The organism is Pseudomonas sp. M20, from assembly GCF_045037865.1.
GTDB lineage: Bacteria > Pseudomonadota > Gammaproteobacteria > Pseudomonadales > Pseudomonadaceae > Aquipseudomonas.
The window spans coordinates 1,610,630-1,725,504 of sequence record NZ_CP173611.1 but is presented as its reverse complement, the minus strand read 5'-3'; the positions used below and the strand labels follow the sequence as shown (position 1 = coordinate 1,725,504).

The 114,875-nt window shown below is 59.1% G+C and carries 105 protein-coding genes and 1 pseudogene (2 of these 106 running past the window's edge); 50 read left to right on the top strand and 56 right to left on the bottom strand.

From position 1 onward, the window contains the following. The 5 genes from ACI514_RS07870 to ACI514_RS07850 all read right to left on the bottom strand — a co-directional run. A protein-coding gene (locus ACI514_RS07870; protein ID WP_405123467.1) for a fumarate reductase/succinate dehydrogenase flavoprotein subunit crosses the window boundary here: on the bottom strand, positions 1-195 show its start. 1,536 nt of this gene lie to the left of the window's left edge; the window shows 195 of its 1,731 coding nt (coding positions 1-195); its start codon is at positions 193-195; its stop codon lies off the left edge, out of view. Beyond that, positions 192-944, bottom strand: a complete 753-nt coding sequence (locus tag ACI514_RS07865; protein WP_405123466.1) for a GntR family transcriptional regulator — start codon at positions 942-944, stop codon at positions 192-194. Before ACI514_RS07865 ends, ACI514_RS07870 begins: the two co-directional genes overlap by 4 nt. A 221-nt stretch (positions 945-1,165) precedes the next feature. After that, positions 1,166-2,134, bottom strand: a complete 969-nt coding sequence (locus ACI514_RS07860) for a Gfo/Idh/MocA family protein (RefSeq protein ID WP_405123465.1) — start codon at positions 2,132-2,134, stop codon at positions 1,166-1,168. Positions 2,135-2,144: 10 nt separating this feature from the next. Further along, complete coding sequence (locus ACI514_RS07855) at positions 2,145-3,032, bottom strand: Dyp-type peroxidase (protein WP_160058352.1); 888 nt, start codon at positions 3,030-3,032, stop codon at positions 2,145-2,147. Between the two features lie 142 nt (positions 3,033-3,174). Beyond that, complete coding sequence (locus tag ACI514_RS07850; protein WP_405123464.1) at positions 3,175-4,215, bottom strand: AraC family transcriptional regulator; 1,041 nt, start codon at positions 4,213-4,215, stop codon at positions 3,175-3,177. A 211-nt stretch (positions 4,216-4,426) separates the two neighbouring features. On the opposite strand from ACI514_RS07850, the gene ACI514_RS07845 reads away from it, so the two are divergent. From ACI514_RS07845 to ACI514_RS07835, 3 genes are all read left to right on the top strand, one after another. Further along, entirely contained in the window at positions 4,427-5,374 is a 948-nt protein-coding gene (locus ACI514_RS07845; protein WP_405123463.1) for a transporter, read from the top strand. A gap of 254 nt (positions 5,375-5,628) precedes the next feature. Next, positions 5,629-5,823: a stability determinant gene (locus ACI514_RS07840; RefSeq protein WP_160058358.1), complete on the top strand. Its 195-nt coding sequence runs from the start codon at positions 5,629-5,631 to the stop codon at positions 5,821-5,823. Then, a complete protein-coding gene (locus ACI514_RS07835; protein WP_405124203.1) occupies positions 5,804-6,097 on the top strand; it encodes a type II toxin-antitoxin system RelE/ParE family toxin in 294 nt (97 codons plus the stop codon). Before ACI514_RS07840 ends, ACI514_RS07835 begins: the two co-directional genes overlap by 20 nt. 47 nt (positions 6,098-6,144) lie before the next feature. Here ACI514_RS07835 and ACI514_RS07830 read toward each other — a convergent pair whose 3' ends face one another. From ACI514_RS07830 to gspG, 9 genes are all read right to left on the bottom strand, one after another. Continuing rightward, positions 6,145-18,657, bottom strand: a complete 12,513-nt coding sequence (locus ACI514_RS07830; RefSeq protein ID WP_405123462.1) for a filamentous haemagglutinin family protein — start codon at positions 18,655-18,657, stop codon at positions 6,145-6,147. A gap of 189 nt (positions 18,658-18,846) precedes the next feature. Beyond that, positions 18,847-19,956: a substrate-binding domain-containing protein gene (locus ACI514_RS07825; protein WP_160058361.1), complete on the bottom strand. Its 1,110-nt coding sequence runs from the start codon at positions 19,954-19,956 to the stop codon at positions 18,847-18,849. A gap of 453 nt (positions 19,957-20,409) precedes the next feature. After that, on the bottom strand, positions 20,410-21,621 hold the full coding sequence (gspF, locus tag ACI514_RS07820; RefSeq protein WP_405123461.1) for a type II secretion system inner membrane protein GspF: 1,212 nt from the start codon (positions 21,619-21,621) through the stop codon (positions 20,410-20,412). After that, on the bottom strand, positions 21,621-23,027 hold the full coding sequence (gene gspE, locus ACI514_RS07815; RefSeq protein WP_405123460.1) for a type II secretion system ATPase GspE: 1,407 nt from the start codon (positions 23,025-23,027) through the stop codon (positions 21,621-21,623). The genes gspF and gspE overlap by 1 nt, the downstream gene beginning before the upstream one ends. Further along, a complete protein-coding gene (gspD, locus tag ACI514_RS07810) occupies positions 23,024-25,393 on the bottom strand; it encodes a type II secretion system secretin GspD (RefSeq protein WP_405123459.1) in 2,370 nt (789 codons plus the stop codon). Before gspD ends, gspE begins: the two co-directional genes overlap by 4 nt. Further along, positions 25,390-25,935: a type II secretion system protein GspM gene (gene gspM / locus ACI514_RS07805; RefSeq protein ID WP_405123458.1), complete on the bottom strand. Its 546-nt coding sequence runs from the start codon at positions 25,933-25,935 to the stop codon at positions 25,390-25,392. The genes gspD and gspM overlap by 4 nt, the downstream gene beginning before the upstream one ends. Then, the gene (gene gspL / locus ACI514_RS07800) at positions 25,928-27,106 is read right to left on the bottom strand and encodes a type II secretion system protein GspL (RefSeq protein ID WP_405123457.1); all 1,179 of its coding nucleotides are present in this window, start codon (positions 27,104-27,106) and stop codon (positions 25,928-25,930) included. Before gspL ends, gspM begins: the two co-directional genes overlap by 8 nt. Then, positions 27,103-28,062, bottom strand: a complete 960-nt coding sequence (gene gspK / locus ACI514_RS07795) for a type II secretion system minor pseudopilin GspK (protein ID WP_405123456.1) — start codon at positions 28,060-28,062, stop codon at positions 27,103-27,105. Before gspK ends, gspL begins: the two co-directional genes overlap by 4 nt. 8 nt (positions 28,063-28,070) lie before the next feature. Next, positions 28,071-28,529: a type II secretion system major pseudopilin GspG gene (gene gspG, locus ACI514_RS07790; RefSeq protein ID WP_038368790.1), complete on the bottom strand. Its 459-nt coding sequence runs from the start codon at positions 28,527-28,529 to the stop codon at positions 28,071-28,073. A 147-nt stretch (positions 28,530-28,676) separates the two neighbouring features. Between gspG and gspI the strand changes: the two genes are divergently transcribed. The 3 genes from gspI to ACI514_RS07775 all read left to right on the top strand — a co-directional run bounded on the left by gspI (position 28,677) and on the right by ACI514_RS07775 (position 31,382). Continuing rightward, complete coding sequence (gspI, locus tag ACI514_RS07785) at positions 28,677-29,063, top strand: type II secretion system minor pseudopilin GspI (RefSeq protein ID WP_405123455.1); 387 nt, start codon at positions 28,677-28,679, stop codon at positions 29,061-29,063. A gap of 681 nt (positions 29,064-29,744) precedes the next feature. Beyond that, on the top strand, positions 29,745-30,809 hold the full coding sequence (locus tag ACI514_RS07780; RefSeq protein WP_405123454.1) for a hypothetical protein: 1,065 nt from the start codon (positions 29,745-29,747) through the stop codon (positions 30,807-30,809). Positions 30,810-30,812: 3 nt separating this feature from the next. Then, positions 30,813-31,382 carry a LemA family protein gene (locus tag ACI514_RS07775; RefSeq protein WP_160058373.1) on the top strand — a complete coding sequence of 190 codons (570 nt, stop codon included), beginning with the start codon at positions 30,813-30,815 and terminating at the stop codon, positions 31,380-31,382. Positions 31,383-31,493: 111 nt separating this feature from the next. Here ACI514_RS07775 and ACI514_RS07770 read toward each other — a convergent pair whose 3' ends face one another. Next, entirely contained in the window at positions 31,494-31,952 is a 459-nt protein-coding gene (locus ACI514_RS07770) for a helix-turn-helix domain-containing protein (RefSeq protein ID WP_095122810.1), read from the bottom strand. A gap of 96 nt (positions 31,953-32,048) precedes the next feature. Here ACI514_RS07770 and ACI514_RS07765 point away from each other — a divergent pair, with 96 nt between their 5' ends. Beyond that, entirely contained in the window at positions 32,049-32,990 is a 942-nt protein-coding gene (locus tag ACI514_RS07765; RefSeq protein WP_405123453.1) for an aromatic alcohol reductase, read from the top strand. A 174-nt stretch (positions 32,991-33,164) separates the two neighbouring features. Here the strand turns inward: ACI514_RS07765 and ACI514_RS07760 are convergent, their stop codons facing one another. The 5 genes and pseudogenes from ACI514_RS07760 to ACI514_RS07740 form a co-directional block, all read right to left on the bottom strand. Then, the gene (locus ACI514_RS07760; protein ID WP_405123452.1) at positions 33,165-33,524 is read right to left on the bottom strand and encodes a DUF6124 family protein; all 360 of its coding nucleotides are present in this window, start codon (positions 33,522-33,524) and stop codon (positions 33,165-33,167) included. A gap of 473 nt (positions 33,525-33,997) precedes the next feature. Next, complete coding sequence (locus ACI514_RS07755) at positions 33,998-34,285, bottom strand: hypothetical protein (RefSeq protein WP_405123451.1); 288 nt, start codon at positions 34,283-34,285, stop codon at positions 33,998-34,000. A 60-nt stretch (positions 34,286-34,345) separates the two neighbouring features. Then, positions 34,346-34,732: a hypothetical protein gene (locus ACI514_RS07750; RefSeq protein WP_405123450.1), complete on the bottom strand. Its 387-nt coding sequence runs from the start codon at positions 34,730-34,732 to the stop codon at positions 34,346-34,348. Between the two features lie 85 nt (positions 34,733-34,817). Then, positions 34,818-35,201, bottom strand: coding sequence for a hypothetical protein (locus ACI514_RS07745; protein ID WP_150708672.1), 384 nt, complete (start codon positions 35,199-35,201; stop codon positions 34,818-34,820). Further along, a pseudogene (locus ACI514_RS07740) lies at positions 35,198-36,346 on the bottom strand (hypothetical protein). The gene ACI514_RS07745 and the pseudogene ACI514_RS07740 overlap by 4 nt, the downstream one beginning before the upstream one ends. Before the next feature lie 515 nt (positions 36,347-36,861). Here ACI514_RS07740 and ACI514_RS07735 point away from each other — a divergent pair. Genes ACI514_RS07735 through ACI514_RS07725 form a run of 3 tightly spaced genes read left to right on the top strand, consistent with a single transcriptional unit; the run spans position 36,862 to position 41,340 of the window. Next, complete coding sequence (locus ACI514_RS07735; RefSeq protein WP_405123449.1) at positions 36,862-38,298, top strand: ABC-three component system protein; 1,437 nt, start codon at positions 36,862-36,864, stop codon at positions 38,296-38,298. After that, a complete protein-coding gene (locus tag ACI514_RS07730; RefSeq protein WP_405123448.1) occupies positions 38,288-38,980 on the top strand; it encodes an ABC-three component system middle component 1 in 693 nt (230 codons plus the stop codon). Before ACI514_RS07735 ends, ACI514_RS07730 begins: the two co-directional genes overlap by 11 nt. Then, entirely contained in the window at positions 38,980-41,340 is a 2,361-nt protein-coding gene (locus tag ACI514_RS07725; protein WP_405123447.1) for an AAA family ATPase, read from the top strand. The genes ACI514_RS07730 and ACI514_RS07725 overlap by 1 nt, the downstream gene beginning before the upstream one ends. 188 nt (positions 41,341-41,528) lie before the next feature. Here ACI514_RS07725 and ACI514_RS07720 read toward each other — a convergent pair whose 3' ends face one another. After that, the gene (locus tag ACI514_RS07720; protein ID WP_102902200.1) at positions 41,529-41,960 is read right to left on the bottom strand and encodes a type II secretion system protein N; all 432 of its coding nucleotides are present in this window, start codon (positions 41,958-41,960) and stop codon (positions 41,529-41,531) included. A 120-nt stretch (positions 41,961-42,080) separates the two neighbouring features. Between ACI514_RS07720 and gspH the strand changes: the two genes are divergently transcribed. Then, complete coding sequence (gene gspH, locus ACI514_RS07715; RefSeq protein WP_316918172.1) at positions 42,081-42,527, top strand: type II secretion system minor pseudopilin GspH; 447 nt, start codon at positions 42,081-42,083, stop codon at positions 42,525-42,527. Then, the gene (locus ACI514_RS07710) at positions 42,524-43,132 is read left to right on the top strand and encodes a prepilin-type N-terminal cleavage/methylation domain-containing protein (RefSeq protein WP_137218205.1); all 609 of its coding nucleotides are present in this window, start codon (positions 42,524-42,526) and stop codon (positions 43,130-43,132) included. Before gspH ends, ACI514_RS07710 begins: the two co-directional genes overlap by 4 nt. A 769-nt stretch (positions 43,133-43,901) precedes the next feature. Here the strand turns inward: ACI514_RS07710 and ACI514_RS07705 are convergent. From ACI514_RS07705 to ACI514_RS07695, 3 genes are read right to left on the bottom strand one after another with little or no spacing between them, the layout of a single operon-like run. After that, on the bottom strand, positions 43,902-44,840 hold the full coding sequence (locus ACI514_RS07705; protein ID WP_405123446.1) for a FecR family protein: 939 nt from the start codon (positions 44,838-44,840) through the stop codon (positions 43,902-43,904). Positions 44,841-44,871: 31 nt separating this feature from the next. Beyond that, complete coding sequence (locus ACI514_RS07700; protein ID WP_405123445.1) at positions 44,872-45,423, bottom strand: RNA polymerase sigma factor; 552 nt, start codon at positions 45,421-45,423, stop codon at positions 44,872-44,874. Next, positions 45,420-46,085 (bottom strand): secretin and TonB N-terminal domain-containing protein, encoded by a 666-nt coding sequence (locus tag ACI514_RS07695; RefSeq protein ID WP_095122850.1) that lies wholly within the window; start codon positions 46,083-46,085, stop codon positions 45,420-45,422. Before ACI514_RS07695 ends, ACI514_RS07700 begins: the two co-directional genes overlap by 4 nt. A 207-nt stretch (positions 46,086-46,292) precedes the next feature. On the opposite strand from ACI514_RS07695, the gene ACI514_RS07690 reads away from it, so the two are divergent. Further along, complete coding sequence (locus ACI514_RS07690) at positions 46,293-46,607, top strand: hypothetical protein (protein ID WP_160058407.1); 315 nt, start codon at positions 46,293-46,295, stop codon at positions 46,605-46,607. A 100-nt stretch (positions 46,608-46,707) separates the two neighbouring features. On the opposite strand, the gene ACI514_RS07685 is transcribed toward ACI514_RS07690, so the two are convergent. After that, the gene (locus tag ACI514_RS07685; protein ID WP_034155623.1) at positions 46,708-47,148 is read right to left on the bottom strand and encodes a carboxymuconolactone decarboxylase family protein; all 441 of its coding nucleotides are present in this window, start codon (positions 47,146-47,148) and stop codon (positions 46,708-46,710) included. Between the two features lie 311 nt (positions 47,149-47,459). On the opposite strand from ACI514_RS07685, the gene ACI514_RS07680 reads away from it, so the two are divergent. Further along, on the top strand, positions 47,460-48,893 hold the full coding sequence (locus tag ACI514_RS07680; protein WP_405123444.1) for a PLP-dependent aminotransferase family protein: 1,434 nt from the start codon (positions 47,460-47,462) through the stop codon (positions 48,891-48,893). 123 nt (positions 48,894-49,016) lie between these two features. Continuing rightward, a complete protein-coding gene (locus tag ACI514_RS07675) occupies positions 49,017-49,310 on the top strand; it encodes a putative quinol monooxygenase (RefSeq protein WP_160058411.1) in 294 nt (97 codons plus the stop codon). A 52-nt stretch (positions 49,311-49,362) separates the two neighbouring features. Here ACI514_RS07675 and ACI514_RS07670 read toward each other — a convergent pair whose 3' ends face one another. Genes ACI514_RS07670 through ACI514_RS07655 form a run of 4 tightly spaced genes read right to left on the bottom strand, consistent with a single transcriptional unit; the run spans position 49,363 to position 53,601 of the window. Next, entirely contained in the window at positions 49,363-50,328 is a 966-nt protein-coding gene (locus ACI514_RS07670; RefSeq protein ID WP_160058413.1) for a sensor domain-containing diguanylate cyclase, read from the bottom strand. A gap of 55 nt (positions 50,329-50,383) precedes the next feature. Then, on the bottom strand, positions 50,384-50,962 hold the full coding sequence (locus ACI514_RS07665; RefSeq protein ID WP_160058415.1) for a hypothetical protein: 579 nt from the start codon (positions 50,960-50,962) through the stop codon (positions 50,384-50,386). Position 50,963: 1 nt separating this feature from the next. Then, positions 50,964-53,126, bottom strand: a complete 2,163-nt coding sequence (locus ACI514_RS07660; protein ID WP_405123443.1) for a molybdopterin cofactor-binding domain-containing protein — start codon at positions 53,124-53,126, stop codon at positions 50,964-50,966. A 19-nt stretch (positions 53,127-53,145) separates the two neighbouring features. Further along, a complete protein-coding gene (locus ACI514_RS07655; protein WP_003224136.1) occupies positions 53,146-53,601 on the bottom strand; it encodes a (2Fe-2S)-binding protein in 456 nt (151 codons plus the stop codon). Between the two features lie 266 nt (positions 53,602-53,867). Between ACI514_RS07655 and ACI514_RS07650 the strand changes: the two genes are divergently transcribed. After that, complete coding sequence (locus ACI514_RS07650; protein ID WP_405123442.1) at positions 53,868-54,698, top strand: alpha/beta fold hydrolase; 831 nt, start codon at positions 53,868-53,870, stop codon at positions 54,696-54,698. 349 nt (positions 54,699-55,047) lie between these two features. On the opposite strand, the gene ACI514_RS07645 is transcribed toward ACI514_RS07650, so the two are convergent. Then, positions 55,048-55,440 carry a GFA family protein gene (locus ACI514_RS07645; RefSeq protein WP_405123441.1) on the bottom strand — a complete coding sequence of 131 codons (393 nt, stop codon included), beginning with the start codon at positions 55,438-55,440 and terminating at the stop codon, positions 55,048-55,050. 620 nt (positions 55,441-56,060) lie between these two features. Between ACI514_RS07645 and ACI514_RS07640 the strand changes: the two genes are divergently transcribed. Together ACI514_RS07640 and ACI514_RS07635 are read left to right on the top strand one after the other, a co-directional pair. Further along, on the top strand, positions 56,061-56,426 hold the full coding sequence (locus tag ACI514_RS07640) for a DUF6124 family protein (RefSeq protein WP_405123440.1): 366 nt from the start codon (positions 56,061-56,063) through the stop codon (positions 56,424-56,426). Between the two features lie 228 nt (positions 56,427-56,654). Beyond that, the gene (locus ACI514_RS07635; protein ID WP_405123439.1) at positions 56,655-57,323 is read left to right on the top strand and encodes a class I SAM-dependent methyltransferase; all 669 of its coding nucleotides are present in this window, start codon (positions 56,655-56,657) and stop codon (positions 57,321-57,323) included. A gap of 153 nt (positions 57,324-57,476) precedes the next feature. Here ACI514_RS07635 and ACI514_RS07630 read toward each other — a convergent pair whose 3' ends face one another. Beyond that, a complete protein-coding gene (locus ACI514_RS07630) occupies positions 57,477-57,728 on the bottom strand; it encodes a transmembrane sensor/regulator PpyR (RefSeq protein ID WP_405123438.1) in 252 nt (83 codons plus the stop codon). A gap of 313 nt (positions 57,729-58,041) precedes the next feature. On the opposite strand from ACI514_RS07630, the gene ACI514_RS07625 reads away from it, so the two are divergent. The 5 genes from ACI514_RS07625 (at position 58,042) to ACI514_RS07605 (ending at position 61,291) form a co-directional block, all read left to right on the top strand. Further along, positions 58,042-58,545: a VOC family protein gene (locus tag ACI514_RS07625; RefSeq protein WP_095047919.1), complete on the top strand. Its 504-nt coding sequence runs from the start codon at positions 58,042-58,044 to the stop codon at positions 58,543-58,545. A 35-nt stretch (positions 58,546-58,580) separates the two neighbouring features. Then, on the top strand, positions 58,581-59,414 hold the full coding sequence (locus ACI514_RS07620; RefSeq protein ID WP_405123437.1) for a helix-turn-helix domain-containing protein: 834 nt from the start codon (positions 58,581-58,583) through the stop codon (positions 59,412-59,414). 198 nt (positions 59,415-59,612) lie between these two features. Then, complete coding sequence (locus ACI514_RS07615; RefSeq protein WP_007910618.1) at positions 59,613-59,915, top strand: helix-turn-helix transcriptional regulator; 303 nt, start codon at positions 59,613-59,615, stop codon at positions 59,913-59,915. Between the two features lie 61 nt (positions 59,916-59,976). Beyond that, positions 59,977-60,960, top strand: a complete 984-nt coding sequence (locus ACI514_RS07610; protein ID WP_405123436.1) for a zinc-dependent alcohol dehydrogenase family protein — start codon at positions 59,977-59,979, stop codon at positions 60,958-60,960. 22 nt (positions 60,961-60,982) lie between these two features. Further along, the gene (locus tag ACI514_RS07605; RefSeq protein WP_405123435.1) at positions 60,983-61,291 is read left to right on the top strand and encodes an antibiotic biosynthesis monooxygenase family protein; all 309 of its coding nucleotides are present in this window, start codon (positions 60,983-60,985) and stop codon (positions 61,289-61,291) included. A gap of 116 nt (positions 61,292-61,407) precedes the next feature. On the opposite strand, the gene ACI514_RS07600 is transcribed toward ACI514_RS07605, so the two are convergent. From ACI514_RS07600 to ACI514_RS07590, 3 genes are all read right to left on the bottom strand, one after another. Further along, entirely contained in the window at positions 61,408-61,995 is a 588-nt protein-coding gene (locus ACI514_RS07600; RefSeq protein ID WP_405123434.1) for a LysE family translocator, read from the bottom strand. A gap of 197 nt (positions 61,996-62,192) precedes the next feature. Beyond that, on the bottom strand, positions 62,193-64,430 hold the full coding sequence (locus ACI514_RS07595) for an ATP-binding protein (RefSeq protein WP_405123433.1): 2,238 nt from the start codon (positions 64,428-64,430) through the stop codon (positions 62,193-62,195). Then, complete coding sequence (locus ACI514_RS07590; protein WP_405123432.1) at positions 64,427-65,041, bottom strand: biliverdin-producing heme oxygenase; 615 nt, start codon at positions 65,039-65,041, stop codon at positions 64,427-64,429. Before ACI514_RS07590 ends, ACI514_RS07595 begins: the two co-directional genes overlap by 4 nt. Before the next feature lie 275 nt (positions 65,042-65,316). Between ACI514_RS07590 and ACI514_RS07585 the strand changes: the two genes are divergently transcribed. Continuing rightward, positions 65,317-65,937, top strand: a complete 621-nt coding sequence (locus ACI514_RS07585) for a LysE family translocator (RefSeq protein ID WP_160058448.1) — start codon at positions 65,317-65,319, stop codon at positions 65,935-65,937. Here ACI514_RS07585 and ACI514_RS07580 read toward each other — a convergent pair. Further along, complete coding sequence (locus ACI514_RS07580) at positions 65,934-66,347, bottom strand: VOC family protein (protein WP_405123431.1); 414 nt, start codon at positions 66,345-66,347, stop codon at positions 65,934-65,936. The two genes, ACI514_RS07585 and ACI514_RS07580, sit on opposite strands and share 4 nt — an antisense overlap. A gap of 181 nt (positions 66,348-66,528) precedes the next feature. Between ACI514_RS07580 and ACI514_RS07575 the strand changes: the two genes are divergently transcribed. The 4 genes from ACI514_RS07575 to ACI514_RS07560 all read left to right on the top strand — a co-directional run bounded on the left by ACI514_RS07575 (position 66,529) and on the right by ACI514_RS07560 (position 70,047). Beyond that, positions 66,529-67,611 carry a bifunctional transcriptional activator/DNA repair enzyme AdaA gene (locus ACI514_RS07575; RefSeq protein WP_405123430.1) on the top strand — a complete coding sequence of 361 codons (1,083 nt, stop codon included), beginning with the start codon at positions 66,529-66,531 and terminating at the stop codon, positions 67,609-67,611. Between the two features lie 32 nt (positions 67,612-67,643). Next, complete coding sequence (locus tag ACI514_RS07570; RefSeq protein ID WP_405123429.1) at positions 67,644-68,441, top strand: isocitrate lyase/phosphoenolpyruvate mutase family protein; 798 nt, start codon at positions 67,644-67,646, stop codon at positions 68,439-68,441. A gap of 1 nt (position 68,442) precedes the next feature. Continuing rightward, positions 68,443-69,072 (top strand): DNA-3-methyladenine glycosylase family protein, encoded by a 630-nt coding sequence (locus tag ACI514_RS07565; RefSeq protein ID WP_405123428.1) that lies wholly within the window; start codon positions 68,443-68,445, stop codon positions 69,070-69,072. A gap of 459 nt (positions 69,073-69,531) precedes the next feature. Next, positions 69,532-70,047, top strand: a complete 516-nt coding sequence (locus ACI514_RS07560) for a DoxX family protein (RefSeq protein ID WP_160058458.1) — start codon at positions 69,532-69,534, stop codon at positions 70,045-70,047. 3 nt (positions 70,048-70,050) lie between these two features. On the opposite strand, the gene ACI514_RS07555 is transcribed toward ACI514_RS07560, so the two are convergent. Next, positions 70,051-71,667 carry a murein L,D-transpeptidase gene (locus tag ACI514_RS07555; protein WP_405123427.1) on the bottom strand — a complete coding sequence of 539 codons (1,617 nt, stop codon included), beginning with the start codon at positions 71,665-71,667 and terminating at the stop codon, positions 70,051-70,053. 151 nt (positions 71,668-71,818) lie between these two features. Here ACI514_RS07555 and ACI514_RS07550 point away from each other — a divergent pair, with 151 nt between their 5' ends. The 4 genes from ACI514_RS07550 to ACI514_RS07535 all read left to right on the top strand — a co-directional run bounded on the left by ACI514_RS07550 (position 71,819) and on the right by ACI514_RS07535 (position 75,112). Further along, positions 71,819-72,532, top strand: a complete 714-nt coding sequence (locus ACI514_RS07550; RefSeq protein ID WP_160058461.1) for a murein L,D-transpeptidase catalytic domain family protein — start codon at positions 71,819-71,821, stop codon at positions 72,530-72,532. Between the two features lie 241 nt (positions 72,533-72,773). Then, a complete protein-coding gene (locus ACI514_RS07545) occupies positions 72,774-73,031 on the top strand; it encodes a DUF2790 domain-containing protein (RefSeq protein WP_160058463.1) in 258 nt (85 codons plus the stop codon). Positions 73,032-73,040: 9 nt separating this feature from the next. Next, on the top strand, positions 73,041-73,712 hold the full coding sequence (locus ACI514_RS07540) for a heavy metal response regulator transcription factor (RefSeq protein WP_150750873.1): 672 nt from the start codon (positions 73,041-73,043) through the stop codon (positions 73,710-73,712). Then, on the top strand, positions 73,709-75,112 hold the full coding sequence (locus ACI514_RS07535; protein ID WP_405123426.1) for a heavy metal sensor histidine kinase: 1,404 nt from the start codon (positions 73,709-73,711) through the stop codon (positions 75,110-75,112). The genes ACI514_RS07540 and ACI514_RS07535 overlap by 4 nt, the downstream gene beginning before the upstream one ends. Positions 75,113-75,214: 102 nt before the next feature. Here the strand turns inward: ACI514_RS07535 and ACI514_RS07530 are convergent, their stop codons facing one another. Then, the gene (locus ACI514_RS07530; RefSeq protein ID WP_405123425.1) at positions 75,215-76,627 is read right to left on the bottom strand and encodes an MFS transporter; all 1,413 of its coding nucleotides are present in this window, start codon (positions 76,625-76,627) and stop codon (positions 75,215-75,217) included. Positions 76,628-76,730: 103 nt separating this feature from the next. Between ACI514_RS07530 and ACI514_RS07525 the strand changes: the two genes are divergently transcribed. Continuing rightward, positions 76,731-77,618, top strand: a complete 888-nt coding sequence (locus tag ACI514_RS07525) for a LysR family transcriptional regulator (protein WP_405123424.1) — start codon at positions 76,731-76,733, stop codon at positions 77,616-77,618. On the opposite strand, the gene ACI514_RS07520 is transcribed toward ACI514_RS07525, so the two are convergent. Continuing rightward, positions 77,615-78,235, bottom strand: a complete 621-nt coding sequence (locus ACI514_RS07520; protein ID WP_405123423.1) for a cell wall hydrolase — start codon at positions 78,233-78,235, stop codon at positions 77,615-77,617. The genes ACI514_RS07525 and ACI514_RS07520 overlap by 4 nt on opposite strands. A gap of 199 nt (positions 78,236-78,434) precedes the next feature. Here ACI514_RS07520 and ACI514_RS07515 point away from each other — a divergent pair, with 199 nt between their 5' ends. Further along, entirely contained in the window at positions 78,435-79,286 is an 852-nt protein-coding gene (locus ACI514_RS07515) for a CAP domain-containing protein (RefSeq protein ID WP_160058473.1), read from the top strand. Between the two features lie 449 nt (positions 79,287-79,735). On the opposite strand, the gene ACI514_RS07510 is transcribed toward ACI514_RS07515, so the two are convergent. The 4 genes from ACI514_RS07510 to ACI514_RS07495 all read right to left on the bottom strand — a co-directional run bounded on the left by ACI514_RS07510 (position 79,736) and on the right by ACI514_RS07495 (position 84,732). Beyond that, on the bottom strand, positions 79,736-79,891 hold the full coding sequence (locus ACI514_RS07510) for a DUF2474 domain-containing protein (RefSeq protein ID WP_080762077.1): 156 nt from the start codon (positions 79,889-79,891) through the stop codon (positions 79,736-79,738). Continuing rightward, positions 79,878-80,894 (bottom strand): cytochrome d ubiquinol oxidase subunit II, encoded by a 1,017-nt coding sequence (gene cydB / locus ACI514_RS07505; RefSeq protein WP_405123422.1) that lies wholly within the window; start codon positions 80,892-80,894, stop codon positions 79,878-79,880. Before cydB ends, ACI514_RS07510 begins: the two co-directional genes overlap by 14 nt. Positions 80,895-80,897: 3 nt before the next feature. After that, entirely contained in the window at positions 80,898-82,301 is a 1,404-nt protein-coding gene (locus tag ACI514_RS07500; RefSeq protein WP_405123421.1) for a cytochrome ubiquinol oxidase subunit I, read from the bottom strand. 106 nt (positions 82,302-82,407) lie between these two features. Next, positions 82,408-84,732, bottom strand: coding sequence for an FdhF/YdeP family oxidoreductase (locus ACI514_RS07495; protein WP_405123420.1), 2,325 nt, complete (start codon positions 84,730-84,732; stop codon positions 82,408-82,410). Between the two features lie 355 nt (positions 84,733-85,087). On the opposite strand from ACI514_RS07495, the gene moaA reads away from it, so the two are divergent. Next, positions 85,088-86,086 (top strand): GTP 3',8-cyclase MoaA, encoded by a 999-nt coding sequence (gene moaA / locus ACI514_RS07490; RefSeq protein WP_405123419.1) that lies wholly within the window; start codon positions 85,088-85,090, stop codon positions 86,084-86,086. A 35-nt stretch (positions 86,087-86,121) separates the two neighbouring features. Further along, positions 86,122-87,018 (top strand): bestrophin family protein, encoded by an 897-nt coding sequence (locus ACI514_RS07485; RefSeq protein ID WP_405123418.1) that lies wholly within the window; start codon positions 86,122-86,124, stop codon positions 87,016-87,018. A gap of 137 nt (positions 87,019-87,155) precedes the next feature. Here the strand turns inward: ACI514_RS07485 and glp are convergent, their stop codons facing one another. Beyond that, positions 87,156-88,361, bottom strand: a complete 1,206-nt coding sequence (gene glp, locus ACI514_RS07480) for a gephyrin-like molybdotransferase Glp (RefSeq protein ID WP_405123417.1) — start codon at positions 88,359-88,361, stop codon at positions 87,156-87,158. Next, positions 88,358-88,897 carry a molybdenum cofactor biosynthesis protein B gene (gene moaB / locus ACI514_RS07475; RefSeq protein WP_405123416.1) on the bottom strand — a complete coding sequence of 180 codons (540 nt, stop codon included), beginning with the start codon at positions 88,895-88,897 and terminating at the stop codon, positions 88,358-88,360. Before moaB ends, glp begins: the two co-directional genes overlap by 4 nt. A 289-nt stretch (positions 88,898-89,186) precedes the next feature. On the opposite strand from moaB, the gene ACI514_RS07470 reads away from it, so the two are divergent. The 9 genes from ACI514_RS07470 to ACI514_RS07430 all read left to right on the top strand — a co-directional run bounded on the left by ACI514_RS07470 (position 89,187) and on the right by ACI514_RS07430 (position 98,491). Continuing rightward, positions 89,187-90,086 carry a LysR family transcriptional regulator gene (locus ACI514_RS07470; protein WP_405123415.1) on the top strand — a complete coding sequence of 300 codons (900 nt, stop codon included), beginning with the start codon at positions 89,187-89,189 and terminating at the stop codon, positions 90,084-90,086. A gap of 216 nt (positions 90,087-90,302) precedes the next feature. Further along, positions 90,303-91,148 (top strand): formate dehydrogenase accessory sulfurtransferase FdhD, encoded by an 846-nt coding sequence (fdhD, locus tag ACI514_RS07465; RefSeq protein WP_405123414.1) that lies wholly within the window; start codon positions 90,303-90,305, stop codon positions 91,146-91,148. Continuing rightward, positions 91,145-91,630, top strand: a complete 486-nt coding sequence (gene moaC, locus ACI514_RS07460) for a cyclic pyranopterin monophosphate synthase MoaC (protein WP_405123413.1) — start codon at positions 91,145-91,147, stop codon at positions 91,628-91,630. The genes fdhD and moaC overlap by 4 nt, the downstream gene beginning before the upstream one ends. Next, positions 91,627-91,878 (top strand): MoaD/ThiS family protein, encoded by a 252-nt coding sequence (locus tag ACI514_RS07455; RefSeq protein WP_160058493.1) that lies wholly within the window; start codon positions 91,627-91,629, stop codon positions 91,876-91,878. The genes moaC and ACI514_RS07455 overlap by 4 nt, the downstream gene beginning before the upstream one ends. Before the next feature lie 3 nt (positions 91,879-91,881). Further along, the gene (gene moaE / locus ACI514_RS07450) at positions 91,882-92,343 is read left to right on the top strand and encodes a molybdopterin synthase catalytic subunit MoaE (protein ID WP_405123412.1); all 462 of its coding nucleotides are present in this window, start codon (positions 91,882-91,884) and stop codon (positions 92,341-92,343) included. A 240-nt stretch (positions 92,344-92,583) separates the two neighbouring features. Further along, positions 92,584-93,927: a chromate efflux transporter gene (gene chrA / locus ACI514_RS07445; protein WP_160058495.1), complete on the top strand. Its 1,344-nt coding sequence runs from the start codon at positions 92,584-92,586 to the stop codon at positions 93,925-93,927. 408 nt (positions 93,928-94,335) lie between these two features. Continuing rightward, positions 94,336-95,700 (top strand): glutamine synthetase family protein, encoded by a 1,365-nt coding sequence (locus ACI514_RS07440; RefSeq protein WP_405123411.1) that lies wholly within the window; start codon positions 94,336-94,338, stop codon positions 95,698-95,700. Positions 95,701-95,847: 147 nt separating this feature from the next. After that, positions 95,848-97,131 (top strand): NAD(P)/FAD-dependent oxidoreductase, encoded by a 1,284-nt coding sequence (locus tag ACI514_RS07435; protein WP_405123410.1) that lies wholly within the window; start codon positions 95,848-95,850, stop codon positions 97,129-97,131. Positions 97,132-97,495: 364 nt separating this feature from the next. Continuing rightward, the gene (locus tag ACI514_RS07430; RefSeq protein WP_160057007.1) at positions 97,496-98,491 is read left to right on the top strand and encodes an IS110 family transposase; all 996 of its coding nucleotides are present in this window, start codon (positions 97,496-97,498) and stop codon (positions 98,489-98,491) included. 95 nt (positions 98,492-98,586) lie between these two features. On the opposite strand, the gene ACI514_RS07425 is transcribed toward ACI514_RS07430, so the two are convergent. Next, positions 98,587-99,372, bottom strand: coding sequence for a DeoR/GlpR family DNA-binding transcription regulator (locus tag ACI514_RS07425; RefSeq protein ID WP_405123409.1), 786 nt, complete (start codon positions 99,370-99,372; stop codon positions 98,587-98,589). A gap of 255 nt (positions 99,373-99,627) precedes the next feature. Beyond that, entirely contained in the window at positions 99,628-100,521 is an 894-nt protein-coding gene (locus tag ACI514_RS07420) for a LysR family transcriptional regulator (protein WP_405123408.1), read from the bottom strand. 85 nt (positions 100,522-100,606) lie between these two features. Between ACI514_RS07420 and ACI514_RS07415 the strand changes: the two genes are divergently transcribed. Beyond that, positions 100,607-101,383: an NAD(P)H-dependent oxidoreductase gene (locus ACI514_RS07415; protein ID WP_405123407.1), complete on the top strand. Its 777-nt coding sequence runs from the start codon at positions 100,607-100,609 to the stop codon at positions 101,381-101,383. A 215-nt stretch (positions 101,384-101,598) separates the two neighbouring features. On the opposite strand, the gene ACI514_RS07410 is transcribed toward ACI514_RS07415, so the two are convergent. From ACI514_RS07410 to ACI514_RS07400, 3 genes are all read right to left on the bottom strand, one after another. Further along, on the bottom strand, positions 101,599-102,621 hold the full coding sequence (locus ACI514_RS07410) for an AbrB family transcriptional regulator (protein WP_405123406.1): 1,023 nt from the start codon (positions 102,619-102,621) through the stop codon (positions 101,599-101,601). Positions 102,622-102,763: 142 nt separating this feature from the next. Then, the gene (locus tag ACI514_RS07405; RefSeq protein ID WP_405123405.1) at positions 102,764-103,186 is read right to left on the bottom strand and encodes an HD domain-containing protein; all 423 of its coding nucleotides are present in this window, start codon (positions 103,184-103,186) and stop codon (positions 102,764-102,766) included. A 15-nt stretch (positions 103,187-103,201) separates the two neighbouring features. Further along, on the bottom strand, positions 103,202-103,591 hold the full coding sequence (locus ACI514_RS07400; protein ID WP_405123404.1) for a hypothetical protein: 390 nt from the start codon (positions 103,589-103,591) through the stop codon (positions 103,202-103,204). Positions 103,592-103,757: 166 nt separating this feature from the next. Between ACI514_RS07400 and ACI514_RS07395 the strand changes: the two genes are divergently transcribed. Continuing rightward, entirely contained in the window at positions 103,758-104,189 is a 432-nt protein-coding gene (locus tag ACI514_RS07395) for a hypothetical protein (RefSeq protein WP_405123403.1), read from the top strand. A gap of 78 nt (positions 104,190-104,267) precedes the next feature. Here the strand turns inward: ACI514_RS07395 and ACI514_RS07390 are convergent, their stop codons facing one another. Further along, positions 104,268-104,552 (bottom strand): hypothetical protein, encoded by a 285-nt coding sequence (locus tag ACI514_RS07390; protein ID WP_095047955.1) that lies wholly within the window; start codon positions 104,550-104,552, stop codon positions 104,268-104,270. A 565-nt stretch (positions 104,553-105,117) separates the two neighbouring features. On the opposite strand from ACI514_RS07390, the gene ACI514_RS07385 reads away from it, so the two are divergent. Next, positions 105,118-105,393, top strand: coding sequence for a fructose-bisphosphate aldolase (locus tag ACI514_RS07385; protein WP_405123402.1), 276 nt, complete (start codon positions 105,118-105,120; stop codon positions 105,391-105,393). A gap of 77 nt (positions 105,394-105,470) precedes the next feature. Here ACI514_RS07385 and ACI514_RS07380 read toward each other — a convergent pair whose 3' ends face one another. The 6 genes from ACI514_RS07380 to ACI514_RS07355 all read right to left on the bottom strand — a co-directional run bounded on the left by ACI514_RS07380 (position 105,471) and on the right by ACI514_RS07355 (position 112,707). Next, complete coding sequence (locus ACI514_RS07380) at positions 105,471-105,995, bottom strand: hypothetical protein (RefSeq protein ID WP_405123401.1); 525 nt, start codon at positions 105,993-105,995, stop codon at positions 105,471-105,473. Beyond that, entirely contained in the window at positions 105,992-106,843 is an 852-nt protein-coding gene (locus ACI514_RS07375) for a ParA family protein (RefSeq protein WP_405123400.1), read from the bottom strand. The genes ACI514_RS07380 and ACI514_RS07375 overlap by 4 nt, the downstream gene beginning before the upstream one ends. 273 nt (positions 106,844-107,116) lie before the next feature. Next, positions 107,117-107,665: a cupin domain-containing protein gene (locus ACI514_RS07370; RefSeq protein WP_007950154.1), complete on the bottom strand. Its 549-nt coding sequence runs from the start codon at positions 107,663-107,665 to the stop codon at positions 107,117-107,119. A 570-nt stretch (positions 107,666-108,235) separates the two neighbouring features. Next, a complete protein-coding gene (locus tag ACI514_RS07365; RefSeq protein WP_160058508.1) occupies positions 108,236-109,519 on the bottom strand; it encodes an FAD-binding oxidoreductase in 1,284 nt (427 codons plus the stop codon). 49 nt (positions 109,520-109,568) lie between these two features. Then, complete coding sequence (locus ACI514_RS07360) at positions 109,569-111,059, bottom strand: aldehyde dehydrogenase (RefSeq protein ID WP_034155535.1); 1,491 nt, start codon at positions 111,057-111,059, stop codon at positions 109,569-109,571. 271 nt (positions 111,060-111,330) lie between these two features. Beyond that, a complete protein-coding gene (locus tag ACI514_RS07355; RefSeq protein ID WP_007918694.1) occupies positions 111,331-112,707 on the bottom strand; it encodes a glutamine synthetase family protein in 1,377 nt (458 codons plus the stop codon). Between the two features lie 282 nt (positions 112,708-112,989). On the opposite strand from ACI514_RS07355, the gene ACI514_RS07350 reads away from it, so the two are divergent. Then, positions 112,990-113,751 carry a gamma-glutamyl-gamma-aminobutyrate hydrolase family protein gene (locus tag ACI514_RS07350; RefSeq protein WP_405123399.1) on the top strand — a complete coding sequence of 254 codons (762 nt, stop codon included), beginning with the start codon at positions 112,990-112,992 and terminating at the stop codon, positions 113,749-113,751. 365 nt (positions 113,752-114,116) lie between these two features. Next, a protein-coding gene (locus ACI514_RS07345; RefSeq protein WP_007919249.1) for an ABC transporter ATP-binding protein crosses the window boundary here: on the top strand, positions 114,117-114,875 show its 5' portion. The gene runs 384 nt beyond the window's last position; 759 of the gene's 1,143 nt are visible here — the first part of the coding sequence; its start codon is at positions 114,117-114,119; its stop codon lies off the right edge, out of view.

The following is a 114,875-nucleotide window of genomic DNA, read 5'->3' as shown; positions in this document are numbered from 1 at the left end:
GCCGGGAATGATCGCGTTGTTCAGGCCGTCCATGCCCATGCTGATCGCGCCGCTGCGTTTGACATTGGCCTTGTCCACCAGCAACACGCGCAGATCGCGGTTCTTTTCTTTGGCCTTGATCGCGGCCATCGGGCCGGCAGTGCCGCCGCCAATGACGACGATGTCGTATTCCTGTTCGAGAACGTTGCGGGTCATGCCTGCTCCCCTTTTTGCCGGTCGATCCGCAGGCGGTACTGGAACGCATCGCCACGGTAGTAAAGGTGTTCGAAGTCCAGCGGCTGGCCTTGCGCGTCGTGGGTCAGCCGCTCGATACGCATGATCGGCGAGCCGGCTTCGACGTTCAGCGCCTGGGTCAGGTCGCTGTCGGCGAGCACCGCGTCGATGGCCAGATCAGCGTGACCGAGGGCGATGCCGCAGTCGTTTTCGAGGATCAGGAAGATGTCGCGGGTGACCAGATCGGCCTTCTCCAGTCGCTCGCCGACGGCTTTGGGCAGGTAGGTGATTTCCAGCGAGATCGGTTCACGATTGATCAGGCGCACGCGTTTGATCTGCGTAACGATCTCGCCCTCGGCGATTTGCAAACGCTCGGCGACGCGCTTGTCAGCCGGGATGAATTTGAAGCTGCGCAGGCGGTTGATCACCTCGTAGCCGCGTCCGGTCATGGACTCGGCGAGGCCTTGCAGGCTGCTGACGTTTTGAAAGGTTTTCGGTTTGGCGACGAAGGTGCCTTTGCCGTGGATCTTGAAGATCAGCCCTTCCTTTTGCAGATCGCCGAGCGCCTGGCGCACAGTGATGCGGCTGACTTTGAACAGCGCACCGAGCTCGCTTTCGGAGGGCATCTGGCTGTCTTGCGGGTATTCGCCGTCGAGAATGCGCGCACGGAGGACGTCGCGCAGTTGGGTGTGCAACGGGACGCTACTGAGGGAGAGAACGTTATCGGTCATCACGGGATCACTTGTTATAACGAGTTATGACGTGATCTTAGAGTTGTTATGACGAGGTTGAGAAATATTGTTTGGGCATAACCTTAGACGCGACGAGGCACTGCCCAATGTGGGAGCGAGCCTGCTCGCGAAAGCGGTGTTTCTTTCAGCAATGATGGTGACTGACACGCCGCCTTCGCGAGCAGGCTCGCTCCCACAGGGGATTTGTGTGGTCGGTAAGGTCAGTGGCGCTTGAGGATCTGGTCCATGACCCAGTCGGTTTTCAGGGCCTGTTCGGCGATTGCGGGATGTTGTGAATCGCCACGAATATGCGCATTCATGCCCAGCACGTGATGCCATTGAATGTGTTCGTGATGGGGAATCTCCAGGCTGATGTGTTCATCGGCATGCAATTGCACGGGATGCTCATCAAACACCGAAAAACCGATTCGCCCGACGCTGCCGATGATCTCGACCCGATCCTCGCGCCGATCCGCGACAAAACTCCAGCAGCCCATGCCTAGCGCACCTGAAGCGAACCGCCAACTGGCGCTGACGGCATCTTCGGCGGCATACAAACAGGCCTGACGTGCGGTGAATCCGGCCACTTCAACGATGTCGCCGAGCAGGTACTGGAACAGGTCAAAGCCATGACTGGCCAGATCAGCGAAATAACCGCCACCGGCCACCGCCGGATCGGTACGCCAGTTATCGCGCCCATCGAGATCCGCCGGCGACGGCGCCTTGGTCAGCGTCCAGCTCAGGTGCCGAACCTCACCAATGCGCCCCTCCTCCAACCATTGCCGCACCTGCGCAAAACGCGGCAACGATCGGCGGTAGTAGGAAACGAACAGGTGCAAACCAGCCTCGGCAAACACCTGCTGCATCTCGCGGCTTTGCCCGGCATTCAGCGCCATGGGTTTTTCCACGCAGCAATGTTTGCCGGCAGCAGCAACTTTGAGGCTGTAGGCGTGGTGGCTATCGGGTGGCGTGGCGATGTACACCGCGTCGACCTCGGGATCGTTGATCAGCGCATCGATGTCGGTGTAAACCCGCTCGATGCCGTGGCGCGCGGCGTAGTCGGTCACGGCTTCCAGGCGTCGGCCCATCACCGCCACCAACGCCGAACCGGGCGCCTTGTAGAAGGCCGGCCCGCTCTTGCGTTCAGCGACGCTGCCACACCCGATCATGCCCCAGCGCACCACGTTCATTTCTCTTCCTTTAGCCGATGCGCAAGGCGCGCAGATCGAGGTGACCATCCTTCAGCGGCGGGCACCAGTAGTAGCCGCCAGTGATCGGCCGGCTGATGCGATAGAGGCCATCGGTGATGCCGTCTTCCAGGCCGCTCATACGGCGCAGTTGCGCTTCGAAAGCATCCAGCGAGAAGCCGAACGCGAGGAACATCAAACCAGCGCGATCACCTTCGATCCACGGCATCGAGCGGCGCACGACGAACGCTTCAGGGGCAAAGCTTTCCTGCGCGGTGCGTTTGACGTGGGCGGAGACCGGCGCGTCGTCGATCTCTTCGTTGTCGCTGAGGCGACGGCCCATGATGTTGTCTTTGTCGTCGGCGGACAGTTTGTGGAAACCCTTGAGGTCGTGCTGCCACTGCTGGATCGCGGCGAAGCTGCCGCCGACCATGCCGTCAGTGCCTGAGCTTTGCAGGGCGGCGGCGATGGCGGCTTCGTCGTGCGGGTTTTCGGTGCCGTCTTCGTAGCCGGTCAGGTCGTGGCCGTCCTTGTGGCGGAAGGCTTCCTGCATTTCTACCAGGCGCAGGGCCGGGGCCAATGCGGCTTCGAGGGCGTTGCAACGGTTGAGCAGTTCACCACGGTCGACGCCGTGCAGCCACACCCACAGCGCGTGTTGGGTCGACGGGTTTTCTACGCCAACGCCGGTCATGGCCGGGAAGCTGCGCAGGCCGTCAATCTGCACGTTGAGGGCCTTGACCAGGGATTCGCCGAAACCGACCACCGCCGACTTGCCGTCCACCTGGTTCAGCAGATTGTCGATCGCCTGCGGCAGGGCTTCAACCGACTCAAGGGCGAAAAACAGGTGACGTGCTTGCGCAGGAACTGGGGTGGCGAGAATGCCCGGCTGGTAGTAACTCATGTGAACTCCTTGAAAAAGTGCGCGGAGTTTACCTGTAGCCAGACAGTTTGTGGGGTTGAAGCAAGATCAAAAGATCGCAGCCTTCGGCAGCTCCTACAGGGATCAGGGTAGGAGCTGCCGAAGGCTGCGATCTTTTGATCTTTTAAATAGCTGTAACGCTTTCCTGGCGCCACGCACTCGGGCTCAACCCTGTCCAGCGCTTGAACGCCCGACGAAAACTGCGCACATCGCTGTACCCGACTTCCTCGGTAATCCGCTCGATCGGCATATCCGGATTAGCCAGCAGACTCAGGGTCCGCGCCTGCCGCACCTGCTCCAGCAACGCCTCAAACGTCAGCGCATGCTCAGTCAAACGCCGGCGCAACGTACGGCTGCTCATGTTCAAATCACCGGCAATCTTTTCGATGTGACTGCCGCTACTCAGATCCCGGGCAATCGCCCGCTCCACAGCCTGAATCAGATCAAGTTTCTGATGCACCTGCGCCGCTTCCAGCTCCAGCAATGCAACGGCCTGACGCAACGCCAGCGAATGATGATTGGGCAGATTCACATCCAGCCACTGCGCATCGATCAGCATGCGATTGTGCAGGCAGCCGAAGCGCACCTCCGGCCCGAGCAGGCGGTGGTATTCGCTCAGGTAATCCGGCGCGGCATGCACGAATTCCACGGCAATCGCCTTGAACTCCGCTCCGACCAGCGCGCGGCCATACACCAGCAAACTGGCGAAAAACTCCTCGACCGCGAACACCTGCACATCGGCGAACGGCAAGCGACATTCGGCATCGAGATGCACGCACCCGCCGACCACATCGACACTGGACACCACAATCCCGCCCGAGGTGTGTTGATGACGAATGCCCAGCGCAAAGGCATCACGCAAGGTCTTGCACAGCGACAACACATGCCCGAGCAAACCCAAAGTACCAAGCACGTTTTGCGCGCCGACCCACAGCCCCAGACCTTGATTGGGCAACACTTTGAGCGCGCGCTGAATCATCGCCACCGCCTGACGATAGGAAATCCGCTGCGCCGGATCCTGAAGATCCTCAAGGGTAAAACCCAGCCCGCGGCACAGACTCTCAGGATCGATGCCCTTGTTTTGTGCGACTTCAGCGAGGGTTTGCAAAAGAAATGGCGAGACCAGCGCCAGTTCGAAGGTCGGGTCTTGGACTTTTACGTTCATGGGGGCTGACATTCCGGATCACGCTTGATTGTTATTTTTGTAACCGGTTATGTCGAAAGAAGTTAGCACAAGGTTTACGGACTGTCCGCAGATGCCCCCCTCGGTGTCCGCCAATACCCTGCCCCAACGTACGCCAAACGCTTATTTCTAGCGTACCGGCGCTCCGAGCGACCGGTACCAGGTCCCAATCACAATAATAATGAGGACAGTCATGAGCCAGAACCGTGCAACATCCTTCTTGCCGCTCGCCCTTTTCATCGCGGGTTGCACCCTGACGTTGCCCGCCCTCGCCACCGAAGCCGGCGTCGACAACATCGGCACAGGCACCGACGGTTTCTTCATGTTGCCGCTGGAAGTCGACAGCCTTCCGGAGAACATGGTCGCGTTCAACCTCTACTACAACCACTACAAGGCGCGAAAGCTCAACATCAGCTCGTTCGGCGGCAAGGTGCCGAATGTCGAAATCGAATCCACGGCCGTGATTCCGCGTCTCGATTATTTAAGCCCGGTGCGTGTGTTCGGCGGGCGTCTGGCCGGTTACATCGCCCAGCCGTGGTTGAAGCAGGAAGTCTCGGTGTTTGGCTTGAGCGACACCCGCGAAGGCATGGGCGATACAACGTTCGCACCGATCATTCTGTGGGACATGGGCAAAAACCTGACCCTCGGCGCCGCCGTAGAGGTCACTGTGCCCACCGGCGAATACAGCGTCGATCGGCTGGCCAACACCAGCAACAATTTCTACACCTACAAACCGCTGTTCTCGTTCACCTGGCTGCCGACTGAACGCACCGAAGTCTCGATGAAGACCACCTACAGCTTCAACGAGAAGAACAAAGACACCGACTACAAGTCCGGGCAGATCTTCCATTTCGATTATTCGGCCAGCTACAAGATCACCGACGACCTGATGCTCGGCGTCAACGGCTACTACCTCAAGCAAACCACCGACGACAAACAGTTCGGCCACACCGTGCAGTTTACCGGGCAGGACGTCGATGACGGCGTGCGTGGCAAGGTTTTCGCGATTGGCCCGGCGCTGCACTTCACCTTTCTCAAGTACGCCAGTGCAGAGATTCGCTGGGCCAAGGAATTTGATGTGGAGAACCGGCCCGAAGGTGAAATGCTTTGGGCGAAGGTGAGCATTCCGTACGCGTTCTGAGTGCATTTGTAGGAAAGCGCACCTGGATTTGTAGCCTGAAAACCTGAAAAACGCATGGGTGGAATACGCCTACAGCGGCGGTCGAGATTACCGGACAACGGGGGGAAACGTCTGGCAGATTTAAAGGGGGCACTTGCAGATACTGGGCTACGTTATCCCATGGTTGCTCAAGGGCTAATGGGGTGCATCGTCTGCCAGTGACGACAATGGCCTATTCCCCCCTTAGACTGCTTGAAATTGATCACGGAGGTCATATGAGCATATTGCTTTCCCCGTTTTATTCTGAGTTCGAATCCGAAGAAGAGGCAGAGAGCTACGATCGCTGGTTTCGTGCCAAGGTGCAGGCTGCACTGGATGATCCTCGCCCGGCCATTCCCCATGAGGAAGCCATGGTGCGGCTCGACCAATTATTAGAAGAGAAACGCAAGAATCGACGCACTGCCGCTTGAATGGAGCGATCAGGCTCTGGACGATCTGGCTGACATTATCGATTACATTGAACAACACAATTCCAACGCTTCAGCGGCTTTGCAGCGCAAGGTGGGTGCAGCAACGCAAAGGCTTTCATCAATTCCCTTTGGTTACAGATCCGGTCGAGTACCAGGCACTCGGGAAATGGTGGTCAATCCAAACTATCTACTGGTCTATCGAGTCAACGGGCGCATCAAAATCCTGACGTTAGTCCACACCCGACAACAATACCCACGAACGTCATCAACATAAAAAAAGGGCGACCAACCGGCCGCCCAAACGTACTGCACGAGAGTCTTTTACAGCGTCAGTTGCCCACGCTCCTCCTCGGTCAACTGCTGCTTCGCCTGTTCATCCAGCGCCCCGGCGCCCAACACCTGCACCGGGCTGTTCGGGTTGTAACCCGGGGCCGGCTCACGGCTGGCACCATCGCGGGACGGCGCGAGTTGTTCATTGCCGAAGCTCAACACCTGCACGGTAAACACCGAAGCCTGATTCTGTCGCGACGCCGCTTGCTGCTGGCGCGCCACGTCTTCCGCCGCTTGCGTGGCCGAGGATGCAGCGGAGCTGGCCGACGTGATCGCACCAGTGTTCACTGCCGAGACCACCGGTACGCCGGTCGCCTTGCCCTGCACCGAAATGTTCGCGGCATTGACCACGGTCAGTGCGGCGATGTTGACGTTGCCCGACACGCGAATCCCCGCCTCGCCGGCATCGATGGTGCCCAGCGGCGCGATCAGGTCGATGTCGCCCGGCGCCACTTCGGCGATCGGGTTGAGCGTGGCGATACCGGCACCGGTGCTCGGCACCGACGGCGACAGGGTCACATTGCCCCAAGTGTCGTAAACCCGTTTCGGCGGGGTGTAGACCACGGTGGTTTTCGAGCCGCGACCGGCGTTGATATCGCCCTCGGCCGACCAGCCGAGAATCGAGCCGCCGAACGTGGTCATGATCCGGCTCTGGCCGAGCAAAATGCTGCCCTGTGAATAGAGCTGAATGTTGCCCGAACCCTGGGTGATGATCCCCGCCGTCGACGGTGGCGCCGCGCCTTCGATGCCGAACACCTGACCGCCGCCCGGTGTGAGCATCTGGATATCGCCGCCGAACAGAGTCTTGACCCCGGCGCCGCCGTACAGCGTGATGTCGCCGTCGTAGCGGATCGGATTACCGGCCACATCAGTGGTCGGGAACAACGCAGCGATAGCGCTGCGACCGCGCAGGTAACTGCCTTTGCGCAGGCCATCGACATCGTTGTATTCCAGACCACCGGCACGCAATTCAGCGAAGTACACCTGCCGCGCGAAGATCGCCTGCTCGGAACCTGGCAGCGCCGCGAAGAAGGCTTGCGCCTGCTCGGCATTGCCGCTGAAGCCATAGCCGAGGGTCAGCCAGCTCTGCAGTTCGTCGAGGTAGGTTTTGACTACTTTGCCCGGTTGCACGCTCAAGGCCTTATCCGGATCGGCGAGGTTCTGGCGATTCAGATAACGCGCGATGAAATCCGCATAACCTGGCCCCTGCGCGCCCACTCCCGCCTGCATCACGACACTCGCACCAGGGCGGTTGTCACCCGCGACCACCGGCCCGATGCTGGTAATACTGGCGCGGTCCTCCATCAGGATATTGCGCCCGGCATTGATGTCGAGAACGCCGGGACCGGCGATATCGAAGCTGCTGTAGAGGATGTCGCGGCCTGCAGATACCCGCGAGATATCTCGCGGATCGTTATGCACGAACAGGTTGCCGGTCGACGCAATGCTTTCGGTACTCGGGGAGCCCATTTCGGCGTTGGGCACGATCGTTGGCTGGCCCAGGAAGGTACCGGACGCAACGATGTCGCGCCCGGCCAGCATCCACACCGGAGCCGCCGCTTCGTACCAGGTGCGTCTGGACAGGTTGAACGTCAGCGTTTCACCGCTGCGCACGCCCACCAGATCACCGGTCAGGGCATAGAAGCGTGCCGGTGCCTGCACATCACTCAGCCCTGAGTAACTGTTGGCACCGAAGGCGAACAGCGGATATCGCAGGTTTTTATCCGGGGCGACACCATCGCTGCCACGGTTGGTCATGACCGGTCTCACCGAGGAGCTGCTGTCGTAGCCATTGAACGCCGGGGCGAAAGGTGTAGCGATGGCCAGCGGGCTGGCGCCCGACTGGTTGATCGCATAACCGCCGGCATAGATCGAATCCTGCGCCAGCAATTCCAGTTGCCCTGCATTCGACGGCGCCAGCAGCAATGAATAACTCGTTGCCGGCACTACGCCGCTGCCTTGGCTGTACACCGCTGACGGCCCGGCATAAATCGAGCCTTGCGCAGCCACTGCCCGCAAGATCGACGGATAGACAAAGCGCCCGTCGGTCGGCGAGGTATTACGCGCGGTAACGGGACCTTGCCCGGTGGTTTCGCCCAGTTGGGTGCTCGGCGTCAGATTGCCGCCCGCTGAAAACAGGTCGATCGCGGTGTGATCGGTCCACAACGAGAAACCGCTCAAGCCGCCCCCGTCGTGTACGACACCGTCCTCGGTGGTGAACGACGTCGAGTTCTGCAAGCGCACCCGGCCCGGATCCGCGGCCCCACCCAGCACCAGATCGCCACGGGTGTTCAGGCTCATGGCCGAATCGCCCGGGATCAACACCAGGCCGCCGGAAGCGCTGCCCAGCGTGGCCGTAAACGGATCATACGGGCGGATTTCACGCACGTCCTGAACGGGAGCGGCAGCGCCATATTGAAGATTGATACCACCCAGCGCCCCCCCCGTCAGTTGTGCGGCACCGCGCAGGTTGATCAACGCACCTTGCAGATCATGTTGCGCAATACCGATGCCATTTTGTCCCGCCCGGGCCTGCAGCGATGGGTTGACGGAGCCACCTACGCGGATGTCCATGTCGCCGCCGCCGGTCAATTGCAGAGTACCGTCGTTGCCGACACGTCCGGTGCTGCCGACTGCCACGATCAAGCCCTGCCCGCGAGGATAAAGGTTGCTGTTGCCGCTGCCGCCCATGGCCTTGAGCATGCCGGCGTCAGCACCGGCGCGCAGGCTGATGTTGCCGCCACCCAACGTCCCGAAGCCGGTGAACCCCACCAGGAAGGGGCCAGTGTCGACGCTTTGATCCGGCAACGGCTGAGTCGCATAGCTGCCGAAGTTGATCCACCACGCCGTCGGCACATCGCTGTTGCCGGTGCCCTGACGCCAGAGCCAATTGCCCACGGCCACACTCGGCACCTGTTCCGGGGTATCCATGTTTTGCGAGTACCCGCGACGACCCAGCACATCGCCGGAAATCGAACCGCCGGCATTGATCGTCAGGTTGCCACCCATTTGCGGGTACCAGGCCTGGTACAGGCTGTCGTTGCCGCTGACCCACTTCTCGTAATCGCTGCCGCCACTGCCCAGCACCGAGCCGTTATCCGACAGGCGTCCGCGCGGCTGGTTGTACAGCGGATCGACGTCCTGCGACTGCGTGCCGGCGGTGTAGACGCCGAACGGTGAGTCCATGCTCAGATCGCCCGCAGCGAGCACGTCCAGATCGCCGGTGCCGGTGCGCAACACACTGAACATTTGCGTGCGGGTTTTGACGGTGATGCCCGGTTTGTTTTCCACGCACAGTTCCGGGAACGCACTGCACCAGGCCGCCACGTCATCGTCGCTCATCGGTGAGCCGGCAGGCATGCCCAGCCAGTTGTCCGGCGCCCACGCCCAACGCGGCGCCGGCACGCAAGAGTTCGGCGCCCAGTCACACCAGTCTTTCAGGTCGTCAGGCACTGGCTCACCGGGGGTAAAACCACCCAGGTTGCCGTCGCCCCAGACCAGCGTCGGCGGTTTTTCCGTCACCTTCAAGCCGTAGTGGGTGTCGGCCAGACGCAAGTGTCCGTCGCTGGAAAGCGGCTTGATCGCGCGGCTGTCCGCCGCACTCAGATCCGCACCCGCCACCACGCGCATCGACCACGACGCACTGCCGGCCGGCAACATGCTTGCGACTGCCCAGTTGCGCCCCTGTTGCGTGCCGTTCAACGGGCGCAACTCAATGAATGCGGTGCCGTCGGCCAACACGACATCCGTCATCGACGGGATCAGCGAGCCACGCAACAGGGCGAGCGAACCGCTCAGGCGCATGCCCTTGATCGCATTGGTGCCCGCCTCGACGTTGCCTGGCAACGGCACGCCTTTGGGCCAGCGCACGGCGCTGATCGCCGTTACCTTGTTCAAGCGGATGCCAGCGCCAAGGCGACTGCCCGCCGGCAAGGTCACGCTGTCGGCAAGCAGCGTACCGGCGGCGTACAGCAACTGGCCCGTCGCATCGCGTACCGCAGCGGCCAGCACTGTGCCCGCGCCCAAGGTATACGGTCCGGCCAGGGTCGCCTCGGTGGGCAACAAGGTCCCGGCGGGCAGCGTCGCGGCTTGCAGCGGCACGTCGTAGTTCAAGGTGACTCCGGCCGGGAACAGCGTGCCTTCGGCCAGGGTCACGCCCGCCGTCGGTACGATCAGGTCGCCACCAAACGGTTGAATGCCCGGCAAGAGTTTCCAGCCGGCATCGTCGACGGTTTCCGGCGGCGACGCGAAACCGTCGTTGAGGCTGCCATGAATATCGAGGTTGCCGCCGGCACGCATCACCAGACTGCCCGCCTCGCCCGAGCCGTACACGGCGGTTTTCTGCGTATGCGGATTGAGGCTGGCATAGCGGTAGCCGGACAAGTCCACATCGCCCTGCACCACCAGATCGCCGTCGGCGGTTTTACTGGCGATTTCCACGCCCGGCCGCAAATGAAACGCATCGGCGTAAGTGGCATTGTTCAGCCCCGCCAGTTTGTTCTGCAGCAGGTTGCGGTTGGCCAGCGCCGCGTCGATAAACGCACTGCTGTCAGTATGGATGCGGTCGAAGTAAGCCTGATCGATCACCTGATACGGCCGTCCGCTGGCCGCCGGGTCGACGCCATCGGTGGCGTCGGTATAACGCCGCGTGGCGTTAAGGCCAATCGACCGCGTGCCCTGAATGCTTAGCGCACCGCTGGCATCAATGCCGATGTCATCGGCACCGAGGCGCGGCGCGTTCAACTCCAGCGTACCGCGCAACAGCCCGTCGGACTGCCCGGGCAACGTGCCGCTCACGGCGTCGGTGCCATGGCGCAGATCGATCCGCGCTCCGGCGCCAAGGGTCAACAGACCCGCAGCGGAATTGAGCTCAACCGTCGCCCGGTTGGGCGCGTCGATGATCTTGCCGTAGCTGTCGACCCGCAGCACGTGACCATGAGCGTCGAGCACGGCGTTGCCGGCCAAGGTCAGGCCGTGTTGCGCCGACAGGCGAATGTTGCCGACCCGCTCGCCGCTGGCATCGATCAAACCCGCGACGGTCAGGCTGCCGTTGTCCACCGAGACGTTCACTTCGCCAGCCTTGAGTCCGTCGCCAATCAGCAGATCACCTTGCTTGAGTTGCAAACTGCGACTGCCAAAGACCTGACCGGCATTCAAGCGCTGGTTGAGGGCGGCAAACTGCTGACTGGCATCACCGTTCAGGTGCTGGGCGCGGATGTCCACGCCTGCGGATTTGTACGGCACCCACGTGCCACCGGCATCGTAATGGCCGCTGCTGGTTCCGAGGATCTGGCCTTGCAGATCAACCATGCCCGCATCGCTGGCCAGCGCAACGGCACTGAGGGTGCCGGCCTGATTGTTCTGCGCCGAGAGGTCGATGCGCGAACCGGCGGCCTGACGAATATTGCCGTGGCTGCTGTACAGCGCCACATCGCCGCCCCAGCTGTACTTGCTGACATCATTGAACGGCAAGGTGCGCCCGGCCATGTCTACAGACGCGCCATTGGCGAGGGTCAGATCGCCTTCGGATTTCACCAGCAGTTTGCCGCTCGCCAGGGTGATACGGCTGTCCAGCACGACGCTGCGGGCATCGAGCGTCAGTTCCGCGCCCAAGGCATTGGCGGCCGCTGGTGTGCCGGCGCCGCTGAGCGTCAGGTTGTTGCCGGCCTTGAGCAGGTTGACCGACGCGGCCTCGCCCGTCAGCAGTGGCGTGCGCAGGTTTAGATTGCCGCCGCTGTAGGCGTAGCCCTTGACTGGATCGTAAGCGCCCTGTTCCTGATACACCGCCAGGCTGCCCTTGTGATTGGCGGTGATGCGCTCACTGGCGCTGAGGTTGACGTTGGCAAAACCCAGTGCCAGACGATTGTTCTGCTCCAGACCGCTGGCCTGCGGATTGGGGCCGTAACCGAATTCGATACGCTGCGCCTGAATATCGAGGGTGCCGCGGCCCGTGCCGGCGCCGCCCGTGATGACGGCGCCGGGATCCTGGCTGGCGCCGTTCCAGATCAGATTGGCGGTGCGAATGGACGCCACGTCAGCGCTTTCACCTAAGCCGTAAATGCCTGGCGTGGTGATTATCAGATTCTGCAATTGACTCACGCCCGTCTGCGCGTCCAGCGTATCGAGGCTGACGTTGCCGTAGAAGTTGAACGCATCGCGGCTGGTCAGGCTCAAGGTTTCCAGCGCGGGCGCAGCAAATTGCGTATCGCCGCGCAACAGGCGATCGAGCACGCTCTGGTTCAGGGTCAGACCGGTCGGCACGCGGTTGCCGGCAGCGCTCAAGGCTTCGGCGCTGCCAGCGTTGACAGCGCCGACAGCCAGGGCCAGATGGCGGGTGCCGAAGCGTACCGACTCATCGAGTTCAAACTGCTTGTCGGTGGCGGTGGTAATGCTGCCGTTGGAATAGAGCAGTGTCGGGTTGTTGCAGACGGTCGTCGGGCACTTGCCAATACGAATGTCGCCCGCACCGGAAGTACCTTCCGCTACTGCTGGCGCCAGGACGTTGGTCCAACCATTCGACACCATCAGCAGCGCGGCAGCCCCCGGCTGGTAGATGAAACCACTGCTGGAGTCGTAAGGCGCGTTGCCACGGCCCAGGGTGTTGATCCCCGAGCCGGCTTCGAGCGTAATGCCGCCATCGCTGCGGGCGGTGCGCAACAGCACTTCGGGCGCCGACAACATCGCCCCTTCGCGCAGGGTGATCGACGTCGTGTAGCCAGTGAACGAGATGATATTGCCCGCGCCGCTGTAATCGATCAGCGGTTGCGCGCCGAGGGTCAGGCGCCCGGCATTCAGACCGTTGAGACTGTCGGCATACAGCGACACGCCAGTGAAACCGTCGGTACGCGAATGCCCGGCGCCGAGAACTTCAAAGTCCATCGCCCCGCGTACCGTGGCCGTTCCGAGCACCCCGCCGGCGGCCGGTGCGAACACCGCGCGGCCGTTGAAATCCAGGGCAATGTCCTGCTCGGCGCCTGGCATCAAATACAGATTCAGCGATTTGCCATCCATCGGCGCCAATGCCCGGGGCACGCCACGCCGTGTCGCGTCACTCTGGATGAATTGGCTGAAACCGGTCTCGTTGTACTGCGAATAACGGCGCAGGACATCCGCAGACGTCAGAATGACCTGACTGGCCAGACTGTTACGCAACCCGGTGTTGGCAATCGACATCTGCCCCGAACCGGTCCACGAACCATTGCGCATCTGCAACGCGCCGTTGCTGACGCCCGGCGTGGCCTGACCATTGACTTCGACCCGGAACGCCCCGGGCAGCAAGGCAAAGGTCGAGGGCAGTAACGTGTAGGTGCCCGCCGCCAGACCCGGCACGCCGGCACCTAGGGTTATTTGCTGACCGATGCGCGGATCGACCGCCCCGGCCTCAGCGAGCATCGGCGCGTAGGCACTCTGATTGCCCGGCACGATGGCGTACACCGGATTGCTGGCAAGGCCCGGCAGGCTGAAGGTGCCGTCATTGGCATTGCGCACCAACGGGTTGTAGCGGGCATCGGTGGAACCGCCGCGCCCGGAGACAAACCCGGCGCCGCGCAGATCACCGCCACCGGACAGGTCGATCAGCGCGCCGCTCTGCACGTCGACATAGCGCGAGGTCAACGTCACGCCGGCCGTGTCGGCGCTGATGCCCTTGAGCTGAACGGATTTGCCAGCGTAGCGATAGTCGATGCCATCGGTGGTTCCGCCATAAGGCATGACCAACCCGGCGGCGCTGACCGAAGTCACGCTGCCCGGCAGCAGGTGCAGCTCGCGGGTATTGACCACCGTCTCGCCGCCAAGGCTGATCATGCCCAGCGGTGCGCGAATCACCCCGCCTTGTTCAATGCGCCCGGCCGCCAGTGTCAGGTTGCCGAACACCGAATACGGCAACGCCGCCGGTGCGGCCCCACTGCTGCTGATGCGCAAGGTGCGAGCCGGATCGGCACCGGGGATCACGCTTTGGTAGCCCACCCGCACCTCGGCGGTGACATCGCTGCCAGGATAGATCTGCGCGGCGCGCAGGTTGAGGTCGCCCGGTGTCCACAGTTCGGTTTTCTCGACATAACCGGTCGGCGCCAGAAAGCGCAGGTCACCACGGCTTTGCAGGGTGACCTGATCAAAGCCACGACGCGTCACCTGCACGTCCGGGCCCGTGAGCTGGACAATATTGCCCGCGGTACCGAACGACAGGCTGTTGCTCAGATCCAGTTGATCGGCACTGGCATTGAATTGCCCCGTCGACACACGCGTAGTCGGCGTGTTCATTACCCGAGGCCGAAGGTTGCCCGGCGCCTCGAAATACTTGCCCGCACCCGACAGGCGCAGGTAGGGCGCGGACAGGTCGATACGCGCATTGTCTTGCGCGCCTTCGGCCAGCGATATCGCGCCGGCATACAGGCTCAGGCTTTGCTGCATGTGCAGATTGACGTCGCCGTCGAACGACAGCAGGCCGTTGCTCAGCACACTCAGATTATCGAACCCGCCAGCCATCAACCGGTTGGCACTCAGGCGGGCACGCCCGTATTGCAACGCGGGCGCCGCTTCCCCCGGTTGCACATCGGCCGGCAACAGAGCGTCAGCGGTTTTCTGACTGATGATGATTTCGCGCGGCACGCGCACCTCATTGCTGGCGTCACTGCGCAGATAACTCGGCGTCTCCAGGGCGATCTCCAGGCGCCCACCCGCCGCGCCGACGCCACCGGCCGCCGCACGCAGGTCGCCGTCAATGAACAGGCCGTTGTAGGAACTCAAGGAAATTCGCCCGCCGTCCGTAGCGACCGCAGTCGGCCCCTGCCCAGCGATATCCAGCAGCGCCTGCGCACCGGAAGCGTCAAGCCGCGCGCCATTGCGCACGACGACGTAGGCATCGGCCGCCGTAGCGGTGGCCTTCTTCGCATCGGTTTCACCGCCAATGATGATGCTGCCGCCCTTGCCCACCAGCCCATACACCCGGCCCAGCGCATCCACGCCCGTGGCGGCGCGCCCGGCGACATCAAGCACTGCGTGGTCGCCAATCCAGATCGAGCGGTTGTGGGCATTTTTGTCGGCGACTTGCGAGGCCTCGGCGACATTCATCGAGCCGAACTGCTGCTGGCGAATGTCGATGATGCCGCCCCAGGCGTGCAACTCACCGTCGACAGTAATCTGTCCGGCGCCGCGCACGTTGATGCTTTGCCCCGGGTCGACACTGATGCGCGAGCCCTGGCCGAGAGTCAGCGCATTACGCGCAGGATCGCTCAACGCTACCTCGCTGGAGCCGGCCTGCAAGCTCAGGCTGGTACCCGCGCGTTGCGTCAGTTGCGCCTTGCCTGGATTTTCCTGATAGAGCGTCGGCGTCCACAGTTCCAGCGCCTGTTGCGGGGCCACACCGCTGCCCTGACTGGCTGCCGCGTCAGCAAACCGGTAAACCGGCATCAGCACGTCGATCAACGTGTTGTCCGCAACGTCCAGGCGGTTCAGCCCGATCAGGTTGTAGGCCGAAAAGCCCTTGTCGAACAGATCCGCTTGCAGCTGCAAGGTATTGTCGGCGAGGCCTTTGTCGGTCTGGCCGATCAGCACGTTGCCGGCCTGAATCAACAGGCTGCCGCCGCCCGTCACACCATAGCCACGCAACTGGCCAGCGAGGCGCAGATGACTGTCACCCGGCGCTGACAACGCACTGGACTCCAGCGTCATGTCACCGCCCTTGCCCCCCTGAGTCTTGCCGTTGGCCAGGATCGCGCCGCCGGAGGACACGTCGAGCAGGCTACCCGTGCCGATTTCGATGTCGCCGCTGCTGCGGATCGAAATCACGCCACCGTCCAGATACGCAAGACTGCTGGCGTCATCCGGGTCAGTGCGCAAGTTGCTCCACAGCCCCCGGGTGTCCAGTTGCACTTTTTCCGCCACGCGAACACCCGTGGTCGTGCCCGCAGGCGCAACGATGCGGGTATCGGTGACACGGTCGGTATTGAGCTGATTGAGCACGTTGCCCGCATGCAGGCTGCCGCCCCGCGCGATCAGGTCAGCATTGACCTGCACGTGCGGCGCGTAGAGGGTGATATCGCCACCGTTGCCGACCGTCACGGCGCCGTCCACGTCGATGCGCTCTGTGGCGGCGACTTTCAGTGCGCCCAGTTGCCAGTCACTCAGTTGTGCGGCATCGAGAAACAGCTTGCCATTGCGCGCCTCGGACACTACGCCGGTCAAGCCCGCGTCGTTGTCGCCGAGCGGACGCTCAATGCCGATCTGCACCTGATCGAGCAACGGATTGAGGCCATAGAGCACGCCACCCGCCGCCGCAACATAGGCGGCATCGTAACCACCGACGATCAACTGCCCGCGCCGCGCGAGTGCGGTCTGACGCTGCGCGTAGCCATCAAGCACGGCACGCGGCGCCTGAGTCTGGCGCTCGCCCTGATAAACCTCCCCCAGCAGTTGCCCGTCGAGCACCGCGTTACGGGTGCCGATCACCAATTGCCCGGCATCGCGACCCACGGTGTAGCCGGCCTCCAGGCGCTTGGTCGGTGCGATCAGCGGGTTGTAGTAATAGCTCGTCTGACCCCAGCGTTCGCTGCTGTCTTCATAACCGTTGTACAGACCGCTGTAGAGCAGATCGCCCGGTGCCTTGGACAATTCGTAGAGATGCCCGTCGGCACCGCGCAACCAACTCTGGCGAATCTCGCCACTTTGCACATCGAGCGTGCCGCCAGACAGGTTGATCAACGAGCCCTTTTCGGTCACCACGTCATTGCCGGCGAAGTTCACCGTCCCGCCCTGGGCCATCCATTCACCGATGCTGTGGCCCTGGGTGCCAAGGTAACCACCGACTTCGAGCAAACCACCTGCCGTGTACCAGCGATCCGTGGCGTAACCGTTGGTGCCGGCGGGCACGTAGACCAGTTCACGCACGTCAACCCAGACGTCGTTGCTGTTCAGCGCAGCTTTGTCGCGGTTGCCCGAAGCGTCACGCTGTTCGTTGCCCTGCACGTTGATCTTGATGCTGTTGGATTCCATCGCGACTTTCACGCCGATGGCGCCGGAAACGTCGATCAGCGCACCGTCGCGCACCAGGCTGCGACGCTGCGCGGCCACCGCGATTTGTCCGCCCGTGGCCAGGGTAATCGAACCGTTCTGGAACTCGACGCTGCCACCACTCTGGATGTAGATGCGCGACTGGTCGCTGCGAATCGAATTGGTCGGGGTAACGGCGGTCAGTGCGGCCTGATGCTGGCTGTCGAGGGCCGTGAGGTCACTGCTGTCGAGCATGATCGCCGTGGCACTGCCCTGCCCCAGCGTCACGCTGCCTTGCGTGTCCGTCGCCGGGTTGAGCAGATGAATCGTGCCGCGCGTGGCGACCGATGTGCTGGCGAGTAATACGCCGTTTTGCACGACCTCATGGCCGGTCAGGGTGATGTCGCCGGTCGCGGCCTGAATCAGTCCGTTGTTGCTGACCTTGTCGGCAACGCTGGCGGCTTTGAAGCCCGGCGTGACTTCGTTGCCGAACGTCGTGGAGAAGCCGTTGCCTTCGGTGCCCGAACCCTTGCGAATGTAAAAGCGATCCCCCGCGCCCAGCACGGTCTGGCCCTCGGCGGTGTTGATGCTGCCGTCGTTCTGCACTTCGCTGCCCAACAACAAGGCATAACCGCCGGCGTCGGTGGACTTCGCCGGTCGCGCGGTTTCGATGGACGCCCCGCGCTCCACCAGCACTTTGCCCGCCGCGTCGGTGAACGTCGGCTGGCTGGCGCTGCTGTCGAAATACAGGCCGCGATCGCGGAACTGGATATCGGTGATGTTGGCGGCGGCCGCCACTAGGTTGCGCACGTTGACCTGACTGGTGCCACTGAACACGATGCCGTTGCGGTTGATCAGCATCACCGTGCCGTCGCCCTTGATCTGCCCCTGAATCTGACTGGCCCGTGCACTTGGATCGTTGACCCGATTGAGCACCGCCCAATTCGCTTGTTGGGCGAATTCAACGCTGGTGTTACGCCCGACGTTGAAGGTTTCCCAGTTGAGAATGGCTTTGTCGGCGGTCTGCTCGATCTTCACCGTGGTCTTGCCGTCGGCCTGAGTCTGTTGCGGGCCTTTCGCGTTCTGCCAGCCCTGGGTGAGGCTGTTGTCGACCTTCAGACCACCCTCAGCCAAACCGTCCGGAACAACCTGCACCGCCCCCAATGCCGCCGCGCGTCCGGCAGCTTGCGCCGCTTGCTGTGCAGCAATCGCGGCGACGGTGTTGTTCAAGGTCTGAATCGAACGCTGCAGCTGTTGATTGGCCTTCTGCTGTTGCGCCAGCGGCGGCGTCATCCCCGGCAAACCGCCGGTGCCGGGCCGTGCAGCGCTCGCCTGCTGCGCCGCGCCCTTGGCGGCAAACCATCCCGAACTGAAGGCGGTGGCCGCCTCGGCGCTGCCCGCCACCAGACACAAGGCAATCGCCTGCGCCAACGGCTTGAGCAACCACAGCGCCGGATCGACGGCGAGACGCTGTTGAGGCTGGACACGGGTACTGCGACGGGATGGGCGAGCGAGCATCACTACGAGATCCTTTTGGGTTGCCACACGAGGCCGCAGGTCGGGTCGACCCTGCTGTTATGACATAGGCGGTTGGCGAAGGCTGCGACCGAACGGATGTCACACAAACTTCATGATTGAGGAGTAGATCGGCAAAAAAAAAGCAGCAGCCCGAAGGCTGCTGCGATTGCATTGCGGCTGAAGCGAAGCTTACAAAGGACGACCGATAGCGTTGCAGACGCTGGCGTTGTTGATGTCCAGGTTGTTGCCCGAAGTGTTGGTGACGAAGTTGGCGGTCACAGCGGCTTTCCAGTTGGTTGGAACCGGAGTGAAGCTGTGCGCGATGGTGGCAGCGTTGTTGCCCGGGTTGCTGTAGTGAGTGGTCAGGAAGCTGCGCACATCGTTGGCCACGGCTGCATCCTTGTAGCACTGACCGAAGATGAAGTTGGTGTAAGCGACGATCGGGTAGCCGCTCGCCGGGTTAGGCACAACCGGTACCCACTGCGCCGGGTTGGCAGGCGCGGCTGGCAGAGCGGCCGAACCCAATGCCAGAGAAACGTTGGCAGTGGTTGGCTGCACGCCGTTGACACGGGCAACAACAGCGTTGCTCGCGGCGTTCACACCGTCCGGACCAACATAACCGATCGAACCGTCAACGGCGTTGACCTGGGTGGCGACGTCAGACGTACCGGCAACACCCACCCAGTTCGCTGGCAATGCGGAGCCGGCTGGCAGGCGAGCGTTGGTGAAGGTGGAGTTGGTGGCGAACTTGGTCGGGCAGATCGAGTTCAGGTGGCGAGTGAGGATTTCCGAGGTGCCGCTGGAAACGTTGCGATAAACAACGCGAATCGGCGTGGTGTCGGCAGTACCCAACAGTGCACCCCAAGTGGTTTTGGCGCCCGAGAAGGCATCACACAGCTGAGTGCTGGTCAGGTTCAGCGCGGTCTGGCCAGACTTTTTGTAAGGAATGGCAACCGAAGTGGCCACCGAAGGCAGTTGGATCAGCGGGCCGTACGAAGCGCCGTAGGTGCTGTTGTAGGTGCTGATTTCCGTAGCGCTGAGGATCGAGTCGCTACCGGCGAAGTGCACCGAACCGGTGGTGCTGAACAGCGCGGAGTTGTTGGTCAGGAAAGCCGTTTTGCCAGTACCGCTACCGGTGCCCAGGTAGCTGAAGTTGGCTGGCAGGATGCTGTTGGCAGAACCTTTGTACAGAGCGGCAGGCAGAGTCGCGCCACCACCGGTAACGTTGGCGGCCATGGCCTGGGCGGAAGCCAGAGCGGCGACAGTCAGTGAGGCGGCGATCAGAGTGCGCTTGAACATGAAGAATCTCCTTTTCAACTAGGTTTGGGAACACAGGTTTCGGAAAGCTTGCATGACACTGGGAGGACTCACCCAAGCCCTCGCTAGCGTTGGCCTTGGTTAAGTCGCACTGAGAAATTCGCAGTTTCCGGTGACAGATAAAGGAAAAAACCTCGGGAGGTGAGCGGTGTTTCTGAAGGGATTTTCTCGGGTGTTTGTCGGGTGTCGTGCAGCGTCTGGATCGGGGGTTTGGCGGAATCGGGCTGGAGGCGTTGGCGGGTGGTTGCAGATGACAGAAAGGAGAACCCGAGGATGGTTCTTTTGAGGGTCGGGTGATGCTGAAGTCCTGGGAAAAAGATTGGATTTTTTGTTGCCCTGATTGGCCCCTTCGCGAGCAAGCTCGCTCCCACATTTGAAATGCGTACCCCTGTAGGAGTGAGCCTGCTCGCGATGAGGCCCTGCGCAACAACACCACTACTGGACCAGTTGATTGATCTCAATGATCGGCAACAACACCGCCATCACAATCACCAGCACCACCCCGCCCATCACCACAATCATCAGCGGCTCCAGCAACGCGGTCATGCCCATCGCTCGCCGCTCGATATCGCGCGACAGGGTTTGTGCCGCACGCTCAAGCATCGGCGGCAGCGAGCCGGTTTTCTCGCCACTGGCGATCAGATGAATCAGCACTGGCGGGAATACGTTCTCCACGCGCAATGCAGCGGCGAGGTTGACCCCTTCGCGCACTTTGGCCGTTGCTTCAGTGACGCTCAAACTCAAGCGGTCGTTGGACAGGGTCTGCCGCGCCGCCTCCAGTGCGCGCAACAACGGCACCCCGGCGCCGCCGAGAATCGCCAGCGTCGAGGCGAAACGTGCGGTGTTCAGGCCCAAGATGAAGCGCCCGAACAGCGGCAACTTCAGCACCCGATGATGCCAACTCAAACGTGCCGCCGGATTGCGCAGGTACAAACGCCAGCTCCAGAAACTTGCGGCCATGATCCCAGCGCACAGCCAGCCCCAACTGCGGATGAAATCACTCGCGTTGAGCATCGCCAAGGTCAGCCCGGGCAAATCCTGCCGCGCCTGGGAAAACGCGCTGACCACCTGCGGCACCACGTAACTGAGCAGGAAAATCACGATGCCGATCGACACCAGACCGACCACGCCCGGATAGATAAACGCCGTGAGAATCTTGCCGCGCAGGTTGTTGCGTTCCTCGATGTAATCCGCGAGGCGTTCCATGACCTGCGCCAAATCACCGGACTCCTCACCCGCCGCAATCAGCGCACGGTAGATCTCAGGAAAGTCTCGCGGTCGCGCGGCGAGGGATTCCGCCAGACGCATGCCGCTGCGCACATCCGCACGAACAGCGCTGAGGGTGTGGGCGATGTGCTTTTTCTCGGCCTGCTCCACCGTGGCACTCAACGCGGCCTCCAGCGGCAGACTGGCGCCGAGCAGACTCGCCATCTGCCGCGTGGCCCAGGCCAGATCGTTATCGGAAAGTTTGGCGCTGAACAATCCACCGCCGCCGTGACTGGCGACGTTGCTTTCTTTGTGCACCGACAACGCGGTCAACCCGCGCGCGCGTAACGTTGTGAACGCGGCAGCCTGGCTGTCCGCCTCAAGGTGCCCGGATTCGATCTTGCCGGTCGCATCGGCAGCTTCAAAACGATAGCGATTCATCAGGCGTCCCGTGTCACACGGAGGATTTCTTCAGGGGCGGTGGCGCCGCTGCGGATCCAGCGCTCGCCGTCCTCGCGCAGGCTGAACATCCCGGCCTTGGCGGCTGATGCGCGCAGAGCCTGCTCCCCTGCCCCTTGGTGAATCAGTGTGCGGATGTCGTCGTCGATGCAAAACAATTCGTGGATGCCGGTGCGGCCGCTGTAGCCAGTCTGATTGCACGCTGGACAACCGACCGGGCGCCAAGTGCCCGGTGTCGCCGGGCCTTCCTCTTTGCATTGATTACAGAGGCGGCGCACCAATCTTTGCGCGAGCACGCCGAGCATCGACGAGGCCAGCAGAAACGGTTCGACGCCCATGTCGATCAAGCGGTTGACTGCCGACACCGCGTCGTTGGTGTGCAGCGTCGCCAGCACCAAGTGGCCGGTCAACGAAGCCTGCACAGCGATTTGCGCAGTTTCGAGATCGCGGATTTCGCCGATCATGATGATGTCCGGGTCCTGGCGCAGAATCGCTCGCAGCGCCAACGCAAAAGTCATGTCGATCTTGGCATTGACCTGGATCTGGCTGATGCCCGGCAGGTCGTATTCCACCGGGTCTTCCACGGTAAGGATGTTGCTGGTACTCGCATCGAGCCGAGCCAGTGCGGCGTAGAGGCTGGTGGTTTTGCCGCTGCCGGTGGGTCCAGTGACCAAAACAATGCCGTGGGGCTGGCGAATCAGGTGATCGAGTTTGGCCAGCACCTGCGCGTCCATGCCCAGGGTTTCCAGATGCAGACGCCCGGCCTGTTTGTCGAGCAGACGCATCACCACCCTTTCGCCATGGCCGGTAGGCACGGTTGAAACGCGAATATCAATCGGCCGCCCGGCCACCCGTAAGGCGATGCGACCGTCCTGCGGCAGGCGTTTTTCGGCGATGTCGAGCTGGGCCATGATCTTGATCCTCGACACCAGCGCACCATGCAACGCCTTGCGCGGTGAGACCACATCGCGCAAGGTTCCGTCGACGCGATAGCGCACCACCGAATGGGTTTCGAACGGTTCGATGTGAATGTCGCTGGCCTCATCGCGCGCGGCCTGGGTGAGCAAGGCGTTGATCATGCGGATCACCGGCGCGCCGTCCTGGGTGTCGAGCAGGTCGGTGATTTCCGGCATGTCCTGCATCAAGCGGTCGAGGTCGACTTCGTTTTCTGCCGCGCCGACCACAGCGGCGGCACTGCCGGTGTCGGCATAGGCTGCGGCGAGCAAGCCGTCGAGTTCGTCATCGCGCACGCGTTGTATGGTGGTCGCACCAAACTGACGCCGCGCCTCGCTGATCGACCAGCCCGGCGTTGACGGGCACACCGTCAACACGCCATCGCACAACAGAATCCGCTGCGCCTTGGCCCAGGCGTAGGGCAGCGCACTCATTGGATGGGCACCGCTTTGATAGTGGCGCGCGGACCCGCCCCTGGTAAAACCGCCGGCACACCCTGCGCCGCCGTCGGCAACTGCGGCGCCTGCATGTCCGGCATCGCCCAGCTGCGTTCCGGCTGCAAACCGCCTTGGGCGCGGCGCATGAAGTCGTAACGGTTCAGAGTAATGCTGCGCCCCGCCTCACTGTCGCGAATGATGTACGGCCGCAAAAAAACCATCAGGTTGGTCTTGGTGATCGCTCGACGCTCGTTGCGAAACAGCGCGCCAATCCCCGGCAGACTGCCCAGCCATGGCACCGCGTCATTGCTCTGGCTGTAGCCATCCTGCAGCAAGCCACCAAGGACCATGATCTGCCCGTCATCGAGCAGAATGCTGGTGTCGATCGCGCGTTTGTTGGTGACAATCCCCGCCGAATTGGCACTGGCCGAAGCCCGCTCATCAATGCTGCTGACTTCCTGATAGATATCGAGCTTGACCGTGCCGCCCTCGGAAATCTGCGGGCGCACATTGAGCTTCAAGCCAACCTCTTCTCGAGTCACGGTCTGGAACGGGTTGTTGCTGGTGCCCCCGCCGCCGGTGACGTAGCTGCCGCTGACAAACGGAATGGTTTGGCCGACAAAAATACTCGCCGCTTCGTTGTCGAGGGTCAGCAGGTTCGGCGTCGACAACACGTTGGTGCCGCCCTTGCTCTTCAACGCCCGGGCCAGCACTTTCAGGTCAAGAATCTTGCCGATACCGGGGATGTCGACGGTGCCGTTGACGTAGCCCAGGTTCAAACCTTGCGGCAGTACGTCGATGCTGGTCTTGCCGTTGGTGTTGATCCCCGAACCACCGAGATTCGCGCCACCGATCACGCCGTTGCCACCGAGATTGCCGGTCTGCCACTGCACACCGAACTCACTGGCATCGTCCTCGCCGACTTCGACGATCAGGCTCTCGATCACCACTTGCGCGCGGCGCTGGTCAAGCAGATCGATCACCTCGCGCAGGTTGCGATACAAAGGCTCCGGCGCGGAAATCAGCAAGGTGTTGGTGGTGGCGTCCGCCTGAATGGTCACGCCGCCGGCACTGAAGGCGACGTTCTGATCGCTCGCCTGATTACCGCTGCTACTGGTGCCGCCACTGCCTTGTGCGTAACTGCCACCGGTACTGCCGCTGCTATTGCTGGTCGATGTCGTGCCGCTGCTTTGCGTACTGCTCTGGCCATTCTGACCAGCACTACCGCCGGTACTTGCGCCCATCGCACTGAGCACCGAACGCGCACTGTCACTGGTGCCGCTGTCACTCTCGCCGGTGAGCAAACCACGCAAGGCCTGCGCCAGTTTCGCCGCTTGGGCGTTACGCAGATAAACCACATGCAGATTGCTCGGATTGCTCTGCGCGTTATCCAGTTTGTAAATCAGATTACGCGCCAGCTCCGTACGCTCCGGGCTGCCGGCGCGAATGATGATGGTGTTGGAACGCGGATCACCAATCACCGCAATTTTCTGCGTCGGATCATTGCCCGGCGCATCCAGCAAATCCGCGACCATCGGCGCAATGTCGGCGGCAATGCCGTTCTGGATCTGCACCACATCGGTGTCAATCGCGCTCGGCGAATCAATGCTCGCAATCAACTGCGCAACGCGGGTCAGGTTCTCGGCGTAATCGGTGATGACGATGGTGTTATTGCCCGGATAGGCGTTGATCGGATTGTTCGGCGAAACGATCGGCCGCAGCACCGGAATCAGGTTCACCGCGTTCTCGTATTGCAGACGAAACGTGCGCGTAAGCATGCCGTTACCCGCCGGTTTGTCAGCGCTGTAGATCGGCCCGCCGAGCAACTTCGCATCCGCCTCCGGCACCACCTGCGCCACACCGCCAACATCGACCACGCTAAAGCCCTGCATGCGCAACGCCGCCAGCAGCATGTCGTACGCCTGCCGCGCCGGCACCTGACCTTCGGACACCAGCGTCAACGTACCCTTGACCCGAGGGTCGACCAAAAACTGCTGCCCGGTAGAACGCGCCAACGCGCGCACCACCGCTTGAATATCGGCGTCGACAAAATTCAGCGTCACCGGTTGATCGCCCAAAGGATTACTCGGCAAGGCAATGCCCGAAGCCGCCGCCCCACTGCGCGCACTCTTGCTGATGTTGTGCAACTGCTTCGGCACAGGTCGCGCTTGGGCCTGCGCACGTTCGCGATCGAGCACCGCGTCGCCGCTGCGCTGGGTGTTGGCCAGCGGCCGCCCGAGTTCACTGTCGACCAGCAACGGCGGCTGGTTCTGCGGCGTGGTGCTGGTGTTGCTGCACGCGCTCAACGCCATCAGCAGCATCGGCAACGCCAGACGTGCCGGTTTGGATCCTGACCCCTTCATGAAGCTTCCTTAGCGCCCAGCGCCTGATCCATGCGAACGGTGCCTGACAAAGTGCCGGCGGTGACTTCGGTCGAGGGGTTGTCTGCGCGTTGCAAACGGGCCTCGACCACTTGCAGAGAAAGTTGTGCCGGGTTGCTCAACAGCCAGTCGAGCACGGCGTCGGCGGGCGCCGCGTCGAAGGTCAACTGCCAGGCGCCCTGTGCCTCCTGTAGTTGGTAATGTCCCGCCAAACCACTGGCCTGAAGGGTTTGCTCCAGCGACTGCGCCACGCTTTGCCCGTCCGGGCGCACGCTGACTTCGCGCAGCAGCACTTCCAGCGCTTCGGTCTGCGCACGCAGCTTTGGCGTCTCGGTTTGCCAATAGGTGATTTTCTTCAGCGGCGGCTGGATCAGTGCGACCCACAGCAGCAGGCCGATCAGCGCAATGGCCATGCCGGCAACCATGCGTTTTTCACGCAGGGCCAACGGCTGCCAACGCGCCTGCACCTGAGCGCTAAAGCGTTGCCACTTGGCGCGGTACAGCGCGAGCGAGGCCTTATTCATCTTCTTCTGCTCCGCCGCTGTCGTCGCTGTCGCTTGGGCTGGCTTCAGTGGCCGGACGCAAGGTCCAGCCCTCGTCATCCGCCGTCACGCTGATACCGGCCTGGGCCAAGGTGCTTTGCCACTCCTGATCATTGCCGCCACGACGGGCTTCACTCAGCAGACTCAGTTGCAAGGTGCCCTCGACAAACGCCAGCCGCTCGACACTGCCGGCCATCGACGGCATGCCGCTGCCGGCCTGCAACACCAGACGATTGAAGGTCTGCGCCGGATCATCCGCCGCACCTTTCTGCCGCGCCGCCAGTTGCTGACGCGCTTGCTGCAACGGGTTGAGAATTACCGGCAACTCAGGGAAGGCCTGCTTTACCCGCAGGTTCATCTGGCTTTTCAACTGCTGACCCTGCCCGGCCTCGCGAGCGGCATACAGGTTCAAACCAATGACCCACACCGCCACGGCCAACGCTGAGAGGGCGATCGCCCTGCCCCAGCCACGATGCTCGGTTTTTTGCTGTTGGACGGCGCCATGCAATCCCCAACCGGGTAACGGCCCGGTCCAGCGCTGCGCATCCGCCATCGGCAGTTCAGCGCACGGCGCCGGTTGCTCACCGACCCAGTGCAAAGTGACGCCCGGTTCCCACACAACACCGTCGAGGCCGTCATCAAACAACGGCTGCACCCGCGCCGCTTGCACGCTATCGCGCAGCAACAAATGCCCGTCCTGCACGCAAGCGACGGTGCCGGGCAACACTGGCAAACTGTAAGGCGCCGGATAGAGACCGCGCAGGTTCAGCCCAGCACTTTTCAGCAACTGGCCAAACCGCAACAAGTGCTGCCGAGGCGCCCAAGCGATCTGCACCTGCCCGGCCTCGTCCCGCGCGCTGTGCGCGATGTGCATCTCGCTGCTGTCGCCGAGCATCAACGCCTGCGCCGCACATTGCACCGCCGCGACGATCTTGCTCGCAGGCAGCGGCGGCAAATCGAGACTCGCCAACAGGCTGTCAGCCGGGTGCAGAAAACACACCAGCGGCGGCAGTTTCGACTGCTGGCTCAACTGGCGCAGACTGAGGCGTTCTTCCCGCGTGACCTGGCCCTGACGATCCAGCCAGGCGCAGTGCAATTCACTGTGCAGATCCAGCTCCGCCAAGGGCGGCAACGCCACTTTCAACTGGCTCATACGCCCACCCGCGACCAAATCACCTGCGGCAAGCGGTCCTGGCTGCGATGCAGCAACGCCTCAAGACTGACCCGCCGCTGATCACGCCGCGCCTCACCGCGCAGGCGAAACCAGTCACTGGTGATGCCGACCTTGACGCTGGTCAGCTCCAGTTGCGGCATGCGCAAACGGTTAACGAAATCGCCACGGTTGATAAACCAGCGCCCGGCATCGCGCTCGGCGATCAACGCATTCGCGCGCTCCAACGACAACCCCGGCACATACGCAGCCAAGACCGGCGCGGTGGCGGTGTTGCCGTTGAGCCAAGTCGTCGCGGGGATCACCGTCAGGTACGGCGCCAGTTTTCCCATCACCGCCTCGTTGACGCCGTCCAGGCTGCGCAAATCATCAAGGCTGCGCAGCATCGGCAGTGTCGGATTCTGCGGCTTGCGTGAAGCGTTAGGCGAGGTCGCGCGACCACTGTCGAAACCACTTTTCGGCGCCTCGGCCATCTGCGCATTCAACAGTCGCGGGTACGAAGCAATCACCCGCTGACTGATGCGCTGACTCAACCCGGCGCTGACCCCGATCAACTCGCACAAGCGCTGAAACGCCGCGACCTGCGCCTCATCCACTCGCTCGTTGGCCACCAGATTGCGCAGATTGAACTTGCCCTGCTCATCCTCCAGTCGCCCCTCAAAACCTTGCGCGGAGAGACGCTGCGCCCACGGCTGATCGAGCCGGGTCAACGGATCGCGCTGACGTGCATCCCAGAGCAATTGACGGCTGATCTCCAACCCGCCCTGCACCAGCCAACGCCCCTGCACACGCTGCTGATCCGCCTCCAGCGCACGGGTCGACACGCTCTGGCGCGTCAACATGCCCGCCGCAATCACCGCCACCACGGCAGCAATCAACAACGCGCTGATAATCGCCATGCCCTGTTGCTTCGCCCCCTCAGGCGAACGGCTGTTCATGGCCGGCCTTACAACTGCCAGGAACCGATATCGGCATTCACGCCGTCGCCGTCCGGCTGACCGTCGGCACCGAGGGAAAAAATGTCGATCTCGCCATTCGCGCCGGGGTTGAGGTACTGATAAGGCCGCCCCCACGGATCGTTCGGCAAGCGCTCCAGGTACGAGCGCCAATTGCTGTTCTTCGCATCCGCCGGCCGCTCAACCAGGACTTTCAAACCCTGATTCATCGACGGATAAGTACCGTGATCAAGGCGATACAACTTCAACGCCTGCATCAACCCACCAATATCCTGCTTCGCCGCCGTCGCCCGCGCCTGATCCGGCCGGTCGAGTACCTTGGGCACCACCATCGCCGCAAGAATCCCCAGAATCACCACGACCACCATGATCTCGATCAGGGTAAAACCCTGCTGACCACGCGGCGTGCGCATCGGTTGCTGAAGCGATTTGAAAGGTGCGATATCCATCTCGACATACCCTGGCTTGATTCGATTCGACGCGCAGTGTTGCAAGAAGATATGTCAGTGATGTTGAAAATCCTCGGGTGTTTTCGTCGTCAAGCCGTCAAGCACGCGGGTTAGCGTCGAGGGCTGGGTTTTGGCTTTGGGCCATGTATGCGTGCGCGTTCGCGGGAAGCAGGTTTCACGTTGATTGAGGTGCTGGTGGCGCTGGCGATTATTGCCGTGGCGATGTCGGCGGCAGTGCGCGTGGCGGGGTTGATGACGCAGAGCAGCGGGGTTTTAAGGGATCGGTCGGTGGCGATGATTGCGGCGCAGAGTCGGATGGCGGAGTTGCGGCTGGAAGGGAAGTTGCCGATGGGGATGAAGGCGCAGGAATGTGATCAGGGGCGGCTATTGCTGCGCTGTGAACAGGTGATCAGCGCAGCCGAAAATGGACGGTTGCTCAAGATTGGTATTCAGGTATTCGACCGCAACCAGGACGCGCCACCGTTGGCCAGGCTTGAGACTTTAATGTCCCGAACCGAAAGCCCCTCACCCTAGCCCTCTCCCAGAGGTAGAGGGGACCGATTCGGGGATATTCGAGAGTTACACCGACTTGAACGTCTTTCGTTGAATCCAAAATCGCCAAGCTCACAAAGCCAAATCGAAGGCCCTTCACCAAAGCCATAATCGCTAAGTTCCTTCACCGAACCATAATCGCCAAAATCTTCCAGGTCGACGTACCCCGCAAGACACCTCGGTCGGCCCCCTCTCCCTCCGGGAGAGGGCTGGGGTGAGGGCTGCTTCTACTCGCAACCCCCAGAATCACCAAAGCCATAATCCCCACGATCTTTCAGGTCGACGTACCCCGCAAGACACCTCGATCGGCCCCCTCTCCCCCCGGGAGAGGGCTGGGGTGAGGGTAGCTTTTGCCCCCCATCCCGGAAGAATCATCTACAGAAACTGAGACCGGCCAGAAGCCATCATTGCCATGACAATGGTATCGTCCCCTCCTTTTCCAAATTTCTGACAGATTATGAATAGAACCAAATCCACAATCTGGGCCATTGCTCCCGCACCAGGCATCCCTGAATCACCCGCTCTTCCAATTGAGTCTGCAAACCTTCGACCCGCTTGCTTCGAGCCGCCCTACGCTGTCGTGAGTATTCTCCCGTGCTCTCGTTGATGGATGTCTACAGGCCCAACACATCGCAGAACGCGCGACTGAATGAGTTGCTGACTGTGAGCGAAGCTAATATTGACAGTGCTGAATCCACAGCCGACCTATTGAAGGTGATCCACGAGTTCGCCTCCTACGATGGCCCGCTCAAATTCAATTGCACACGCGCATGGTGTTTTTTCGGTACTGGCCTGCTATTGATTGCGGGCGCTGTAGTCCTTTTTGGGTATATGAATACCTATTCCGTCGTTTCTTTCTTTCAACGTCTGCAAATTGAGCCTGGCTTGGTCGGCGCAGTCACTGGTGTGCTAGGCATCGGGTTCGCCGTTGGGAGCATGAAATGGATGACATCCAAAGCTGATCGCTTGCCATCGCTCAGCCGAAGAATTGCTGAACTGTCCTCCTACTTCCACAACGGGTTGATGTTCCTGGAAGAAGACTCGGACTGGACCCTCGACGAACTGGATGCGCAATTTGGTGACTACACTCGAGGCAACTACAGCCGAGAGTTTGTCGAATCGATAGAGGGAGTATTTACCGGCACACTGCGTGAGCTTCCTTACAATTACCGCCAACTGCACTACGTCAACAAACGAACGGTGCAAGTCACGGTGACCGACAAAGACGGCAAAACCAAAACGGAGACGCGAGTGGTGTATGACCACTACGACCGGTACAGTTTGGTCATCGACTTTCCCTGGGTCACCGGGATATCGGTCAGATCTGATGACCAATCAGAGAACGACTACTCATGGCCGATGGACACGGCATCTCCGGACTTTAATAAAGCGTTCTGTTTGACTGGGCAGAGCGAGATACTCTGCGCGAAATTCATCAAACCTTCGACAGTGCTGCACTTGTTGAAGCTATTCGACATCCTCCATCGTCCGAACCTGGAGTTCTCCGACAATGGCAAGCTGTGCCTCAGCTTCGCGAGCAGCGACCTGCTCGCGTTCGGCACTGAGCATACGCTGGCTTCACCCAACGAGTTTTACGCAGAAATTTCTGCGGGTGTCGCACTGCCCCGCCTGATGTCTGTGCTCCAATGGAGCCATGCACTCACCGAACTGCACGATGACAACTTTGCCTTGACCGCCACTCCCCCAAAAAAACGCAAAGAGAAGTAAGCCATGGACATTGCACTCATCCTCTCCGCTGTGATCGCCGTCATCATCATCTTAGTGGGCTTGGGCATCTACAACGACATCATCGGGGGACACAACGCAGTACAACGTGCCTGGTCGGACGTCCTCGTTTACGAACGCCAAAAGACCAAGGTGCTCGATCAGCTTCAAAAGGTGCTCGCCGACTTCATGGTCTTTGAGGCCAGCCTCCTCGAAAAAATCACCGGCCTGCGCAGCGCGGTCCACGCCCTGCCTGCTGGAGCGGACGGCCATGCCCTCACCAAAGTTGAAACCGCCTCGAGAGAGCTGATGGGTGGCTTGCGCATCGCTTTCGAGGCCTACCCTGACCTGAAAGCATCAGAAGCGGCGAACAACATGATGCGTGAAATTGCCGAACAACAAGAGAACGTCGGAGCGGCCATCACCATCTACAACCGCAACGTCGAACTGTTCAACAACACCATCGAGATGTTCCCGGGCTCGGTCGTCAATGGCCTGTTCAACAAGAAAACTCGCGTTACGCCATTCACCGATACCGAAGCTTCGCAGAGCTTCTCTTACACCCCGAATATCTAACCTGCGTTAAGCATCAAACCATCACCTGTGAGGGTGGTGGTCGATCACCTGTCCCCTTGAATAGATTCGCCGCTGATTTCTCGGGCGCGAACCATTCAATGACACGAGCGTTCAATCGGCCCCTTCTGAATCAACCAGCCCCACCACCGGAACCTGCCAAGCAGGCTTTTTCCCGCTCTGACCATCAAACACACGACGCGCCTCGCGAAAATCATCCACGTGCTCCACAACCCAAGTCCAAATCGGCGACATGCGAACCAACAACTCCATACCCAACGCCGTCAGCTCGTACTCAACATGGGGCGGCACTTGATCCAACTCCCGCCGTATCAGCAGACCATCACGTTCCAGCGCCCGCAGCGTCTTGGTCAACATGCGCTGAGTCACGCCCGTCATTTGCCGTTTGATCTCGGCATGACGCATCGTGCCGTACACACCCAGGGCATGCAGGATGCCCAGTGACCAGCGGCTGCCGGCGTGCGCCAGGACTTCGCGCCGCACGCCATCATCGTCTCGTCTTAGCGTCTGGCAGATCGCTTCTGCCTGGCTAAGGGTTTCCTCATCGGTCATGTGTCCCCCTGGTATCACGCGTGTGCCTTCTTCTGAGCGCTGCGCAATCGTGCCAGCATCGCCAAATCATACAGACGACGGATCTCAGGAGACATCATGACCGCAGCGACCCACCCTTCCCCCCAATCCATTCTCGTACTCGGCGCCGGAGAACTCGGCCTGCCGGTGCTGCGCAATCTGGCGCGGGTAGCCAAGCGCTCGCCCGGCAGCACCCTCAGCGTCCTGCTCAGGGATTCGACCATCAACACACAAGTCCCTGAGAAAAAACTGGAAATCGATGAACTGCGCAGCCTGGGCATCCAGCTGGTCGCAGCAGACCTGGTTGACGACTCCATCGATCAACTGGCCGAAGTGTTCGCAGCATTCGACACCGTCATAGGCTGCGCCGGCATGGTCGCGGGCCGTGAAACGCCGATGAAACTGGCGACCGCAGCGCTCAAGTCCGGCGTGAAGCGCTACTTCCCTTGGCAGTTTGGCGTCGATTTCGAAGTGATTGGCCGGGGCAGCCCGCAGGACTTGTTCGATGCGCAACTCGACGTGCGCGAACTACTTCGTGCACAAGATAAAACCGAGTGGGTGATCATCTCGACCGGCATGTTCACCAGTTTTCTGTTCGAGCCGGTCTTTGAGGTCGTCGACTTTGAGAACGACGCCATCAACGCCTTGGGCAGCCTGGAAACCAGCGTGACGCTCACGACGCCCGAGGACATCGGTAAGCTGACAGCGGACATCGTTTTCTTCGAACCGCGCTTTCGCAATGAGATCGTCTACCTGTCTGGCGACACGGTGACGTATGGGCAGGTGACGAGCCTGCTTGAACGTGTGCTGGGGCGGCCGTTCAAGCGTAACGTCTGGACGGTTCCGTACCTGATGCAGGAACTGGAAAAAGACCCCACTCATCACATCAAAAAATACCGCGCCGTATTTGCCCAAGGCAGAGGCGTGTCGTGGCCGAAAGCGGGGACGTTCAACGAACAGCATTCGATTCAGGTAACTACGGCTGAACAGTGGGCTCGGGACAACCTCGCAGTCGATTAACGCTAAGCAAGCACCACTCGCGGTTACAGAAACGCGTACATCGTGTCGAAACTTATCGCGGCAGAAGAGCCAGCGCACTCCCACCATGGAACACGCTCAAAGGTGGGAGCGAGCCTGCTCGCGAAGGCGCCAGAGTTCACACCTGATCAATCACCAAGTGCTCTGACACCTGCATCACTCCGGCAACTGCAAATTATCCAACGCCCGATTCACCGCCAACTCCCCGAGCATGATCAACTGCGCAATCCCCGCCAGCGCCTGGCGCTGCGATGCCGGCAACAGACTGGAGACGTTCTGGGCGATGGTTTTGGCCGAAGCGAGTGTTTCACTGGCATCGACCAGCAGTTCTTCGGTTTTGTTGTCCGCTGTCACGGCGTACATCCCACGGTTTTTACGTGGGGGCGGCGTGGAACCGGGCGGACAGAGGTAATGGTCGAGCGCGCGGTCGGCGGCTTCGTGGAGTTTTTTGGAGTCGATGGATTCGTAGGGGGAAACCGAGGCGGTTTCGGGCGGGTTGGGTGTTGGTTTGATCATGGTGAAGCTCCTATTAGAGTGGAGCCGCCATAACTGTCGCTAAACAGAAAGGTGGCGGCTGTACGCAGGTTAGCGAACCGGTTATAGGCACCCGGCAGACCCGAGGGTCTCCCGCATACAGCCCCCATAGCGGAGTCGCAGACATTGAATCTGCGACAAAGCATGGAACGCTGATGCACCTAATACAAAAAGTCGAGTCGCTAAACCCGATCGCTGATTCGTCAGCGACCGGACCACAATAGAACTCGCCCCCAAGGCGCACAAGCCGGCGGATTCTGGCGTAGCTGTAGGCAAAGGCGCAAGGATATGTAGCCTGAGAGAGTGTCTGGAGATGTCTTTTTAAACATTGGCGTTTATCTGGCCCGTCATTCCGCGACAGATCCCTCAACAGATCCGCTCCCTCATCCCAACAGACGAAAGAAAATGGCCGAGATTGCCAGTCGTAACTGACAACCTCGGCCATATAAATAGTGCTATTTCTTCCAGCACATATCGACGTCACCCTGAGTGCTCAGGTCTGTATCGATGCCCAACCGGTACCTGCAGTAATCAATAATCCACCCCCGTTCCTCTGCCGTCAGGCGCTCTATCTTCCTGATCTCGCCATCATTGGCGTGGATGTTGTAGAACTTCATCTGAAACGTGGGGTGCTTCTTGATGAAGACAATCGTCTCGATGTCGCCATCCTCAACGGCGTTGTAGTAGCCGACGTAGAGCATGGTCACCACGACGAGGATTGCCGCGATTAAAAGCTTTTTCATTTTTTCGGTGCCGGAGGTGGAAGCAGATTTTTTGGCTTGATGACTCAGTGCTCAGCACCGCTAAACAAAACCTGACTTAACAGCGATCCCAAAGCTGATCATGACCAACAACAGAAAAATGACGCTCCATTGCAGCACTACTAGCTTCCGTTTGAGGGGGGCTGGGAAACTGGCCAAATCTTCAAAGTTCAGCTCGCCCCTTTTCAAGTAAAACTTAGGGAACGTCACAATTCCCGAAATGCCGCCTACGAGCAGAAGCTTTCCCCAAGGCCCACCATGCCGAAGCGGTGCCCGAGTCATGATGGCTGAGCAATTCTTCAGGTGCTCCAACATCAAATCCATCTTCGTATAGGCCAGGTGCAAACAGAAGCCTATCCAAAGAATCAGCCCTGCCAGATCAACGATGGCAATGGACAGAAGTACCTTATCAACGACGTTCAAACTCACTTCCCCGCCGAGTAGATTTTCTCACCAGTTCACTCGCTTTTAGTCTCCAAGCGTTCAAACGGGGCTGATCACGCTTCTCATCCGGTTACTTGAGTACTCCTGATTTCCCCAGAGCAACCAGCACAACCATCGCAGAAAGCAGCACTATTGCGCTCCATTGCATCAACACAAGTCTCTGCTTGAGGGAGGAAGGAAAATTCTCTACGTCATCGGCACTGAGCGTGCCGCGTCTCATATAGAAATTCGTGAACGTAACGAGACCAGAGGCACCACCTACTAGAAGCAATTTTCCCCACGCACCTCCGTGCTTAAGCGCAGCTAACCTAGTACCGGCAGAACTGTTTTTGAGGTGTTCAAGGATCACGTCCATCTTGATATGTGCAATGTAGAGAGCAATTCCGATCCAGATGATCATCGAGATAATCACTACGCCACACAATCCTCCGACTATCAGTTCAGCGGTATTCATTTAGTCACCTCGTAAATCACTTCGCCGAACATTTCACCACCGGCCCCTCCTACCGCCCCGCCAGCATATGAGCCTGCCGCTACAACGACCACGCCGCAAGCGAGGGTTCCCAATCCACCCGTAGGCACGCCAAGCCCCACACAGATTGCACCTACCACTGGAGCAGTGAGTGCTGCACCTGTCATCGCCCCACCGGTCACACCGCCAATGAAGCTACCGCCCTCTGTGTATTTAATCTTTTCACAGGCATCTTTGTTACCTGCCGCACAGACTTCTTGAACCTTCATGTAAGACGCCCCTCCCACGACCGCTGTACCAATCCAGCCACCATACTTCACAACCTTGGCCGCTCTGGCGACACCTTCTGCGTGAGTGGCGTAACCGGGAATCTGTCCCGGAGCACCGGCCAGGGCCCAGTGATGCACCAAGCTTTTACTTGAAATGCCGAGGGCTGATTTCAAACTTGGATGATCAGGGAAACCGATGCCCTTTCTGGTTAACCCGGTGAGCTGCCTATCAAGCTTGGCAAACAGTCGTGCGCGTTCATCAAAGAACTCCGAACCACGCAAATGACCGTCACGCTGAAAACTTTTCTGGTGCAGCGTTTCGATTTCCTTCAGCGACGTTGTCACGTCTCCCAGGTTCTTGGCGAAGATTGATTCACCCACTCCGATTGATGTTGAGCCTTGCGAAAGAATGGACTCAATCTGGCTCTGATAGCGAACCATGAAGCTCGCCTCTTCGTCGGTCATGGGCTTGAGTGCCGCGTCCACTTTCTGGGCCGCTTCCATGAGCAACGCTTCTTCACGTGTGCACTGAGGATTGTTCGGATCACTCAACACGATGAGCTACCCGGGCTTGGCGTACCCAGTGACGTGAGGGTTGAGGCGCGTGAATTTCTCGAGCGTTGCACCATCCGGCTTATCGAACAATGCTGCTTCCAGCGCAGAGCGCGGCATGACTTGCTGAACGATGTAGAAACCGGGTTCCGCTGCTGGCTTCGCAACAGCCGGTTTCTCTGCGGGAGCCTCAGGGTATTCTGCCCAGTGCTTGGCGTGCAGATCAGTCGGTTCTACGCCACGGTAGACCTGTTTTCTTGGCGGGTTAGGTAGTGCGGGCCTTGGTACGTTTCCATATTCACTCATGCATCATCCTTGTTCACTTCGGGAATCCCGACTTGAGGTTCCGACAGTCCGACGCTATCGAAAAGCCCAAGTGCTGGCTGTAGGACAAAACTTAAAAAGCTGTGCCCAAACGGCTGATTCCTGTCATTCGCGGGGTGCGCAGGATAACTGGTGAGGGAAGATGGGTGTATGGCAGCAGATGGCCACTCCATCGCGTTAGAGCTGACTTGTACGCGTTAAGCTATCTTTAACACCCTAGCTGCTTCCGGCCATTAGCAGTCATTCAGATTTGTGTAGGGAACCAGGGACGATTGATAGTGACAACAAGCGATACTGCTTGTGGATGAGTTGACGGAAGGCCTTTAGCGCAATGTGAGGCGTTGGGGGGTTCAGATTTCCAACAGGCGGTCTCGCCAAAATATTTGTATGGTGGCATTGTGCACCTACAGCTCAATCGCTCGACTATGCGGCGTTTGCGCAGTAAAAGCACTCACTGAAGAAAGCTGGATGCTGAATTCTTACGAGGAACTGCAAGCATGATCCACGACGCGACGCCCTCTTGGAGTGGATATAATTACCAAGGAAAGCTTGCTCTTCATTACGTACTTTGTCACATACGCGAAAAGCTTAGCGCAGATCCTACGCACACATTCCACGGTGATTCAATCGTTTTAGAGAACAACGAAGATTTTGAATTATTCGTAGGTGGAGAACTGGTTTCATTTCATCAAGTTAAGGCTTACGAAAAACAAAGCTTCAGTTCATATGATGAGGCACTCTTCGGGCTTACACTAAACCTGTACAGCCAGCCAGGCCCATTAGGCTACATACATACTTGGAAGGTCATTAACCTTCCTGCTGGTAAAAATCTGCAGCAAGCCATCGCAGATTTTATTAGGGATCTAATAAACGAGCATGATGCTACGCCAGCATCGAGTACGATTTTTAAGGCAGTCAATGTTGAGCCAGATAGAAACAAAACCGCGAAAATAATAAAGCAGGCGTTTCATAGTTTGACGGTAGAGGAAGTCTACGACGCGCTTCAAGCCATTGTAACTGACCCGCTATTAGCTTTAGCCAGAATACAGAGCTATATGTATAACGGGAGAGCCTGCTGCAGCATCGACGATATAAATGATCTAATCAAGTCGAAACTTCAAGAAATTCTGATTATAAGGGGAGGAGTGAATACCGCCAAGCAGATCGATAACGGTTTTCATCATCTGCTGGAAATGGTGGACATCTATGTGACGGAAAGACACTTGCAAAAGCAAGCGTCCGACCTATTACATATCGAAATATCCGAAATTATCGCAATTTTGGATGCAGATTATGAAGATATAAGCGGTAAGTATTTGGCCATCAAATTCAAAGAGCGCTTTTTTTGCCTCTTTGATGAGTTTATTAGCAATCCCGACTATTATTCCACACCCGAAGACCCGGAAGGGTTCGTGTGTAATCTTTCCCAGATTCGATATACTCTGCTGAATGCAGACCCGGAAAAGCTTTTTAGTTATTACAAAAACTTTTCGCCATCCGTAAAATTTGATTCACTAACAAATATCGATCAAGCTTTAGCAGTCAATGAAAACGGTGTAACCGACGTACTACTTAGAATTTTTAATGCTATAGATTGTGCGTCTTGCGAGAATGACGAGAGCAATAATAAATTAGTATATCGATCACTAGCCAAACCTGCGAACTATTACCTGCCAACAACTATAAATGATCGATCGCCTACCAACATCGCCAAGAAACTCAGGGCCAACACACGGATCGTAGAAGATTTATATGAAATTAACCATATGATCTACGATGGACCGCAGAGGATGTCACTGAATGAGCAAGCTACTACGCATACCACCGCGCCACTGTCGGCTAACGTGGTAGAAGAAGAGCCCCGCGACGATTATTTTAGCAATCTTCGGCTGATACCCATTCAGCAAGCCATGGATGAACTAAATGCTGATTAATCTGATAGACAATGTTTTTTTGAATAACGGGTATGAGGCTTTAAAATTCGAGCATAACTACGACGAGTTGATAACAAGGCTTTTCAAGCCTTTAGCAGCCGAAAACAAAGCCGAATATTACTTGGTTATAGAATGTAAAAAAGCTACGAGCCAGCATGCTGAAAAGTTGCTTTCCGAGTGGGCGGATGGTTTGCATCTAAAAGCTAGAGAAAGCCCAATCGTGGATAGAGCGTTCTCTAAAAATTGCACGATGATAATTTGCTGGCCTGAGCGCGCCATCACGAGTAAGCAAGTATTTCAGCTGGAAGAGGACCGATACAACTTCAAAAAAAATGTAATTTCCTATAGCCCGGAAGAACTCGCGGACTTGAAAGAAAAAAATAGCGACCTCACGCTTTTACAACTCAACGAATTGGTTAGCCAGGGTGATGGTGCATATTTTCAACGATTCAAAGAGAAATCCGCCGAGCTTGAAAATTATTACTCTCTTATATTGAAGATATTTATAAAGATACCTTTTGTTACCTACCTGCATGATCCAAAGCGATTATTTGATTTGGACTCATCTTTAGTTTCCAACCTCTCCAAAAATGAATTGGATCTGTATGAGTTTTCGCAGGAGACTGATGAAAACCTTGACGATGAACAATTAATGTCCGAATTTTTGAAGAGGACAATCTAGTGATAAGACTTTCGAGCATCGAATTTACAAATTTCAAGGTATTCGGCAGCGACGCATATCGGGTCGACTTCAATAGAAGTGATCTAATGCTTTTAGATGGGCCCAATGGATATGGGAAAACCTCGGTTTTCGATGCTATTGAACTGGCTCTTTCCGGAACAATTAAACGCTTCATCAGTACGGACGGCCGTCAGATTCCTGAAGATGTGGTTGTTGCTTACAACCCTCGATCAGACGTCCTAATTGATGTTGTGCTTTCACGATCGCCAGAAGATCTGTTATCGTTCAGACGAAAACTCAAATCCCCAATACCTACCGGCGCACAAAAAATATCTCGCTTCCCTGAACTTTGGGACGTATTTATTAAAGACGAGTCAGGTTGGACGCCAGCAAAGCAAACAGACGTAGACAAAATCCTTGAAAACAACAACTTCACTAGAGACTTTCATCTGTTCCATTATGTGCAGCAAGAGGAAGCTGCTTCATTTTTAAAGTCAAATAGTGAAACTGCGCGGGCTACTGAGATATCACAGCTTTTTGGCGATACCGCCGCTGCAGAAGCCAAATACACACACCTGAAGAATACAGAAAAGCGGCTCGCTTCCCAGCGTACAATACAGCTTCAAAAAGCCGAACTATTAAAAAATAGCCACAACATAGACGACGAAAGGCATACCACAAAATTTGGTGAAGTCGAGCACCATTACCTGCTTCCTTGGTTAGTAGAAAACTCTAAATCACCGGAATGGGATTTGTTGGAGTTTGAAGCATTCAATCAGTCAAAATTTTCATCTTTTTCCAGCGAGCTTGATCGAATGCTGGAATTTGTTAAGAATCGAGACTTTTATCTTAGTTCTCTTCCGTACTCAAGAGCCTACCGGTCACCTGACCTAATATCAGATTATATTTGCTTTTACAATTCTTTAGGTCATATCCAGGATATGGACGAAAGAAGGTCGAAGGATAAGGTTTTTGAAAGATGTCATGCTGCTTTGTTGGGTGGCGATATTCCGGATAATTTATTTCATATTTTTGACCTGTTAGGGAGACATGATTTTGAACAGTTTCAAAAAGATCAAGACACGATAAATGAGCTTCGCAGGAGCAGCTCGGGACTCAAAGTAATTTACCGAAAAATTGTTGCACAACATACGGAATTGAATAATTCCTTAGCTGCGTTACCTGAAGAATCTAGGTGTCCATTCTGTGGCAAGCCCCACGAAAATCATGACCAGCTTGAGATTGCCGCTTCGATTCGTGCAAGTGACTTTTCAAAGCTGTTATCGGATCAAGATAGATCAATCCTAGTGCTGGCAAATAGCATAAAAACTCGTTTTATTGAGCCAGTGATTGCAAAGATTGAAGAGTTTCGGGCTAAAAACACTGTCCTTCCAGATAACGTGATGGCATCGTTGAAAAAAGCAGAGCTCACTAAAGAGCGTTTGATTAAATTTGACGCGTGGTTAAAAGGTTGCCCCTTCAGTGTCGATGACCTGATGCTTCCGCCACTATCTCATCAAGTGGACGCTGAAAAACTTTCCTCAAATCTTGAGGAAATGATGAATCGCATACACACAAATACACCACCAGCTTCACTGGAATACCAACTCGCAAACGAAGGTGACGCCTTTGATCGGATGTTCAGAGAGTATTTTGGCAATCGCAACGGTAATCTCTTGTCGATTACTGAAGAAAAAGTTGAACAAAAGAAAAAATATCTAGAGTCTTGTTTTCATTCGTCATTTCAAGCTGTGCTAAAAGATATCGCGACCCATACGGAGAACGCTAAAAGGCTAGAGAAAATTGAGCAGGAGCTAGCCGGAATCGCAGTGAAAGTGCTTAAAAAAATTCGCCAGTATAAAAAGAAGTTGATCGGCGACATTGAAATTCCATTCTACATCTATTCGGGAAAAATATTACAATCACACCAGTCCGGAATTGGGCAAGGTGTCTTCCTTAAGGACCCCACCGGCGGAGATGAGCTTAAAAACGTTAGATTAGTATCGAATTACCAACGTGATCATGACATTTTGAACACCATGAGCTCGGGGCAAATTTCAGCAGTGGTTATTTCATTAACTCTGGCCTTAAACAAGATTTACGCTAAAAGCTTCTCGCCAATTCTCATTGATGATCCTGTGCAAACCATGGATGACATCAACATGTCTTCATTGGTCGAACTGTTACGCAATGAATTTCCTGATCGACAAATAGTGCTTTCCACACACGAAGACAAAGTGGCTAAATATTTTGTATATAAATATCTAAAATATGGTCGAAAAGTTCGCCAACTGAATCTTATGACAGGGGAAGAATTTGATTCATTAGATAACTATACGTACGCACCAGTGGTGGGCTAGAGCACAGTGAGCTACCCTGAATTCTCTAAACACCTCTGAATCCCCCCTTTCGGCGATAGCAGGTATTCTCGACTGCCTGCTTCACGCCGAGAGCGACCACAAATACTCTATTGCTTGTCGACTCTTTGCTTTTCAGGCACTTAAACTGGCAGTCAAAAAAACCGCAAAAAAGAATTTGATCCTACAAATCAGGGTCTCGTAAGCCTCGGCAACACCACCCCCTCCGCCAACCTCTCCACCCCCAACCGCACCCTCTCCCCACCCTGCTCAATCACCACCCCATCCCCCTCCACCGCCACCAACTTCACTCCAGGCCCCACCTTCTCCCCCTGCAAAAAACTCCTCGGCGGCCCGTCGTTCAAACTCAGTATCGCCACCGCCCCCCGACTCCCCGCCATCACCCCGCTCACCTTGATGTCCATCGGCGCCGTTTGATTGGAAAACCACTGCAACGCCGGGCTATCGCTACGCGCCGCAAGCAACTGCGGGGCCGCTGCCGGGGTGTGGGATTCGGCGGAGGTCAGCAGCAGCGACGACCACGTCGCCACGCCGACCAGCGCCGCAAGCAGTGCGAGGGCCTGGACCATTTGGGGTGGGGAAATACGTGCGGTGAAAGTCATGGGTTGAATCTCCTTTTTATCCCTGCTGTCAGCCTACGCGGCAATTCTCTCCGTTTTATTTCACACGCCTTACATGTTGGCCGTGCACGATGGCGCAGGACGCAAAGGAGCGCGCGCGCGATGAACAGGCAACAGGGTTTTACGCTGATCGAGTTGATGGTGGTGCTGGTGATCATCGGCATCGCCAGTGCGGCGATCAGCCTGAGTATCAAGCCGGATCCGTTGCAGTTGCTGCGCAAGGATGCCGAGCGTGTGGCGCAGTTGCTGCAGGTGGCGCAGGCCGAGGCCCGGGCGGATGGCCGGCCGATTGTGTGGGTGAGTGATGCCAAGGGGTTTCGGTTTAGTCGGCGCAGTGACAGTGGCAAGGGGTTTGATCATTTCGCGCAGGATCCGCAGTTGCGGCCGCGTGCCTGGCAGAGTCCGAAGGTGGAGGTGCGGGTGGAGCCGAAACAGAGGGTTGTGCTGAACGCTGAGTGGATCAATCCGCCGCTGCAATTGACGTTGTCGGATGGGTTGAATCGCTTGAGTGTGCTGCGTGATGGCAGTGGCAGGATCAGCCTGCAATGAAGCGCCAGCAAGGGTTTACGTTGATTGAGGTGATGGTCGCGATTCTGTTGATGGCGGTGGTGAGTCTGATTGCCTGGCGGGGGCTGGACAGTGTGACGCGGGCGGACAGCCATTTGCAGGCGAGCAGTGAGCAGAGTGACGGTTTGTTGCGGGCGCTGAATCAGTTGCAGCGGGATGTGGAGATGCGGGCGGGGGTTGAGTTGACCGAGCCGAAGAAGGTTGGCGTGGATGATGAGCCGCCGAGCGCCCCGCCCGCTTTGACTGTGCGCAGTAGCGACAGTAAGGGGTTTCGGCTGGACATTATTCGGACGGCGGCGGACCAGCCGGGGGCGTTGCAGCGGGTGCGGTGGTGGGTCAAGGGCGACACGTTGTATCGGGCGGTGGCTGAGGCGCGGAGTCGGTATCCGTTGCCGGCGCCTGGGAATGGGGTGGCTGTTTTGAATGATGTCAGTGATGTGCAGGTACGGGTTTGGGAGGTGGATAAGGGGTGGCGGCAGTTGAGCGGGAATCGGCGGGAGGATCCGTTGGGGTTGGAGATTCGGTTGAGTCGGGGGACGGCGCAGGGGGTGGAGAAGTATCGGCAGGTGATTGGGCCGTTGGAGTGATTTGCTGGCCATGAATTAAATGTGGGAGGGGATTGCTCGCGAGCGTGGTGGGTCAGTCAACATGGTTGTTACTGATGGACCGCTTTCGCGAGCAGGCTCGCTCCCACAATTGGATTGGGGGTAGCCAGTTGGGGATTGGTTGGCTGGTAGGCCGTCTTCGCGAGCAAGCTCGCTCCCACAGTGGGATTGGGTGAGGTCAGTTGGAGGTTGGTTGGCTGTGAGGTCGTCATCGCGAGCAGGCTCACTCCTACAATTGGATTGGGGGTGGGCAGTTGGGGATTGGTTGGCTGGTAGGTCGCCTTCGCGAGCAGGCTCGCTCCTACAGTTGGATTGGGTGGAGTCAGTTGGGGATTGGTTGGCTGGTAGGCCGTCTTCGCGAGCAGGCTCGCTCCCACAGTTTTAATTTGCGTACCACCCCAGCGGCAAAGCCGCCCCACTCAACAGGATGAGCGTTAGCTCGGCTGCAGCTTTTGATCTTGATCCACGGGCGACGTCGGAAGGCTGAGTGGAGGGATTCATCCGGGGGTGGGAGCGCAGCGACCGTTTGGCGCAGCCAAATGCATCGAGAGGAGGTGCAGCGAAGCAAACCGTAGGCGATGCGCCCGGATGAATCCCGCAGCGAAGGAACCCCGAGCCCTAGCGAGCGGGCCGCACGTAGGAGCAAGCCTTTTTGGTTACTTTTTCGGCGTCTGGAAAAAGTGACCCGCCGTAAGGGCGGAACCCTAAGCCGCCGTTACCGCAACAACGGATATGTACCCAATCAAACCCACTAACTCAAAACGACAACGCCACCCGGCAACTCAGTGCACTTGACGCCATAAGCATCGCGAATCAGCAATGCAACGCCAGCAAGTTGGTCAAGGCTAAAGCGCGCCTGCACCCGCCGCTGCCCAAGCTCACGATTAAGCAGCAACAACATCCCCGGCCGATACCGGTTGATCTCGTCGATCATCTGACTCAGCGTAGCGCCATTAAACACCAACACTTGCTGACGCCAATTCATCACCGCCGCCGTGTCGACACTCTGCACACTGCCAACCTGCCGCGCGTCATAGGTCACCTGCTGCCCCGGTTCAAGACGCAGGCTACGCCCCTCAACATCCACTTCAACCGCACCATCAAGACAAGTCACACACACCTGCTGATCGGTATTACGCAAATTGAACCGCCCCTGACTCGCGCGCAACCACCCTCCCCCAGCCTGCATCGCCAACGGCAACCGCGCGGTCTGCACTTCAACCTCACCACTGACCAGTTCAAACCCCTGCACACCCTCAGACACTGCACGCTGATTGATCCGCGTCTGAGTATTCAGCTCCAGGCTCACACCCTGCACCGGTTCGAAACGACGCTGCTGGCCAACTTCAGTGATGTAGTCAGCGCCCAGCCCTTCAAAACCACCAGGAATCGTCCCGCGCACCAGCAAAAACGCCGCCGACGCAGCAATCGCCCCACCGAGAAAAGCACGTCGACCAAACCCGCGCGGTGCCTGCAAGCCTTGCGCGGCAGGTTGCAGGTTGTGCCACAACCGCTTGGCCTCTTCGAACGCGCGGGCATGTTCGGCACTCTGCGCGCACCATTCGCGCAGAGCGCGGGCGTCGGCCACAGTGGCGCGGCCGGAGGTCAGCAGGACCAGCCAGTCGCGGGCTTCGCTGTGCAGATGGTCGGCCGCCGATGGCTTGGCAGATGTCAGTCGAAAGATGTTCAAACGCGCAGATTCTCAACGAATTGATCGGGCACTATTCAGAAGACGGTTTTCCGGCCCCGCGACCGAACCGCTGAAACACTTTTCTTTCCAGTTTCGCCGCGCAAAAGCCCAACGCCGCTTTGATTTCCTTCTCGACCATGCGCGTGGAAATGCCGAAACGCTGCGAGATTTCCAGGTGCGGCGCCTCTTCCAGACGCGCCGCGATGAAGATCTTCCGGCGCCGTGCGGGCAGCTCGTACAACGCACTGAGCAGCGACTGGATTTCCTTCTGCCCGCCCACCACCCGCGCCGGATCGAGGGCTTCGTCGCCGATTTGCAGCAGATCCTCGACTTCTTCGCCGGTGAGCAGGCGCGCGTCGGCCTGACGGCGGTCGGCGGCGATGTTCAGGGCCATGCGGTAGAGGTAAGCATTGGGCCGCAGGACGTTCGGCGGCGTCTCCATGCGGTCGACGCGCAGGTAGGTTTCGTGCAGCACGTCGTTGGCCAGATCCTCCGAACCGAGACGCCTGCGCAGGCGCACCCGAAAGTCCTCGTAGGACGTCAGGAACAGTTGGACCATCGAACCTTGTCCGGTGTCTTTCATCCCCCGGAAACTCCTTCCCATTTGGTGCATTCCATGCGTTTCCCTGACGACTCCGGTAACAACAGCAACGTGACCGGCTGACGCAAGGCGCTGGGCGTCGGACGGTCGATCTTGAGATTGCGAAAGCTCTCCACCAGCGCGTTGTCGCGCCGTACATCACCGGTCGAAGTGACCAACCGGTTGTGCTGCACCAAGCCGTCGCGGCCAACCCAGACCTGCAACACCGCGCGATAACTGCCCGGTCGGGTCAGCGGCGAGCGGCACAGGTTGCGCTCGATCGCCGCTTGCACCGCCGTGGCGTAACTGCGGTTGACCGCGACGCTTTCCGGCGTCTGTTTTTGCGGCGGTGCCGGCACGTCTTCGACCTGCGCCACTTGCAAGGTAAACGCATCGTCGCGGGCATAGCGCGCCATCAAACCACTGCCGCCGAGCAATCGACGCAGGGCATCGGCGGCGGTGTATTCGCCGTCCACCGCGAGCGAACGTCGGCCGCGACTCAACTGACTGTCGACCAGCACCGCAACGCCAGTGGCGTGGCTGTACTGATCCAGCGCGTGCGCCAGATCCTGTGCCGGAATGTGCAGCGTCATTCGCAAGTCCGCCGGCACCGCGTCAGCCATGGCGTGGCCCGCCGCACAGCCAAGCAGCCACCCCAGACACATCCGGCGCACAAGCCTCGTTGAACGCTGAAAACCGTCCGTGGAATTGCCTCGCTGCACGGCTGACGAATCCTTGGAAATCGTCATCCTGAGGGCTGTTTATGAATCTGGTGTGACGGGCGGTGCAAAAAAACCATCACGGGAATTGCGCAAGGCTTGCACTAGACTCAAGCCATAGCGCGGCTCCTTCGGGCCGGCCAGGAGGCGAGCATGAAAACACTGTGGCGAATCAGCCTTGGCGGGCTGTTGTTGATGGCTCTGTCGAGCGCTTATGCGGAGCAGCCGTTGGGCTGTGTGGAAGTGACGGTCGGCGGTTACAAGGCGCCGAATTATGACTGTCTGAGCCAGCAGATGGGCAACAACCCGGAAGGCGCTGCGGCGGCGGAGAAGAATCAAGAGGCGCTGAATGTGCCGGTGAACAAGCGGCCGCCGAACCAAGTTGGGCTGGCGACCCCGGCGGCGACCAGTACGCGGATGGGCAACACCTTCGGCACCTCGGTGAAACCGCAACGTCCGGCGAATTAGGGCAACGTCAAAATCAAAAGATCGCAGCCTTCGGCAGCTCCTACATGGGATTTTGATCGTTTCCCTGTAGGAGCTGCCGAAGCCTGCGATCTTTTGATCTTCAATCGCTAGGCGTTTGGCGGAAGCTTACTGCGAGGCGGTTCCAGCTGTTGATGGTGGTCACGGCCATGGTCAGGTCGACCAATTCCCCTTCGTTGAATTGCTCGCGCGCCTGCTGATACACCTCATCAGGCACACGGCTCTCCGCCAACAACGTCACCGCCTCGGCCCAGGCCAGCGCCGCACGCTCGCGCGGGTTGAAGAAGTTGCTGTCGCGCCACACCGCGATCGCATACAAACGCCGATCACTCTCCCCGGCCCGTCGCGCATCCACCGAGTGCATGTCGGTGCAGAATGCGCAGCCATTGAGTTGCGAGGCTCGGATGCGGATCAATTGCAGCAGCGGCTGTTCGATGCTGAGGTTGGCGGTCAGCGCCTCCATGGCAATCATCGCTTTCATCGCTTTGGGCGAAGCGTTGTAGTAATCCAGGCGCGGGGACATGGGCAGGTCTCGTTAGACGGAATAATGAGTTCACCGTAAACGCCGACAGCGATGCATTACAGCCCCAATTGCACGGAAAACCGCTACACCAATCACCATCAGCCGAGCACAAATCCCTGTAGGAGTGAGCCTGCTCGCGATAGCGGTGTGTCAGGCAACATTTTTGTCGGATGTGCCACCGTGATCGCGAGCAGGCTCACTCCTACAGGGATCTAGGCCAATTTCGGGTTTTTCGGGTAGGCAACTATTGCCGATCTCGCAACAGCGGTAATCTGGCCGGCACGCCTAATAGCCTCGGGAGCCTCGTCGGTATGGAACTTCATGTCGTGATCAACGGCCGCAAGGATCTCGCCGGTCAGTTGTATCAGCAATTGCGCGGGGCCATAGAATCCGGGCGCCTCGCCGCCGGCACGCAATTGCCGCCCAGCCGCCTGCTCGCCGAGCAACTGGGCATCTCGCGCAAGACTATTTCCGACACCTACGCACAACTGACCTACGAAAACTTCCTCACCGGGGTCATCGGCAAAGGCACTTACGTCAACGCACGCCCGGCGCAAATCCAGCGCAAGCAAAGCCACAGCGAACTGGCCAGTGCCGAAGTGATCGAGAGCTGGCGCAATCTGCCGGTGTTCTTGCGTCACCCAACGCTGGAAGGCTCGCTGCGTTACGACTTTATCGGTGGCGCGACCAGCAAGGGCCAGTTCCCGCAGGATGACTGGCGCCGCTGCGTCGCCCATGCGATGCGCCAGATGAGTCAGTCCAAGGGTTTCTACAGCGTCGCCGAAGGCCTGCCGGCGCTGCGCAATGCGATTGCCCGGCACATCGCTTTTTCCCGCGGGATCAACTGTCAGGATGAAGACATCGTCGTGTGCAACGGCGCGCAACAGGCGCTGGACCTGATCACCCGAGTGTTGATTCGCCCCGGCAGTCTGGTGGCAATGGAAGACCCCGGTTATCCGCCGGCACGCCTGTTGTTCGCCACCCATGGCGCCGAGGTGGTCGGGATTCCGGTGGATGCCGAGGGCATTCAGGTCGAGCACATTCCCGATGGCACGCGCCTCATCTATGTCACGCCGTCGCATCAGTTTCCGCTGGGCATGCCAATGAGTCAGGCGCGCCGCGAAGCCTTGCTGGCTCGCGCTCATGAGCTGGGCGCGATCATCATCGAGGACGACTATGACAGCGAGTTTCGCTACGAAGGTCGGCCGACCGATTCGCTGTACAACCTCGATCAGCGTGGCATCGTCGCTTACGTCGGCACCTTCTCGAAGACCCTGCTGCCGGAATTGCGCCTGGGTTATGCGATCCTGCCGCCGGCCATTCTCGAGGCAGTGATCCGCGCCAAGCAACTGACCGACCTGCACGCCTCGACCCTGCCGCAGTGGGCATTGGCCAAGTTCATCGCCGAAGGTTGCCTGCTCAAGCATATCCGCCGCTGTCATGCGATTTATGCGCAGCGCCGTGAGCGGATTCTGGCGCGCATGGCGGATGATTTGTCGCCATGGCTTGAGGCGGTGCCGGCCTGCGCCGGGTTTCATATGGCGGTGTTCTGCAAGGTGCCGATCAACTTGCCGCTGGTGATCGAACTGGCGAAAAAGGTCGAAGTCGGGCTGTACTCGATCAACGGTTTCTATCATCAGCAACCGGCGAAGAACGGCCTGTATTTCGGCTTCGGCGCCATCGAAACGCTGGACATCGATATCGCTCTGGATCGCCTGCGTGACATCCTCGAACAGCTGTCATGAACCTTTGGTATAACGCATTTACTGCCGATTGGTTATTGGTGATTCACGACGGCAGGCCTATCCTGCACAGGCGTTATCCCTCAATGAGCAGGATTCGTCCGGCCTGATTCAGGAGTGTGAGCAATGTCCAATGAAGTGATCAACACGGTCCAAGTGCAGGCTGCCGCCGGCCGCTCGGATGAACTCGGCAAGCAACTGCAGAAGATCGTCGACACCCTGCGCGAAACGCCGGGCTGCGATTCCTACCTCGTCGACCGCTGCCCCGAGGACAGCCACCGCTGGACGGTCAGTGCTCGTTGGCAGTCAGAAGCGGCGATGCAGGCGCATTTCAACCGGCCCGAGGCGCAGGGGTTTATCGATTTGATCGATAGCCGGTTGGCCAATAGCGTGGATTTCAACAGCTTTCCCATCGTTTGACCTGACGCCTTCGCGAGCAGGCTCACTCCTACAGGGATCTGCGGTGCATTCGCTAGCAGCGCTTCAGGGCCTGCTTGTGCACATACATCGCGCTATCGGCATCCGCCAGCAACCGGTCCACGGTCTCATGGCGTTTGGCGTCGTATTCAATCTGGCCGACGCTGAAGCGAATCGCATACCCTCGATGCAGTGTGGCGTTGCGCTCTTCAAGGATGTCCTTGAGCCGCGCCATGATCGTCGTGGTTTCAACATGGCTGGAACCGGTCAGCAACGCTACAAACTCATCTCCGCCCAGCCGGCCGACCACATCGCTCTCGCGAAAGGCAATGCGCAGCACATCAGCAAAGGTCTTCAGCGCACTGTCACCCTCGGCATGGCCATACAGATCGTTGATCTGCTTGAAGTCATTGAGGTCGAAAAACAGCAACGTCGCCGGCCGCTCCAGCCGTGCGCAGGCATCCAGCGCATGCTGGGCCAGTTGCTTGAAGCCCCGTCGATTGGACAGCAGCGTCAGCTCGTCCATGCTCGCCATCTGCACGGCCGTCAGCTCTTGCTCGGCCATCTCGGCCAGATCGCGCAACAACGCGCGCTCTTCCTCGTCGAGGTCGCGGGGCTTGGTGTCGATCAGGCACAGCGTGCCCATTTTATTGCCGTTGGGCACAGTCAGCGGGTAGCCGGCGTAGAAGCGGATGTTCGGCGCGCCAGTCACCAGCGGATTGTCATGGAAGCGCACGTCCTCGCGGGCGTCGGGCACCAACAGCAGATCGTTCTGCAAAATCGCGTGTCCGCAGAATGAAATATCCCTGGGCGTTTCAGTGGCATCCAGGCCCACACAGGACTTGAACCACTGCCGATTGGTGTCGACCAGCGTCACCAGTGCAATCGGCACATTGAACAGGCGTTTCGCCAGCCGTGTCAGTCGGTCGAAACGCTCTTCAGGGGCGGAATCGAGCAGTTCGAGACCGTGCAGCGCTTGAACTCGCGCCGTTTCATTCGCAGGTTTTCCTGGAACCAGCATCAGCACACTCCGTTGGCAACAATGCTTTCAAGCGTAGCGCTAATTTGGCAATGGCTCACATTTGCGCCACCGGACAAGGCCCGCCCGCATCGGCCCAGAGCTTGAATTGCGTAACGAAAATATCGTGCGGCACTGGCACGGGCGCACGCCCTGCCCCAGGATTCCAGCCCCACAGCACCAGTTTGTCTTCGCTGACATGTTTGATCAGCGCGGCAAAGTCGCGATCGCCGTTGCTCGAACGATCCTTGATCATCGCGCAAAGCTTGTCCGGCGGCAGGCCGATCCAGGCCATTTTGTGCGCCGCCGGCGGCAGGCTCCAGTGCGGCGCGCCCGGTGGCGCATGGGGGCCGTAACTGGCCGGCGGATTGTTTTCCGCGTGGCAGGTTGCACAGGGCAAACCGGCGGCGCCCTTGCCGTCCATGCCGCGCACCACGTTCATCGCGTGGGGGATGCCAGCGTCGAACTGCAGCGGCGAATCACCGGGGATGTGGCAGTTCTGGCAACGCGGACTCTGGAAGACTTTCTGCACCGTGGTGAAGGCTTTCAGCGCCTCTTGATCATCGGCAAACAAGTCCGATGCATAACCGCCAAGCCCCAGCAGAATCACCGTGCCCAACACTAGATGTCGTTTCATCTCACACCCCCGACAGTTGCAGCGGCAACTCGCGCAGGCGCTGCCCGGTCAGGGCGAACACCGCGTTGGACACGGCTGGGGCGGTCGGCGGCACACCGGCCTCGCCGATGCCGCCGGGTTTGTCGCTGCTGGGCACGATGTGCACCTCGACCACCGGCATCTCGTTAAGCCGCAGCACCTGATAATCGTGATAGTTGGACTGTACGACCGCGCCGTCCTTGAGCGTCAGTTTGCTGTGCAACGCCATGCCCAGACCGAAAGTGATGCACGATTCCATTTGCGCCGCGATGCTCTGCGGATTCACCGCGATCCCGCAGTCCACCGCACAGACCACGCGATGCACGCGAATCGCCAGATTGTCCTGCGACACCTCCGCCACCTGCGCCACATAACTACCGAACGACTCATGCACCGAAACCCCCAGCGCATGGCCGTCCGGCAACGGCGCTTTCCAGTTGGCCTTTTCCACCGCCAGATTGAGCACGCCGAGATGCCGAGGATGATCCTTGAGCAAGGTTCGTCGGTACTCGACCGGATCCTTGCCCGCCGCCGTCGCCATTTCATCGATCAGCGACTCCATGACAAACGCCGTGTGGCTGTGGCCAACGGAGCGCAACCACAGCACATTGATCCCGGTTTGCGGCGAATGCAGATCGACCTGATGATTGGCCAGGCCTTTGACGTAAGGGCTGTCGGCCACACCCTCGACCGAGGTCGGGTCGATACCGTTCTTGACCATCATCGCTTCCATCAGCGTGCCGGTCATGATCGACTGGCCGACCAACACGTGCTGCCAGCTCGACGGTAAACCATCGACGCCCAAACCGATCTTGGCTTGATGCAGGAACATCGAACGGTAATAACCGCCACGAATGTCATCCTCGCGCGACCACACGGTTTTCACCGGCATGGCGGCGGCTTTCGCCACTTGCACCGCTTCGGCGACAAAGTCTGATGTTGGGTTGGCCCGGCGGCCAAAACCGCCACCGAGGAATTCGGTGTGGATTTCCACCTGCTCCGGTTTCAGCCCGGTGATCTTGCCGGCGACCATTTGATCGAGCGTCTGAAACTGCGTACCGGTCCAGATCTCGCATTTCTCGGCGCTGATCTTCACCGTGCAATTGAGCGGTTCCATCGGCGCATGGGCCAGATACGGCACGCTGTATTCGACGTCGATTTTCTTCGCCGCCTTGCCGAAACTGCCCTTGGCATCCCCAGCCTGACTGGCTGACGTGCCTTGCGTGGCGGCCAATTTGCGGAAACTTTCCAGCAATTTTTCGCTGCTCAGGTCTGCATTCGGCCCCAGATCCCAATCGACCTTCAGCGCATCCCGTCCCAGCTTCGCCGCCCAATAATGCTCGGCAATCACCGCGACACCGGTCGGCACTTGCAGCACTTTGTGCACGCCCGGCACCGCCAGCGCTTCAGCACCTTCGAAGGATTTAACGCTGGCTCCGAATACCGGTGGGCGCGCGACCATTGCTGTCATCAAGCCTTCAAACTGCACGTCCATGCCGAACTTGGCGCGGCCGGTGATTTTCTCCGGCGTATCGAGGCGCTTGGTCGGTTTGCCAATGACTTTCCAGTCCTTGGCTTCCTTGAACGTAATCGACTTCGGATCCGGTACCGGCAGTTGTCCGGCGGCATCCGCCAACTCGCCGTAGGTGGCGCGTTTATCGCCAGCGATGACCACGCCCGATTCGGTGCGAATCGCCGATGGCGCCACTTCAAAGCGCTTCGCCGCCGCCTCGACCAACATCTGCCGCGCGGTCGCGCCGGCCAGGCGATAACGGTCAAACTCCATCCACGTCGACGTCGAGCCGCCGGTAATCTGCATGCCGCCAAACCCCGGCATGCCGTAATCCGCCGCCGACGCTGGCGAGTGTTCGACGTGGATCTTCGACCAATCGGCATCCAGCTCCTCGGCAATCAACATCGTCAGGCCGGTCCAGATGCCCTGGCCCATCTCTGAATGCCCGAGCAACACGGTGACGCTGTTGTCCGCCGCGATCCGCAAAAACGCATTGGGCGCGAACACCTTGCCTTCATTTTCGGCTGCATAGGCAAACTTGTGGCCGCCGGGGACGACAAACGCCACCACCAGCCCGCCGCCCAACACGGCACTGCCCTTGAGAAAACCCCGACGCGATACAGGACTGTTCATCGTCTATCTCCCCACAAAATCAGCCGATTTCCGAAGCACGCTTCACCGCTGCGCGAATGCGCGGATAGGTGCCGCAACGGCAAATATTGCCGGAGAGCGCCTGATCGATATCGCTGTCGGTGGGCTTGGGGATCTTCGCCAGCAGTGCCGCCGCAGACATGATCTGCCCCGATTGGCAATAACCACACTGCACCACGTCGAGTTCGGCCCAGGCTTGCTGCACCGGGTGCGAGCCGTCGGTGGACAGGCCTTCGATGGTGAGGATTTTCTGGCCGTGGGCCACAGCTGTTGCGGGGGTGATGCAGGCGCGCAATGGCGCGCCGTCAACGTGCACGGTGCAGGCCCCGCACTGGGCCATGCCACAGCCGAATTTGGTACCGGTCAGGTGCGCGACATCGCGCAGGACCCAGAGCAACGGCATGTCCGCAGGGACATCGAGCTCCTGATCCTTGCCATTGATATTCAAGGTCAGCATCGGGGAAATTCCTCAGACTCACGGTGTTCTGAAGGGGCGTCGCTACGGCCATCAATGCCTGTGCGCGCCTCGGCTTATCCCTTTCAGCAAAGCCTAATTTGCGCGTGAAGCCAGACGTTGCGACCACCGGTCATGCAGATGTCGACTTTAATCCTACAGTTGATAACGGCTCGCACTGAGCCTGCACTGTAGAAAACTCGTCATGAGCGAAACCGGTCCGCGATCACCGCGCGGGTTATCCATCAGATTGGTCTGGAGTTGCGAACATGGGATTTGTCACCACAAAAGACGGCGTCGAGATTTTCTACAAAGACTGGGGCCCGAAAGACGCGCCAGTGATCCACTTCCACCACGGCTGGCCGCTCAGCTCGGACGATTGGGATGCGCAGATGCTTTTTTTCCTCGGCAAAGGCTTCCGGGTGGTTGCCCATGATCGGCGTGGGCATGGGCGTTCGAGCCAGGTCTGGGATGGCCACGATATGGATCATTACGCCGACGACACGCTGGCAGTGGTCAATCATCTGGGTCTGAAGAACGTCGTACATGTCGGTCACTCGACCGGTGGTGGTGAGGTGATTCATTACATCGCCCGGCATGGTCAGGCCAACGTCGCCAAAGGCGTCCTGATCAGTGCGGTGCCGCCGTTGATGGTGCAGACCGAAAGCAATCCGGGTGGGCTGCCGAAAGCGGTGTTCGATGATTTTCAGGCGCAGTTGGCGGCGAATCGCGCGCAGTTTTATCGCGATATCCCGACCGGGCCGTTTTATGGCTACAACCGGCCGGGCGCCACGCCTTCGGAGGGGATTATTGCCAACTGGTGGCGGCAAGGGATGATTGGCGGAGCGAAGGCGCATTACGACGGGATCGTCGCGTTTTCGCAGACGGATTTTACTGAGGATTTGAAGAAGGTCACCGTGCCGGTGCTGGTGATGCATGGTGAGGATGATCAGATTGTGCCGTATGCGGATTCTGGGCCGTTGTCGGCGAAGTTGCTGCCCAATGGCACGCTGAAGTCGTATCCGGGGTTTCCGCACGGGATGCCGACGACGGAGGCCGAAACGATTAACGCGGATCTTTTAGCCTTTATTCGCGGCTGAAAATGGACCGGTGCCTGACACTTATCTCTGTGGCAGCCAGCCTGCTGGCTCCCCTATTAGCTATTTGTCACACCAAAAATCCTCAACCCACCTCAATTCCTGTGGGAGCTGGCTTGCCAGCGAAGGCGGCGGCACCTTCAACATCGTTGTTGCCTGACCTACCGCTATCGCTGGCAAGCCAGCTCCCACAGTGTTTTGTGCCAACCCGCAATTCTGTGATCCACACCAATCCCTTGTAGAAGCCAGCCTGCTGGCGATGGCGACGGGTCTGCCAAAGAAGGTGTTGGCTGAACTAGCGCATTCGCTAGCAGGCTAGCTGTGATCCCACAAAGGTCGGCTGAGGGTGCAACTATTCTTCGGTACGCCCCGTGCTTTCGCGATCACGTTCGTAGTGGTGAGCCAGTGGAAGCGCCGGCAGCCACGCGTCGCGGCGAATCGTCCAGAGTTCGTAGGTGGGTTTGAACTGATTAGGCTCATCCAGCGATCCGACGTTGACCTCTACTTCATCTTCGGAACGCGTAAATACCGGTGAGCCGCAGCGCGGGCAGAAAAAGCGCCCGTTGTAGTCGCGGGTTTCGCCGGTGACTTTCAGCGCATCCTCGGGAAATATGGCCGAGGTGTGAAAGAGCGTGCCGTGGCGTTTGCGGCAGTCGAGGCAGTGGCAGATGCCGACGCGATAGGGCTGACCCGTCACTTCGAAACGAACATCGCCGCATAGGCAGCCGCCGGTCAATAGATTCATGTCGCACCTCCTCTTCAGAATTTGAAATTACCAACAGCCCTCACCCTAACCCTCTCCCAGAGGTAGAGGGAACTGACCGCGCTGAATGTGCAAGTTGCACCGACTTGAGATACCGAGTCGAACGCAGGTTTGAAGAGCACAAAGATCGGCTCCCTTTCCCCCTCGCCCCCTTGGGGGAGAGGGCTGGGGTGAGGGGGAAAAATCTCACAGACTCACGCAAAACCGAAAGCCGCCACCAACCGGCAATTCCCATGCGTAAACGTCATCCGGTTATCGCGTTTAAAGCACACAAACCGTTACGCCATCCTCCCTACAACACCTTGCGTCGTTACCTACGCGTACGCCAGAATCCGCCGGCTTACACGGCTATGGGCCGGGCTATATCGTTTGCCTGTCACTGCAAAACAGTGATCGGGTTTGGTAGCCCGTCTGTAATAGCCGTGTGACAACACCCAGTGCTGTGTCTTTGTGGAGGCTCAGTTCAATGGTAGTCATGCGTGGGGCTCACTCGTGAGCGCCGGGTTCCTATTGCAGCCGGTCTACCAACCCGCGTATGGCCACCACCCACTCGTTTGGTAGCGAGAGTGATGGCTCCTTAAACTGCGATAGGAGTTTCATCCATGTTCAAGATCACGCCAAATCCACCGCCCACCGATCCAATCCCTCACGACCCCGCGCTTGACCCGCAAAAGGTCAAAGAGGCAACCGACCGCGCCCTCGACTACTACCTGCGACCCGAAGCACTGGGCGCTCCACCAGGTTCGCCACCGTTTCGCCCGGTCTATCTGGTCGACCCCACACTGGATGAAGAAACCCTTTTGGTCGAAGCTTGCGAATCACTTTCCTACGCCCACTCCATGGCCGGTAACATCGCCAACTCAATAGGCGGCGCGGAGCGCAAACCGCTGCTGGCGCTGCAACAGGTCATCATGCTGAACGAACTGTTGGTCAATCGACTGCTGGACAAGCTGCGCGTACCGCTGTAGTCAGCAGAGCGAATGAGTGAGGGGTTCCCTGCCCCTCACTTTCGCTTCGCTCCTGCGTCGATTGATGAGCAAAAACCATGAAGCCATCGCGCTTATCCGCCCAGCCACCTTTTTTACTATCCAAATCGCCGTGAGCATTCGTCAGCGTTTGAGGATGTGGTTGGTGCGCGTAAGGCTCGCATGGCGATCAGCGTCCATACTGTGGTTTTTGATACTGCGGACGCCGTCATGCCCTCCCCCGAATCGCCCCTTTTGCAAAGCTGGCACAACAACGCTGAAGCGTGGATCGAAGTGATCCGCAGCGGCGCCATCGAAAGCCGTCGGCAGGTCACCGATCAGGCAATTCTGTTGGCGATCATGGGCCGCCAGCCTGTGCGCGTGCTCGATCTTGGTTGCGGCGAAGGCTGGTTGTTGCGGGCGCTGGCGGATCGGGGGATTGAAGCTGTCGGGGTGGATGGCGATGCGCGGCTGGTCGAAGCGGCGCGTTTGGCGGGGGTGGCGCAGGTGCATGTCGCCAGTTATGACGCGTTGGTCGATGGGACGGTCGACATCGGTCGCGACTACGATCTGGTTTGCGCCAACTTCTCGCTGCTGCATCAGGACATTATTCCGCTGCTTGCGGCGATGCATACATTGCTGGTTCCCGGCGGCGCGCTGGTCATTCAGACCTTGCATCCGTGGGCCGTGGCGGCAGGCGATTATCAGGATGGCTGGCGCGAAGAATCCTTCGCCGGGTTCAAAGGCCAGTGGCAGCCGATGCCGTGGTATTTCCGCACGTTGTCGAGCTGGTTGAATGCGCTCGATATGGCCGGGTTCCAACTGGCCAGCCTGCAAGAGCCACAACACCCGCAAAGTCCGCTGCCGCAGTCGTTGCTGATGGTTGCCGAGCGCCGCTGAGCCCCAGAACACCGCTGATCATTGTAGGAGTGAGCCTGCTCGCGATAGCGGTATTTCAGGCAATACAAGTGCAGACTGTGCCGACGCCATCGCGAGCAGGCTCACTCCTACAGGGTTTTGCGTTGACAACATATCCAAGTAATCCCACAGGAATTATGCGGTTTGCGGGATCATCCGCGGAGCACGGATGCGGTACTGCGCCAACAGGCGCATGACGTAGCCAATCTTGATCAGAGTCGGGCCGAGGATGGTCAGCGAATGCATCGCCACCAGCAGCGCAATCGGCATGTGGCCGTTGTAGAGATACGCGCCGTAGATGCCGGCCAGCAGCATGAGCAGACCAGCGACGAGGATTTTGCTCGACAGGTGCAGAACGTTCAGCGGGCTTTCGAAGAAAGTGAGCATGGTGGCGTACTCCTGAGCGGTTCGTTTAGGTCAGTTGAGTACATCAAGTCTCGTGCCAGATTATCAATTCAATAGAATCAGTTAGTTGCACGATAACAAGTCAATTTGACACAACGCGGCCTTAGTCAATTCGACCTGAAACCTTGTCATTACGACTACAGAAAGACACGCTAAGAAAATCCGGTCTGCGGCTCGGTGTCTCCGTCGTCAGAATTTCCAATGCTCGGCAATTGTCGATCTACGGCACCGGCAATCGACCAGGGACTGACTACGCTGTAAATCCTGCGCGTCTAACCTGCCGAGGATGACTGCCATGCAACGCTTTCAAAAGCTCACGCCCTGCCTGTGGTTCGACGATCAGGCCGAAGCCGCCGCGAAGTTCTACTGCTCGATCTTCGATCACTCGAAAATCACCGGCCTGACCCACTACAGCAAGGTCGGCCAGGAATTTCACGGCAAGCCGGAAGGTGCGGTGATGACCGTCAGTTTCGAACTCGACGGTCAGACTTTCACCGGGCTCAACGGTGGGCCGATGTTCAAATTCAGCGAGGCGATTTCGTTTCAGGTCAATTGTCAGAATCAGGAAGAAGTCGACCATTTCTGGGGCCATCTGTCCGAGGGCGGCCCCGTCGAGGCCCAGCAATGCGGCTGGCTCAAGGACAAGTTCGGCGTGTCGTGGCAGATCGTGCCAGTGGCCTTTATGCACATGATGCTGGACCCGGACACCGCCAAGTCGCAGCGAGCGATGCAGGCCATGTTCACAATGAAAAAACTCGACATTGCCGAACTCGAACGGGCCTTTGCCGGCCAGAGCTAATACACTGGCGCACTGGCCTGCCGGGAATAACAACGATGAAACACGCTGCCGCCAAAAACCCTGAAAAAGCCCCGCGCTTCTGGCGCGACGCGGCGCTGCCATTCATTGAAGCACGGGCCATCGCCGATGGCCGCGAGGTCTGCTACGCACGACATTCCCACGCGCACTTTTCCATTGGCGCAATCACTGCCGGGCGCAGCACCTATGTGCATGAGCAGGCACGGTTCGAGGTCGCGGCGGGCACCGTGGTGCTGATGAACCCCGGCGATGTGCATGCGTGCAATCCGATTGATGACCAGCCGTGGTCGTATGTGATGCTGTATGTCGAGACGCCATGGCTGACGGATTTGCAGCATCAGTTGGGCTTCGCCAGTGATCTTGAGTTTCGGCGTTTTTCCACCACACACCTTGATGACTCTGCGCTGTTCAACGAACTGAACGGGCTGTATCAAACGTTAGTCGATCCGCAACAGGATGTGCTGCGCAAACAGAGCGCGGCGGTGGAGTTTTTCAGCGACCTGCAACTGCGTTTGAACCCCGCTGGCCCCTCTCTGCGCGAGCCGAATTTCAAACTGGAACGCGCTGCCGATTTCATCCGCGAGCACTGCACCGAAGTGCTCAACCTCGACGACATCTGCGCAGCGGCACAACTGTCACCGTCATACCTGATCCGCGCCTTCAAACAGCATTACGGCATGACGCCCCACGCGTTTGTGGTCAACCAGCGCATCCAGTTCGCCCGCGAGCGTTTGCGCGGCGGGCAGTTGATTGCGGATGTGGCGCTTGAGGCCGGGTTTGCCGATCAGGCGCATTTTCAGCGAGCGTTCAAGCAGCATCTGGCGGCGACGCCTGGCCAATATCGCGGTTGACACTTCATCTGAAACTCAACACTGCCCCCTGTGGGAGCGAGCCTGCTCGCGAAAGCGGTGTATCAGTCACGGGGATATTGACTGTGCCATCGCTTTCGCGAGCAGGCTCGCTCCCACAAGGTGAAGTGCCAGCATCATCGGCTGATGACCTTCGAATTGAGATATTGACATATCGGTAAATTCCGATATCTTCACGGCATGGACCTACTCGAAATCTTCAAAGCTCTCTCGAATCGCACACGCCTGGAAATCCTCAAAGGCTTGAAGGATCCCGAGAAACACTTTCCTCCCCAGGATGAAGGTGACGTGCACACGGTGGGCGTTTGCGTCAGCAGTATTCAGGAAGGCGTCGGGCTGTCGCAGTCGACGGTGTCTGATTATCTGGCGACCCTGCAACGCGCGGGCCTGGTTGAAGTCAGGCGCATCGGCCAGTGGACTTATTACAAACGCAACGAAGCAGCGATCAGTGCGCTGGCCGAGATCATCGGCAGCGAGCTGTAATTTTTTGCCACATGATATCGAAAATTCCCGATATCCCTTTTTACCGAAACGAGGAAATGCAATGAAAGCGATGATCCTTACTTCATTTGGCGGCGCGCAATCGTTCGAACTGTGCGACGTACCCAAGCCAGTGCCACAAGCGGGCGAAGTGCTGGTGCGGGTGCACGCCACCTCCATCAACCCGCTGGACTATCAGGTGCGTCGTGGCGACTATGCCGATCTGGTGCCCCTTCCCGCCATCACCGGTCACGACGTGTCTGGCGTCGTCGAAGCCATCGGTTCCGGGGTGACAGCTTTCGGGCCGGGTGACGAAGTCTGGTACACCCCGCAGATTTTCGACGGGCCGGGCAGTTATGCCGAGTACCACGTTGCGGCGCAAAGCATTGTCGGCAAAAAGCCGCCCGCGCTGAGTCACCTCGAAGCGGCCAGCCTGAGCCTGGTCGGCGGAACCGCGTGGGAAGCATTGGTCGTGCGAGCCGCGCTCAGAGTCGGCGAAAGCATCCTGATCCACGGCGGCGCAGGCGGCGTCGGCCATGTGGCGATCCAACTGGCCAAAGCCATCGGCGCGAAGGTCTTCACCACCGTGCGTGAAGGCAATTTCGAGTTCGCCCAGCGCATGGGCGCCGATGTGCTGATCGACTACGAAAAGGAAGATTACGTCGATGCGATCCTGCGCGAAACCGAGGGACGCGGCGTCGATGTGGTGTTCGACACCATTGGCGGCAATACGCTGACACGCAGCCCGGACGCCCTCGCACAGCTTGGCCGCGTGGTATCGATCGTCGACCTTGCCCAGCCACAGAACCTGATTCAGGCCTGGGGCAAGAACGCCAGTTACCACTTCGTTTTCACCCGACAGAACCGCGGCAAGCTCGATGAGCTAAACACATTGATCGCCAACGGTCAGTTGCGTCCACACGTTGGCGCGGTCTATCCGCTGGCCGACGTCGGTCTCGCCCATGCCTTGCTGGAAACGCCCAACAACGGCGTTCAAGGGAAGATCGCGATTGCTGTTGCGCCATCGTCCGAACTCGCCAATCGCTGAACTCAGTCCCGAGGAGAACATCATGGTTTACGAGATCGCTCTGCTACCCGTTCACAAAGCACAAACTGCAGCGTTTCGGAGTGCGTTTGCCGAGGTCGAGCCGTTGCTCAAACGGGCAAAGGGTTACAGCGGACATCTGCTCGCACAAGGCATCGAAACGCCCGAAGTCTTCAACCTGATCGTGCACTGGCAATCCCTCGAGGACCACTCGCCCGGGTTTGAAGCGAGTGAGGACCATCGGTTATTCATGCTGGGTCTGGAGGAATATTTTTCGGACGAGCCGACGGTCTGGCACATTGAGGGGGGCGATTTTGCGCAGCCGTTCAACTAGTCTCTGGCAGTGACGCCGATCAATGTGGGAGCGAGCCTGCTCGCGAAAGCGGTGGTTCAGCCGGCATATTCAGTGACTGACAAACAGCATTCGCGAGCAGGCTCGCTCCCACAGGGTCAAGTGAACAACAAGTAGATAGCGCTCAGTGCCAACAACCCTGCCATGCTCCGATTGAACCAGCGCATCCCCGCCGCATTGCTCAGGTACCCACGCAAAAACGTCCCGGCATACGCCCAGCAGCCCACCGACAGATAACAGATCACCAGATACACCGCTGCAAACTGCCAGACCAGCCGCGCCTCGCCATCGGCGACAAACGCGCCCATACCGGCCACACACGCCAGCCAGGCTTTCGGGTTGAGCCATTGCATCACCGCGCCGTACAGCATCGATGGCGCCCGCCCTGACTCACCGGCATTCAACTGCCCGTCATCCATGGCCAGTTTCCACGCCATGAACAGCAGAAACACGACACCGGCCAGTTGCACCACACGGGTCATGAACGGCCAGAGCTTCAGCACCTCGTGCAAACCCAGGCCCATCAACACCAGTAACAGCACAAACCCCAGCGTGGCCCCGGCGACATGCCGTTGACTGGCACGAAAGCCGAACTGCGCCCCGGAACTCAACGCCACAATATTCACCGGCCCCGGCGTGATCGACGCCGCCAGCGCAAACGCCGCCATGGAAACAATCAGACTCATCGCACACCTGCTTCAAATCGAGGAACAAGGTGCACACCCTAGCCAGCGCTCGGTTCCGCGTATTGAAGAAAACTACCCTTGATGTACATCCAACCCGTGTAGGAGCTGCCGCAGGCTGCGATCTTTTGCCTTTGTTTTCAAGATCAAAAGATCGCAGCCTGCGGCAGCTCCTACAAGAAGTGAGTCGTGACTGATATTCAGTCCAGACGCGGCACGGTGAAGCGGAACTCGCTGCCCTGCCCCGGCTCGCTCTCGGCGAAGATCCGCCCGCCATGAGCTTCGACGATGCCTTGAGTGATATACAAACCCAGACCCGTGCCGGTCGGGTTGCCCTCTTTCACCGTCCAGTAACGATCGAACACGTGCGGCAGATGCTCCTTGGGAATGCCTTCGCCACTGTCGCGAACGGTGAAGACAATATCATCACCGACCGACGTGGCATGCACGCCCACCCTGCCCAGTCGCGGAGTGAATTTGATCGCGTTGCCGACCAGATTCGACAGCACCTGAAACAGCCGTTCAGGGTCGGCATGAATGCGCAGATCAGGATCGGCGTCGAAGGAAATGCTGATGTCCTTGTCCAGCGCCAGCGGCGCGAGCAGCGCCTGCGCTTCCTCGAACATCTGCCCGACATCGAGTTTCTGCGGGGTGATGGAGTAGCGCCCGGCGTCGATTTTCGAGGTATCGAGCAAATCCTCCAGCAGCGTGTTCATGCGTCCGGCAGCCTGTTGCATGGTGTCGATGGCCGTGGAAATGCGCCGCGAAGTGTGCGGGCCGTCGGAGCTGAAGGCCTTCTGCATCATGCCGCAGAGCATCGAAATCACGGTCATCGGATTGCGCAAATCGTGCGACACCACCGCCACCAACTCATCACGGGCGCGCACCGCTTCCTGCTCGCGGCGAACCTGGCGGGCCAGATCGTTTTCCAGTGCAGAACGCCGCAGGTCGTTGGCGGCAAACAGATCACCGTGGCTCCACTTGGTGGAGATCCCGGCCATCTCGACTTTCCAGATTTCAAACGAGGTGCGCGGACGCAAACGCAGGCCGGCGTCGGAGTTTTCCAGGTCCAGCGGCTTGCGCGGATCGCCGCTCCAATTGATGTTTTCCTTGACCTCGGGGCGAAACCAGAACACGCCATTGTCCACCGGTTTCGGCAGGCTCATGGCAAGTACGCCGCTGGCCACTTGCTGATACTGCGCGGCCGGCGGGTAGACGCTGGCCAGGTGATGACTGGCAAACACCGCCTCGCCACTGTCCTGCAACCACTTGTGCAAGGCGCGGATCTCTTCCGGTTCCGGGCAGTTGCCGTAACGGTGGAGTTGCTTGTCTTCGATGATCGCGATACCCCCGGCATTGGTCAGCGCCATCAGGGTTTGCGGCTGGTTGGCCAGACCGTCGAAGACGTTCTGCGGTGAATCGATCATTGCTTGATTGAGCAACGCCAAGGCTTCGACTTTCTCTTCACGCTGACGGCTGATCTCCAGCGCTTCCATGGCGCTGATCTGCAGCGACAGCACTTGGCCGATGGTCTGACACGCGGCGCGCAATTCGTGCGGCACGTGCAGTGGCTGGCGATTGCCGCAACTGATCAAACCCCAGAGCTTGTCGCCCTTGAGCAGGGAAATGCTCATCGAGGACAGCACGCCCATGTTCTTCATGTATTGGCAGTGGATCGGCGACACGCTGCGCAGCGTGGCGAAACTCAGGTCCAGCGGCGTGTCGGTGTCCGGGCGCAACTTCGGCAACAGCGGCACCGGTTGGTAGTCGGCATTCGGGATGATCCGCAACCAGTTGGTGCGATACAGCTCGCGCGCCTGTTCAGGGATGTCCGACGCCGGGAAAAACAGGCCATTGAACACTTCCATCGACGGATCGGAGGCTTCGGCTATGACCTGACCGTGGCCTTCCTCCTCGAAACGATAGATCAGCACCCGGTCGTAACCGGTCATGGCCTGGATTTCCTTGACGCTGATGTCATACAGCGCCTGCAAGGTGGTGGCCGCTTGCAGACGCTGAAGCATGCGCCCCAGATGAGTCTGGTTGCCGGCGACGTTGCGTGGCTGGAAGTTCTCGACGTGGATTTCCAGTTCGAGGATCAGCACGCCCTGATGACGATGCAGCAGGCCCTCGAACGCCGTGCCGTTGAGCCTGAAGCGCAGCGGCGCTAAGTCAGACAGCGAAGGTTGCAGCAAGGCTTCGCGCACTTGCGCCGCTTCGGCATCGCCGATCAGGCTTTCCAGTGGCTGACCGATCAGGCTTTGTGGCGCGCGGGCCAGCAGGGTTTCGACGTTGGCGCTGACCTGAATGATCGCCAGGTCAGGCTCACTCAAAGTCAGCAACAAACCGTGGGGCTGGATCGCCCCGGGGAAACGAATCGGCTCGTCGGCACAGTTGGCCAGCAGTTCTTCAAAGGCTTCTTTGTCTTGCGCAGTCATGCCAGTACCTCCCGGCTTTCGAGCCAGTGCTCGAAGCTGCTGAATGTGGTTTGTGCTGCCGTGACGACAGCGGCACGCTCGGCGACGCTCATTGGCCGACTGCCGAGGTATTCAATGAAGTCGCGCCAGCGCCGGCCCGTGGCGGCGCCGTAGATATCGAGAAAAGCCGCGCCGTTATCGGCTTCCAGGCCTAATCGTGAAGAGATTTCCCGGCGCAGAATCTGTCCGCCGAGCGTTGCGCCCTCGAGAACGTAGAGCACGCCAAGGCAGGCAGCGCTTGAGTCGATCACCGGCAACTGCTCGCACTGCGGCAGACCTTGCAGCGCTTCGGCAGATACGCCCAGCGCGTGCAGATCAGTGCGCAAGGTTGACGCTTTGAGTCGAGGCGTCAGATCAAAACCGGCAGGAATTGCATCACTGCGGAGCAAGGCGTTTTCCAGCGGCAGATAGAAGCCGTAATAGGCCTGCACCAGCCGGACAAAGGCCTGCGTATCGAGGGTATCGGAGAAAAAAGGAAGGCGTTTTTCCAGCGCGATGTGCAGCTCGGCAGTGCCGGCCCGCAGATCTTGCAGCACCGGTGGCACATAAACTTCACGGGCCTTTGCTTGCATGTAGATCGCTCTTGGTGGGGCCGCCAGGGGCCAAACGGGGTGAGTGCAACGTCGGCGAAATTTTACACGGCTATCGCGGTTTCTGACCGGATGGATAGTTATTTCTGCCGAAACCATCACCCTCTGAGTCATTCAGAGTGAAGGCATCTGCAAAAAGTTCGACCGCGTTGCCCAACGGCGCCGGGCGCTGTACCGCGACAGCGCCGCGTGACTGTATGGGTCTGGGCGCCCGGAGGCTGTGATAAAAATATCGCTCTCTTTTCTGGAGTGCTGTCATGGATCTCGCCACGCTCATCCTGTTTCTCCCGGCCTGTTTCGCCCTGAACATGGCCCCCGGGCCGAACAACCTGCTATCGGTCAGCAATGCTACGCGCTATGGCTTTCGCCGCGCCTGCGCGGCGGGCATCGGGCGGATTCTGGCGTTCACCGGGATGATTGCGCTGGCTGGGGCGGGTCTGTCGGTGGTGCTGCAGACCTCGGAATGGCTGTTCCATGCGATCAAGATCATTGGCGCGGGGTATCTGCTGTATCTGGCCTGGCAGTTGTGGCGGGCCAATCCCGAGACTGAGCAGCAGGCGACCGCAGCAACGGCGGGGTTCTTCGCGTTGGCGCGGCAGGAATTTCTGGTGGCGGCGGGCAACCCGAAGGCGATCCTGTTGTTTACCGCGTTTCTGCCGCAGTTCGTCGACCCGGCGCGCCCGGTGCCGGAGCAATTCGCGATGCTGGGCGTGCTGTTTCTGCTGCTGGAGTGGATCGCCATCAGCGCCTACGCGTGGATGGGCCTGCACATGCGCCGCTGGTTCGCCGAGCCGCGCGGCAAGCGGATCTTCAATCGTTGCTGCGCGGGGCTGCTGTCGGCGGCGGCGTCGGTGCTGCTGATGGCGAAACGTGCTTAAGCCTCGGACGGACCTTTGAGTTCGACCTGATTGCCGTCCGGGTCGAAGCAATACAGCGACAGACCTTTGCCCTCGGCGCCGAAGCGTGATTCAGCTTTTGCCACAGTCAGACCGAAGGTTTGCAGATGTGCAATCAGCTCCGCTTCGTCGAACGGTTCGATGCGCAGGCAGAAGTGATCGACGTTGCGCCGCTCGGCCCCGGCCGCCCCGCCGCCCTTGCGGCCAAGTTCGCCTTGCAGGTCGACGAGGTCGATCATCGAAGTGCCAGCGCGCAGATGTATCAGGCCCAGCGGTTCGTTGCGTTTGACCACTTCGGCGCCGAATACCTGGCCGTAGAATTCGATGCTGCGTCGCAGATCGGCGACGCGCAGGACGATGTGATCGATATGTTGGATGGAAAACGGATGCATCGGGCACACCTCAACAAACGGTAGGAGCTGCCGCAGGCTGCGATCTTTTGATCTTGTTTTTGAGGATCAACATCAAAAGATCGCAGCCTGCGGCAGCTCCTACACGGTAGTTCAGGGGATTTGAAAATTCACTGTCGATTTTTCGGTGGAGCCATCGAGAATCTGGTTTTACTCTCGGACCATGAACATACAAACCGCTGTCCTGCCGCCCCACGCCGAAATGGTTCGCGCCATGCTTGAACGCGACACTGCCTATGAAGGCGTGTTCTTCACGGCTGTGAAAACCACCGGGATCTTTTGCCGCCCCAGTTGCACGGCGCGCAAGCCGAAACCGGAGAACGTAGAGTTCTTCGCCCATGCCGACGAATGCATGTCGGCCGGCTATCGCGCTTGCTTGCGCTGCAAGCCGCTGGACGCCGCCGCCATCGCGCCGGACTGGGTGCAGCGCCTGCTCAAAGCCGTGGAGGCCGACCCGGAGCTGCGCTGGAGCGATGCGCAGTTGCTCGCTGAAGGCATCGAACCGCTGAAGCTGCGGCGCTGGTTCAAGCAGCATTTCGGCATGACCTTCCACGCGTGGCTGCGTACGCGCCGCTTGGGCATGGCGCTGGGCGGGATCAAGCAAGGCACCTCGATTGATCACGCCGCGTTTGATTCGGGTTATGAATCGCTCAGCGGTTTTCGTGATGCCTTTCAGAAGTCCTTCCACATCACCCCGGGCCGCGTCGCCCAGAGTGAGCCACTGCTGTTCACCCGGCTGACCACGCCGCTGGGGCCGATGATCGCCATGGCCGAACGCCGTGGGCTGGTGTTACTGGAGTTTCTCGATCGCCCGGCGCTGACCCGCGAAGTCGAGGAGCTGCAAAATCGCTATGGCTACGCAGTCGCGCCGGGGCACAACGCCCACTTGCAGCAGATCGAGCAGCAACTGGTGGAGTATTTCGCCGGCAAGCTGAACACCTTTACTGTGCCGCTGCACTTGCCCGGCAGCGAGTTTGCCCGGCAGGTCTGGTCAGCGTTGCTGCAAATCCCTTACGGCCACACTAGTACATACGGCGCCATCGCCGCCAGTTTGGGCAAACCCGGCGCCAGTCGCGCAGTAGGCCTGGCCAACGGGCACAATCGGCTGTCGATTGTGGTGCCCTGCCATCGGGTGATCGGCGCGGATGGTTCGCTGACCGGCTATGGTGGTGGGCAGCCGCGCAAGGCGTTTCTGCTGAGGCTGGAAAACGCCGCCGTGCAGCTCACCCAATCCCTGGCATTCTGACCACCCCCATCAACTGACAAGAAGGATTTTTGATGAACGCGCTCGCTACGCAGTTTCACCAGTTGCACCAGCAAGGCCTGTTGATTCTGACCAATGTCGCCGACGCCACCGGTGCGCGACTGGTCGAGCACCTGGGCGGTAAAGCCGTGGCCACCAGCAGTGCGGCGGTGGCCTGGGCCCACGGTTACCCGGACGGCAACACCCTGCCTCTTGAACGTCTGGTGTCGACCGTGGAATCGATCGCACGGGTCATCAGTATTCCATTGACCGTGGATGTCGAGGCCGGCTATTCCGATGACCTCGGGCGCGTGGCAGAAGTGCTGGATGCGGTGATCGCCGCAGGTGCCGTGGGAATCAATATCGAGGACGGTTCCGCCGATCCTGAGTTGCTCGCGCGCAAGATCGAAGTGGCGCGACAGGTCGCCGGCAAGCGCGATGTCCAGTTGTTCATCAATGCGCGCACCGATGTCTATCTGAAAAGCCTGGTGCCGGCCGAGGATCGCGTCGCCGAGACCCTGCGCCGCGCGGCGCTCTATCAAGCGGCCGGCGCCGATGGCTTGTTCGCGGCAGGCGTGACGTCGGCCTATGAAATCGAGGCCATCTGCAAAGGCACTGCGCTGCCGGTCAACGTGCTTGGTTTCGCTTGCCTGCCTTCGCCTGAAGAACTGCAAGCGCTGGGCGTGCGCCGCTTGAGCGCGGGTTCCGGCATTGCCGAATTCCTCTATGGCGCAATGGGTGGGCTGGTGAAAAGCTTTCTCGCCAGCGGCAAACTCGATACCCATGACCTCAAGGCGTTCAGCTACGGCGAAGTCAACGGCCTGCTGAAATAACATGCCCGACGCTTATCAGGAGGCCAGCGCGTTTCTGGCCGCGCTCGATCCGCACTGGCAGCGCCATATCGCAGCGGTCGGCCCGTGTCTGCATCAACCTCATCCTGCGCGTGATCCGTATGAGTCGCTGGTGCGGGCGATTGCTTATCAGCAACTGCATGCCAAGGCTGGCGATGCGATTGTCGGGCGGCTGGTGGGGTTGTTTTCCGGGCAATCCTTTCCGCGACCGGAGCAGATTCTTGCGACGGATTTTGATCGAATGCGCAGTTGCGGGTTTTCGGCGGGCAAGATTGCGACGATTCAGGGGATTGCTCAGGCAACGCTGGATGGCGTGGTGCCGGATTACGCTACGGCGCTGGCGATGGATGATGAAGCGTTGATTGAGCGCCTGATCAGCCTGCGCGGAGTGGGTCGCTGGACGGTGGAGATGTTGCTGATTTACAGCCTGGAGCGCATGGATATTCTGCCGGCGGATGACTTTGGCGTGCGTGAGGGATATCGGCGGATGAAGGGACTGGAGGTGCAGCCAACGCGTAGGGAGATGGTTGAGATTGGGGTGGCTTGGAGTCCTTTTCGGACGGTGGCGGCTTGGTATTTGTGGCGGGTGCCTAAACCGTTGCCCTCACCCTAGCCCTCTCCCAAAGGGAGAGGGAACTGATTGGGGGATATTGGAGATTTACGCCGACTTGAAATAGTGCCTCTGAATCCATGATCGCCAAGACTTCTCAATTCCATAATCGACTGCCCTCACCCTAGCCCTCCCGAAACGTCGGACCGCCCAGAGGTAGAGGGAGCCGACCGAGGTGTCTGGCGTCATCCATCGACCTGAAAGACTGAGTCGATTATGGATTCAGAAGAAAACTCTCACGTCGGCGTACCTCTTCAATATCCCACGGTCAGTCCCCTCTCCCTCTGGGCGGTCCGACGTTTCGGGAGGGTTAGGGTGATCGGCCTTTGACTGTATCGCACTGTATACCCCGAAGCCGCAGACACACCAAAAGCACAATCCGCCACCCCGCCGACACATCCCCGATACACCCCGACGCTGAAATGCCCCGGTCGATTTCATTCAATTCACCGGAGCTGCACCATGACCACCACTCTTTCAACCGCCGTCAAACACCTGCACCTGAACCTCGACCGCGCCGGCACCTGGCTCGCCCCGCTGACACTGCGCCTGTTCATCGCCTGGGAGTTCTTCGAATCCGGGCTGGAGAAATTCAACGGGCAGAACTGGTTCGAAGACATTCAGGACAGATTCCCCTTCCCGTTCGATCAACTGCCGGCAACGCTGAACTGGGAACTGTCGATGTGGGCCGAGCTGATCGGTGCGCTAGCGATTCTGGTGGGGTTCGGCACGCGCATCTCAGCGATTTCGCTGATCGTGGTCACTGTCGTCGCCACCGCCGCCGTGCACTGGCCCGCTGACTGGTCGTCACTGAGTGAATTGGCACAGGGTTATGCGATCACTAACAAAGGCTTCGGCAACTTCAAGCTGCCGGCGATTTACCTCGCCGCGTTGCTACCGTTGGTATTCGCCGGAGCGGGCAAGTTGAGTGTCGATGCGTGGTTGGCGCGGGTGTTCTGGAACAGAAGCACCCGCTGAGGCTTAGTGCGCCCGGTCGAGTCCGGCGAGCAACGCGCTGTCACGGCTGTAAATGTCTGGCGAGTAACGCACACGGCCGCTGCTGTCGACCTGTGCGGTCCAGTAAGTCATCAGGATGGGCACCGGCGCCGACAGACGGAATTCGTGGGTGGTGCCGGTGGCCAGCAGGGTTTCGGTGCGGGCCTTTTCCGCCGGGGTGAGCAGCAGATCGCGCAGTTGCATCGGATGCTCGACCCGCACACAGCCCGAACTGAAAGCACGCGGGCCTTTTTCGAACAGCGCCTTGCTCGGCGTGTCGTGCAGGTACACCGAAAACGGGTTGGGGAAGCGGATGACCATTTGCCCCAGCGGATTACGCGGCCCGGCGTCCTGACGCAGCATGATGTTACCGGGGTTGTCCCAGTCGATATCCGCTGCCGCCAGCGGCTGACCGTTAGCGTCGAGCACTTGCAGGTTCTGGCGGCTGAGGAAGGTCTGGTCCTTGCGGATCTCCGGCAGTTTGTCCTCCTTCCAGATGGTCGGCGGCACGGTCCAGGTCGGGTTCAAGGTCAGGCGTGTCACCCGGGATTTCAGCAACGGCGTCTGGCGCTCGGCGCGACCCACCTGAGTGCGCGTCTGCCACACCGGCACGCCGCCCTGATACAACGTCAGTTCAGCAGCGGCGACGTTGACCAGCAGGCCATTGGGTTCCATGTCCTGGGCCATCCAGCGGAAACGTTCGAGGTTGACCCGCAGCTGTTCACGACGAATTAGCGGACTGATGTTGAGTTCGGCAATCGTGCCCGGCCCGACCACACCGTCAGCCTGTAGGGAATGGTTGGCCTGAAAACTCTTCACCGCATCAACCAGCACGTCGTCATAAGCATTGTCAGGCGTGCCAACGACGTGAGCCAGGTAGCCTTCGCTGTACAGCCGCTGAGCCAGTTCCGGCACACGTTTGTCTTCCATGGCCGGGCGCAACAGCGGCCCGTTGCCCACCGCTTGCCATTGCGGCAAAGCCGTGAGCCGTTGCGCCGCATAGAGCTGACGCAAGTCCTGATATTGCGCCAGACGCGGACGGGCCAGATCGAACGCGACGGCAATGTCGTGCATGCCCGGTACGGCGATCGCCAACAATTCCGCCTGACGGTCACGCCGGCTGTCATCGGCATGCCACAGCGGTTCGAAGTGCGATTGCAGCAGGCGACCGTAGTGCAAATCCTGCAGGGCCTGCAGGTAGTTGCGACTGATGTCGATGTCGGCGCACAACTCGCCATCCTGCGGCGCCGTGGTCGCGATCGGGTAACGTTTTGGATTGAGACCATCATCGGCCAACAGCTGCAATTGCGAGCGCAACACCGGCAATTGTGCCGACTCACTGGCCCACACCGGCATCCAGTCCTGCTGCTGGTAGAAGGCTTGCAATTGACTCAGCGCCGGGCCGTTGAGCTGTGCCGCAATCGCCGGGCATGACTGCGCCAGACTGATCAAAACCGCCTGCAACGGACTTTGCGGCTCGACCGGCATTTCCGCCGGTGGCGTTGGCAATGTCTCCAGCGGCGGCAACGGCTCATCGGCACAAGCGACAAACGGCGCAGCGAGCAAACAAATGCTCAAGTAGCATGCGTACTTTTTGAACAACTGCTTTACTCCAATCCATGGCCGTCTAGATGATGGTCAACCTTACATCAGGTGCGCTGAACAGTCAGGCTCGATCGACGGGCTTGCGGGTATTGACTGGGAGTCAGGAGCCAAAGTGCCAAATAAGTAGCAATTGAGGACACTTTATAAAATGTTGACGTTTTTGCGCCGACTTCTGTTGACCACCGCGACCCTTGTCGTGGTGTCCAGTCCCGTTTTTGCCGCCGGCAAACCATCGCCGGTTCTCTTTACCAGCCTCGCGCACGCCGCGCCAGAACTCAATCCCCAAGCGCTGAAAGGTGCGTTGAACGCCATGCAATGCGCGGTCAACAACGGTGCGAAACCGTCCCGCCACCTGGCGATCATCGACTATTCGCAACCGTCCACCGAACGCCGACTGTGGATCTTCGACCTCAGCAAAAAGAAATTGGTGCTGCGCGATCTGGTTGCTCACGGCTCCAATTCCGGGGAAAACTTCGCCACGCAGTTTTCCAATGTCGAAGGCAGCTACCAGTCCAGCCTTGGCCTGTTCCGCACGCAGGAAAGCTACAGCGGCACCCACGGTTATTCGCTGCGCATGGACGGTCTGGAGCCAGGCTTCAATGACATGGCTCGCGATCGCGCGATCGTCATTCACGCCGCCAGTTATGTAAATCCGTTGTGGAGCAAGAAACAGGGGCGCATCGGCCGCAGCCAGGGTTGCCCAGCGGTTCGGCCACAGATCGCCAAGCAGGTGATCGACCGGTTGAAGAATGGCCAGTTCATGTTTTCGTGGTACCCGGATCAGCGCTGGCTGAAGTCGTCGCCGTATCTGAACTGCCAGCCGCAGCAGGTGGCGAGCATCCTCAATACTCACGCGAGCTAACCGACCACCCCAAATCCCCTGTAGGAGTGAGCCTGCTCGCGATAGCGGTGTGTCAGCCAACACAGATGGTGCCTGACACACCGCTATCGCGAGCAGGCTCACTCCTACATTTGATCTCTGTCAGCCCCATGTTTCATTACAACTTTGTCATTCAGCTGTCGGTTTGCCGTGCGGATCGCTCGGTAGCCTGAAGTTGTCCCGGCACCAATGCCGATCAACCATGACCACTGAGTGACTGACCATGAAAACCCTCCTGCTCGCCCTCACCGCCCTCCTTGCCACCGGCAGCGTGTTCGCCGCGAACATGCCCGACAGCGCCGTGATTCATGACAAATCCGGCTTCTATGTCAATCTGGATGTCGACAAAGTCCTGTCCAGCACCGATATTTCACAAGCGTGTGGCGTGGTCCCGGCGCAATTGAATTACCTCGACCATCAGGGCCGCGAACATGTGCTGGACTATCAGGTACAAGGCAGCGGCTGCATCAATGACCACTGAGACTGATCGATGAATATTCTGGTTGTCGAAGACGAACCCAAGGCGGGCAACTACCTGCTCAACGGTCTGCAGGAACTGGGTTACAGCGTCAGTCTCGCCCGCGACGGTGCCGACGGGCTGCACCTGGCGCTGGAACACAGTTTCGATGTGATCGTGCTCGATGTGATGATGCCGAAAATGGATGGCTGGGAAGTCCTGCGCCGGTTGCGCAAGGAAGCCGACACACCGGTGCTGTTCCTCACCGCCCGCGATGACATCGCTGACCGCGTCAAAGGCCTCGAACTGGGCGCCGACGATTACCTGATCAAGCCGTTTTCCTTCGCCGAACTGGTGGCGCGCCTGCGTACCCTGACCCGGCGCGGGCCGATCCATGAAGACGAACAACTGCAAGTCGCCGACCTGCAGATTGACGTGCTCAAACGCCGCGTGAGCCGTGCTGGGGTGCGCATCACCCTGACCAACAAGGAGTTCGCCTTGTTGCAGTTGTTCGCCAGCCATACCGGGCAGGTTCTCGCCCGTTCGCTGATTGCCTCACGGGTGTGGGACATGAATTTCGACAGCGACACCAACGTCGTCGATGTTGCCGTGCGTCGTCTGCGGGCGAAGATCGATGACCCGTTCCAGCTCAAGCTGATCCACAGCGTGCGCGGCATCGGCTATCGCTTCGATACGCAGCCATGAGCGGCCATCGCCCTTATTCGCTGACCTTGCGCCTGGCGCTGGTGTTCGCCCTGCTCGCGTTCGCTTCGCTGGCCGGTCTCGGTGCCGCGCTGTACAACGAACTGGAGCAACAGTTGATCCGCCGTGATGACACCGCGCTGGTCAGCCGTGTCGATCAACTGCGCACCTTTCTCAACGACAGCAACACCCTGGAGCTGATCAAGAACAAACCGGCGCTGTTCCAGAACATGCTCGGTAACCGCGAAGCGCTGCTGACCATTGGCACGCCGGGGCAAACGCCGTTGCTGGTGGTCAACCCGGGTAATCTGAAGCCGCCGACGTTGCCGGCGGTGCCCATCGACCAGGCGATGACGCTCAAGGACGTGCAGCATCTGCCGAGTGTCGACGGCGTGCCGTTTTCGGCAGTGGCAGCGAGTATCGATTCCGGCGAACTGGGCAATCTGCAAGTCACCACCGGGCGCCTGATGAGCGAGCGCACCGCGATGCTCGCCAATTACCGCTTGAGTGTTTATGGCCTCGCCTCGCTGGCGGCGCTGTTGCTGGCGGTGGTCGGTTGTTTGCTGGTGTATCGCGGTTTGCTGCCGTTGCGGCGACTGGCAAAGCACGCCCACGGTATCGGCGTCGGCAATCTTGGCGAACGGCTTGCCAGCAGCGGTGCGCCGCGAGAATTGCAGCCAATGATCGAAGCCTTTAATGCCATGCTTGATCGACTCGCCAAGGGCTTTGCACAGTTGAGTCAGGTGTCCACCGACATGGCCCACGAGTTGCGCACGCCGATCAACAATCTGCTTGGCGAAACCCAGGTTGCGCTGCAGCAGAACCGTAGCATCGAGGCCTATCAGCAATTGCTCGCTTCCAATGTTGAAGAGCTCGAACGTTTGACGCGGATGCTCGACAACATGCTGTTTCTCGCCCGTACCGATCCGGCCAGTGCCCTGAGCCAGCGCCAGGAGCTGGACGCGGCGGATGAAATGCAGCGCATTGCCGATTACTTTGAAGGGCTGGCAGCGGATGTCGGTGTATGTATCGAGGCGCGCGGCAGCGGTGTGATCTGGGCCGAGCCGATGCTGTTAAGGCGCGCGTTGGCCAATCTGTGCGCCAATGCGATCAAGTACGGCGCGGCGAATTCGACGGTGCAGGTGGAAGCGACTGCCGAAGCGGATGGCAGTTATTTACGGGTAAGAAACCACGGCGCGACCATTGCGCCGGAACATCTGGCGCGACTGTTCGAACGCTTCTACCGCGTTGATCAATCCCGTGAGCGCTCGGCGCAATCGAATGGGCTGGGCTTGTCGATTGTCGCGACCATCATGCAGTTGCATCAGGGCCGCTACAGCGCCAGCAGTGCCGATGGCATCACCTGCTTCGAACTGTTCTTCCCCGCCCGGCAATCAACATAAATCGCCAACACACCACAACCCCCTGTGGGAGCGAGCCTGCTCGCGAAAGCGCAGTGTCAGTCACCAGAGATATTGGCTGTGCCTGCTCGCGAAAGCGCAGTGTCAGTCACCGGAGATATTGGCTGTGCCGGCCTCTTCGCGAGCAGGCTCGCTCCTACAGTTGAACTGCGCTCGGTTGATGATCAACGCCATGAGCATCAACGCCACCGCGACGCCAAAAGTGATGTGCAATCCGCTGGCAATCGCCGTAGCCGGCGCCTGTGTCGGATCCCCCGCCGCCAGCGCAAACACCGCGCCCATCACCGCTGCCCCCGTGATCAAGCCGAGGTTGCGCGCCAGCCCGAGCATCGCCGAGACTACACCGCGTCGCTCCTGACGAACTCCGGCCATCAACCCGGTGTTGTTCGCCGCCTGAAACAGCGCATAACCGACGGCGACTACGGCAATCGGCAGCAAATAGGCGGGCAGCCCCAGACTCATCGGCAACAGCGCCAACAAGCTGCAACCGCAGGCAATCCCGAGCAACGCACCCGGCACGATCCGTCGCGCGCCGAAGCGATCCACCAAACGTCCCGCAGGTACACCACCAAACGCAGACAGCAATGGCCCGACCGATAACGCCAGGCCAACCGCAGCATTGCTCAGACCCAATCCACGGCTGAGGTAAAACGGTCCGACCACCAGCGTGGTCATCATCACCGTCGTCACCAGCAACGTCAGCGTCAGGCTACCGCTCAGTCGAGGATCGCTGAACAGTGACAAGCAAATCAGCGGCGCCTTGGCCTTCATCTCGACCCCGATGAACAATCCTGCGCCGCACAGGCTGGCCAGCAGCAATGGCAACATCAAACCTTCAAGCGTCATTGCCAGCGCATAGGCCGCCAGCGTCAGCACCAACACTGCGCTGCCAGAATAATCGAACGCTGCGCGCGACCCTGTTACCCGATTCGCTGGCAAAAAGCGGTACACCAGCCAAATATTGAGCAAACCCAATGGCACGTTGAGTAAAAATATCGCCTGCCAGCCGACATGCGTCATCAACAGCCCGCCCAGCGACGGCCCGAGACTGGTGCCCGTCGCCGACATCGTCGCCAGCAACCCCATCGCGCTACCCGCCCGCGATTTGGGCACGGCTTCTGACACCAGCGCCACCGTCAAGGCGAACATGATCGCCGCGCCAACGCCTTGCACCGCCCGCGCGCCAATCAGCCAGCCCAGTCCCGGAGCCAATGCGCAAGCCAACGAGGCGCTGGTGAAAATGCCGATCCCGATCAACAGCAGTCGACGTCGACCGAAGCCATCGCCCAGACGTCCGACACTGACGATCAGCGTGGTGATCGCCAACAGGTAAGCCAGCACGATCCACTGCACCTGTTGAAATGTCGCTTCAAACGCCGTCGCCAGAATCGGCAGCCCAGCATTGGCGATGCTGGTGTCCAGCGACGGCATCAACATCGACAGAGCCAGACTGGTCAGTGCCCATCGGGCGGGAGTGCTCAAGGGTTCTCGGGGCATGGTCGGCTCGCAACGCAAAGGTGATTCGCCATAGCCTGAGCCTCGACAACACACGGCGCAAGACGCATGCTTTGCACTCGATACCTGCACAGAACGCCATATCATGAGCACTCCGGATCTGAACCTGCTGATCACCCTCGACGTCTTGCTGCGCGAAGGCAGCGTCGCCCGTGCCGCGAAATGCCTGCGATTGAGCCCTTCGGCCATGAGTCGCGCCCTCGCCCGTCTGCGCGAAACCACCGGTGATCCGTTGCTGGTGCGCGCGGGGCGGGGCCTGGTGCCAACGCCGCGTGCATTGGAGTTGCGCGAGCGAGTCAGTCTGTTGGTGCAGGACGCCGAAGCGGTTTTACGGCCAGCCGAAGTGCTCGACCCCAGCCGGTTGCAACGCACCTTCACCCTGCGCAACACCGACGGCTTTGTCGAAACCTTCGCCGCCGCCCTGCTCGCGCGTATCGCCGAAGAGGCGCCTGGTGTGCGTCTGCGTTTTGTGCAGAAAGCCGACAAGGACAGCACGCCGCTGCGCGAGGGCCGCGTCGATCTGGAAACCGGCGTGGTCGATGACAGCACCGACCCGACGCTGCACAGCCGCATCCTGTTTCAGGATCAGTGGATTGGCGTAGTGCGTGAGGGGCATCCGTTGAGCATGGGGAAAATCACCAGCAAGCGCTTTGCCGGCGGCGAGCACATTCTGATCTCCCGACGCGGGCGCAGCAGTGGCCCGGTCGACGAAGCCTTACTCGCGTTCGGACTGACGCGGGACATCGTCACTTCATTCGGTGGATTCTCGGCGGCGCTGACGCTGGTGCGTGAATCAGAGCTGATCGCCACGGTCCCGCAGCGTCACACCAGCAAACTGCGCACCGGCCTGCACAGTTTCGCCCTGCCCTTCGCGATGCCGGACATCAGCGTGTCGATGCTCTGGCATCCGCGCATGGACGCTGACCCGGCGCATCGCTGGTTGCGCGATTGTGTACGGCAGGTCTGCGCTTAACGCGCATCGCCACCTGCTGGTTTATAGAAGAGGAATTTTTTCGTTTCGGCGGTCTTGCGGTATTCCTTGGCCCAGCTCGGATGCACATTGCGGTCGTGGAAATACAGCGCGCCGTTGGTGCGATCCTTGAGCTGGCGGTTCAGCGCTTTGCGGGCGATATCCTTCGCCAGCGTGTATTCGGCATCTTCCTTGACCTGATCCGGCTTGCCGTCGCACCACCAGGAAAACTGGCAGCTCTTGGTTTCCGAGCCTTGTTTGACGACAGCGCAGACCGTGTCGGGAAAGCCTTCGTGGCCGAGACGATTCATCACCACACTGGCCACGGCTTCCATTTCCGGCGTGTCCTTGCCTTTGGCTTCCCAGTAGATACTGCGCGCCAGACAGGTAATCGGATCGTCTAGCGGCGCGGCGCCGGCCGGGTCGACCGCTTGCACTTCGGTCGGGGTGATGGCTTCGGCTTTCGGTGCCGGTGCGGCGCTGACTTTGTCCGCCGCTTTTTCTTCCAGCACTTGGGCTTTTTCTTCAGCCTTCGCTTTGATCGGGGCCTGATCGGTGGCCCATGCAGAGCCTGCCAACAGGGTGAATACGAGACAACCCGCCCAGCCTTTCAATCCCATGTCTGTTCTTCCGGCAGCGCCCGAGTCGGGCAAGGTATTACGTCGGGGAGACACCCGGTTTCCGGGGCCTTCGGTGAGTGTAGACGGCAAATCCAGAGGCAAAGTTGCGCAGGAAAACCGCTGAATGAAGAAAAAAGACATTGCACTCACCGGGGGCCTTTCGCGCATCATGGGCGCATTCAGCTCAAGGGAGATTTCCATGCGCTTCATGCCATCTGTTTTGCGTCTTGCCGCGTTGTCCGTGGGCGTTGTGTTTGCCATCCCGGCGCTGGCCGGCGATGAGTCGCAATTGATCGAGTCGATCAACAGCTACCGCAGCCAACCTCAGCGTTGCGGATCGCAGGCATCGAATGAACTGTCACCACTGTCGGCTGATCCACGGCTGAGATTACGTGCCACCGGTGCTGTCGATCTTCAGCAAGCCATGGCCAGCGCCAGTTATCCGATGGTCAATGTGCAGGCGATCACGCTCAACGGCCCGCGTGATGCGGCGTCGGCGATGAAGGCGATTCAGGAAAGTTTCTGTCAGGTGGTGCTGGATCCGCAGTTTGTCGATGTCGGTGTCAGCCGCGACGACCGTGACTGGCGCATTGTCCTGGCGCGGCCGCTGCTGTCGGCCAAGCTCGGTGATGCGCAAAGTGAGGGGCAGAAATTGCTCAGTGAACTCAACGTCGCCCGCAGTCAGGCGCGTCAGTGTGGCGGTCAGGCGTTCGCCGCTGCCGCACCGCTGGCCTGGAACGCGACACTGGGCACGATCGCCCAGGATCACAGCCGCGATATGGCCAACAACAATTACTTCGATCACAAGGACCGTGACGGCCGCACCCCGGGCGATCGCGCGGAACTGGCCGGTTACAGCGGGCAACTGGTCGGCGAAAACATCGCCGCCGGCCAAGACACCGTGCACAAAGTCGTCGAAGGCTGGCTCACCAGCCCCGGCCACTGCGCCAACCTGATGAACCCGCAATACCAGGAACTCGGCGCCGCCTACGCGACCGACCCGAAAAGCAGTGCCGGCATCTACTGGACCGCGATGTTCGGCGCCCAGTAAGCCCAATCGCAAAAACACCACAACACCTGTGGGAGCGAGCCTGCTCGCGAAGAGGCCATTACATTCAACACCAATGTTGTCTGACCTGCCGCCTTCGCGAGCAGGCTCGCTCCCACAGTGTTCGGCGGTGTTTACATATTCTCCAACCACCACAAATCCCTGTAGGAGCGAGCCTGCTCGCGATGAGGCCATTACATTCAACACCAATGTTGTCTGACCTGCCGCCTTCGCGAGCAGGCTCGCTCCCACAGTGTCCGGCGGTGTTTACATATTCTCCAACCACCACAAATCCTTGTAGGAGTGAGCCTGCTCGCGATGGGGCCATTACATTCAACATCAATGTTGTCTGACCCGACGCCTTCGCGAGCAGGCTCGCTCCCACAATGTCCGGTGGTACATCCAAAATCCCCGACCATAAAAAACCGGAGCCAGGCTCCGGTTTTTTATGGTCAATGGGTTCTCATCCCCGCGGCGTACATCGCCAGTTTCAGCAGACTGGCGACCACCGCCAGCGATACCACACTGCCCAGCCAGATCAACAGCAACCAGCCCAAACGCTTGTACCAGCGACTGTTTTTCACTTCGCGCGAATCAATGGTAGCCATCGCCAATCCTCACTTTGCCGCGGAATACGTAGTAGCTCCAGAAGGTGTACATCAGGATCACCGGCAGGATGAACAGTGCGCCAATCAGCGCGAACAACTGGCTCGAAGGCGGTGACGCGGCGGCCCAGATGCTCACCGACGGCGGGATGATGTTCGGCCAGATGCTCAGTGCCAGGCCGATGTAACCGAGCAACATCAGCACCAGCGTAAACACGAACGGCCAATGCGTATGCCGCTGACGCAACGTGCGCAGCAACCCGAACAGCGCCAGCAACGCCAACACCACCAACCCGGCAAACACCTGCAGATGCCCGTGGGTTGACCAACGCGTTGCCAGTTCCGGATGCAGTTGCAGCGTCCACACGCCAATCACCAGCACCATCGCCATCAACAGCAAGGCCAGCGGCCGGGTGAACAGACGCATCCGCGACTCCAGCATCCCTTCGGTCTTGACCAGCAACCAGGTGCTGCCGAGTAACGCATACGCGATCACCAGACCCACGCCACACACCAGCGGAAACGGCGCCAACGAGTCCAGACCGCCGCCGGCAAACTGCCGATCAACCACCGGAATCCCGGACACGTACGCGCCAATCACCACGCCCTGGGAGAACGTCGCCAGCAACGAACCACCGATAAACGCCTTGTCCCACCAATGGCGTTTTTGCGGCGAGGATTTGAAGCGAAACTCAAACGCCACGCCGCGGAAAATCAACCCGCAAAGCATCAGGATCAGCGGCAGATACAACGCCTCGAGAATCACCCCGTACGCCAGCGGAAACGCGCCATACAACGCCGCGCCGCCGAGCACCAGCCACGTCTCGTTACCGTCCCACACCGGCGCCACGGTGTTCATCATCACATCGCGTTCCTGCTCATCCGGGATCAGTGGAAACAGGATTCCCAGGCCCAGATCGAAGCCGTCCATGATCACGTACATCATCACCCCGAAGGCGATGATCACTCCCCAGATCAACGAGAGATCGATACCTTGAATACCCATGACTCAATGCTCCTTCATAGGGGCGATAGCCGCTGAAATCGGTCGACGCGGCGTCTGCAATTCATCGCCCGCAGGCGGATGTTCGTGGTGCGGCTGCGGGCCTTTTTTCACCAGTTTCATCATGTAGCCGATGCCCACGCTGAACACCGTGAAATAGATCACCACGAACAACGCCAGCGAGGTGCTCATCTGCGCCACCGAGTGATGCGACGCCGCGTCGTGGGTGCGCAGCAAGCCATACACCACCCACGGCTGACGCCCGACTTCCGTGGTGATCCAACCGGCCAGCAGCGCAATCAAGCCGCTCGGCCCCATCAACAACACCAGACGCTGGAAGCCTCGATGCCGGTAAAGCTTGCCGCCCCGGCGCAACGCCAGACCGAGCAAACCCACGAGAATCATCAACATCCCCAACCCGGCCATGACGCGAAAGCTCCAGAAAATCACGGTCGAATTCGGCCGGTCTTCTTTCGGGAAGCTCTTCAGCGCCGGGATCTGCTTATCGAGGCTGTGGGTGAGGATCAGGCTGCCGAGACAGGGAATCTCCAACGCATATCTGGTCTTCTCCGCTTGCATATCAGGAATGCCGAACAGCACCAGCGGCGTCGGCCCGTTGTCGGCGTTTTCCCAGTGGCCTTCGATGGCGGCAATCTTCGCCGGTTGATGCTCCAGCGTGTTCAACCCGTGAGCGTCACCGACCACCGCCTGAATCGGCGCCACGATCAACGCCATCCACAACGCCATGGAAAACATCTTGCGCACTGGCGCGGTGTTGTTGCCGCGCAGTAAATGCCAGGCTGCCGACGCACCGACGAAGAACGACGTAGCGACGAACGCGGCAATCGCCATGTGCGCCAGACGGAACGGAAACGACGGGTTGAACACAATCGCCAGCCAGTCCAGTGGCATCACCCGACCATCGACAATCTCGAAGCCCTGTGGCGTCTGCATCCAGCTGTTCGACGCGAGAATCCAGAACGTCGAAATCAACGTGCCGATCGCGACCATCACCGTGGCGAAGAAGTGCAAGCCACGGCCGACGCGGTTCCAGCCGAACAGCATCACCCCGAGGAAACCGGCCTCAAGGAAGAATGCGGTCAGCACTTCATAGGTCAGTAACGGCCCGGTGATGCTCCCGGCAAAATCCGAGAAGCCGCTCCAGTTGGTGCCGAACTGGTACGCCATGACCAGCCCCGAAACCACGCCCATGCCAAAGTTGACCGCGAAAATCTTCGACCAGAAATGGTAGAGATCGCGGTACGTGTCGTTGCGGGTTTTCAGCCACAGGCCTTCGAGTACCGCGAGGAAACTCGCCAGGCCAATGGTGATCGCCGGGAAAATAATGTGGAACGAAACCGTGAACGCGAATTGGAGTCGCGCCAGGTCCAGTGCCTCTAGATTGAACATGATGATGTCCTCATCCAGGCTGAAAAGCGGCAGCACGAACCCGGGCCACCGCCAGACGCGAACGCCTGCAGCCAGTCAAATTGCCAATGTTTTTATGAGTGGCGGTTTACGCCACCGACGACGGGATCAGGTTGCTGACCTTCGCGGCTTCGAGGCGGATCGCCACGAATTTGGAAGTCGGCGTGTAGGTTCGGTCGCCGTAGCTTTCCAGCGGTACCAGAGGGTTAGTCTCCGGGTAATACGCCGCTGCTTGCCCTGCTGGAATGTCGTAGGCGATCAAGGTAAAACCGCTGACCCGACGTTCACGTTCGTCATCCCACAGCGCCACCAGATCGACCTTCTGCCCCGGTTCGAAGCCCAAGCGCTGGATGTCCTGCTCGTTGGCAAAGATCACTTCGCGCATGCCGTAAACCCCGCGATAACGGTCATCGAGGCCATACAGCGTGGTGTTGTACTGATCGTGGGAACGCATGGTTTGCAGGATCAGATGCGGCTTGACCGGCAGGTTGCGCACGCCCTCGCTGATCAAGTGCTCCGGTAGCACGCACGGGGTGAACTGGGCCTTGCCGCTAGCGGTGTTCCAGACCCGATCCGAGGCGTCGTTGCCGAGGTGGAAACCACCCGGAATCAGCAGTTTTTCATTGAAGTTCTCGAAGCCCGGGATCACGTCGGCAATCAGGTTGCGGATGCGCCCGTAGTCGCCCACCACCCACTCCCAATCGATCGGGTGCTTGCCCAACGTCGCGGCGGCGATCCCGGCAATAATCGCTGGCTCGGACTTCAAGTGCGCCGACTTCGGCTTCAACTGACCGAACGACAAATGCACCATGCTGAACGTGTCTTCGACGGTCACGCCTTGCGGGCCTTCAGCCTGGATATCGATGTCGGTACGCCCGAGGCACGGCAGAATCAGCGCGTCGCGACCCGTCACCAAGTGGCTGCGGTTGAGCTTGGTCGCAATGTGCACGGTCAGGTCGAGTTTGCGCATGGCCGCGTGGGTGCGTGGGGTGTCCGGCGTGGCTTGGGCGAAGTTGCCGCCCAGACCGATGAACACCTTGGCTTCGCCACGCTCCATGGCGCCGATCGCCATCACCGTGTTGTGCCCGTGCATGCGCGGCACGTCGAAGTTGAAGCGCTTTTGCAGCGCGTCCATCAAGTCTTTCGGCGCCAGTTCGTTGATGCCCATGGTGCGGTCGCCCTGCACGTTACTGTGGCCGCGAACCGGCGACAGACCTGCGCCCGGACGGCCGACGTTGCCGCGCAGCAGTTGCAGGTTGATGACTTCCTGCAAGGTCGCCACCGAGTGCACGTGTTGGGTCAGGCCCATGGCCCAGCACATGATCACGCTCTTGGCGCGGCCATACATGCGCGCGGCCAGTTCGATGTCATGCAGCGGCACGCCGGACTGCTCGAGAATGTGCTCCCAGCTGGTTGCCTCGACTTCAGCCAGATAGCTGTCGAGGCCTGTGGTGTGCTCGGCGATGAACGCGTGATCGAACACCGGTTCGCCACCAGCGGCCTGAGCTTCGCGTTCCCACTGCAGGAGGAATTTGACCATGCCGCGAATCATCGCCATGTCGCCGCCCAGCGCCGGGCGGAAATACGCGGTGTTGGTCGCTTCCCAGCCGTTGCTGAGCATTTCCAGCGGGTTCTGCGGGTTCTGGAAACGCTCCAGGCCACGCTCTTTCAGCGGATTGATACAGACCACTTGGGCGCCGCGCTTTACCGCTTCACGCAGCGGTTCGAGCATGCGCGGATGGTTGGTGCCGGGGTTCTGGCCGATCACAAAAATCGCGTCGGCGTGATGGAGGTCCTCGTAAACCACGGTGCCTTTGCCGACGCCGAGGGTCTCGATCATGCTCACCGCACTGGCTTCGTGGCACATGTTCGAGCAGTCGGGGAAATTGTTGGTGCCGAACGCGCGGACGAACAATTGATAGAGAAACGCCGCTTCATTGCTCGCGCGTCCGGAGGTGTAGAACTCGGCCTCATGCGGCGAATCAAGGTTTTTCAGGTGATCAGCGATCAGCGCAAAAGCGTCTGCCCAACTGATTTCCACATAGCGGTCGACCCGCGCGTCGTAGCGCAGCGGGTGGGTCAGGCGGCCCTGATATTCCAGCCAGTAGTCGCTCTGCTCGGCCAGGCTCGACACCGTGTACTTGTTGAAGAACGCCGGGTCGACCAAACGCCCGGTCGCTTCCCAGTTCACCGCTTTCGCGCCGTTTTCGCAGAACTTCAACATGCTCGCGCCGGGCGCCTCGCCCCAGGCACAACCCGGGCAGTCGAAGCCGCCGTTCTGGTTAGTCTTGAGCATGGCCCGAATGTTTTTCAGGGCGTTTTCACTGCCCAGCCAGCTTTTTGTCAGGCTGATGACAGCGCCCCAACCGGCAGCGGCGCCTTTGTAGGGTTTGTAACGGTCGACTTGTGACATGGGACTTCTCCATGACGATGCACACAGGCATGAACCTGATTCGGTTAAACAGCGACGGCCGACTTTCAAGGTTGCAAAGTGGTCGTTGGGTTTGCCGGGGCAAGGATATTAACCGTTACAAAACATTGTCTAATCGCTATTAATGACTGCCTTATCGAAAGCATCTATCACGGCTAAAAACCCTTTATTTACGGGGCCTTGCGAAACTAACGGAGCAACTTTCGGCGAAAAATAATTCATCATCGACGGCATCAATCAGCTGTTCATTAACAGTGATTGGACAGCACTGAAAGTTGCTCATAATCTGCGCTGACCAAACCCCTTCCACAGTGGTTTTCATTCCTGCGAGGCTGTCATGTCTGAGCGTGTCTTGATCGATGGTTACAACCGCCGCGTCGACTATCTGCGCATGTCGGTGACCGACCGCTGCGACTTCCGCTGCGTCTATTGCATGGCCGAAGACATGCAGTTCCTGCCACGCCAGCAAGTTCTGACCCTGGAAGAGATCTATCAACTGGCGCAGAGCTTTGTAGCGCTCGGTACGCGCAAGATTCGCCTTACCGGTGGCGAGCCGCTGATCCGTCCGGGCGTGGTCAAGCTGTGCGAGCAGATCGCCGCCCTGCCCGGCCTGCGCGAGTTGTGCATGACCACCAACGGCTCACAACTGGGCAAACTCGCCGCGCCGCTGTTCGACGCCGGGGTCAAACGCCTGAACATCAGCCTCGACAGCCTCGATCCGCAGCGCTTCAAACAGATGACCCGCACGGGCGATCTGGCGCAGGTGATCAACGGCATCGATGCCGCGCGCAAGGCCGGTTTTACCCGCACTAAACTCAACGTGGTGGTGATGCAGGGCCGTAACGATGAGGAGATCAACGATCTGGTCAGCTTCGCCATTGATCGTCAGCTCGATGTCTCCTTCATCGAGGAAATGCCGCTGGGGATCATCAGCGAACACAGCCGCGCCGAGTCGTTTTTCTCCAGCGCCCAGGTGCGGGAAAAGATTGCCGAGCGCTATACCCTGATTGACTCTGCCGAGTCGACGCAAGGCCCGTCGCGCTACTGGCGGCTGGCCGAAGCGCCGGAGATTCGTCTGGGCTTTATCTCACCGCATAGCCACAACTTTTGCGGCACCTGCAACCGCGTGCGCCTCACCGTCGAAGGACGCCTGCTACTGTGTCTGGGTAACGAGCATTCGGTCGATCTCAAAGCGGTACTGCGTGCGCACCCGGGGCAACCGCAACGGCTGGAGAAAGCCATTATCGAGGCGATGAAACTGAAGCCGTATCGACATAATTTCGAAGTGAACGATGATGTTCAGCTCGTGCGCTTCATGAACATGACGGGCGGCTAGACCGCCCCTTCCAAGGGTTATCGGAACCGCACAGCATGATCATCAGACCCAAGGTCAATCAGTTCGCCATTCTCTTCACCCTCAAGGGTTCGATCGCCAAGCGCATTGCTATGCGCACGTTGATGGTCACCCTCCTGGCTTCGGCGATCGTGCTGGTGGAAATCCTCCATCCGAGCAACTTCACCAAGGTCAACGCCACACCGTTTACCTTGCTCGGTTTGTCGCTGTCGATCTTCATGAATTTTCGCAACAACGCTTGCTATGACCGTTGGTATGAGGCGCGTAAAGCCTGGGGCGAAGTGATAGTGCATATTCGCTCGGTGATTCGTGAAACCCATGTAATTCGTGAGTCGGTTGAGCGTAAACCGCTGCTGCTCAATCTTTGTGGCTTTGCTCATGCGTTGAACGCGCGGTTGCGTAAAGAAAGCGAAGCGGACGCCAGTAGCCAATGGATCATGCCGAAACCCGATCCGCAGACACCGGATTACAGCGGGCGCATTTTGCAGACGGTTGGCCAGCAGTGTTCCGATCTGCATCAGAACGGTGAGCTGACTGAATGGCGCTACATGCTATTGGCCAATCACCTGACCAGCCTGACCCAGGCGCAAGCGGTGTGCGAACGGATCAAAACCACGCCGCTGCCGTTTCCTTACACACTGTTGTTGCACCGCACGATCTACCTGTTTTGCATCCTGCTGCCGTTTGCCATGGCCGAGCCGCTGGGCTGGCTGACACCGTTGTTCACGGCGATTGTCAGCTACACGTTTTTTGGCCTCGATGCGATTGCCGATGAACTGGAAGACCCCTTCGGCCGCGACGAAAACGACCTGCCCACCGATGCACTGGTACGCACCATCGAACGCGATATCCTCAGCGAACTCGGCACCGAAGTGCCGCCGGCGCTGAAGCCTGTGGACTATGTGCTGAGCTGATCCGTAGCTCTCCAGACACCCCAAAACCCTGTGGGAGCGAGCCTGCTCGCGAAGGGGCCCTTTCAGTCTCTATCAATGTTGACTGACACTCCGCTTTCGCGAGCAGGCTCGCTCCCACAGTTTGATTGGTGGTGGGGTCAGAAGAGTTCGTTGAACGGGATAAAGCGCAGCGGATCGCCGGCGTTGTGAGAGCTGCTCTCCGGGATTTCTACCAGGCCATCGGCCCAGGTTGCGCCGAGCAGGACGCCGGAGCTTTGATTGGGATAAAGCACAGCACGCCCCGCTTCAAGCCTCACCCGCAGATATTCACGACGACCGCCCGCCTTGTGCCAGTCGAAACCTGCATTGACTGTGAAACTCAGCGGCATGACATCTTGAACGCCTTGTATGCGCAGTAGATACGGCCGCGCCAATAAGCCAAACGTTACCAGCGCCGAAGTCGGATTGCCCGGCAGACCAATCACCGGCACCGCACCAAAATGCCCGACCGTCAGCGGTTTGCCAGGCTTGATCGCGAGTTTCCACAACAGCGGTTTGCCGCTGTCGCGCAGCACCTGTCCGAGGCAATCGGCATCACCGGCAGACACGCCACCGGTAGTCAGAATCAGATCCGCACTCACTTGCAATTGCTCAAGCTTGAGCCGCGTCTGCGCCGGGCGATCCGGGAGGATGCCGGCGTCGATCACTTCGCAGCCCAGCTCCCGCAACCAGTGGCCGAGCAACACGCGGTTGCTGTTGTAGATGCTGCCGGGGCGCAGTGGCTGGCCCGGTTCGACCAGTTCATCACCGGTCGACAGCAGTGCCACACGCGGGCGACGCACCACGTGCAGGTGCGCCAGCCCTTGCCCGGCGGCGACCGCCAGTTCGAACGGTCCAAGGCGTTTGCCGGCGCGCAGCAGGATATCGCCGACGCGATTTTCCTGACCTTGCGCGCGGATGTTCTGCCCCGCCTTCAGCGGCTGCAAGAAGCGCACGCGACCGTCCTCCAGCACTTCGACGTTCTCCTGCATCTCGACGCAGGTGGCGCCGGGCGGCAGCGGTGCGCCGGTAAAGATCCGTGCGCAGGTGCCGGGCAGCAACGTGTCCGGTGCCTGCCCGGCGTAAACCTTTTGCGAGACCTTCAACGGCTGTCGGTGCAGATCGCTGAGATTGAGCGCGTATCCATCCATGGCGCTGTTCGGCCACGGCGGCAAGTCGAGTGTCGCCACCAGATCACTGGCCAGCACCCGCCCACGCGCATCGTCGAGCGCCAGCAGTTCGCTGTCGGCCAGACGTTGCTCGTTGGCCATGCCGAGCAATTGGTCGAGGGCATCTTCGACCGGCATCAACGGTGCTTTGCTCATCCGCGTGGCCCGCAGGCTTGCACGGCTTTTAGGTGCGGGACGAAATTGCACGGGCGATGACGGTTATCCAGTTGTTCGGCAAGAATGCCTTCCCACGCCGTGCGGCACGCACCGGTCGAACCCGGCAGGCAGCACACCAGCGTGCCGTTCGACAACCCGGCCAGCGCGCGGCTTTGCACGGTGGACGTGCCGATATCCAGAATCGAAATCGCCCGGAACAGTTCGCCAAAACCATCGATCTGCTTATCGAACAGGCAGGCCACCGCTTCCGGCGTGCTGTCACGACCGGTGAAACCCGTGCCGCCGGTGATCAGCACTACCTGAATGCCTTCGTCAGCAATCCAGTGAGCGACCTGCGCACGGATCTTGTACAGATCGTCCTTGAGCAGGTTGCGCTCGCTCAAGGTATGCCCTGCTTCCAGCAACCGACTGACCAGCAATTGGCCCGAGGTATCGCTGGCATAATCGCGGGTATCGCTGACCGTCAGTACGGCAATATTCAGGGGGACAAACAGGGCATCGGCTTTGGCGCTCATGGCAGTTCTCCGGCAGCAGTCAATCAACATTGCCGAGCAGCCTAAGTGCCACTTATGAGGACTGTCTAATCACTCTGGCCAACCACATTATCGAGCGGCTCTATCAGCGCTTTTTATACCGCAACAAGCCAGCAAAACCGTGGCTGATAGAGCCGATCGATAGCCCCTTAAACACTTCCGATTGGACGAATAACCGTTCAAGTGAGATCGTCGCACCCTGCGCTTTTCGTGCGTCTCGCGCATCCGCGTCAATACTCAATCAAAAAATCCCCATCGAGCAGGTGCCATCGTGGACATCAAACAACTCAAGTTCCTGATCGCGCTGGACGAAACCCGCCACTTCGGCCAGGCCGCCGCACGCTGCCACATCACCCAACCGACGTTGTCGATGCGCCTGCGCAATCTGGAAGACGAGCTGGATCTGGTGCTGGTCAACCGTGGCCAGCGCTTTGAAGGTTTCACCCAGGCCGGCGAGCGTGTGCTGGCCTGGGCGCGCACCTTGCTCGCGGCTCACGACGGTTTGTTCGCCGAAGCGGCGGCGTGTCGCGGGCAACTGGTGGGTAGTTTGCGTCTGGGTCTGGTGCCGCTGAGCAGCTTCAATCCGGTCAATTACATTCAGGGTTTATCGGGTACGTATCCGGAGCTGAAATTCAGCCTGTCGTCGCTGAGTTCCGACGAGATCATCGCCGGTTTGGGCAACAATCAGCTTGATCTGGGCGTGTGCTATCTGGACCACGTCAACCCGAACTATTTCGAGTTTTTCGAGATCGGTGAAACCCGCGTCGGCCTGCTCTACGACAACCGGCATTTCCATTTCGAAGGCACTGAAATGAGCTGGGAAGACGCCGCCGAACTGCCGCTGGGGATGATCACCGCCGGCATGCATTATCGTAAATCCATCGATTTGAGCTTCCGCAGTCGTGGCCTCAGCCCACAGCCGATCATGGAAAGCGACTCGACCTATCAGCTGTTGCAGGCGATTCACCAAGGCTTTTGCTGCGCGATCATGCCGCTGGACAGCGGGCTTGAGGAGCCGATCGAACACCTGTCGTTCATGCAGTTGCCGGATGCCAGTGTGCTCGCGCCGTTGGGGCTGGTGATGCGCAAGACCGAGCCGCGCTCGGCGATTGCCGAGAAGTGTTTTGCCGAGGCGCGGAAGTTGTTTGGGGTTGAGGTGACCGCCGAATAATTGATGTCGTATATCAGGCCCTCATCGCGAGCAGGCTCACTCCTACAGGGGAACGCATTCCAAATGTAGGAGTGAGCCTGCTCGCGATGGGGCCTGACCCGACAACACATATTTTGGTTGATCGAGCAAAGCAATCACCACATAAGAACAAGCGATTGGACGCACTTTTAACGCCCCCGTAGCCTGAACACTCTTCAGCGCCTCGGGACTTTTCAGATGCTCTGCCACGTCGAAACCCTCACAGAATCCACTACCGAACCCAACGCCCCAGCACCGCAACCGGCGCAGGTGGTGTTTCGCGAATACCTGCCCGACGCCGCCATCTCCCACGCCGCGCTGGCCGCGGAAATCGCTCTCGCCATCAGCTACAACGGCTTGAGCCAAGCGGTGATGATGGTCTCGCCCGGCAACCTCGAAGACTTCATTCGTGGCTTCAGCCTGAGCAACGCGATCATCGACAGCGTCGACGAGATCTACGACATCCGCCTCACGCATTTCGATCAGGCCTGTCAGGCCGAAGTGCAGATTTCCAGCCGGGCGTTCTGGGCCTTGAAGGATCACCGGCGGCAAATGACGGGCACCAGCGGTTGCGGCATCTGTGGCGTTGAAGCACTGGAGCAGGCGCTGCCGCAACTGCAGATCCTGCAACCTTCACCGCTACCGCCGGCCGAGCATTTCGACGGCATCCGCCAACGCATCGAAGCCGCTCAACAACTGGCGCGCAGCAGCGGTGCTCTGCACGCCGCGCTGTATTTCGACGTCGACAGTGAAGCGCTGCTGTGCCGCGAAGACATCGGCCGCCACAACGCCCTCGACAAGCTGATCGGCGCGATGCAGATCGACGCCATCGATGCGGCTGAAGGCTTCGTCGTGGTCACCAGCCGTTGCAGCCTCGAACTGATTCACAAAGCCGTGCGTGCGCGCCTCGGCACCCTCGTCAGTCTGTCCGCGCCAACCGCTTTGACTGTGCGGTGGGCACTCAAGCATCGACTCAATCTGATCCATGTGCCGCACCGCAACGCCCCGCGAATTTACAGCCCGATCCAGGAGCATTCCGCATGAGCCACACCCTCACCCACCTCGATGATCAAGGCCGCGCCAACATGGTCGACGTCAGCGATAAAGCCGCGACCCGCCGCGAAGCCACGGCGCAAGCCTGGGTGCAGATGCGCCCGGAAACCTTAAAGATGATCCAGGCCAACGGGCACCCGAAAGGCGATGTCTTCGCGGTGGCGCGGATCGCCGGGATACAAGCTGCCAAGCGCACTCACGAACTGATTCCGCTGTGCCATGCGCTGTTGCTCAGTTCGATTCACGTCGAATTCAAGGCTTGTGAACCGGATCGCGTGCAGATCAACAGCACCTGCCGCCTGACCGGCCAGACCGGCGTCGAACTCGAAGCGTTGACCGCCGCCAGCGTCGCCGCGCTGACCATTTACGACATGTGCAAAGCGGTAGATCGGGCGATGGTCATTGGCGACATCCGCCTGCTCAGTAAACAGGGTGGCCGTTCCGGTCACTTTCAATGGGAGGACACGCAATGATCCTGATCAACTACTTCGCCAGCTACCGTGACCGGCTCAATCTGGGTGGTGAAAAAATTCCGCTGACTGATGCATTGGGCAGCGTTGAAGATGTGCGGCAAATGCTTATGCAGCGAGGCGATCTGTGGCGCGATGTGCTCGGTGCCGGGAATCTGATGTGCGCGCTGAATCAGGAGCTGTGTCAGCCGAGTCAGGCGATTGAAGATTTCGATGAGATCGCGTTTTTTCCGCCAGTGACCGGGGGTTGATCAATGGCTATTCGAGTCCAGCACAAAAGCTTCGACGTCGGCCAGTTGACGGCCGATCTGCACGCGCGCAATCCACGGGTGGGCGCGGTGGTGAATTTCATTGGTTATGTGCGTGATCTGAATATTGGCCAGAGCGTGAATGAACTGTATCTTGAGCACTATCCGGGGATGACCGAAAAAGCCCTCAAGCAGATCGCCGAAGAAGCCCGTGAGCGCTGGCCGCTGTTGGGGGTGGAGATTGTGCATCGGGTCGGCGCGTTATCGGTGTGCGAGCCGATCGTGTTTGTCGGGGTTAGCAGTAAACATCGGCATATGGCGTTCGAGGCCTGTGCGTTCATCATGGACGTGCTCAAGACCCGCGCGCCGTTCTGGAAGCGTGAGAGTACGCCAGAGGGTTCTCACTGGGTCGAGGGCCGGGAAAGCGATCGGGATGCGGCGTTGCGTTGGAGTCTGGCACATGCCTGAAGAGCAAAAGCCCCTCACCCTAGCCCTCTCCCAGAGGGAGAGGGAACTGATTGGGGGATATCGGAGAGATTCATCGACTTGAAAGATTGGCTCTGAATCCATAATCGACTCGATCTTTCAGGTCGATGGATAACGCCAGACACCTCGGTCGGCTCCCTCTCCCTTTGGGAGAGGGCTGGGGTGAGGGTTGAAAGTCTGATTAGATAGCCACTCCGCCAGGACCCAACTCCGGAGTCTCGCTTGAGCACAGCGCCGAACAACCTGCCCCGCCCCGATCCCGTCACCCTGCGCCAGGCTTGGCGCTTCTGGCTAAAACTCGGCTGCATCGGTTTCGGCGGCCCGGCCGGGCAGATTGCGATCATGCATCAGGAGCTGGTCGAGCGCCGGCGCTGGATTTCCGAAAAACGTTTCCTGCACGCGCTCAACTACTGCATGTTGCTGCCCGGCCCCGAGGCTCAGCAACTGGCGACGTACATCGGCTGGCTGCTGCATCGCACCTGGGGCGGTGTCATCGCCGGTGCGCTGTTTGTGTTGCCGTCATTGTTCATTCTGATCGCGTTGTCCTGGCTGTACATCGCCTTCGGTGACGTGCCAGCAGTGGCCGGGGTGTTTTACGGGATCAAACCGGCGATCACCGCGATTGTCCTGCACGCCGCGCATCGCATCGGCTCGCGTGCATTGAAGAACGCCTGGCTATGGACGATTGCCGGCGCCTCGTTCGTGGCGATTTTCGCCTTCAACGTGCCCTTCCCCTTGATCGTCCTCGGGGCTGCGTTGATCGGCTATCTGGGAGGACGTTTCGCCCCTCAGCGGTTCAGCAACGGTGGTGCGCGCAACAGCGAGAAATCCTTCGGCCCGGCATTGATCGACGACGATACGCCGGCGCCGGAACACGCCCGTTTCAGCCTGCCGAAGCTGCTGCGCCTAGGGTTGATCGGTGCGGTGCTCTGGTGTTTACCGATGGCGTTGTTGACAGCATTGTTCGGCTGGGACGGCACCTTCACACAAATGGCCTGGTTCTTCACCAAAGCCGCGCTGCTTACCTTTGGTGGCGCTTACGCGGTGCTGCCTTACGTCTATCAGGGCGCCGTCGGGCATTACGGCTGGTTGACGCCGACGCAGATGATCGACGGCCTCGCCCTCGGTGAAACCACACCCGGCCCGCTGATCATGGTGGTGGCGTTCGTCGGTTTCGTTGGCGCCTATGTGCAACCGGCGTTCGGCCCCGAACATGCCTTTGCCGCCGGGGCGCTGGCGGCAACGTTGGTGACCTGGTTCACCTTCCTGCCCTCGTTTCTGTTCATCCTCGCCGGCGGGCCGTTGGTGGAATCGACGCACAACGAACTGAAGTTCACCGCACCGCTGACGGCGATCACCGCTGCCGTGGTCGGGGTGATTGTGAACCTGGCGTGTTTTTTCGCTTATCACGTGTTGTGGCCAAACGGGTTCGCCGGGGCGCTGGATGTGTTTTCGCTGATGTTGGCGGTTGCAGCGGCGCTGGCGCTGTTCGTTTTCAAACGCGGCGTGTTCAGTGTGTTGATCGTTTGCGCCCTCGCCGGGCTGGGCTTTCACCTGATGCGCTGAACCTGGCCTGTGAATCTCCCGTTTACACGCCCGCGAATTCCCCCTTACTATCCGGGCACACCGGTCGGCGGGGTCAGCCCGCCACCGACGTTTTCCGCCAACGGAAACACGCGTTATGAGTACGTCACCACAACAAGCAGAATCGTTGAACGTCTCTACCCTGCGCGCCCTCTCTCACAGGGGCGGCGTATGAATCGTATCGTCAATCTCCCCATGGCCCTGCGCCGTTCCAAGCTGCGTCACTCCGCACGCCCGCCGGATATCGCCCGGTCTGTCTGATCGCGCCCGTTAAAAAACCGCGACAGCCCCCTGCTTCTTGATATCCCTGCCAGGACAGCCACGCCTATTGCTGCGTCGTGTCCGGCCCGAATCTGCGCGCCTGTGCGGCGCCATCGTGAGTGATTGATTATGAAATTCGCAGCCATCGAAGACGCACACCTGTTTCTTGAACAGAACCCCGATATCGACATGATCGAGCTGTTCATTCTCGACGCCAACGGCGTGCCGCGCGGCAAGCTGTTGCACCGCGAAGAACTGCTCGCTGTATACGAAAGCGGTCGACCGCTACCGAGCACTATTCTCGGCCTGACCGTGCAGGGTGAAGACGTCGAGAACTCCGGTCTGGTCTGGGACGTCGGCGATATCGACTGCCGCGCCTATCCGCTGGAAGGCAGTCTGGTGCGCCTGCCGTGGCGCAAGATTCCGACCGCCGCCGTGCAGGTGAGCATGCACCCGACCGAGGGCATGCCCGCCAGCATCGCCGACCCCCGGCACTTGCTGATCAAAGTCATAGACGGCCTCAAGGCCGAGGGTTATTACCCGGTGATGGCCTGCGAACTGGAGTTCTACCTGCTCGACGCCAAACGCGATCACAACGGCCGCCCGCAACCGGCACTGGACGCGGACGGTGGTCGACCGCGACACACCCAGGTCTACGGTTTGCGTGAGCTGGAACAGATCGAACCGTTCCTCGCCGACCTCTACAACGCCTGCAAACTGCACGGTATTCCGGCGCGCACGGCGATCTCCGAATACGCTCCGGGTCAGGTGGAAATCACCCTCGAACACGGCGACGCGCTCGAGGCGATGGATCAGGCCGTGCGCTACAAACGTCTGGTCAAGGCCATCGCCCACAAGCACGGCATGCAGGCGACGTTCATGGCCAAGCCGTTCGATGACCTGGCCGGCACCGGCATGCACATGCACGTGAGTCTGGCCGATGGCGCGGGGCATAATCTGTTCGCCTCGGAAGACCCGGCCGGCACACCGCTGCTGCGCACAGCAATTGGCGGCATGCTCGCCTCGCTACTCGACTCGTTGTTGCTGTTCTGCCCGAACGCCAACTCGTACCGGCGCTTCCAGGCCAATAGCTATGCACCGTTGGCGCCAACCTGGGGCGTCGACAACCGCACCGTCAGCCTGCGTGTTCCCGGCGGCCCGGCCAATACCCGGCACATCGAACACCGCATCTGCGGCGCCGATGCCAACCCGTATCTGGCCGCGGCAGCGATCCTTGCCGGGATTCATCGTGGCATTCGTGAAGACCTCGATCCGGGTGCGCCGGTTGAGGGCAATGGCTATGCGCAGGCGAAGGAATTGCTGCCGACGGATTGGCTGACTTCGTTGCAGGCGCTGGAGAATTCGGTGTGGGCACGGGATGCGTTAGGACAGGAATTTCTCGGGGTGTATCTGGCGGTGAAGCGTGCCGAGTATCGGCAGTTCATGGCCGAGGTGGGTGAGCAGGATTGGCGCTGGTATCTCACCGAGGCCTGAAGACTCCCCCCTACCCCCTGTAGGAGTGAGCCTGCTCGCGATGAGGCCATGTCAGTCAAACCATCTGTGAATGACACACCGCTATCGCGAGCAGGCTCACTCCTACAAGGGACCGCGTACAACCTACGAATTCGTGTGGACACTGACATGACCGAACGCTGCAATTCCTACTACACCGCCACCCTCAACCAGGACACCGACTACCCGACCCTGCAAGGCCGGCACAAGGTCGACGTGGTGATCATCGGCGGCGGTTTCACCGGCGTCGCCACTGCCGTCGAACTCGCCGAAAAAGGCCTGAAAGTCGCCATCGTCGAGAGTCACAAGATCGGCTGGGGCGCCACCGGGCGCAACGGCGGACAAGTTACCGGCAGCCTTTCCGGCGACGGCGCAATGCGCAAACAGATGCGTCCGAAACTCGCCGACGATGTCGATGATTTCATCTGGCACCTGCGCTGGCGCGGGCATGAAATCATCCAGCAACGCGTCGAGAAATACGGTATTCAATGCGACCTCAAACACGGCCATTTACACGCGGCGTACAAGCCCAGTCACATGACTGACTTGCGCAAGGATTACGAAGAAGCCGTGCGGCGGGGATTGGGCGATGAGGTCAGTCTGCTCGACCGCAGTCAGGTGCGCGATCTGCTGCAAAGCGATCTCTACCACGGCGCAATCAAGAATACGCGCAACATGCATCTGCACCCGCTCAACCTGTGCATCGGTGAAGCGCGGGCGGCGGAAAGTCTTGGCGCGCTGATCTTTGAAAACAGCGAAGTGCTGGAGATCATTCACGGCGCTACGCCCGGTGTGCGCACCGCTCACGGACAGATCAATGCCAATCAGGTCATGCTCGCCGGCGACGTCTATCACAAGCTCGAACCCGGTCAGCTCAAAGGCAAGATTTTTCCGGCCATGGGCGGCATCGTCACCACTGCGCCGCTCGGCGATCTGGCCAAGCAGATCAACCCGGAAGATCTGGCCGTCTACGACTGCCGTTTCGTCCTCGACTACTACCGCCTCACTGCCGACGGCCGCCTGTTGTTTGGTGGCGGCGCCAACTACAGCGGCAAGGATTCACGGGACATCGCTGCCGAGCTGCGCCCGTGCATCGAGCAAACCTTTCCGGCGCTCAAAGGTGTGCAGATCGATTACCAGTGGAGCTGCGCGATGGGCATCGTCATCAACCGCATCCCGCAGCTGGGCAAGCTCTCGGACAACGTCTGGTACTGCCAAGGCTATTCGGGGCACGGCATCGCGACGACGCACATCATGGGTGAAATCATGGGCCGCGCGATCACCGGGCAGATGGAGCAGTTCGATACGTTTGCCCAGTGCCAGCATATTCGTGTGCCGATGGGGGATTTGCTCGGCAATCCGTTGCTGGCTGCCGGGATGTGGTACTACCAGATGCTTGAGCGACTTCGCTGACACACCCTCCAGTTGTAGGAGCTGCCGAAGGCTGCGATCTTTTGATCTTGTTTTTAAGAATCAAAATCAAAAGATCGCAGCCTTCGGCAGCTCCTTGTATGTTGCCCTCACACCAGTCAATTGAGATCTAAGCTCGCTGGTGCGGACATACGAAGATGTGTTTCTGGGGGAGACCGATCGCTCCTAAAGGCAGGACTTGCTCCTGACCTTGTCTGTAGAGAGGTCCCCCCGCCTCATTGCCCACCACGAAGAGTATCGAGAAGCCGACAAGTCGGACTTCGCATTACAAGGTTGCAGTGGCATGAAGTTCGAGGTCAGGGGAACCAGGATGCATTTCTAACCCAGTTCACTCGGAGTTGAAAGCATGAGCATGCATGTCGGTTTGGATGTGGGGTCTCGCACGACCGCCATGGGCTGGCGCAACGACGGCCGTTTTGCAGGGGCCTGCAACATCGACCAAACACCCGCCGGGCGCAAAGCAGCGGTCAACAGGTTGCTCGAGCTCAAGCCTTTATCCGTAGTGATGGAGGCCACCGGCATCTATTACCTGGATTTGGCCATGGAGCTCACCGCGGCGGGTTTGCCCGTTTCGGTTATCAACCCGAAGAGCTTTCATAACTTTGCCAAGCTGATGCTGAAAAACAGCAAAACCGATGCGATCGATGCCCAGTTGCTAGCCGAATACGGCGAACGCATGAGCCCAAAATTGTGGACGCCGCCCACGACCATACAGTTGGAACTGCGGGCTATCGGAAGGCATATCAATCGTTTGACGTGTCATCGCACCCGAGCCAAGAACGAGCTGCATGCGCTGAAAGCTACTCAAACAACCGTGAAAATGCTGATTGAAGACGAAGAAGAAGCCATTGAAGCTTTTGACAAGCGAATCGAGCGTTTCAGGCTCGCAGGTCGGGCGCTGATCGACAACTGCCCGACGCTAAGCGCCCAGTTTGGGCACATGATCGCAGCGCCGGGCATGGGCGAAATTTCAGTATTTGCGGCACTGGCTGAATTGACGACCTTGCCAGTGACACTTAAGTCCGCGCAGGTCAGCCGACATGCAGGACTCGATGTGCGGCTTACGCAATCAGGTACCAGCATCGATAAACCTGGGCGGATAAGTAAGGGCGGAAACACCTACCTACGTTCAGCGATGTACATGCCAGCGCTGACTGCCATACGTTGCGACAGCAACGTGAAAGCCTTTTACGAAGCGTTGATCGGGCGAGGGAAGAGAAAGATGCAGGCTATCGTCGCCGTCATGCGCAAATACCTGACCGGCTTGTGGGCCTGCATGCGAGCCGGCGAAGATTTCAATACGGCCAAGCTTTTTTGCGCAAAAGATCTCGCAAAAGCTTGACCGTGAACAGAGTATCTACAGGTTATCGATTCACCGAAGATCCATTGTGGGAGCGAGCTTGCTCGCGAAGGGGCCATCAAAACCACCGCAAAAGCTCAATCCGCCAACTGCTCGACCACAATCCCCAACCGCCGATAATCCTCGACACTCCCCGACGCCACATGCCGCTCGGTAATCAGCGTATGCAGGCGCGAACACGGCGCCACCACAAACGGTTCCACCGCTCCCAACTTGTCCGCCGAAGTCACCGCAATCACCCGCGCGGCGCCATCGAGCATCGCCTGCTTCACCGGCACTTCATCAAAATGCAGCGAGGTAATCCCCACTTCCGGATGAATCGCACAGACGCCAGTAATCGCCAGATCCGCCCTGATCCCGGCCAGCAGCCGCAGTGCCTCATGCCCACCCGCCGCCATCGTTCGCGGATTCAACTGGCCACCGGCGAGAATCACTTTCACACCCTTGAATTCCGAGAGTGCAATCGCCGTCATCGGTGAAGCGGTCACCGCCGTGATGCTGATATCTGCACTTAACGACCGCGCCACTTGCAGCGTGGTCGAGCCGGAGTCGAACAGTACAATCTGCCCGTCCTCGATCTCCTGCGCGGCCCGTTGCGCCAATCGAATTTTCACCTCATCCGTCTCGTCCAGCCGCGTGAAGTAGTCCTTGCCGGAGTCCTTCGGACGCGGCAGCGCCCCGCCGTGCACGCGCTGCACCAGCCCGGCGTTGTCCAGTTCCGCGAGGTCGCGGCGGATGGTGTCTTCGGAGACTGCGAAGTGCTGGCTCAACTCGGAGGCCATGACCTTGCCGTCACGTTCGAGGAGCAAAAGGATTTTCTGCCGGCGCAGAGAAGGCAGTTCAGCCGCGGAATGATCGTGCATGGTTATGCCTGTTTATGCTTGTAGTTGCAGGTTTTACGAGAGTAGCGAACGGCCCCAACAAACACAAACCGACGGGGTATCAATTGTTTCGATCATTGGAATCAACAAGGCGAATTTTTTCTTTGCTTTCAGCCTGTTCAGAATGGCCCCACTTCTAAAAGGCTCAGGATGAACACCTCATGAATCTCAATTTTGCGTTTGCGTGCATGATCGTCGTGTCGTTTGCGATTGCCCTCGGCCACGCCTGACAGCGCCTCAGACCGACGCCAGCAAATGCTCGCGCAGCCATTTGTGCGCGGGATCGCGATGCGAGCGTTCACCCCAGAACATCGCCATCTCGTAACCGGGTACTTCCAGCGGCGCGTCGACCGCTTGCAACGCCGGGTTGTCACGCACCAGGCGTGACGGCAGCATCGCCACCAGATCGGTGGCCGCCAGCACCGACATCGCCATCAGAAAGTGCGGCACCGACAACACCACTTTGCGCATCAGCCCGACATCGGCCAACGCCCGATCGGTCACCCCGAAAAAGCCTCCGCCCTCGCGCGACACCATGACGTGCTCCAGTGCGCAGAACTGTTCGCGGCTCGGCGCCTGCATCAAACCTGGATGCCCGACTCTACCGGCGAGCACATAACGCTCGGTGAACAGTGGTCGCCGATGCAGTTCCGGCGGCGCGTCTTCGCTGATGTGCAGCGCCAGATCGAACACGCCCTGCTCGGCCTGTTTGACCAAATGCGCCGGGGTCAGATCGATCACCGCCAGACGCGTGCCCGGCGCCTGTTCGCGCAAGCCGCTCAGCGCCGGCAACACCACCGTCGACTCGCCGTAATCGGTCGCGGCGATTTTCCAGGTGTGGGTCGCCAGCGCCGGGTCGAACGCGCTGGCCGGCGCCACCGCCCTCTCCAACGCCTCCAGCGCCTCGCGCAACGGCTCACGCAATTCATCAGCGCGCGCCGTCGGGCGCATTCCGCGCGGCCCAGGCAACAACAGCGGATCAGCAAAGATGTCGCGCAACTTTGCCAGATGCACGCTCACCGACGGCTGCGACAGGTTCAGGCGCTGCGCTGCGCGGGTGACGTTGTGCTCCGCCAGCAGTACGTCGAGGGTCAGCAGCAGGTTGATATCCAGCCGTCTCAAATTATTCATGGCTATACCAGACATATCAGACATTCATTTCCAATATACCGGTTGAACGCCGATCCTGCAGTCACTCAGCTAACGGAGCTTCAACATGAACGTCTTACTCGTTTACGCCCATCCAGAACCGACCTCCCTCAACGGCTCGCTGCGCGACTTCAGCGTCCAGCGCCTGCAAGCCGCCGGTCACACCGTGCAGGTCTCCGACCTCTATGCAATGAACTGGAAAGCCACCCTCGACGCCGACGACGCCCCGCAGCGCGATGCGACGAAACCGTTCCACGCCTCGCTCGACTCGAAAGTCGCCTACGCCGAAGGCACTCAGGCTGCCGACATCGCCCGTGAGCAGGAGAAACTACTCTGGGCGGATGCGCTGATCCTGCAGTTTCCACTGTGGTGGTTCACCATGCCGGCGATTCTCAAAGGTTGGGTCGATCGGGTATACGCCTACGGTTTTGCCTATGGCGTCGGCGAACACTCGGACAATCGTTGGGGCGAGCGTTATGGCGAAGGGAAAATGAAAGGCAAACGGGCAATGTTGATGGTTACCACCGGCGGCTGGGAATCGCACTACGCACCGCGTGGGATCAACGGGCCGATTGATGATTTGTTGTTTCCGATTCAACACGGGATTTTGTACTACCCCGGTTTTGAAGTGGTGCCACCGTTTGTGGTGTATCGGACCAGTCGGATGGATGCGGCGCGGTATGCCGAGACTTGTGATGAGTTGGGGCGGCGGCTGGATGAGTTGTGGAGTGCCCGGCCGATCGGGTTTCGGCAGCAGAATGCCGGCGAATACGAAATCCCCGCTTTGACGTTGAAGAGCGATATCGCGCCGGATAGCGAAGGCTTCGACGCACACATCCGCTAGCGCCGCATTGCCCTCACCCCAGCCCTCTCCCGGAGGGAGAGGGAGCCGACCGCGTTGGATGTTCGAGTTACACCGACCTGATATCTCGAGCTGAACTCAGCTTTTGAAAGGCACCGAGATCGGCTCCCTTTCCCCTCGCCCCCTTTGGGGGAGAGGGCTGGGGTGAGGGGGTTGGATCTAACTGACACACCGCAACACATTGGCATCAGCTCGAGTCAGGTTTCCTCCCGCACCCGCCGCACCTGCACCAACAACGCCGGTGCAAAATGCAGCAACACCATCCGGCTCAAATGATGCGTCAGGATAAACACCACATTCAGCCCGCCACCAAACGCGACAATCGCAATCGTCTCAATCGCCCCCGGCATGTACGCCAGCCATAGCGACAGCGGATCACTGCCCAACCAGCGTGCCGCGACTTCAGCAAATACTGCGGCAACCACGATCATCAAACCGACCGAGACCAACGCTGTGCGCCCGTGACGTCCCAGTTCCGCGAAGCCAAGCCCCTGAAACCTTGAGCCGATCCGCACACCGAGAATCAGCGCCGCCAGATTCAGACTCCAGTCCGGCATGTGAAAACCGTGCAGCCATCCCGATTTCACAAATACCGCCGTGATAATGATCGCGGTGAGCATGAACGGCGCCGGTACGCCGATCACCAGCAGCAAGCGCCCGAGCAGCACGCTCAACGCGATGACCGAAAACGCGGTCAGCGCCATGCCTGTCGTCAAAGGGTCGCCATCGGCAACCGCCACCGCAGCGGCTTGACCGGGAATCAGGAAACTCACCAACACCGTGATCAACAGCAAGCGCATCAAGTGCACGATGATGACTTTGCTCGAGGCCTTTTCCGACTCTAGTAAATCGAACACCGCTGCCAGTGCACCGGGATAAACCGCTAAGAGCGCATCCGTGCGATTCCAGCCTGCGCCGCGCGTCAGCCACCATCCGGCGAGGGCGATTTGCACCGTCAGGCAAATCAACAACATGCCGAGGCTCGGCAACATCGTCGAGGCTGTCTCGCTGTCCCACGCTTCGAACATCAGCCCGGTGGCGATGCCCAGCGTGACCTGGATGTAGCCCAGTCCATAAGGAGTTGCCGGGGCGATACCGGTTTTACTGGCGAACAATGCAGTGACGACAATCGAACCCAGTAGCAGACCATGGGGTACGCCTTCGAACTGCAACAGCGCGCCGAAACCGGCGGCAATCAACAAACAGAGAATGGATTTCATAGTCGCCTTCCTGGCTATTTACCTGACACACCACAACCCCATGTAGGAGCTGCCGAAGGCTGCGATCTTTTGCCTTTGTTTTTGAAGATCAAGATCAAAAGATCGCAGCCTTCGGCAGCTCCTACAGGGGATTTATTTGTTTTTACCCGCGCAACCGGCCAATCGCGCGGCGGTATTTTTCGATTCGTTCGAGATCTTCCCAACTTGGCGAAGCAATCCGCGACAGGTCGCTGTTCTCTTCCAGATCCGCCAGCTTCACCACCCGACCGATAGGGTTCTGCGCGGCACGGTCGACGAAGTCGTCATAGGATTCGCCCGGCACTTTGGTCACGGATTCGATAGCGCTCAAGATTTCTTCGCTGAAGCCTTCCTTGCGCAGATCATCGAGGCTGACACCGCAATCCTCAACCACATCGTGCAGCACAGCGACGATGCGTTCTTCCAATGTGGTCATGCGCAACATGACTTTCAGCGGATGCAGAATGTACGGCGCACCGCCCTTGTCGACCTGCCCGGCGTGAGCCGTGGCGGCGATGACGATAGCGCGTTCGAGGGTCTGGGTCATGGGAGTCTCCGAGGGTTAGACGCCGTAGCGGCCGCCGACGTGGATGTTGCGTTTGAGCCAGTTGCCGATGGCCTTAAGACGCCCGACTGGCTTCGCTGACCCGCACTGCCGCTGAAGGATCAGCGACACCAAACCAGCCTGATCGGCTTTAGGATGGGCATCGATCAACTCGGCAACCCACGCGCAATCAGCCTTATTCAAATGCTCACGCCACTCTCCCGGCCAGGCGTCCAGCTCATCCAGCGCCAACCACCGCGCACCGCCATGCTCCATATGCCCGCCGGACATCGACTGCTCGAAACAGAAAGGCGTGTCTGGCTTTGCGGGGTCAATGTGGAACAGATAGATATCGTGGAATGGATGCTGCGAGGGGGGCGCGTTGTTGCGGCTGCCAATTTCGATCATGGGCAATGTTCCAATCCTTGGGCGCTGAATATTTCCGATTGTTTCGCAGTGTACGCCTCGGGAGCAAATCAAAAACCCGATGGAACCTCCCTCCTCCGCACAATCTCGAAACTGTATCAGCGCCAAATCTCCGATCAGACACGGCGCCATTGGAGAGGAAACCCCGATGAACATTCGCCTCCTGCTTCTGATCGCCACCTTCGCCATCATCCCCACTTGCGTCATGGCCGAAGGCTGCGACGTCCAGACGCAATCCTCCAGCGCCTCGGTGCCAGCGGTGGAAACCCACAGTTGTTATGAATACGAAGGCATGCCGGTGAACTCAATCGACTGGTCGTGCAGTAACGAAAGCAAAGACATGCTCAGCAGCACTAAAACCAAGGTCGAACACTGCGCAGACCACTATCAGGCAACGTGTATCGCCACGATCACCCAGGAATCCCTCGCCAACCCGCATTCAACCAGCAAAGACAAGAATGCGAAGGCATTGAACATCCCCGACAACGCGCAAGTGACCACGTATTACTACGACGTGGAGCATTTAGCTCAGGCGCGGATTGATTGTGAGAATGGTGGCGGGCATTGGAAGGCGAAGTGAACGCCTGATATCTGCGTTCGCGACAGGCAAAGAAAAGCCCGGCTCAAAAAGACCGGGCTTTTTAGTGCGCGAGTTCCATTAACCACCGCCATTACCACCACTGCTGCTACCGGACGGTTGACCCGCTGGGCTGGGCTTTGAGGCAGAAGGCACCGGCCCATTGTCGGTCTTGCCACCATCACCACCCTTGGGCAGCGAATCGGCATCCGGGTCGGCATTGGTGGCTGGAGACGCCGGTTCACGCGTCTGGCTGTTGCCGTCGTTGGCTGTCGGAGTCGGCGTTTCGCCAGCCGCGATCGCGTACAGCGAACTGCCGGACAGCAACGCCGCGAGGGTAAACACCGCGATTTTATGGTTCAGCATGGTGGCTCTTCCTTTGTGTGGGGAGTTAAAGCATTGGAAGAAGGTGTGCGGCTAAGGTGCGGTGCGTCGGACGAATGGTTATCACCCAAAAGGCTCGTGCAATTTCGATATCTGAAAACTTCGTAGGAAAACACCCCACGTGGCGAGAGAGCTTGCTACCGCCGGGTTGAGAAGCTGCGCCAAAACCGGATAGTCCGTTTCTCCCAGACATACCACAGGCCCCGGATTACGACGGATGTGTCGCCGAGCGGGAGCCAGCGCCCTCGCCACGGGTATGCGTTTCACGTCCTACAGGTCGGTTGTGGCTGGTGAAATTGCTGCCTAGAGTGGGGTCGTCGCTAACAAAATTAGCGATAGGGTTTCGCAGCCCTTAAGATTCACACCTTGTTCCGTCAGGCTTGGCCGATTCCCGGCTGCCTGGGTTTTTATGGCGGTTGTGCGTGGGAGACCTTCGGGTCTGCCGGTTCATGGTGTTAATCCTCCGGTCTGCGAACCCGCGCATAGCTGCCACCCTTCTGTTTCGCAGCTCAATGGTGGCAATTCTTCTTCATTAAGGATTATCACCATGACAATACAAAAGCCGCTTCACCACTACACAAAAATGTCTCACCCCGCCACCGACAACCCTGTCCTCCTCATCGACGCCAACGCCCCACTACGCGATCTACACGCCTGCGCCGCCGAACGCCTCAACGCGGTCCTCAAATACCTCGACCTCATGGCCTGCATCCGCCTCCCCGACCACGCCGAACACGACATCAACACCGTCACCAACATTGCCAGGATCATGGTGCAGGATGTAAGTGATGTGTTTCGAGTAATTGAGCAGCGGGGATTTTAAGGTACAACCGTACCTCTAGACGCAAAATAATAAAAACCCGCACTACAGCAGGTTTTTATTATTGCCAATTTAAAACCTCACCCTCCTTTAACTATGTAGCTTGCAAGCTTGAAATATTTATTACTGCTAGAGGCGGAGTTTTCTTGCTCATTAGAGATTTGATAAATCACCCGTTCGACATCTACCAATGGAATGCGAGCAAGCAAATCAAGAAGCTTAGGTATCGCCTCCTTCTTAGACTTACCCAAATCTATAGATTTATCAATCGAAAAGGCAATCCTCCTCAAAACATCCAACCTCAAGTCAACTCCACTAGTCCTTAGATTCTTTTCCAGAGAATCAAGCATTTTATACCTTTCTAAGTCCCCTCCCTTGATCCTCTCCAAAATTGCTTCACTCGCAGAGGAGCGCACCGCATCCTTTTTGGGTTCATTAATTTTAGCTCTCACACTAACGTTTTGTCGTCCTGACTTCTCAAGACCTAGAATATTTTTTAACTGTGACCCTTCTATAAATTTATACGCTTCATCCAATTCAGATGAAGTAAATTCGGCTTGAAGCGCAAGCACTTTTAGAACAGCCAGTCGGATTTTTGGTTTCACAATAAGCCCACCTTTGCTAAAAACTCAGTTGCCACTTCATTAAATTCGTTCCGAACATAGTCCCTAGCATAGTTCGTCAAAAATATTGGGGTACCCTCACGGGAGCCTGTAGGATAAGAATCTGAATGATGTGCTGGATTATCAAGTACAGGCCAACCCTGCGAAGCGGCGATCTGCCTTACGTCTTTCATAGATTTTATTTGTTCAGGAGGTGTATTTGTTCGCCTTAGGCCATTAAAAATGATCCCCCCCATTTCTATCGTTTGATTCTGATTCAACAATTTAAACTCATTCAAAGATCTCGCAAGCAAAGGAAGACCGATTGTTGCGAGAAACTCAGGACGAACAGGGACAAACACATACCGACTAGATCTATATGCCGCAATTGTTAAAATTGACTCCGTAGGCGCGCAATCGATGAGAATCAGATCATAGTCATTTTGTACTTTTGCAAGAAATTGCGGCAACAACTGAGCTTTTTCAGTAGGATTCTTCAAAGTCCAAGCAAGTTCAAGTCGCGAAGGAACCAAATCTAAAACACTACCATCCTCCCACCTATTCATCCGATGAATGACCTCATGCGGTTGAACCAATGTCGGAGCGCCACTTATTGTATTAGGAGCCGAAAACTGCTCAAAAATATCAACCACAGTTTTGGAGCCTGGTTTAATTAAATCCAAATACCCTTCAGCACCCAAGAAATACTGACTCAAATTAGCTTGAGGATCCAAATCTACTGCAAGAACTCTCAACCCCCCCTGCCAAGCAGACCTCCAGGCAAGGTTGAACGTTAATGTAGACTTGCCCACACCACCCTTCATATTGATCATTGAAACTACAGTAGCCATTAGTCATTCCTTAATTTAGCAATAATCCATCATAATTAAGCCGCGATGCCAATTGTGGGCAGTGACCCCCGCTGCAACGTTACTGCTTAACTCGCCAACCAGCAAGGTTAACGGCAGAACCTGAGAACGAGCTTCTGTCATTTCTGCCTCTGTGAAAAGCTTGCGGCGGCTTACGCAAAGAACTCAGGACACATCACTGCTCTCAAGCCAAAAAAAATCCGATGCCTAGGCACCGGATTTTTGTATGTTACAAATGATTGACGATTGTAGCCGTCAAAAATTCGCCGGCGTATTCGCACTAATAATCTCAGCCTCATCCGCCCCGATATTCCGGAACTTATGTGGCAGCGTGGTCGGGAAGTAATACCCATCCCCCGCATTCAACACACTCACCGACCCATCCACGGTCAACTCCACCGTGCCACGCGTCACCAACCCGCACTCCTCGCCCTCAGCATGCACAATCGGCTCTTCCCCCGAACTAGCGCCCGGTGCGTATTGCTCACGCAGCAAGCGCATCTGCCGACTCGGCACCGAGGCGCCGATCAGCAGCAGTCGCAGGCCGTGGCGGCCAAGATCAGGCTGTTCGTTGGCGCGGAAGACGTATTGGTGTTCGCGCGGGGGTTGGTCGAAGGTGAAGAAGTCGGCCAGGGACATCGGTATGCCTTCGAGCAGCTTTTTCAGTGAGCTGACGGAGGGGCTGACGCGATTCTGTTCGATCAGGGAGATGGTGGCATTGGTCACGCCGCTACGCCGGGCCAGCTCGCGCTGGGAGAGTTTGTAGCTTTCGCGTACTAGTTTGAGTCGAGAACCCGTATCCATGACTGCCTTATGTGAGAAGTACTTAGGCTCTGCGCGAAAACTGCCTGCGCGACGATCATGCTGCGTTAAAAACAGGCTCGGAATGCTCATGTAGGGCCCTACACTCCGCTTCCTCGCCTGTTTTTGCCTTGCCTGATCGCCGCTCGGCGGTTCTCGCGCAGACCCACGGGTAATGGAGGTGGGTGGCGGGTGCCGCGCGAGGGGCGCGGATCACGTTGCTCCCGTGTCCCGGAACCGTGAAAGGCGGCTATTAAATCACGTTTGCCGGTGTTGCTCAGCAGGTTCGATGGACGGTGGGGTAAAAGTCCTTCTTGCCTTGGTAATGCAGTCCTGTAGGAGTGAGCCTGCTCGCGATTGGGTGGCACATTCACCATTATTTTTGACTGGATGACCGCCTTCGCGAGCAAGCTCCCACATGGTTTGTGGTGTTTCTGTGGGAGGGATGGTGGCTGGGCTGGCCTCATCGCGAGCAGGCTCACTCCTACATTTTGATCTTTGGTGTGTCAGTGGGATTGATGGTGTGTCATGTAAAAAAACCGGCGGGGTCTTGGGCCGCCGCCGGGGAGGTAACTAGAGGCCGAAGCGGTCGCGCAGCGAGTAATAGACGGCGCCGAGGGCGGTCAGTGGCGCGGAGAAGGTCCGGCCGCCGAGCATTGGCATGTGTGGCAAGGAGGCGAACGCGTCGAAGCGTTCGGCGTCGCCGCGGATCATTTCCGAGATCAGTTTGCCGGCCAGGTGCGAGCAGGTGACGCCGTGGCCGCTGTAGCCTTGCATGTAGTAAGCGTTTTTCTCGATACGGCCGAATTGCGGCATGCGGGACATGGTCAGCAGGAAGTTGCCGGTCCAGCGGTAGTCGATCTTGACGTCTTTGAGCTGCGGGAAGGTCTTGAGGATCTTCGGGCGGATCAGTTGTTCGATGTCGTCCGGTTCCCGCGCGCCGTAGACCACGCCGCCGCCGTAAAGCAGACGGTTGTCGGCAGTCAGACGGTAGTAATCCAGCAGGTAGTTGCAGTCTTCGACGCAGTAGTTGTTGGTGATCAGGCTGCGCGCCTGCTTCTCGGTCAGCGGTTCGGTGACGACGATCTGCGAGCCGCACGGCATGCTTTTCGCGGTCACGCGGTTGTCGAGACCTTGCGGCAGGTAGGCGTTGCCGGCGATCAGCAGGTACTTGGCGCGGACCTGGCCTTTGGCGGTGCGCACGATGTTGGGTTCGCCGTATTTGATTTCCACGGCAGCCGACTGCTCGTAGATTTTGCCACCCAAACGCGTAATCGCCGCAGCTTCACCGAGCGCCAGGTTCAACGGATGAACGTGACCACCCTGCATATCCAGCAGGCCACCAACGTAAGCGTCGGAGCCGACTTCGCGACGGATGTCAGCCGCGTCGAGCATCTTCAGATTGCGGTTGCCGTAACGTTCCCAGCCACGCTTCTGCTCAGCCAGACTGTTGAGTTGTTTCTTGTTCATCGCTGCGAAAATGCCGCCCGGGCGGTAGTCGCATTGGATGTCGTATTCCTTGATGCGCGAACGGATGATGTCGGCGCCTTCGAAGATCATGCTGCCGAGGATTTCCGCGGTCTTGTCGCCGTAACGCTCTTCGATCACGTCGACGTCACGGCTGTACGAGTTGACCAGTTGACCGCCATTGCGACCGCTGGCGCCGTAGCCGACTTTCGCCGCTTCCAGCACCGTCACTTTGTAGCCGGCTTCGGTGAGGAACAGCGCCGAGGACAGGCCGGTGTAACCGGCGCCGATGATGCAGACATCGCACTCGACCGACTCTTCCAGAACCGGAAAGTCGATAACTTCGTTGCGGGTGGCGGCGTAGTAGCTGTTTACGTGTTGCTGTTTCATACGTTTCTCCGAGGGTCGCCAATAAACGGCGACCACCGCTGTAATAGAGTCAGAGCTTGATCCAGGTCGCTTTCAGCTCGGTGTACTTGTCGAACGCGTGCAGCGATTTATCGCGGCCGTTGCCCGATTGTTTGAAGCCACCGAACGGTGCGGTCATGTCGCCGCCGTCGTACTGGTTGACCCAGACGCTGCCGGCACGCAGGCCACGAGCGAAGGTGTGCGCCTTGCTGAGGTTGCTGGTCCAGACGCCGGCGGCGAGGCCGAAGATGCTGTCGTTGGCGATCTGCAGCGCTTCTTCGGCGGTGTCGAAGGTGATCAGCGACAGCACTGGGCCAAAGATTTCTTCCTGGGCGATGGTCATCGCATTGGTCACGCCGTCGAACAGCGCCGGTTGCACATAGAGGCCGCCGGTTTCTTCAAGGGTGCGTTGACCGCCAGCAATCAGCTCGGCGCCTTGCTCGCGACCGATGCTGATGTAGCGCAGCACGTTGTCGAGTTGACGCTGATCGACCACGGCACCGACGGTGGTTGCCGGATCGAGTGAGTGACCGGGTTTCCACGCTTGCAGCGCTTCCACCAGCAGTGGAATGAACTGCTCGCGGATCGAACGCTCAACCAGCAGACGTGAACCCGCAGTGCACACTTCGCCCTGGTTGAAGGCAATGGCGCCGGCCGCCGCTTGTGCTGCCGCGCGCAAGTCCGGTGCGTCGGCAAACACCACGTTCGGGCTCTTGCCCCCTGCTTCGAGCCAGACGCGTTTCATGTTGCTTTGGCCGGCATAAATCATCAGCTGTTTGGCAATCGCTGTGGAGCCGGTGAAGGCCAGCACGTCGACGTCCATGTGCAACGCCAGCGCCTTGCCGACGGTATGGCCGAAGCCTGGCAGAACGTTGAACACGCCTTTCGGAATGCCGGCATCCAGCGCAAGTTGAGCGATGCGGATTGCGGTCAGTGGCGATTTTTCCGAAGGTTTCAGAATGAACGAGTTGCCTGCTGCCAGCGCCGGGGCGAATTTCCAGCTGGCCATGATCAGCGGGAAGTTCCACGGCACGATGGCCGCGACCACGCCGGATGGCTCGCGGGTGACGAGGCCGAGTTGATCGTGCGGGGTGGCGGCGACTTCGTCGTAGATCTTGTCGATGGCTTCGGCGCTCCAGCGGATCGCGTTGGCGGTCGCCGGGATGTCGATGCTCATCGAATCGCTGATCGGTTTACCCATGTCGAGGGTTTCCAGCAGCGCCAGTTCTTCCTGGTTCTGCAGGATCAGATCGGCGAAGCGGATCAGGATGCGCTTGCGCTCGGCCGGGGCTTTTTTCGCCCAGATGCCGGATTCAAAAGACTGGCGCGCGACTTCAACGGCGAGGTTGGCGTCGGCTTCATCGGTGCTGGCCACGGAGGCGAGGAAACGGCCGTCGACGGGGCTCAGGCATTCGAAGGTGTCGCCACTGATGGCCGGGCGGTATTCACCGTTGATGAACGCGCGGGCTTCGATGGTCAGGGACTGGAAGCGTTGTTCCCAGTCGTTGCGGGTCGTTGTCATTGTTGTGGCTCGACAAGGGGGGAATTGGGGGGCTGTCTGGTTGCGATGTCTGGCTTGAGGTGGCTGCCCTCACCCTAGCCCTCTCCCAGGGGTAGAGGGGACCGATCGAGTTGTCTCGGGAGTTACACCGACCTGAACGACCGAGTCGATTATGGATTCGGTAAAGCAGGTTCAGGTCGCAGGATTTCCCAAGCATCCCCGGGTCAGTCCCCTCTCCCTCCGGGAGAGGGTTAGGGTGAGGGGCTCTTCGGCTTTTGAGGGCCTCAGCTAATCACACCGTATGCAGATACCAGTTGTACTCAAGGTCAGAAATCGAGTTCTCAAACTCGGCCAGCTCGCTCTCCTTACAAGCGACAAACACGTCGATGTACATCGGGTCGATGTAGCGGGCCATGACTTCGCTGTCGTCCAGCTCACGCAATGCGTCGCGCAGGTTGTTCGGCAGGCTCTGTTCGTTCTGCTCGTAGCTGTTGCCTTCCACCGGTGCGCCCGGCTCGATCTGATTGGTCAGACCGTGGTGAATACCGGCCAGCACCGAAGCCATCAGCAAGTACGGGTTGGCATCGGCACCGGCGACGCGATGCTCGATACGCACAGCGTCGGCCGAACCGGTTGGCACACGGACCGCAACGGTGCGGTTGTCGATGCCCCAGCTCGGCGAGTTCGGTACGTAGAACTGCGCGCCGAAACGGCGGTATGAGTTGACGTTCGGGCAGAGGAACGCCATTTGCGCAGGCAGGGTCTCCAGCACACCGCCGATCGCGTGACGCAGTGCGGCGTTCTGCTCGGGATCCTCGCTGGCGAAGATGTTGTTGCCTTCTTTGTCCAGGATCGAAATGTGCACGTGCAGACCGTTGCCCGCCTGGCCCGGATACGGCTTGGCCATGAAGGTGGTGTCCATCTCGTGGTCGTAGGCGATGTTCTTCACCAGACGCTTGAGCAGGACGGCGTAGTCGCACGCCTTGATCGGGTCGGAGACGTGATGCAGGTTGACTTCGAACTGCGCCGGGGCGCTTTCCTTGACGATCGCGTCAGCCGGGATGCCCTGCTCTTTCGCGCCTTCGAGGATGTCTTGCAGGCAGTCGACGTATTCGTCGAGGTCGTCGATCAGGTACACCTGAGTCGACACCGGACGCTTGCCGGAGACTGGCGAGCGTGGCGATTGCGGACGGCCGTTCACGTTGTCCTGGTCGATCAGATAGAACTCGAGTTCGAATGCCGCGCAGATGGTCAGACCGAGGTCGTCGAATTTGCGCACGACGTTGGCCAGCACTTCACGCGGGTCAGCGAAGAACGGCTGGCCTTCGATTTCGTGCATGGTCATTAGAAGTTGTGCGGTGGGACGCTTCTGCCACGGCTCGATGCTCAGCGTGCCGGGGATCGGATAGCAAATGCGGTCAGCGTCGCCGATGTCCAGACCCAGGCCGGTGCTTTCCACCGTGGAGCCATTGATGTCGAGGGCGAAAAGCGAGGCCGGCAGGTTGATGCCTTTCTCGTAAACCTTATGAAGACTGGTGCGTTCGATGCGCTTGCCGCGCACCACACCGTTCATATCCGCAATCAGAAGGTCGACGTACAAAACCTCAGGATATTTCTTAAGGAATGCGTTTGCTTCGTTGAGTTGAACGGTACGCAGAGGGACCGACATGATGCACCTATTTAGCTGTTAATTATTATGTTCACTGCTGTTTCGCCGAGCCAGTCAACCCGAACGGCAAAGTGAAGTCAATAGCGAACAGATGGCCGCCCAGGGTTTATTTTTCGGGCTATTTTTAACACTTGCGTGCCAATAAAGGGGTCTTAGGCCCGGGAATCACGAAGATTTGATGAACGGCGTTTAGAATTTTTTACATGGCAGTTGTTAATTAAAATCAACGAGGCTAAGCTCCGGAAAAGCTCGTTCAAGTGTCAAACTTCGAGGTGAATAAAAATGGCATTCAAGCCATTGATCGGCGTTACTGCGTGCGTCAAACAGATTGGCCTGCACCCCTATCACATCAGCGGCGACAAGTACGTACGTGCTGTCAGCGTTGGCGCCAACGGGCTGCCAGTGGTCATTCCTTCCCTTGGCAACCTGACTGAAATCGATGACCTGCTCGGTCAACTCGACGGTCTGCTGCTGACCGGCTCGCCCTCGAACGTGGAACCTTTCCACTATCAAGGCCCGGCCAGCGCCCCCGACACGGATCACGATCCGGCGCGGGATGCCACCACCCTTCCTTTATTGCGTGCAGCCATCGCGGCGGGCGTTCCGGTGCTCGGCATCTGCCGTGGTTTCCAGGAAATGAACGTGGCGTTCGGCGGCAGCCTGCATCAGAAGGTGCATGAGCTGCCGGGCATGCTCGATCACCGTGAAGCCGACAGCCCTGATGTGGCCGTGCAATACGCACCGGCCCATGCGGTGACGGTTTTGAGCGGCGGCGTGTTTGAGGCGCTGGAGTTGCCGGGCGAGTTCCAGGTCAACTCGATTCACAGCCAGGGCATCGATCGCCTCGCCCCCGGCCTGCGGGCCGAAGCGGTGGCGCCGGACGGTTTGATCGAGGCGGTCTCGGTCGAGCACAGCCCGACCTTCGCCCTCGGCGTGCAATGGCACCCGGAATGGCAAGTGCTCGATAACCCGAACTACCTGAAGATTTTCCAGGCATTCGGCGCGGCTTGCCGGCAACGGGCGGCGCGGCGCAATCAGCGCTGATCCAACCCAAGCATACGTAACGATTTACTGCCCCCATGAATGTCGGGTGTGCCTGCGCACATCCGTCATTCGTGAACAGCAACACCCGTGATAACAACAAGTACGACCCAGGCAGCCAGGACGGCGGCGCCGACCAAGCCCTCGGCAGTGCAAGGTCAGTCAGGCATGCGCAATTCCCCTGTAGGAGTGAGCCTGCTCGCGATAGCAATAGACCAGTCAACAGAGATGTCGACTGACATGGCCTCATCGCGAGCAGGCTCACTCCTACAGGGGATGTGTAATGACTGAGATTGCGCTTGCAGGCTTGCAATCCACTTAAGCCCGGCCACATTGGCCAGGCGAACGAAACCTGTTGGGAGTTTCACATGGCAAACGCCTCCAGCACTTACAGGAAGGCACTTGAAGGTCATCAGCAACCGAAAAAGGTGCTGGTGAAAGTCGATCGTGTCACCAAGAAGTTCGACGAAACCGTGGCCGTGGACGATGTGTCCCTGGAGATCCATCAGGGCGAAATCTTTGCCCTGCTCGGTGGCTCCGGTTCGGGCAAATCGACCCTGCTGCGCATGCTCGCCGGTTTCGAGCGCCCGACTGAAGGGCGGATTCTGCTCGACGGCGTGGACATCACCGACATGCCGCCGTACGAGCGGCCGATCAACATGATGTTCCAGTCCTACGCGCTGTTCCCACACATGACCGTTGCGCAGAACATCGCCTTCGGCCTCAAGCAAGACCGTTTGCCGGCCAGCGAAATCGATGCCCGCGTCGATGAAATGCTGCGCCTTGTCCACATGACCCAATACGCCAAACGCCGCCCGCATCAGTTGTCCGGTGGTCAGCGTCAGCGCGTCGCCCTCGCCCGCTCGCTGGCCAAGCGCCCGAAGCTGTTGCTGCTCGACGAGCCAATGGGTGCGCTGGATAAAAAGCTGCGTTCGCAGATGCAACTGGAACTCGTGCAGATCATCGAACGCGTCGGCGTGACCTGCGTGATGGTGACCCACGACCAGGAAGAGGCCATGACCATGGCCGAGCGCATCGCAATCATGCACCTCGGCTGGATCGCGCAGATCGGCAGTCCGGTCGACATCTATGAAGCGCCAGTGAGCCGCATGGTCTGCGAATTCATC

Excerpts from the sequence above, each read along its gene's own strand:
- ACI514_RS07520 (WP_405123423.1), bottom strand. The coding sequence starts at position 78,235 with ATGGGATTGAAAGGCTGGGCGGGTTGTCTCGTATTCACCCTGTTGGCA.
- ACI514_RS07755 (WP_405123451.1), bottom strand. The coding sequence starts at position 34,285 with ATGAAAAAGCTTTTAATCGCGGCAATCCTCGTCGTGGTGACCATGCTC.
- ACI514_RS07760 (WP_405123452.1), bottom strand. The coding sequence starts at position 33,524 with ATGATCAAACCAACACCCAACCCGCCCGAAACCGCCTCGGTTTCCCCC.
- ACI514_RS07440 (WP_405123411.1), top strand. The coding sequence starts at position 94,336 with ATGAAATTCGCAGCCATCGAAGACGCACACCTGTTTCTTGAACAGAAC.
- ACI514_RS07595 (WP_405123433.1), bottom strand. The coding sequence starts at position 64,430 with ATGACTGCGCAAGACAAAGAAGCCTTTGAAGAACTGCTGGCCAACTGT.
- ACI514_RS07415 (WP_405123407.1), top strand. The coding sequence starts at position 100,607 with ATGAACGTCTTACTCGTTTACGCCCATCCAGAACCGACCTCCCTCAAC.
- ACI514_RS07825 (WP_160058361.1), bottom strand. The coding sequence starts at position 19,956 with ATGTTCAAGCGCACTCTGATCGCCGCCTCACTGACTGTCGCCGCTCTG.
- ACI514_RS07575 (WP_405123430.1), top strand. The coding sequence starts at position 66,529 with ATGAACATACAAACCGCTGTCCTGCCGCCCCACGCCGAAATGGTTCGC.
- ACI514_RS07545 (WP_160058463.1), top strand. The coding sequence starts at position 72,774 with ATGAAAACCCTCCTGCTCGCCCTCACCGCCCTCCTTGCCACCGGCAGC.
- ACI514_RS07435 (WP_405123410.1), top strand. The coding sequence starts at position 95,848 with ATGACCGAACGCTGCAATTCCTACTACACCGCCACCCTCAACCAGGAC.
- gspG (WP_038368790.1), bottom strand. The coding sequence starts at position 28,529 with ATGGATATCGCACCTTTCAAATCGCTTCAGCAACCGATGCGCACGCCG.
- ACI514_RS07670 (WP_160058413.1), bottom strand. The coding sequence starts at position 50,328 with ATGCTGGTTCCAGGAAAACCTGCGAATGAAACGGCGCGAGTTCAAGCG.
- ACI514_RS07385 (WP_405123402.1), top strand. The coding sequence starts at position 105,118 with ATGACAATACAAAAGCCGCTTCACCACTACACAAAAATGTCTCACCCC.
- ACI514_RS07855 (WP_160058352.1), bottom strand. The coding sequence starts at position 3,032 with ATGAGTTACTACCAGCCGGGCATTCTCGCCACCCCAGTTCCTGCGCAA.
- ACI514_RS07640 (WP_405123440.1), top strand. The coding sequence starts at position 56,061 with ATGTTCAAGATCACGCCAAATCCACCGCCCACCGATCCAATCCCTCAC.
- ACI514_RS07485 (WP_405123418.1), top strand. The coding sequence starts at position 86,122 with ATGATCATCAGACCCAAGGTCAATCAGTTCGCCATTCTCTTCACCCTC.
- ACI514_RS07840 (WP_160058358.1), top strand. The coding sequence starts at position 5,629 with ATGAGCATATTGCTTTCCCCGTTTTATTCTGAGTTCGAATCCGAAGAA.
- ACI514_RS07580 (WP_405123431.1), bottom strand. The coding sequence starts at position 66,347 with ATGCATCCGTTTTCCATCCAACATATCGATCACATCGTCCTGCGCGTC.
- ACI514_RS07355 (WP_007918694.1), bottom strand. The coding sequence starts at position 112,707 with ATGTCGGTCCCTCTGCGTACCGTTCAACTCAACGAAGCAAACGCATTC.
- ACI514_RS07630 (WP_405123438.1), bottom strand. The coding sequence starts at position 57,728 with ATGCTCACTTTCTTCGAAAGCCCGCTGAACGTTCTGCACCTGTCGAGC.
- ACI514_RS07390 (WP_095047955.1), bottom strand. The coding sequence starts at position 104,552 with ATGCTGAACCATAAAATCGCGGTGTTTACCCTCGCGGCGTTGCTGTCC.
- ACI514_RS07770 (WP_095122810.1), bottom strand. The coding sequence starts at position 31,952 with ATGACCGATGAGGAAACCCTTAGCCAGGCAGAAGCGATCTGCCAGACG.
- gspE (WP_405123460.1), bottom strand. The coding sequence starts at position 23,027 with ATGAGTGCGCTGCCCTACGCCTGGGCCAAGGCGCAGCGGATTCTGTTG.
- ACI514_RS07665 (WP_160058415.1), bottom strand. The coding sequence starts at position 50,962 with ATGAAACGACATCTAGTGTTGGGCACGGTGATTCTGCTGGGGCTTGGC.
- ACI514_RS07510 (WP_080762077.1), bottom strand. The coding sequence starts at position 79,891 with ATGGCTACCATTGATTCGCGCGAAGTGAAAAACAGTCGCTGGTACAAG.
- ACI514_RS07645 (WP_405123441.1), bottom strand. The coding sequence starts at position 55,440 with ATGAATCTATTGACCGGCGGCTGCCTATGCGGCGATGTTCGTTTCGAA.
- ACI514_RS07745 (WP_150708672.1), bottom strand. The coding sequence starts at position 35,201 with ATGAATACCGCTGAACTGATAGTCGGAGGATTGTGTGGCGTAGTGATT.
- gspI (WP_405123455.1), top strand. The coding sequence starts at position 28,677 with ATGCGTGCGCGTTCGCGGGAAGCAGGTTTCACGTTGATTGAGGTGCTG.
- ACI514_RS07635 (WP_405123439.1), top strand. The coding sequence starts at position 56,655 with ATGCCCTCCCCCGAATCGCCCCTTTTGCAAAGCTGGCACAACAACGCT.
- ACI514_RS07620 (WP_405123437.1), top strand. The coding sequence starts at position 58,581 with ATGAAACACGCTGCCGCCAAAAACCCTGAAAAAGCCCCGCGCTTCTGG.
- ACI514_RS07585 (WP_160058448.1), top strand. The coding sequence starts at position 65,317 with ATGGATCTCGCCACGCTCATCCTGTTTCTCCCGGCCTGTTTCGCCCTG.
- ACI514_RS07765 (WP_405123453.1), top strand. The coding sequence starts at position 32,049 with ATGACCGCAGCGACCCACCCTTCCCCCCAATCCATTCTCGTACTCGGC.
- ACI514_RS07775 (WP_160058373.1), top strand. The coding sequence starts at position 30,813 with ATGGACATTGCACTCATCCTCTCCGCTGTGATCGCCGTCATCATCATC.
- ACI514_RS07550 (WP_160058461.1), top strand. The coding sequence starts at position 71,819 with ATGTTGACGTTTTTGCGCCGACTTCTGTTGACCACCGCGACCCTTGTC.
- gspK (WP_405123456.1), bottom strand. The coding sequence starts at position 28,062 with ATGAACAGCCGTTCGCCTGAGGGGGCGAAGCAACAGGGCATGGCGATT.
- ACI514_RS07605 (WP_405123435.1), top strand. The coding sequence starts at position 60,983 with ATGGTTTACGAGATCGCTCTGCTACCCGTTCACAAAGCACAAACTGCA.
- ACI514_RS07700 (WP_405123445.1), bottom strand. The coding sequence starts at position 45,423 with ATGAAAGACACCGGACAAGGTTCGATGGTCCAACTGTTCCTGACGTCC.
- ACI514_RS07430 (WP_160057007.1), top strand. The coding sequence starts at position 97,496 with ATGAGCATGCATGTCGGTTTGGATGTGGGGTCTCGCACGACCGCCATG.
- ACI514_RS07500 (WP_405123421.1), bottom strand. The coding sequence starts at position 82,301 with ATGTTCAATCTAGAGGCACTGGACCTGGCGCGACTCCAATTCGCGTTC.
- ACI514_RS07495 (WP_405123420.1), bottom strand. The coding sequence starts at position 84,732 with ATGTCACAAGTCGACCGTTACAAACCCTACAAAGGCGCCGCTGCCGGT.
- ACI514_RS07540 (WP_150750873.1), top strand. The coding sequence starts at position 73,041 with ATGAATATTCTGGTTGTCGAAGACGAACCCAAGGCGGGCAACTACCTG.
- ACI514_RS07730 (WP_405123448.1), top strand. The coding sequence starts at position 38,288 with ATGCTGATTAATCTGATAGACAATGTTTTTTTGAATAACGGGTATGAG.
- ACI514_RS07720 (WP_102902200.1), bottom strand. The coding sequence starts at position 41,960 with ATGACTTTCACCGCACGTATTTCCCCACCCCAAATGGTCCAGGCCCTC.
- ACI514_RS07690 (WP_160058407.1), top strand. The coding sequence starts at position 46,293 with ATGAAAACACTGTGGCGAATCAGCCTTGGCGGGCTGTTGTTGATGGCT.
- ACI514_RS07365 (WP_160058508.1), bottom strand. The coding sequence starts at position 109,519 with ATGAAACAGCAACACGTAAACAGCTACTACGCCGCCACCCGCAACGAA.
- ACI514_RS07565 (WP_405123428.1), top strand. The coding sequence starts at position 68,443 with ATGCCCGACGCTTATCAGGAGGCCAGCGCGTTTCTGGCCGCGCTCGAT.
- ACI514_RS07530 (WP_405123425.1), bottom strand. The coding sequence starts at position 76,627 with ATGCCCCGAGAACCCTTGAGCACTCCCGCCCGATGGGCACTGACCAGT.
- ACI514_RS07515 (WP_160058473.1), top strand. The coding sequence starts at position 78,435 with ATGCGCTTCATGCCATCTGTTTTGCGTCTTGCCGCGTTGTCCGTGGGC.
- ACI514_RS07865 (WP_405123466.1), bottom strand. The coding sequence starts at position 944 with ATGACCGATAACGTTCTCTCCCTCAGTAGCGTCCCGTTGCACACCCAA.
- ACI514_RS07860 (WP_405123465.1), bottom strand. The coding sequence starts at position 2,134 with ATGAACGTGGTGCGCTGGGGCATGATCGGGTGTGGCAGCGTCGCTGAA.
- ACI514_RS07685 (WP_034155623.1), bottom strand. The coding sequence starts at position 47,148 with ATGTCCCCGCGCCTGGATTACTACAACGCTTCGCCCAAAGCGATGAAA.
- ACI514_RS07405 (WP_405123405.1), bottom strand. The coding sequence starts at position 103,186 with ATGACCCAGACCCTCGAACGCGCTATCGTCATCGCCGCCACGGCTCAC.
- ACI514_RS07410 (WP_405123406.1), bottom strand. The coding sequence starts at position 102,621 with ATGAAATCCATTCTCTGTTTGTTGATTGCCGCCGGTTTCGGCGCGCTG.
- gspM (WP_405123458.1), bottom strand. The coding sequence starts at position 25,935 with ATGAATAAGGCCTCGCTCGCGCTGTACCGCGCCAAGTGGCAACGCTTT.
- ACI514_RS07375 (WP_405123400.1), bottom strand. The coding sequence starts at position 106,843 with ATGGCTACTGTAGTTTCAATGATCAATATGAAGGGTGGTGTGGGCAAG.
- ACI514_RS07350 (WP_405123399.1), top strand. The coding sequence starts at position 112,990 with ATGGCATTCAAGCCATTGATCGGCGTTACTGCGTGCGTCAAACAGATT.
- ACI514_RS07710 (WP_137218205.1), top strand. The coding sequence starts at position 42,524 with ATGAAGCGCCAGCAAGGGTTTACGTTGATTGAGGTGATGGTCGCGATT.
- ACI514_RS07455 (WP_160058493.1), top strand. The coding sequence starts at position 91,627 with ATGATCCTGATCAACTACTTCGCCAGCTACCGTGACCGGCTCAATCTG.
- gspD (WP_405123459.1), bottom strand. The coding sequence starts at position 25,393 with ATGAAGGGGTCAGGATCCAAACCGGCACGTCTGGCGTTGCCGATGCTG.
- ACI514_RS07535 (WP_405123426.1), top strand. The coding sequence starts at position 73,709 with ATGAGCGGCCATCGCCCTTATTCGCTGACCTTGCGCCTGGCGCTGGTG.
- ACI514_RS07360 (WP_034155535.1), bottom strand. The coding sequence starts at position 111,059 with ATGACAACGACCCGCAACGACTGGGAACAACGCTTCCAGTCCCTGACC.
- glp (WP_405123417.1), bottom strand. The coding sequence starts at position 88,361 with ATGAGCAAAGCACCGTTGATGCCGGTCGAAGATGCCCTCGACCAATTG.
- cydB (WP_405123422.1), bottom strand. The coding sequence starts at position 80,894 with ATGGGTATTCAAGGTATCGATCTCTCGTTGATCTGGGGAGTGATCATC.
- ACI514_RS07370 (WP_007950154.1), bottom strand. The coding sequence starts at position 107,665 with ATGGATACGGGTTCTCGACTCAAACTAGTACGCGAAAGCTACAAACTC.
- ACI514_RS07560 (WP_160058458.1), top strand. The coding sequence starts at position 69,532 with ATGACCACCACTCTTTCAACCGCCGTCAAACACCTGCACCTGAACCTC.
- ACI514_RS07615 (WP_007910618.1), top strand. The coding sequence starts at position 59,613 with ATGGACCTACTCGAAATCTTCAAAGCTCTCTCGAATCGCACACGCCTG.
- fdhD (WP_405123414.1), top strand. The coding sequence starts at position 90,303 with ATGCTCTGCCACGTCGAAACCCTCACAGAATCCACTACCGAACCCAAC.
- moaC (WP_405123413.1), top strand. The coding sequence starts at position 91,145 with ATGAGCCACACCCTCACCCACCTCGATGATCAAGGCCGCGCCAACATG.
- ACI514_RS07400 (WP_405123404.1), bottom strand. The coding sequence starts at position 103,591 with ATGATCGAAATTGGCAGCCGCAACAACGCGCCCCCCTCGCAGCATCCA.
- ACI514_RS07675 (WP_160058411.1), top strand. The coding sequence starts at position 49,017 with ATGTCCAATGAAGTGATCAACACGGTCCAAGTGCAGGCTGCCGCCGGC.
- ACI514_RS07395 (WP_405123403.1), top strand. The coding sequence starts at position 103,758 with ATGAACATTCGCCTCCTGCTTCTGATCGCCACCTTCGCCATCATCCCC.
- gspF (WP_405123461.1), bottom strand. The coding sequence starts at position 21,621 with ATGAATCGCTATCGTTTTGAAGCTGCCGATGCGACCGGCAAGATCGAA.
- ACI514_RS07625 (WP_095047919.1), top strand. The coding sequence starts at position 58,042 with ATGCAACGCTTTCAAAAGCTCACGCCCTGCCTGTGGTTCGACGATCAG.
- ACI514_RS07695 (WP_095122850.1), bottom strand. The coding sequence starts at position 46,085 with ATGTGTCTGGGGTGGCTGCTTGGCTGTGCGGCGGGCCACGCCATGGCT.
- ACI514_RS07590 (WP_405123432.1), bottom strand. The coding sequence starts at position 65,041 with ATGCAAGCAAAGGCCCGTGAAGTTTATGTGCCACCGGTGCTGCAAGAT.
- ACI514_RS07845 (WP_405123463.1), top strand. The coding sequence starts at position 4,427 with ATGAGCCAGAACCGTGCAACATCCTTCTTGCCGCTCGCCCTTTTCATC.
- ACI514_RS07735 (WP_405123449.1), top strand. The coding sequence starts at position 36,862 with ATGATCCACGACGCGACGCCCTCTTGGAGTGGATATAATTACCAAGGA.
- ACI514_RS07525 (WP_405123424.1), top strand. The coding sequence starts at position 76,731 with ATGAGCACTCCGGATCTGAACCTGCTGATCACCCTCGACGTCTTGCTG.
- ACI514_RS07660 (WP_405123443.1), bottom strand. The coding sequence starts at position 53,126 with ATGAACAGTCCTGTATCGCGTCGGGGTTTTCTCAAGGGCAGTGCCGTG.
- ACI514_RS07680 (WP_405123444.1), top strand. The coding sequence starts at position 47,460 with ATGGAACTTCATGTCGTGATCAACGGCCGCAAGGATCTCGCCGGTCAG.
- ACI514_RS07425 (WP_405123409.1), bottom strand. The coding sequence starts at position 99,372 with ATGCACGATCATTCCGCGGCTGAACTGCCTTCTCTGCGCCGGCAGAAA.
- ACI514_RS07610 (WP_405123436.1), top strand. The coding sequence starts at position 59,977 with ATGAAAGCGATGATCCTTACTTCATTTGGCGGCGCGCAATCGTTCGAA.
- moaB (WP_405123416.1), bottom strand. The coding sequence starts at position 88,897 with ATGAGCGCCAAAGCCGATGCCCTGTTTGTCCCCCTGAATATTGCCGTA.
- moaE (WP_405123412.1), top strand. The coding sequence starts at position 91,882 with ATGGCTATTCGAGTCCAGCACAAAAGCTTCGACGTCGGCCAGTTGACG.
- moaA (WP_405123419.1), top strand. The coding sequence starts at position 85,088 with ATGTCTGAGCGTGTCTTGATCGATGGTTACAACCGCCGCGTCGACTAT.
- ACI514_RS07850 (WP_405123464.1), bottom strand. The coding sequence starts at position 4,215 with ATGAACGTAAAAGTCCAAGACCCGACCTTCGAACTGGCGCTGGTCTCG.
- ACI514_RS07600 (WP_405123434.1), bottom strand. The coding sequence starts at position 61,995 with ATGAGTCTGATTGTTTCCATGGCGGCGTTTGCGCTGGCGGCGTCGATC.
- ACI514_RS07650 (WP_405123442.1), top strand. The coding sequence starts at position 53,868 with ATGGGATTTGTCACCACAAAAGACGGCGTCGAGATTTTCTACAAAGAC.
- ACI514_RS07655 (WP_003224136.1), bottom strand. The coding sequence starts at position 53,601 with ATGCTGACCTTGAATATCAATGGCAAGGATCAGGAGCTCGATGTCCCT.
- gspH (WP_316918172.1), top strand. The coding sequence starts at position 42,081 with ATGAACAGGCAACAGGGTTTTACGCTGATCGAGTTGATGGTGGTGCTG.
- ACI514_RS07570 (WP_405123429.1), top strand. The coding sequence starts at position 67,644 with ATGAACGCGCTCGCTACGCAGTTTCACCAGTTGCACCAGCAAGGCCTG.
- ACI514_RS07830 (WP_405123462.1), bottom strand. The coding sequence starts at position 18,657 with ATGCTCGCTCGCCCATCCCGTCGCAGTACCCGTGTCCAGCCTCAACAG.
- ACI514_RS07420 (WP_405123408.1), bottom strand. The coding sequence starts at position 100,521 with ATGAATAATTTGAGACGGCTGGATATCAACCTGCTGCTGACCCTCGAC.
- gspL (WP_405123457.1), bottom strand. The coding sequence starts at position 27,106 with ATGAGCCAGTTGAAAGTGGCGTTGCCGCCCTTGGCGGAGCTGGATCTG.